The organism is Bradyrhizobium sp. 62B (assembly GCF_030272265.2).
In the GTDB taxonomy this organism is placed as follows: Bacteria; Pseudomonadota; Alphaproteobacteria; order Rhizobiales; family Xanthobacteraceae; genus Bradyrhizobium.
Map to the genome: position 1 here is coordinate 1987242 of NZ_CP092841.2, position 111761 is coordinate 2099002.

A 111761-nucleotide genomic window follows, 5' to 3' on the forward strand; every position below is an offset into this window, starting at 1 on the left:
CTGGCGCAGTTTCGCGGCAATTACAAATACAACCATCTCGATGAGCACTTCCGCGCCTTCCACGCGGAGGTGCCGATGTTCGCGCAATGGGACGACCACGAAGTCACCAACGATTGGTCACCGATCGGCAGCTACGATGACGCAGGCTTTGAGGATGACGGCACCCCGCGCCTCGTCGCACGCGCTCGCCGTGCCTTCTTCGACTTCATGCCGATCCGCGACATCGGCGTGCAGCAGGGCCGGGTTTATCGGAAGATCGCTTACGGTCCGCTGCTCGACATCTTCATGATCGACATGCGCAGCTATCGCGACGACCGTTGGAACAAGGGCAGCGACCATCGCGGCTGGATCCTTGGTGCCGAACAGCTCGCCTGGCTCAAGCGCGAGCTTGCCGCCTCGCGCGCGACCTGGAAGGTGATCGCGGCCGATTTGCCGATCGGCCTGATCAGCCTGGACGCCGTCGCGCTCGGCGACGGGCCGCCCGATCGGCGCGAGCACGAGATCGCCGATCTTCTCGGCTCCATCAAGCGCGCCGGTGTGCGCAACATCGTCTGGCTCACCGCCGACATGCACTACACGGCCGGGCACTACTACGATCCGAACAAGGCGCAGTTCAGGGATTTCGAGCCGTTCTGGGAGTTCGTTTCGGGCCCGCTGCATGCCGGCACCTGGGGTCCCGCCGAGCTCGACAACACCTTTGGGCCCGTCGCGATGTACCAGAACGGCTGCAGCGCGGCGCAGGGCGATAATCTGGCGCCGTGCTTCGGCCTGCAGTTCTTCGGTCGCGTCGACATCGACGGCCCGACCGGCGTGATGACCGTGACCTTGAAGGACGTCGACAACCGCGGCCTCTGGTCGGTCGACATCGCGCCGCAGTCACAGGCGCGACCTGCGGTGGTTGCGCAGCATTCGTGAGGGGCGGATAACCTCTCCGCGTCGTCATGACGGGGACAAGCCCGGGCATGACGTCGAGGACGCATCGCGCATCCCCGCTCTAACCCGATCTTGATTGGCCGCAGGGCTGCTCCCGCGCTAGATTGGCCATTCCCGCCACCTCTTTTCCATCACCAAAGAGTCTGATTCCAGCGCCCTCACGGCGTGGCCGGCGGGATGCAATATGTCAGGAGCCTGTTCATGGACAATCTGAAGACACAGGGCATCAGCATGCCCAAGCTCGGCCTCGGCACCTTTCGCATGCAGGGAGATGCCTGCCGCGCCGCGGTCGAGAGCGCGCTGTCGATCGGCTATCGCCATATCGACACTGCCGAGATGTATGCCAACGAGGAGCCGATCGGATCGGCCATCGCCGCGTCCGGCCTGCCGCGCGGCGAGCTTCACGTCACGACGAAGGTCTGGCACGAGAATCTCAGCCCCGACGCGATCCGTCGTGCCTTCGATGCGAGCCTGAACAAGCTCCGGCTCGACCATGTCGATCTCTATCTCGTGCACTGGCCGTCGACGGCCGCGAACTGGGGCGCGGTGTTCGAGACCTTGATGAAGCTGAAGGAGGAGGGACGTACCCGCGCCATCGGCGTCGCCAATTTCACCACGGCGCTGCTCAAGATTGCGGTCGAGGATGTCAGGGCGCCGATCGCCTGCAACCAGGTCGAATATCACGCGATGCTCGATCAATCGAAGGTGCGCGCCTATCTCGCGGCGAAGTCGATCCCGCTCGTGGCTTATTGTCCGCTGGCGCAGGGGCGCATTGCATCGGAGCCGGTGCTGGCCGAGATCGGCGCCAGGCACAACGCGACCGCCGTGCAGGTGGCGCTGAGATGGCTGCTCGACCAGGACGGTGTCGCCGCGATCCCGAAAGCCTCGCGCCGGGAGAGCCAGCAGGCCAACCTCGATGCGCTGAAGATCACGCTCGACGAAGCCGACCGCAAGAAGATCGCCGCGCTGCCGAAGGATCGCCGCTGCGTCAATCCGGGCTTCGCACCGGCGTGGGATTAGTACGATCCTTGATGCGCAAAGAAATGGCCCCGCGAGGGGCCATTTCCAAATGCGCTCTCAATTAATCCCAGTGGCGATGGCTGCGCTTGATCACGACGACCTTGTCGCGATGATGGCCGCGATGCCAGCCATAATCGCGATGGCCGCGGAATTCGGCGCGGGCGCCGTACGGGCCGTGATGATGGTGATAGCCGCCGCGCTTGATCACCACGGTCTCCGCGCTTGCCAGCGTCGGCGCCGCGATCACGAGTGCACCCAGGGCCGCAACCACATAACCAAGCTTCTTCATGATGTCCTCCTCGAAATTCGAATGCACATCTAAACCGCGCACTGATGCGAACGTTCCGGGAGAATCGCAGGAGAATTCTGAACAGCTGTTCAGGTAGCTAGTCGCAACGCTGCTGCGTCGGCGTGGGCGCGCCGGTGGCGACGTATTTGCCGTCCTTGATCGTATATTCGCCGCGCTCGCTGCGATTGTAGATCGCGCGCAGGCTGCCGTCCTTGAGGAGCAGCAGCCCGAATTCACGGGCCTGGTGCAGCGAGGGGAAGTACACCATCACATTGAGCAGGCCCTCGGCGTTGACCGTGGCCGACACCACCTCGTTCTCGTCCCTGGCCTCGCCGAAATTGCGCCGGTACATCACCCGGCCGTCCTTCCGGATCTCGTAGGTCAAGAGCGCGCGCTTGTCGCGGTCGGGCCGGGCCGCGCAGTCGACCGCCCATGAGCCGAGCAGGCCCCATTGCTCGACCGTCGCGGCCAGCGTCTCGGCGCTTGCAGTTGCGGTGACCGCCCCCCACAGCATCGCAGCCGCGATCCAGCGGCCCAAACCACGCGTCATGTCCTGAAAGAACCCCCGCCTCGAAGAATTCCAAAGTGTAGCATCCCGTCGGCTGCCGTCCATGGCGGCCGCCGATCGCTCGCGAATTTGATCCGCGTCAATGAGGCCGGACTTTTCCGGGGTAGGATGACGCTTCCCGAAGGCGAACCTGGATAGACCAATGCTGAATCAAGTCATGGATTTTGCGGGCGAAGTGCTGCCGGGGAGCTGTGCCGTGCCGCCTTATTCCGAGACCGAGTTTCTGACCGAGCTGGGCGATCGCCTGCGGTCCTCGCGCATGCGCTGCGACCTGTCGCGCCGCGAGCTGGCCCGCCGTTCCGGGATTTCCGAGCGCTATATCGCCCAGATCGAGGCCGGCAAGGGCAATGTCTCGATCGTCCTGCTGCTGCGCCTGGCCTCCGCAATCCACGGCAGTCAGCCGCAGGCGGCCTGACGCTTCGAGGGGACCGCCATGGGGCAGCTCGTACTCGCCGCCAAGGTCACCCACGTTCCATCATTGATGCTGTCGGAGCTATCAGGCAGCCCGCTCCGCGCCGCGCGCGAGCCGGCGGTCAGTTCCTTGCGCGAGCTGGGCCGCCGGGCGAAAGAGCGCGGCGTCACCTGCTTCGTGGTGTTCGACACCCACTGGCTCTCCAATTTCGGCTACCACATCAATGCCAATGCGCGGCATCGCGGCTCGTTCACGAGCCACGAAGCGCCGCAGATGATCCAGGATCTGCGCTACGATCTGCCGGGCGACACGGGCCTGGCGAAAGCCATCGCTGAGAGGGCTGGAGACGCAGGCCTCAACGTGATCGCCCATGAGGTGGTGAGCCTCGGGCTCGAATACGGCACCGTCGTGCCGATGCACTACCTGAACCCGGACGGCTTTGCGAAGGTCGTCTCGGTGGCCTCGCCGCTCTTCACCTCGTTCGAGGAGAGCCGGATCCTCGGTGAAGCGACCCGCCGCGCGATCGACGAATCCGGTGAGCGGGTCGCGATCCTCGCCAGCGGCTCGCTCTCGCATCGGCTCTGGCCGAACAAGAAGCTGGGCCCCGAGGCGTGGACCTCGGTCGCCAGCGAGTTCAACCGCCAGGTCGATCTGCGCGTGCTCGAGCTGTGGCAGAGCCGTCGCTACCACGAATTCCTCGATATGCTCCCGGACTACGCCACCAAGTGCAACGGCGAGGGCGGCATGGCCGACACCATCATGCTGTTCGCCGCGCTCGGCTGGTACGACTATCGCGGCGCCGCCGAACAGCTCTGCGACTACTTTCCCTCGTCCGGCTCCGGCCAGGTCAACGTGGAGTTTCACATCGAGGCGTGAGGCCGCGGCCTCAGGCCCGCTTCTCCACATTGGCGCTGCGGGCGGGCACGCCGAATTCCTTGCGGCAGACCTCGGCCAGCACGGCGACGCCCTCGCGGATCTGCTGATGCGAGGGACTTGCAAAGCAGAGCCGCAGCCGCGCGCTGGAATGGCTCTTGTTGGTCGACCATTCCGGGCCCGGATTGATCGAAACGCCGGCGGCGAGCGCGGCCTGATAGAGCTTCAACGTATCGACCTGATCCGGCAGCTTGACCCAGAGGAAGATGCCGCCCTTGGGCTCCTCGAACTCGGCGGCTGTGCCGAACTGCTCGTTCAGCGCTTCCATCAGCGTGTCGAGCTTGGTGCGCAGCGCCTTGGTCAAGGCCGGCACGTGGGTCGAAAAATGCGGCTTGCAATAGGTCGCCAGCACCATCTGCTCCAGCGCGCCGGAGCCCGCATCCGTCTTCAGCGCCAGCATCCGCGACATCACCTCCCAGGGCGCCACGATGAAGCCGACGCGCAGTGCCGGCGCGATCGATTTGGAGAACGAGCCGATATGGATGACGCCGCCGCTCTCGCTCATCGCGTGGATCGCCGGCGGACGCTGTCCCGACCAGACGAGGTCGGCATAGCAATCGTCCTCGAAGATTGGCACACCATACTCGGTCGCGAGCCGCACCAGCTCGGCGCGGCGGCTCTCGGGCATGATGCTGCCGGTCGGATTCTGCACCGTCGGAATGGTGTAGATGTATTTGGGCCGGATGCCGCGGCTCTTCAGATCGGCTAGCGTCGCGGCCAGCAGGTCCATGCGCATGCCGTCCTTGTCGAGGGGAACGCCGACGACGTTGACGCCGAGCCGCGCCAGGCGGGTCAGGGAGCCCTGATAGCTGTCCTGCTCGAAGATCACGGTGTCGCCGCGGGTCAGCAGCGTCGCGTTGACGAGGTCGAGCGCCTGCAGTGAGCCGGAGACGATCAGGAGATCGTCGATGGTGCAGGTGATGCCGGCATCGCGCTTGAGCTTGGTCACAAGGAATTCGCGCAGGGGCAGGTAACCCTGCGGGCCATGCGCCAGCCCGTAAGTGGCGAGCGACCGGCCCTCGCGCCGCAGCACCGTGTTGGCCGCTTCGACCAATTCGTCGAGCGGTACCTGTTCGGAATCGTTGTTGCCGCCGACGAAGCTGTATTTGGCAAGGCCCGTCCAGCGACCAGAAGGGGCCGGCAGCCCTGCCGGAAACAGGGGGGCGAAGTCGAAGCTGGACGTCATGGGGGCGTTCCTCGTTTTGTTCTTGTTGAGCAGCCGGCGTTGCACCGGGCGCCTTGTTGTTTCCGTCCGCTCCCCGGGGGGCGGGCGCGCTTACTTCTTGCCGGCCGTCCGGGTCGGACGGCCCTGGCTGATGAAAGCGTAATGTGCATTGGCGACGCCGCCAACCATCAGCGCCTCGACCACGGGCTCGGCGATCTCGCCTGTCGCGGCCCAGTCGACCAGGAAATTGGCCCCGGTCCCGCCGCGCACGTCGTCGGTCGGAATGAAGATCGAGATCGTCGCCAGAGGCTTCAGGGCGACCTGTCCCTTCAGGTAGGTCTCGACCTGCTTGCCTGCGGTGTCGAAATAGGCGATGCGTTTGACTACCAGTGCTTGCGTCTCGGAGGCGTTGTGAACACTCAAGGTCACCGAGAAGTCGACGCGCAGCTTGCCCTGGCTCATCGCCACGCTGGAATAGGCGGGCACGTAGAACCCGCCGGAGACGGCGAGTTCCTGGTTCGGCATCGCGGTAAGGGAATCGGCAAAGTTCTGTTCAATATTGACCTTGGATTGTGCGGCGGCGGGCACGGCAAAGGCGAGAGAGCATAGCAGCATTGCTGCGAACAACGCTTCTCGCATGTGACGAATTGCTCGCTTGCCGCGCCGCAACCCGCCTCTAGGGTGCGGCAAAACGGACCAATTTGGTATGCACGAGCTCATTCGCGACATCACTCTCTGTATTCTGTTTGCCTGGATGCTGGGCCTGCTCGCCCATTTCTCCCGGCAGCCGCTGATCCTGGCCTATCTTATCGCCGGCTTCTGCATAGGTCCATTCGGCACCGGCTGGGTCCACTCGCAGGAATCGATCGGCGTCATCTCCGAGCTCGGCCTGATCTTCATGCTGTTCATGATCGGGCTGGAGATCGACCTGAAGAAGATCGTGCGGGCGGGAAAGGTGATCCTGTTCGCGGCGGGCGGCCAGCTGCTCGGCGGCTGCCTGCTCGGGGTGTTGTTCTTCGTCGGCATCGGCCTGTCGCTCGGCGGCGGGCACTTCGATGCGGTCTATCTCTGCGTCGCCTGTGCGCTGTCGAGCACCGTGATCATCGTCAAGGTGCTCTACGAGAAGCGCGAGCTCGACACGCTGCCGGGGCGCATCACGCTCGGCGTGCTGGTGCTTCAGGACATCTTCGCCATCCTGTTCCTGGCGGTGCAGCCGAGTCTTGCCAATCTGCAGGCCAGCGTCATCCTGCTCTCGATCGGCCGCGTCGCGGTGCTGGTCGCCGCTGCGCTCCTGGTCAGCCGCTACGTGCTGCCGCGGCTGTTCCACCAGATCGCCCGGCGGCCCGAGCTGATCCTGCTCGGCGCGCTGGCCTGGTGCTTTCTCGTCGCCGAGACCGCTGAACGGCTGTCGCTGTCGCGCGAGATGGGCGCCCTGATCGCCGGCGTCTCGCTCTCGACCTTTCCCTACGCGCTCGACGTCACCGCCAAGGTCACCACGCTCCGCGACTTCTTCATCACCCTGTTCTTCGTCGCGCTCGGCATGACCATTCCCATCCCCGGCCTCTCCGTGATCGGACTGGCGCTGATGATCGCGGCTTTCACGGTGGTGAGCCGCATCGTCACCACCTTCACGCCGCTCTATCTGATGAAGCAGGGCCTGCGCGCCAGCCTGTTGCCGGCGCTGAATCTCGCGCAGATCTCCGAGTTCTCGCTGGTGGTGATCCAGACCGGCGTCAACGATCACCATATCGCAGCGCAGACAGCCAACGCCGCTTCCTTCGCCTTCGTGGTGCTGGCGGTGCTCTCGACCTTCGCGATGAGCCGCAGCGACGAGATCACCCGCTGGGCGATCGGCCCCCTGAAGCGGATCGGCCTTAGGGATCTCGACCATGGCAGCGGCCATGGCGAGGAGGGGCACGAGGGCGGCCACGGCGAGGCCCGCCGTATCGTCATCCTCGGCTTCTTCCGTGCGGCGAGCGCGCTGCTGGCCGAGATTGAACGGCAGGCGCCGGTGCTGCTCGAGCAGATCACGGTGGTCGACTTCAACCCCAATGTGTACCAGACCCTGCTTTCGCGCGGCCTGCACGTGATCTACGGCGATATCAGCAATGTCGATACGCTGCTCCATGCCGGCATCGGCAAGTCCGAGATGATCATCCTCAGCGTGCCGGATTCGCTGCTGAAGGGTGCCACCAACGAAAAACTGGTCCGCCACGTCCGCGCGCTCAATCCGACCGCCCTGATCGTCGCCACCGCCGACCTGCTGGCCGATGTCGGCGCGCTCTACGAGGCCGGCGCCAGCTACGTCACCGTGACCCGGCTCAGCGATGCGCACGAGCTGTTCACGGTCATCGAGGCGGCCCAGGCAGGCCTTCTCGCCGACAAGCGCGCCGAGCTCGATCAGCGTCTCGGCGAGCGCCGCGAAGTGTTGCCCTGAGGGCGGCCGGCCGCCTTCCGCTCCGGCTGTCTGCGCCCATATCCCTGGTATCTTCGGTGCAAGCCGGGCCCCGGATGGTCCGCCGCCCGGAATAAGCGGTTGCGTCCAGGACACTAGCGCCCCGCCCCAAGTCCGGCTAAGCCTCCCGCTCATAACCGATAGAGATTGGGACATGCCCGATAGCGTTCAGGAAGTTCTGCAAGCCTTTGCCCGGGGTGAGCTCGTGGTCGTCACCGACGACGAGGACCGCGAGGGCGAGGGCGATCTGATCGTCGCCGCCTCGCTCTGCACCGCCGAGAAGATGGCGTTCATCATCCGTCACACCTCCGGCATCGTCTGCGCGCCCGTGACCACCGAGGACGCTCGCCGCCTGCGGCTCGACCCGATGGTGGCCCATAACGATTCCGCGCACACCACCGCGTTCACGGTGTCGATCGACTACAAGCCCGATGGCGGCACCGGCATCTCCGCCGAGGAGCGCGCCTCCTGCTGCCGCGCGCTGGCCAATCCCAACGTCGGCGCCAACGATTTCGCCCGGCCCGGTCACATCTTCCCGCTGATCGCCAAGGACGGCGGCGTGCTCTTGCGCTCCGGCCATACGGAAGCCGCCGTCGATCTCTGCAAGCTTTCAGGGCTGCCGCCGGTCGGCGTCATCAGCGAGTTGATGAACGACGACGGCAGTGTGATGAAGGGCGAGCAGGTCGCCCGCTTCGCCGCCCAGCACAAGCTCAAGCACGTCACCATCGCGGACATGATCGCCTACCGCCAGGCGCGCGAGAAGCTGATCGAGCGGGTCTCGACCTTCATCACCGAAAGCCCGATCGGACCGTTGCAGGGCTATGCCTACCGCTCGCCGTTCGATTCCATCGCCCACGTCGCGTTCGTCTACAACGGCGTCGGTGACGGCAAGAACGTGCTGACGCGCTTCCACAAGCCGAACATCGTCAAGGACATTTTTACGGGCCACAAGCGCATGGCGGCGGTGCTCGAGCATTTCAAGAAATCGGGCCGTGGCGTGCTGGTCTATTTGCGCGATGGCGCGGCCGGCGTGCCGGTGTCGGCGTTGCCGGACGAGACCGCAACGGAGGCCGACCGCAACCGGCAGTGGCGCGAGGTCGGCGTCGGCGCGCAGATCCTGCGCGATCTCGGCGTCACCTCGATCCGGCATCTCACCTCCTCGGTGCACGACTACAAGGGCCTGTCGGGCTTCGGCATCGAGATCGTCGCCAACGAGCAGCTCGAGAGCTGACACGTCGTGTCGTTCCGGGATGGCGCTGAAAGCGCCCCGGAATGACGAAACCAGGATGCAATTGCACTTGTTGCCGCGGCGCTTTACTTTGTCGGGCAAATTTTGACGGAACCAGACGAAAGGACGTTTCATGAGCGTGCGCCCTCAGGCCAAGGACAAGCCGGCTGCGGCTTCATTCCAGTGGGACGATCCGTTCCTGCTCGACGAGCAACTGACCGAAGACGAGCGCATGGTGCGCGACACCGCCCGCGCCTACGCCCAGGACAAGCTGCTGCCGCGCGTCTCCAAGGCCTATCTCGAAGAGAAGACCGACCGCGAGATCTTCAACGAGATGGGCGAGCTCGGCCTGATCGGCATCACGCTGCCTGAGGAATATGGCTGCGCCAATGCGAGCTACGTGGCTTACGGCCTGGTCGCGCGCGAGATCGAGCGGGTCGATTCCGGCTACCGCTCGATGAACTCGGTGCAGTCCTCGCTGGTGATGTATCCGATCTACGCCTATGGCGACGAGAACCAGCGCAAGAAGTACCTGCCGAAGCTCGCCAGCGGCGAGTGGGTCGGCTGCTTCGGCCTGACCGAGCCGGACGCGGGCTCCGATCCGGCCGGCATGAAGACGCGTGCCGAAAAGGTCGCGGACGGCTATCGCCTCACCGGCAGCAAGATGTGGATCTCGAACGCGCCGATAGCCGACGTGTTCGTGGTCTGGGCCAAGTCGGCCGCGCACGACAACCAGATCCGCGGCTTCGTGCTGGAGAAGGGCATGAAGGGCCTCTCCGCCCCGAAGATCGGCGGCAAGCTGTCGCTTCGCGCCTCCATCACCGGCGAAGTCGTGATGGACGGCGTCGTGGTCCCCGAGGACGCGCTGCTGCCCAACGTCTCCGGCCTGAAGGGTCCGTTCGGCTGCCTCAACCGCGCCCGCTACGGCATCTCCTGGGGCGTGCTCGGCGCCGCCGAGGACTGCATGCATCGCGCCCGGCAATACACCCTGGACCGCAAGCAATTCGGCAAGCCGCTCGCCGCGACCCAGCTGGTGCAGAAGAAGCTCGCGGACATGCAGACCGAGATCGCGCTGGGCCTCCAGGGCTCGCTTCGCGTCGGCCGCCTGATGGACGAGGGCAAGTTCGCTCCCGAGATGATCTCGATCATGAAGCGCAACAATTGCGGCAAGGCCCTCGACATCGCCCGCGTCGCACGCGACATGCATGGCGGCAACGGCATCTCGATCGAGTACCACGTGATGCGCCACGTCCATAACCTCGAGACGGTCAACACCTATGAGGGCACCCACGACGTCCACGCCCTGATCCTCGGTCGTGCGATCACGGGCATTCAGGCGTTTTTCTGAGCTCGAGAGTCGAGGTAGGAAACTCTGACGTCATGGCCGGGCAAAGCGCGAAGCACGTCTTCGCGCTAGATGTCCCGGCCATCCACGTCTCAGGGCCACGCGAAGAAACGCGGATGCCCGGCACAAGGCCGGGCATGACGAAGTCAGCAAGGTATGAGCAAGCCATGTCCGACAATGACGACGTCCCGTTCAACCGCAATTTTCCGCTGAAGCCCGGCATCGTCGAGGAAGTCAGGCCCGGCGTGCGCCGCGTGCTCTGCAACAATCCGAGCCCGTTCACCTTCACCGGCACGGTCAGCTACATCGTCGGCCGGGGCAATGTCGCGATCATCGATCCCGGCCCGGACGACGCGGCACATGCGGCTGCGCTGCTCGATGCCATCAGCGGCGAGACGGTGAGCCACATCTTCGTCACCCACACCCATCGCGACCATTCGCCGAACACCGCGCGGATCAAGCAGGCGACGGGCGCGCCGGTCTATGCCGAAGGCCCGCACCGCGCCTCGCGCCCGCGTTTCGAGAGCGAGAAGCACAATTCGGAATCCGGCTCCGATCGGGATTTCGTGCCCGACATCAGGATCGCACATGGCGACGTCGTCGAAGGCGACGGCTGGCGGCTCGAGGCGGTGGCGACGCCGGGGCACACCGCCAATCATCTGGCTTTCGCCTGGCCGGAGCGAAAGTTCAACTTCGTCGGCGATCACGTGATGGGGTGGTCCACCTCGATCGTGGCACCGCCCGACGGCTCGATGATCGACTACATGGACTCGCTCGACCGGCTCGCCGCGCGCGAGGAGGACCTCTATTTCTCCGGCCACGGCCCGGAAATTCCCGACGGCCAGCGCTTCGTGCGCTTCCTGATCCGCCACCGCAAGGCGCGCGAGGCCTCGATCCTGCACCGCCTCGCCAAGGGCGAGACCGACATCCCGACCATGGTCCGCGCAATCTATATCGGCATCGATCCCCGGCTGACGACGGCCGCCGGCTATTCCGTGCTGGCGCATCTGGAAGATTTGGTCGCCCGCGGCGTAGTGGCGACGGATGGCGATCCCGTGATCGGCGGAACGTATCGGATGGCTTGAGGGCGAATGGCGAATAGGGAGTAGCGAATAAGGTGGCGTCCACTCGCTATTCGCCACTTCCCATTCGCTACTTCTTCACCGTCTTTGCCGGTGCCTTCGGCGGCGTCACCGGCGTCTTCTTCACCGGCTTGAGCGCGTCGGCATCGGCGGCGGTGTTGAGATCGTCGATGAATTTCTTGACGCGCGCGGCGTTGCTGCCGAGATCGCTGTCGAAATTGCGCGAGGCCGAGCGGATATCGACGCGGGAATCATCGCCGTCCGCCACGAACCTGATCGAAATGTCCTCGCGGAAACCCATGATCGGCGTCCGCGCCACCGCCTCGATGCGGCCGATGCGGCGCGGCGGCTGGGGTGCACGCTCATCGATGACGATCCATTTGCGCTTGTTGACGAGCTGGAGCGCGATCGCATAGGCGCGGTCGACGGAAATCTCGAGCTCGACGGGCTCGATGTCGGGATAGAAGTGGCGCTGCTGCTCCGCCGAATAGAGGCCGGCATAGACCGCGGTGTTGGTACCCTCGCCGGTGCGCAGGCGCGCTAAGGCCTCGAAACGCGGCGGGTCGATCGGGTCGGTGGTGATGTCGTAGATCGCCGGCAGCTTGCGATATTGCAAGGCCAGATAGGCGGGATAGGCGAGGATCGCTCCGTCGATCAGGAACGCGAGCAGGATGCGCGCCATGCCGCGCGAGCCGTTCTGCCAGATCGCGGCAAAGCCTAAGAGCCCGAACAGGATCGAGAGGCCCGCGATCGCGAGTCCGCCGAAGAAGGTCGCCAGCGCCGGCTTCGGCTCCAGGAAGTCGAAGCGGACGATGATGACCGACACCACCACCGCCACCACCGCGAACACGGCCAGATTGCGTGCCCAGCTCGCGAGGCTGGACACGGGCTCCGACTGATAGGGAGCGGAAAACCTGCGGGCCATCGAGTGAGCTCTGCCGGGGTTGGCGATGCCGGCCAGTGCGGCGCGACGATGCGCCGTTGAGACCACGGCGCGGGGGCAAATTCAAGGGAGACCGGACTGTTACGGCCCGGACGAACCGTCATTCCGGGTTCGATGCTTCGCATCGCCCCGGATTGACATTCGAACGATGGCCTTACGCCGCCGCGTTCGGGAAGCGATAATCCTTGAACTGGTCGCGTAGCGCCGTCTTCAGGATCTTGCCGGTGGCGGTGTGCGGAATACCTTCGACGAAGGCGACGTCGTCGGGCATCCACCATTTGGCGATCTTGCCGTCCATGTATTTCAGGATCTCCTCGCGCGTGGCCTGCTGGCCCTGCTTGAGCTGCACGATCAGAAGCGGCCGCTCGTCCCATTTGGGGTGGAACACGCCGATCACGGCGGCTTCCGCCACGGCGGGGTGACCGACCGCGAGGTTTTCGAGGTCGATCGAGGAGATCCATTCGCCGCCGGACTTGATCACGTCCTTGGAGCGGTCGGTGATCCGCATGTAGCCGTCCTCGTCGATGGTCGAGACGTCGCCGGTGTCGAAGAAGCCGTCCTCGTCGAGAATGTTGCTATCGACGCGGTAATAGGCCTTGGCGACGGCGGGGCCGGAGACCTTGAGGCGGCCGAAGGTCTTGCCGTCCCAGGGCAGCTCCTTGCCGGCATCGTCGGTGATCTTCATCTCGACCGCGAAGGGCGCATAGCCCTGCATCTGCAGCACGTCGAGCCGTGCATCGCCGGTGGCGTTCTGGAACGGCGGCTTCAGCGCCGCGACGCTGCCGATCGGGCTCATCTCGGTCATGCCCCAGGCGTGACGCACGTTCGAGCCCATGTCGAGGAAGGCCTTGATCATCGAGCGCGGCATCGCCGAGCCGCCGCAGATCACCATCTTCAGGTCCGGCAGCTTGAGATTATTGGCGGTCATGTGCTGGAGCAGCATCAGCCACACCGTCGGAACGCCGGCGGTGTGCGTCACCTTCTCGGTCGAGAGCAGCTCATAGACCGAGGCGCCGTCGAGCTTGGCGCCGGGCATGACCAGCTTGGTGCCCTGCGAAGGGGCCGAGAAGGCGATGCCCCAGCTGTTGGCATGGAACAGCGGAACCACCGGCAGCATTGTCTCGGACGCGCTCGTGCCGAGGGCGTCGACATTGTTGGCCATCAGCGCGTGCAGCACGTTGGAGCGATGCGAATACAGCACACCCTTGGGGTCGCCGGTCGTGCCGGAGGTGTAACACATCGCGGCTGCCGTGTTCTCGTCAAAGTCCTTCCATTTGAATTTGCCGTCCGCCTGCGCAATCCAGTCCTCGTAGGCGATCACGTTCTTCAGCGTGGTCTGCGGCATGTGCGCCTTGTCCGTGAGCACCACGTAGCGCTCCACGCTCGGCAGCTTGTCGGCGATCTTCTCCAGGATCGGAACGAAGGTGATGTCGGTCATCACGATGCGGTCCTGCGCATGGTTGATGATCCAGGCAATCTGCTCGGGGAAAAGGCGGGGATTGACGGTATGGCAGATGGCGCCGATTCCCATGATGCCGTACCACACCTCGAGATGGCGCCAGGTGTTCCAGGCGATCGTTGCGACACGGTCGCCGAGCTTGATGCCGTCGCGCTCCAGCATCTGCGAGACCTTCAGCGCGCGCTTGTGGATCTCGCCGTAAGTGGTGCGATGGATCGGTCCCTCGACCGAGCGTGTGACAACCTCCTGCTTGCCATGAATTTTGGCGGCGTGTTCGATGATCCGGTGGCAGAGCAGGGGCCAATCTTGCATCAAACCAAGCATTCCGACGTTCCTCCGAGAAGTCGCTGGGCGCGTTATCGCTCTCAGCGTTGGGCCAAAGATTGCCATGAGTTTTAGCCTGCCGGACTTTCGCCGCAAATGGTCTTGTCGCGGCTATATGTCCGCTGGCGCGGCAATGGTTACCGCTGCGCTGGGATTGTCACTGGTGCTCACCGAGAGGGCGGAGGCACGAAAATCGACATCCCCGCTGGATATCTTCGGTATCGCCGCACCCCGGCCGCGCCCGGCGGTCCATGCCGCCAAGATCCCGCTTCCGAGACCGCGCCCCGAGGAGGCGCCCAAGGCCTCGGATGGGGCTCCGCCAGATGCCGAGGGCAAGCCCGCTGCGGATAACAAGCCTTCTGCGGACAAGCCCGGCACCGACAAGCCTGCCGAGGCCGCGACGCCACCCCCAAAACCGGTCTCGGCCTGCCGTCTCGCGCTGACCGAGGAGATCGCGATCGCGCCCTCCATTCCGGATATCCGCGGCCCCGGCGCCTGCGGCGGCGAGGATCTGGTGCGGCTGGAGGCCGTCGTGCTGCCGGACAAGCGCAAGGTGGCGGTCAAGCCGGCGGCGATTCTTCGCTGCACCATGGCCTCCGCGCTCGCCGATTGGCTGCGCAAGGACATGGTGCCGCTGGCCACCAGCCTCGGCACGACCATTGGCGAACTCGACAATTTCGACAGCTTCGAGTGCCGCGGCCGCAACCGCGTTGCCGGCGCGATGCTGTCGGAGCACGGCAAGGCCAACGCCATCGACGTCCGCGCCATCAAGCTGGCCAACGGGCAGTCGATCGGCCTCACCGACCGCACCATGTCCCGCGACGTGCGCGAGCGCGTGCTGCACTCGGTCTGCACGCGGTTTTCCACCGTGCTCGGTCCGGGCTCGGACTGGTACCACGAGGACCACATCCATCTCGATTTGGCGCAGCGGCGCAACGACTACCGGATCTGCCAATGGAATGTCTGGGATCCATTGCCCCAGGTCGCCCCGCTGCTGCCGGCGGAGCGTCCCGAGGAGGCGCCGCCACGCGAGGTCGCCGCCAAGCCCGAGGTCAAGGAGAACGTCAAGGACGGAGCCGACGACGAGGCGGCCGAGAAGGCTCCCGCGCCTGCGGACAAGCCGGCGGCCGAGGGCAGCAAGTCCCGGCCGCACAAGCCGGCAACAAAAAAGCGCCGGTGAAACCGGCGCTTTTGATGTCAGGAGATCAGGGGGCGATCAGTAGCTGCCCGCTTGGCCGGTCTGGCTGCTGCCGAGCGCAAGCCGGGAATTGTAGGGCGAGTCGCCATGCTTGGGCTCGAGCACCACGACGAGGGTACCGACCTTGACGCGATCATAGAGATCGATCGCATCCTCGTTGGTCAGGCGGATGCAGCCCGAGGAGATCGAGGCGCCGATATATTCCGGCTGGTTGGTGCCGTGAATGCGGAACAGCGTGTCCTTGCCGCCCGAATAGAGGTACATCGCGCGGGAGCCCATCGGATTGTCCGGACCCGGCGCGACATAGGTCGGCACGCCCAGGCGCGAGATCTCGCCGGGGGTCGGATGCCAGGCCGGCCATTCGGTCTTGCTGCCCACCTTGGCAATGCCCGACCAAGCCATGGCTTCTTCGCCGACGGTGATGCCGTAGCGGATCGCCTTGCCGCCATCCAGCACGTAGTAGAGATAATGGTTGTCGGAATCGACCACGATCGAGCCCGGCGTTTCCTTGCGGTGGTATTCGACGATGGCGCGGCGGAACGGCTCGGCAACCGCGGTGTTTTCGTACCGGACCTTGGCGAGCAGTTCCTTGTCCTTCGGCTTGAAGGCCTTGGTGTCGGTCGCCTCGTAACGCGTGGCCTGCATACAGCCCGACAGCATCAGGCCAGCGGCCAAAATCGCAAATTTAACTTTCAGCGACGACATGGTTTGGTTCCAATCAAAACAATACCGTGCGGAACGCCTGAGCTTAACGCCCAAGTTCCTCGACTCCGTTTAATCCCATTATCGTTGAAATCTGCCACAATTCCAGCACTGAAGCCCTTTTCCCGCGCTGCGAGAGCCTACCTGTGGCTTTTCTGCCGCAAATTTTGCGGCCGCGTGGAGGTTTTGGGGCGGGGAACGCCGGACTGTCGATTCCGTGCCACAGTTGGGCCATGGCACCGCCACAAATGCAAACGCTTCCTTAATGCAGTTGTCATCGTGAACTGGCCAGAATCGCGCTAAGGGCTGTCATTCTGTCGCAGATCTTCGGAGTCGTGCATGTTTTCGGTGTTTGTTCCCTCCGAGTCCGCGTTGAAGAAGGTTGTCGTTGAGAATCTCGCCGCGTTGCCCGAAAGCGCGGTCTGGATCGATCTCGTCAATCCAACCGGGGCCGAGGACAAGGCGGTAGAGCGGCTCGCGGGTGTCGCCATTCCGACCCGGGAGGACATGCAGGAGATCGAGATCTCCAGCCGCCTCTATATCGAGAATGGCGCGCGCTACATGACCGCGACGCTGATGTGCCACTCCGATACCGACATGCCCAGGACCACGGCGGTGACCTTCATCCTCGCCGATCATCGCCTGGTCACGGTGCGCTACGACCAGCCCAAGCCGTTTGCCCTGGTCGAGGCCAAGTTCGCCCGCTCCTGCGCGCCGTCCATCACCGGCGAGGCCGTGCTGATGGAGCTGCTGGACGCCGTCATCGACCGCTGCGCCGACATCCTGGAGCGATGCGGCGCCGAGATCGACCAGGTCAGCCACGACATCTTCGAGCCCGAGAGCGAGCGCCACGGGCAGGCCAAGAGATATTCCCAGATACTGATCTCGATCGGCCGCAAGGGCGATTTGACCTCGAAGGTTCGCGAGAGCCTGGTCTCGATCGGCCGCGTCGTGACGTTCCTGTCCGCGGTGGTGGAGGGCGTGAAATGGTCAAAGGACATGCGCGAGCAGCTCAAGACCATGCAGCGTGACGTGGCATCACTGACCGACCACGCCTCCTATCTCTCCAACAAGATCACCTTCGTGCTCGACGCCATGCTCGGCGTCGTCAATCTCGAGCAGAACAACATCATCAAGCTGTTCTCGGTCATGGCAGTTGTCCTGATGCCGCCGACGCTGATCGCATCGATCTACGGCATGAACTTCAAGGTGATGCCGGAACTCGAATGGGTGCACGGCTATCCGATGGCGCTGGTGATGATGCTGATCGCGGCGATCGTCCCGTACTGGATCTTCAAGTTCAAGAAGTGGCTCTGAACGCGTCGCGCTCTCGGAAAATAGTGACCGAGACCTTACGCCGGACGCAGAGACACGGCTCATCGTGTCGCAGAATAGATCGAGATTGAGGCGTCGCGGTGATGGTTGCACCGTGCCGCAATTCCTCCGGTAAAATTTGAGCGGTGGGCTGAACGTTTGCGCGAAACTTGTCTGCGATAAGCAGTGCGTAGCCGCGAGGAACAACCATGGTTGAGAAACACATAACGTCGCCCCGCAACGTCATCGATCTGGCGAACTATCGTCAGGCGATGACGATCGGCAAGGCGTCGTCGATGTCGGTGCGCATGTGCCGGCACTGTGGTGCTCCGCTGCTCGACGGTGAGAATGACGACGACTGCTCGACCGCATTCAGCTCGGCCGCTCCGCGGCCGCGCGACAGGTCACGTCGGATTCGAATCGATTGAGGAACGGAAGGTAAGGGCGATCCAGGTCTTGCGGCGGCGTTGTCTGGATCGCCTTGCTTCCTTCCTTCGTCATCTGTCAGGTCTGTCAGCTGTGACGCCTGATGGGCAGGTGCGCTAGAGGCCGACTGAAACGCTCATTCAGCCGAAACGGAGCCTGTGTCGGCTGCTGTCAATCAGCTCGCGCAAAAATATTCCACTTTACCGAAATTCGGTTTTCGCGTATGTGTCGCCCATCCCGGCTCACCAGGAGGGGCGATCTCGAGGTCGTCTTGATCGCGAGCCGGGCTTGCGGTGGACGCGGCAGCGTCGGCATGAGAAGTGCGGGCAGGGCGGGTAGTCCCTGTGAGCCCGTGGCCGCGTGCAGACGACGGCGCTGTTCAGTTCGTCTCGCCACGTTCTTTCGGCAACGTCGACAAGGCCGGGAGATAACGTGGTGACCAGCGAATGCGCGTACGGCAAAACCGTGTGGTCCTGGCCGTCGTTGCTACGGTCAAGCCTGTTCGAAGATGCGCGCGAGCCCAACCGGGTGGACGGCATCGTCAATTCGAACGGCGAGGGAGGCCAGAGGAAAGTTCGGCTCCCGGGAGAGCGCGGCATAAGCCGTCCGACCATCGCGCAGGGAAGGTCGAGTGTTCGGCCACACCTGTATGCTGCTGTGCGGTTCTTCCTGCGTGTGCTCTAGCGCAGCGGACCGCGGGTGCGTGCCAGCACCCGGCCTTCCCTGCGCCCTCTTGGCTTGAGGGTGGAGCGACGAAGCAAATCTCGGGCGAATTCAGCCGCGAGAACGCGAAGGCATGCCTGCAAGGCGACGAAGCAATCCGGAGTCTTTCCGCGGAAAGATTCCGGATTGCTTTGCTGTGCTCGCAATGACGAGAAGAACCTATACGTGCTGGCCGCCGTTGATGTGGATCTCCGCGCCGTTGACGTAGGAGCTGGTGTCCGTGCACAGCACGTAGATGATCTTGGCGACCTCGTCGGGGGTGCCGAGGCGGTGCATCGGGATCTGCTGCTCGACGATCTTCTCGGTGCCAGGCGACAGGATCGAGGTGTCGATCTCGCCCGGTGCGATGGCGTTGACGCGCACGCCGACGCGGCCGAAGTCGGAGGCCATCTCACGCGTCAGCGAGGCGAGCGCGGCCTTCGAGGTGGCGTAGGCGGCGCCCGCGAACGGATGCACGCGCGAGCCGGCGATCGAGGTGACGTTCACGACCGATCCCTTGGCCGCCTTCAATTCCTCAATCAGTCCGCGCGCGATCATGATCGGCGCGAAGAAGTTGACGTGGAAGACATGCGTCCAGGTATCGAGATCGGTGTCGACCGAGCCGAGCCGGGAGCCGCCGGGGCCCTTCGGCGAGATCGCGGCGTTGTTGACCAGCGCATGCAGCATGCCGCCTTCGAGCCGGTCGCGGATATCGGAGATCGCGCGGGTCGTGTCCGCGGGACTGCTGAGATCGACCTGGATGTGATCCTCAGGGCCGGCATCCCACGGACAATCCTCCGGGAACGGATGTCGCGAGCAGGTGATGACGCGCCACCCCGCCGAGGAAAAGCGGATCACGGTGGCGTGGCCGATACCGCGGCTTGCTCCGGTCAGGAGCAGCGTGCGGCGCGGCGCATTGGACGAATGCGGCATGGACATCTTTCAGGTCGGCCCAAAGTCTTAAGGGTACATCCGCGTCTTGGACCACGGTTGGCCGGCCGCGTCACGGCGAAATTCGATGCGGTCGTGCAGACGGAATGGGCGGTCGTGCCAGAACTCGATCCGCGCGGGCGTGATGCGCCAGCCGCTCCAGCCCGGCGGCCGCGGCACTTCGCCGATGACGTATCTGGCCGCGACTTTCGCGATGGCTTGTTCGAAGGCGAAGCGGCTCTCCAGCTCCTGCGACTGCTTGCTCGCCCAGGCGCCGATCTGGGCCTGCTTGGGCCGGGTGGCGAAATAGGCGTCGGCCTCGGCCTCCGTCACCGGCGTCACGTTGCCGCGGATGCGGACCTGACGGCGCAGCGACTTCCAGTGAAAAAGTAAAGCGGCCTTAGGATTTGCGGCGAGTTCGCGGCCCTTCTGGCTTGCGATGTGGCTGTAGAAGACAAAACCCTCGGTATCGAAGCCTTTCATCAGCACCATGCGCACATCAGGCAGCCCGTCGGGGTCGACGGTTGCGAGCGCCATGGCGTTCGGATCGTTCGGCTCGCTCTTGATCGCCTCGTTCAGCCAGCTCTCGAACAGCGCAAATGGCTCGTCGGCGGCGGTGAAATCACCGGATGTTAAGGGTGTCTGGTGTTTCATCGAGGTCGTGTCGGTCATGTCTGGAGTCCGAGTTGCGTCCCGCGGCCCAAAACGCGTTGTCGTCCGCTACCGCCCTATATAGGGCATGGGGACGCGTTGGCCTATCGGCGATCCGACCCACAGGCCTCGTCATGACGATCATTCTGATCGGGCTCGGTACCGGGGGATGCAGCTTTTCCCGCAAGGACCAGAGCGCCTACGCCAAGGCCGACGACAGCGACCTCACCGGCTCGATCGCGCGACCGGCGAAGGAGGCCCCGCCGACCGAGACCGATCTCGCCTTCGCCCGCAACGCCGCCTCCGACGTCCTCAGCAAGGGCGACAAGGATTCCAGTCAGCATTGGGAGAATCCGGAGACCGGGGCGCGCGGCTCGGTGACCCCGATCGCGCAATCCTATGCCGCCGAGGACGGCCGCAAATGCCGCGATTTCCTGGCGAGCTATGTCAACGGGGCGACCGAAAGCTGGCTCCAGGGCGCCGGCTGCCAAAGCACCCGTGGCCGTTGGGAGATTCATACGCTAAAGCCGTGGCGGAGCTAGGATTCGGTCGGCAAGCCTAGTTGCAAAAATGCCACTCCGCCCCCACATGGATCGCAGGTGGGGCGGGGAGCCCTTTGAACAATTCGATTTCTTGAAGGAGACGTGACGGATGCGCGACCCCTATGAGGTCTTGGGGGTGCCGCGGAGCGCTAGCGCTGCCGCGATCAAGAGCGCCTATCGCAAGCTTGCCAAGAAGCACCATCCCGACAGCAACAAGGACGACCCCAAAGCCGCCGAGCGCTTCTCCGAAATCAACTCGGCGAACGAGATCATCGGCGACGAGGACAAGCGCAAGCAGTTCGACCGTGGCGAGATCGACGCCGAGGGCAAGCCGCGCTTCCAGGGGTTTCCGGGCGGTGGCGGGCCGCGTGGCCGCGCCGGTCCCGGCGGCTTCGAAAGCTATTCGTTCCGCTCCGGCGGCGGCCCTGGCCAGGGCGGCGGCGCCTTCGAGGATATCCTCAACAGCATGTTCGGCGGCGGGATGCGCGGCGCCCGTCCTGGGGCCGGCGGTGGAGCCCAGTTCGAATTCGACACCGGCGGCGTCGGGCTCGATCTCGACGTCAACGTTGCCATGTCCGTCTCGCTGGAAGAGTCGGTCAAGGGCGGCGAGAAACGCGTCCGGCTGCCGACGGGCAAGGAGCTCAACGTCAAGATTCCCGCCGGCGTCACCGAGGGCCAGCAGATCCGGCTCCGGGGGCAAGGCGAGTCCGCGCAGGGCCATCCGCCCGGCGATCTCCTGATCACCATCAACATTGCCCCGCACCCGTTCTTCAAGGTCGAGGGCGCCGACCTCAGGATCGACCTGCCGGTCACGCTCTACGAGGCCGTGCTCGGGGCCAAGGTCCGCGTGCCCACCCTCGGCAATGCCGTGGAGCTTTCGGTCCCGAAAAACACCTCCAGCGGCCGGACCTTCCGGCTCAAGGGCAAGGGCCTGCCAAAATCCGGTGGAACCGGAGATCTCTTCGTCACCGTCAGGATTATGCTACCGGACGGGAACGACGCCGAGCTTGAAGCATTGATGGAGAAGTGGCGGGACCAACACCCCTACAATCCACGTAGCGGGCTTGGTTAGGCGATTCTAACTGAAGGGGTTCTCCTAAAGGCCTAGGGCATCGTCCGGGAGATGATGCTCATCATATGCCTGAGGCGTGGTAGCGCTTCACGAATTCGACGTGTCGGCTGTCCGGCGGGGCAGCCGATAAAAAAGTGCGGCCTCGAGAGGGGGACCAGCGCGGTACCAAAAACCCCAATCGAGGCCGCCCGCGTCGATCGGCGGATCGAACGCTGCTCATTTTCGCGTGATCATCCGGTGCGATAATGAGACGCACCGATGTCTTCATTCCAAATTTTCAATGTCGGAATCTGGGCACTGCGGTGCAGCAGTCTTTCAGGTGCCGTTTTTCTCGGCCTGATCATAGACCGCCTGCGCCACCTTGGTCAGCCGGTCGCGATCACCGCCCCCGCTGACGACGTAGCCGACGCCGCGCTCGGCCCAGAACAGCGCGCCGTCCTTGTCCGTTTTGGCGTAGCGCATTTGCGTTGCACCATTCTCGGTCTTGGCCGTGTAGATGGTGTAGCGCTCGCCCGAGGCACCTTCATACATCAGGAACGAGGCCGGACCGCTTGGCCCCGGCAAAAGCCGGCCGCCGACGAGCTTCAGCCCGCTGGCCTCCAGGTTCGGCGCGAACACGGTCCAGCCGCAGCGCCGGGTCAGCCAGGCCTGGAGGTGGTCGCGCTCATTGCCGCCGACCTCGACGGGGTGGCGGACCTCGACGACATAGAGACGGTGTGCGTCGAGCGCGTCCGCGGTAAAGCTCTGGAAGGTCGAGGGCGCGCTGGCGGCGCCATGCGCGACCCAGCCGGCCGTGCCGCCGGCGACGAAAGCAACCAGCACAGCCGCGGCGGCACCATAGAGCCATTGCCGCGGGCGGCGTTCCAGCCGCTCGAGCTCCAGCCGCGCCGGCACCGGCTCCTGGGCGATGGAATCGTAGCGGGCGTGCAGCATCTCCGCCATCGCGCGCCAGGACTGCACGCGCTCGGCCTCTTCAGGATGGGCGGCAAGCCAGGCCTCGACGTCGGCGCGGCGCTCGGCCGGCAGCTCGCCGTCGACATAGGCGTGCAGTTCGTCCTCGGTCACTGGGATCTTGCGCTCGTTCATTTCGATCGTCTCTGGCTCTGTGGCCCTGAATGTCGTTCAAAGTTCAACTTCGCGTCGCTCATCGGCATGCTGCAGGCGGACAATACGCGGTGCATCAATCCTGCCATCATTTCACCCGCCGCAGTGCCGGGCGCTCGCCTTCCAGCGAGGCCTTGACGTGGGCGCGCGCGCGGGCGAGGCGCGACATCACGGTGCCGATCGGCACGCCCTGGATGTCGGCGACCTCGCGGTAGCTCATGCCTTCCAGCATGACCAGCAGCAACACCGAGCGTTGCTCCTCGACGAGCGTCGCCAGCGCCCTCTCGATGTCGCGGCCTTCGGCTTCGGTGCCGCTGGCATCCGGGTTGTTGTCCGTCAGTTGCATGAACTGCGGACGTCTTGCCAGCGAGCGCCGCCGATTCTTGTTGAGGTTGGTCAGGATCGTGTAGAGCCAGCTCCTGACGTCGCCTCCGAGAAACAATCGCTCCGAGCGCAGGGCCCGCACCAGCGTGTCCTGCACCAGATCGTCGGCCGCGTCCGCGTCGCGCGTGAGCGCGCGGGCGTAGCGGCGCAACGCCGGGATCATGGCTTCCACACTCTGGCGAAACGCACTCATTGCGGTCTTGACGTCCTGGTGTCAGGCGCGAGCGCCCATAGTGATCATAACACCCGAATGGAACGGCTATTCCGCCGCTCGAAACAGCGTTAACGCGGCGTATTAGGGCTGTACCGCAGGGGAGGGCTGGTGTACCTCCAGACCTCACCAAGAGTTCGACGGGACGTTCAAAAATGGCGCAGAATTCAGGTCTGATGCAAGGAAAGCGCGGGGTGATCCTCGGCCTTGCCAACAACCGCTCGATCGCCTGGGGCATCGCCAAGGCATGCCACGCCGCCGGCGCCGAGCTCGCCTTCACCTATCAGGGCGATGCGCTGAAGAAGCGCGTCGAGCCGCTCGCCGCCGAGATCGGTGGTCTCGTGCTCGGCCATTGCGATGTCACCGATGCTGCGACCATCGATGCCGCGTTCGCGGTGCTGAAGGAGAAGTGGGGCAAGATCGACTTCCTGGTGCACGCGATCGCCTATGGCGAGCAGCTCGAGGGCCGCTACGTCGACACCACGGCGGAGAATTTTTCCAAGTCGATGCTGATCTCCTGCTACTCGTTCACGGCCGTGGCGCAGCGCGCCGAGAAGCTGATGACGGATGGCGGTTCGATGATCACGCTCTCCTATTACGGTGCCGAGAAGTGGATGCCGCATTATAACGTGATGGGCGTGGCGAAGGCGGCGCTGGAGGCTAGCGTGCGCTATCTCGCCGCCGATCTCGGCGAGAAGAACATTCGTGTCAACGCGATCTCGGCCGGTCCCATCAAGACTCTCGCGGCATCCGGCATCGGCGACTTCCGCTATATCCTGAAGTGGAACGAGACCAACGCGCCGATGCGGCGCAACGTCTCGACGGAAGACGTCGGCGGCAGCGCGCTGTATTTCCTCTCCGACCTCTCGCGCGGCGTCACCGGCGAGGTGCATCACGTCGATTCCGGCTATCACGTGCTGGGCATGAAGCGGCCCGATGCCCCGGACATTTCGTTCGGCGGCAAGGACTAGTTTCAAATCCGGAATGGCCGTGCCCACGATCTACTATCTTCGCCACGGCGAGACCGAGTGGAATGCGCTCGGCAGGCTTCAGGGCACCAAGGACATCCCGCTGAACGCGCGCGGGCGCGATCAAGCCATCCAGGCCGGCAGCATCCTCGCCGATTTGTTCAAGCGCGAGGGGCGCGACAAGGCGGCGCTGCCTTACGTGTCGAGCCCGCTCGGCCGTGCGCGCCAGACCATGGAGCTCGCCCGCGGCAAGCTCGAACTGCCGGTTGCCGACTATGCGCTCGATGATCGGCTGCGCGAGATCGGCTACGGCGGCTGGGAAGGGCTGACGCTGGCCGAGAGCGAGGCGAAAGATCCCGACATTTACGCAAGGCGCCTCGCCGACAAATGGACGGTGGGTCCGGCGGGCGGGGAGACCTATGCCGACGTCCAAATCCGCGTGCGCGCCTGGTACGATCAGCTGCAGGCCGACACCGTCGCGGTCGCCCATGGCGGCACCTGCCGGGCCCTGATGGTGTCGCTTGGCCTGGAGACACCGGCCAGCGCCGCCGAGCTCTATATCCAGCAGGGCGCCGTCTACGTGTTCCGCGAGGGACGGCTGGAAAAGTTCAGTTAGGCCACCCATCGTCATTCCGGAACTGGTCCTTCGGACCATCCCGGAATGACGGGAACGGGGTTGAACGCCGTGATCCGCGGCGCTACCACAAGTCAGAACTGACTTACGAACCACCGAGCAGCGATGTCCTTCAACACCTTCGGCCACATGTTCCGCGTCACCACCTTCGGCGAAAGCCATGGGGTGGCCATCGGCTGCGTGGTCGACGGCTGTCCGCCCATGATCCCGCTCACCGAGGCCGACATCCAGGGCGACCTCGATCGCCGCCGGCCCGGCCAATCGCGCTTCACCACCCAGCGCCAGGAGCCAGACCAGGTCAAAATCCTCTCCGGCGTGATGGCGCATCCGGAGACCGGTGTGCAGGTGACGACGGGCACGCCGATCGGGCTCCTGATCGAGAACACCGACCAGCGCTCGAAGGACTATTCCGAGATCAAGGACAAGTTTCGCCCCGGGCACGCCGACTTCACCTATGAAGCCAAATACGGTCTGCGCGATTATCGCGGCGGCGGCCGCTCCTCCGCGCGCGAGACCGCGACGCGCGTTGCGGCCGGTGCGATCGCGCGAAAAGTGCTGCCCGACGTCCGCGTGCGGGGCGCTCTGGTGCAGATGGGCCCGCACAAGATCGACCGCGCCAAATGGGACTGGGACGAGATCGCAAGGAATCCGTTCTTCTGCCCGGACAAGGACAAGGCCGCGTTTTTCGAGACCTATCTCGACGGCATCCGCAAGAGCGGCTCCTCGATCGGCGCGGTGATCGAAATCGTCGCCGAAGGTGTGCCCGCCGGACTGGGCGCGCCGATCTACGCCAAGCTCGATTCCGATCTGGCGGGTGCGATGATGACCATCAACGCGGTGAAAGGCGTCGAGATCGGCGCCGGCTTTGGCGCGGCCGAACTCACCGGCGAGGAGAATGCCGACGAGATGCGCACCGGCAATGACGGTACGCGCTTCCTGTCCAACCATGCCGGCGGCGTGCTGGGCGGAATCTCCACGGGGCAGCCGGTGGTGGTGCGTTTCGCGGTGAAGCCGACCTCCTCGATCCTGCAGCCCCGCCGGACTGTCGATCGCCAGGGCGCAGACACCGAAATCTTCACGAAGGGCCGCCACGACCCCTGCGTCGGCATCCGCGCCGTTCCCGTCGGCGAGGCCATGATGGCGTGCGTGCTGGCCGACCACTTTCTGCGCGACCGCGGGCAGGTGGGGCGCTAGCGCCGAGTAGGGCGTCGTGCCGCGGTACTAGCCCACCGCGCAGCTTGACGATCCCGCAACTTCGTCCGCAAATGCGGGCATGCAAAGCTCCGAGCTCCAACGCGTCTCTAATTGGCTGATCGACGGCGCCTGGTCGACGGTGGAGCCAGTCGCCATGATCGCGGATTTCTGCGAACGTCTGGTCGTAGCCGGTCTACCGCTGTGGCGGTTCGGCATTTTCATCCGCACGCTCCACCCCGAAATATTCGGCCGCAACTTCATCTGGCGGCAGGGCGGAGAGGTCGAAATCGGCACTGTCGAATTCGATGTGCTGGACTCGCCGGCGTTCGCCCAGAGTCCGCTTCGGATCGTATTCGAGCAGGGGCTCGAGGTCAGAGGGCGTGTCGACGATCCCGCCAGCCAGCGATTTCCCATCATCAACGACATGCGCGCCGAAGGCGTGACCGATTATATCGCGGTGCCGCTGCCGTTCCTCGACGGCTCCGACAACGCGACAAGCTGGATGACGCGGCAGCCCGGCGGCTTCAGCGACGACAACATTGCGGCGATCCGCTCCATCATTGCACCGCTCGCGCGCGTCAGCGAGATCATCAGCCTGCGCCGCACCGCCGAGATGCTGCTCGACACCTATGTCGGCAACCGCGCCGGCGCGCGCATCCTCGGCGGCCAGATCCGGCGCGGCCACAACGACACCATGCAGGCCGCGATCTGGCTCTCGGACCTGCGCGGCTTCACCGCGCTCTCGGACCGGCTGCCCGCCGAGACCGTCGTCGAGATCCTCAACCACTATTTCGATTGCCAGGTCACCGCGATCCGTGGCCATGGCGGCGAGGTGCTGAAGTTCATGGGCGACGGCCTGCTCGCGGTGTTTCCGATCGACGAATATGTCGGCGACGCCGCCCATGTCTGTACGCGCGTGCTGGAAGCGGCGCGCGAATCCCGCGCCAGCGTCGAGGCGCTGGCCTTTCCGGTCGGCGACGCCGTCGAGCGCTTCCGCTTCGGTGTCGCGCTGCATGTCGGCAACATCCTCTACGGCAATATCGGCGGCGGCAACCGCCTCGACTTCACCTGCATCGGCCCCGCGGTGAACCTTGCCGCGAGGCTGGAGAAGATCACGGGTCGGCTGGGTCGGACCGTCGTCGCCTCGGAAGGTTTTGCCAATGTCTGCCGGCACGACTGGCACCAGCTCGGCGAATTTCCGATTGCCGGGTTCTCCAAGGCGCAGCGCGTGTACGGGCTGGCGGAAGAGACGCCGGTGCTGGTCGATTGAGCCGCTATTCCTCCGGCTCGGTCGTGAACAGCAGTGGATAGCCCTTGGCGCGGCCGGCGTCGGTGGCGCGGGTCGCCTTGGTCTCGGCGACGTCCTTGGTGAACACGGCGACGACACAAGCCCCCAGCTTGTGGGCGGTGATCATCACCTTAAAGGCCTGATCCTCCGTCATGCGGAATTCGGCCTTCAGCACCATGGTGACGAATTCGCGCGGCGTGTAGTCATCGTTGATCAGGATGACCTTGTGCAGCTTCGGCCGCTCGACCTTGGTCTTCGTCCTGGTTTTCGGCTTGGTAACGGTGTCGTTCATTCCGCCTCCTGGGATCGGCGGGCTCGGTTCCAGCCGCGGCGATCAGCTCGCAGCCTTCTCACCATATTGCAGGACCTGCACCTTCTCCAAGGTGATCAGCCCGCTCGACATCATGCCATCCAGGATGGGCAGGAATGCGTTGATGTTGTCGTCGCTGTCGACGATCTCGATCAGCAGCGGCAAATCTTCCGAAAGCCGCAGGATCTTCGAGGTGTGCAGCCGGCTCGATTTGCCGAAGCCCATGGGCCCGCGCAGCACGGTGGCGCCGGCAAGGTGCCGCTCGCGCGCCGTCATCACGATCGCTTCATAGAGCGGTTTGCCCTCGAAATGATCGCTCTCGCCGATGAAGATCCGGAGCGAAACTGCCTGATTGGGAATTTGCATGGTCAGCTCCTTGTCAAGCGGTTGTAGCGGCTCGCCATGATATGGCCGATCCATACCGACACCAGCCAGCAGATCACGGAAGCGGCGATGTAGGCGAGCGCCGTGTATTTCATGCCGCCATGGAGCAGGCGGAAGGTCTCCAGGCTGAAAGTCGAAAAGGTGGTGTAGCCGCCGCAGAACCCGGTCATGACGAACTGCCGGTGCTCCGGCCGCGCCAGCATCCGGCCGTCCGGGCCGGTCAGCGCCGCGTAGAAGCCGATGATCAGCGAGCCCGTCGCGTTGATGAACAGCGTCGCGAAGGGAAAGCCCGGTCCCGTATCGAGTGCAAGCCCGACAAGATAACGCGTCAGGCCGCCGACGATGCTGCCGGTGGCAACCCAGGCATAGAGCATCGCAGTGCGCCAGCGCTCGGCGGAAGGGGAGTTCATCAGCCGCTAGCCTCCCAGACGATCGGCAAGGAGGAAGCCGCAACTGACGGCGGCAAGGCACAGTCCGACGGAGAACACGATATTGCCGAGCGCGTGCATCGGCTCGCCGCTTCGCGCGAGCGTCAGCGTCTGCAGGCTGAACGAGGACACCGTGGTGTAGCAGCCGAGAAATCCTGTCACCGCGAACAGCCACGGATCAGGCGTCGCGAACACCGAGCCGGGATGGGTCGCCAGCGCGCCGAAAATGCCGATCAGGAAGGCGCCGGTGACGTTGATGGTCATGGTGCCCCACGGAAACGTCTCGCCCAGCCGCCGCGCGATCGCACCGGAGACGAAATAGCGTGCGCAGCCCCCCAGGGCACTACCGATCACGATCGCGATTGCTCCGCTCAGCACGATGAACAGCCTCCCGTCACGATTTTCCTTCCGCCGCCAGACCGTTGCCGACGGCGAGCAGACCGATGAGCGCGACCAGCGCGAAGCCCAGTCCCGCAAGGAACGTTCCCGCCGGACCATAGACGTCCCACAGCGCGCCCGCGATCACGCTCGCGGCCAGCAGGGCAAGGCCGGTGAACAGATTGAAATAGCCGAACGCGGTGCCGCGCAGGTTCGGCGGTGCGGCATCGGCAACGAGGGCCGAGAGCAGGCCCTGCGTCAGCCCCATATGCAGTCCCCACAGCACGACACCGAGCGCGAGGCCTGCCAGATTAGGCAGCAGCGCAAGCGCCAGATCGGCCCCGGCGAGGAAGACGAGGCCGAGCGCGAGCAGGCCGGTCCGGTTGATGCGGTCCGAGAGCACGCCGGCCGGATAGGCCGACAGGGCGTAGACGATGTTCATCAGCACCAGCACCGCTGGCACCCACATCGCATTCAGCCCGATGTTCTGTGCGCGCAGGATCAGGAAGGCCTCGCTGAAACGCGCCAGCGTGAAGATGATTCCGACGGCGACGACGCGCCAATAGACCGCTCCGAGCTGCCGCATCGCGGCGAAGTTGAGCGGATTTTTTGCAGGCTCCCGGCTTGGGTCCGGCTCCGGCTCGCTCACCGCGAACGCGATCAAGCCGAAGGACAGGAAGGCCGGCAGCACCGCGACCCAGAAGACGAGAGCGAAATTGTCCGCCGTCCACCACATCAGGCCGATCGCCACCAGCGGTCCGACGAAGGCGCCGATGGTGTCGAGCGATTGCCGCAGGCCAAAGCTCGCGCCGCGCAGGCCGACGGGAGCCATATCGGCGATCAGCGCATCGCGCGGCGCGCCGCGAATGCCCTTGCCGACGCGGTCGCTGAACCGCGCCGCCACCAGCCATCCGACGCTGGGCGCAAGCGGGAACAGCGGCTTGGTCAATGCGGCGAGGCCATAGCCGAGTGCGGCGAGCAGCTTGCGGCGGCCGAGCCAGTCCGACAGCGCGCCGGAGAAGATCTTGGTGATCGAGGCGGTCGCCTCCGCAATGCCCTCGATGAAGCCGACGGTCAGTGTCGAAGCGCCGAGCACGGTGACGAGATAGACCGGCAGCAGCGCGTGGATCATCTCGGAGGAGATGTCCATCAGCATCGAGACGAAGCCGAGCACCCAGATTCCTCTCGGTAGCCCGCTACGTGCGGCATTCGATGTCGTCGTCACGTCTTCGCCTTCTCCTGGCCTTGCACCAGACAACAAAAAACCCGCCACCGGCGGGTTTGTCCATGCTCCCGCCGAAGGCAGAGGCTCAAAGATTGCCCCTCCTCAAGCAGGAGTCATCAGCCCACTACGGTCCAAGATGACGGGTCAAGGCCGCCGGGCGGTTGTCGGGGGACTCCATCCCCATCTGTGCGGCCAACCTAGCATGGAAATCGCTTGGAACAAGTGGCGGGCGCGTCTCGGCCGGCGTCGTCATTCGGGATTCGGCTCTTCGAGTCGCCCCGGAATGACAGTGCTTATGATCGCGCCTGTTCCGGCAGCGCAAGCGCAACATGGCGGCAGCATTGCGCAAAGCGCGCGTACTAACCCGCAGATTCCTAACTTGAATGTGAAGCGCAAGCGATCTTCGCGCTTTGCGGCAAGGCGATTGCATGTCACCATCGCGTCATACGACGGGAGAGGCTGCGATGCGCTTGCTGTTCTCGATCGGGGCTGTGCTGGCGGCCGGCATGTTTGCCGGAGGAGACGTCGCGGGCATCGCGGCGCCAGGACCTAAATTCGAGCCGCCCAAAAGTCAGCCGCAGCGTTCGGCGGCCGACAGAGACGCGCAGACGGTTGACGTCGAGCTGATCCTCGCTGTCGACGTGTCCTACTCCATGGACATGGACGAGCTCGCGATCCAGCGCGAGGGCTATGCGCAGGCGATCCAGTCGAAGGAGTTCCTCCAGGCCCTGAAGCTCGGCCCGAATGGACGGATCGCGGTGACCTATTTCGAGTGGGCCGCTTCCAGCGACCAGAAGATCATCATCCCCTGGCGGCTGGTCGATGGTCCTGAAACGGCGGATGCGGTCGCCGCCGAGATCATGAAGACGCCGATCCGGCGCGCCTCGCGCACCTCGATCTCGGGCGCGATCACCTTCGCGATGCCGCTGTTCGAAGAGGATCCCTATCGGGGCCTGCGCCGTGTGATCGACATTTCCGGTGACGGCCCCAACAACAATGGCGGCCCGGTCACGGTGGCGCGCGATGCCGCGCTCGAGAAGGGCATCGTCATCAACGGCCTGCCGATCATGGTCAAGGAGCCGTCCTATTCGACCATGGATATCGACAATCTCGATTTCTACTACGAGGACTGCGTCATCGGCGGCCCTGGCTCCTTCGTCATCACGATCAAGGACCGCGACAAATTCAAGGAAGCGATCCGCACCAAGCTGCTGATGGAGGTCGCCGGCCGCACGCCGGAGCGTCCTGTGATGCGGGTCGCCGACAAGGAGCCGCGCGTCAACTGCCTGATCGGCGAGAAGATCTGGTCGGACCGCTGGGGGCGCTGAAGGGCCGGCTGAGACCTTTTGCCCGCCCGGCCCATGCCCGAGCTTAACGGCTCGTTAACCGGTGCAGGGCCCTAATCAGCCGGTTTCCGTTCGTTTCCAGTCGGCATCCTGACATTGCCGAAGCGAATGAAAGCGGGTTTATCCGGCCCGTCTCCGAGCGCTCCAATGGCCATCGTCTCATCGAGCACCAACCAGATTTCGCCCGCCAACGAGCGGCTGTATCACCAGAGTGCTCTGGTCGGCGACTGGAAGGGCAATTGGGTCGGCAATAACCAGCCCGTCGGCTTCAAGGTCGTGAACATCCGCGGCGCCCGGGCGCAGGTCGAGTACACCCATAACGGCCACACCGAGCGCGGCTTTGCCGAGGTTCAAGGCACGCTCATCACCTTCGGCGGGGTCACGGTCGGCACCAAGGACGGCAAGAACATGGTGATGCTGTTCTCCTTCGGAGGCGCCGGCAAGCAGACCGCCAATCTCGAGAAGCAGGCCCCGCCCGCTTCCGACAGCCGTCTGATGGGAAGCTGGGGCGGCTATTCCAGCGCCAATGGCAAGAGCGCGAGCTTCAAGGTGCTGGCCGTCAACGGCAAGGAAGCGCAGGTCAGCGTCACCACCGACGGCGTCACCCGCCAGGGCACCGGCTACGTCTACAAGAACGTCATCATGTTCGGGCAGACGCAGATCGCGACCGATGACGGGCAGAACGGCAAGGTCATCTACCAGGTCGGCACGAAATCCTTCATGGTGCCGGTGACGAAATATCCGCCGGCCGATTCATCGTCCTCCGTGGACAGGACCGCCTGAGCGCGCTGTCCTTCGTCGGTCTCTCCATCACCGGTTCGGTGCCCGCTTCTCCACGAACGCTCTCAAAAGCTCCTGCGCCTCGTCGGTCGTTGCGACATTGCAGAAATCATCCACGGCGCTCGCGATGCTGCGCCGGTAGTCGAGATCGATCTGGCGCATGAAGGCGGCGCGGCCCATCCGCAGCACCGCGGCCGATTTGGCGGAGAATTGCGCCGCAAGCCTCAGCACCTCCGTCTCGAGTTCGGCATCGCCGACCACGCGGTTCACCACGCCGAGCTCGCGCGCTTCCATGGCGCTGAAGACCCGGCCGGTGAACAGCAGCTCGAAGGCACGATGACGTCCGACGATGCGCGGCAGATGCGCATAATGGATCGCGGGAATGACGCCGACGTCGATCTCGGGATAGCCGAACGTCGCGCTCTCCGCCGCAAGCACCACGTCGCAGGACACCGCCATGGTCATGCCGCCGCCGCGCGCCGCGCCACCGACCGCGGCGATCGACGGCTTTCCCAGCCCGTACTGCGCATCGTAGAGGTCGATATAGAGCGCCTGGAGGAATTCGCGGATCTCGGCGCCGGACTTGCCGAGCAGGATGTCGAGATCGAGGCCCGCCGAAAAACGTTTTGCAATTGCGCTCGCCAGCACGACGACGCGCGCGCCGTCATCGTCCGCCGCGCGGCGGAAGGCTGCGACGACGCTGCGGATCATCTCGAGGCTCAGCGCGTTGACGGGCGGGCGGCGTAGCGTGATGCGAGCGACGTCGCCGAGACGTTGGTACGCGACGGGATTGTCAGATGTCACCGGGCTCTCCGTGCGGGATCGGCAGCGACAAGAGAGTCGCTTCGGGACCAGCTTACGTTGCGGCGCGACCCGTGCAAGAACCCGAGCGCGCATGCTAGGCTGCGTGCGGGAGATCGCTCGCGAGGGAGAGGACAGATGACCGAGGAACGTCCCAGGATGGCCGGCTCCGCCACCGTCTTCGTCGTCTCGGACATCGCGGCGAGCCTCGCCTATTACCGCGACGTTCTCGGGTTCGAGGTCACCTTCGAATACGGCGAGCCGGCGTCCTATGCCTGCCTGTGCCGCGACGAGGTCGCTCTGCATCTGCTCGCGGCGGCCGCAACCAAGCGGCTGCCTGGACAAGGCGGTCTCTGCATTTTCGTCACCGACGTCGACCGGATCTATGCCGAGGCGACAGGACGTGGCGCGAAGCCCATCAACCGGCCGGAGGACCGCGACTACGGCATGCGCGATTTCGACGTGGTCGATGCCGACGGCAATCAGCTCACATTCGGCATGGGTATCCCGGAACCCGGGTGAGACGACACGGCGTCGCCTCGCTGGCATTCCTCCTCGCTGGAGGGTATGATTTGCGAGGTTTTCGAAGGTTACCCGAATGTCCCGCCTTGCAGCTTCATGCGGTCTTGCAGCTCTCGTCGCCGTGCTCTGCCTCGGCGCAACGTCCGCTGATGCGCAAGTTGCACCGCTGAGGTATGTCATTCCGGGCGGACCCTTTGGCTTTGGCGGCAGCGATGGCCAGAGCGCCGATATCTACGGCAATTTTTCGAGCTTCAATGCCGGCGACGCCGGCGGGCGTACCAATTTCGCGAACGGCTTCTTCGTCGGCAGTCAGCGCGGTAATCTCAATTGGAGCGGGCTCAGTCAGACCGGACTCAGTCAGGCCGGATTTGCCGGAAATTTCAACGCGCTCTCTTATGACAGTACGCAGTTCGGCTACAGCACCAAGACCGCGGGCGGCTTGCCCGTGACGTTCTTCGCTGGTTTCGACACTTTGAAATATGGCAATGGCATCGGCAGCTCGGTTGCGCCGCTAACCTCGGGCGCGGCACCCGGCTACAGCGCGTTTGCGGGCGTGGAATTCAAGCCGACCTCCAATCTCAGCCTGTCGTTCGGCGCCGGTTTCATCCAGCAGGACTCGGGCCGCATGGACAGCGATATCCGATCGAACATGCTGCCCGGCGAGTCGCCGGCGCTGAGCGGTCTGCGGCGTTAGGATCGCATCACCAGCTCCGGCGGACGCCGCGGCGATTTCGGCAGGTCCGGACCGGCTCCGAAGCGCATCACGATATCGCATCGCCGTTCGCCCAGTCCAAGCGAGGCCGCAAATTGCGACCTCAGCGCCGCCACCTCGACCGGCTGGTTGACGAAGGCATATTTCAGTCCCAGCGCGGTTGCCTGCAAGCCGAAGCGCTGGCAGGCGCGGCCGACCGCGATCCAGTGCGATTTGTCGTTGCGATCTGCAGCGAGCGCGACGACGCCCGCCGAGGCGGCGAGCTGTTCGCGATACTTCTTGTTTTCCCCGCTTTCGGTGAAGAAGAGTTTCAGAAGCGGCCGCGCCAGCCATGACGGCAGGGAGGGATTTCCCGAGGCAGGCGCGAACAACCCGTCCATGGTTGCGAGCGCTTCCGCCTCGTTGAAGCGAATCCAGCTCACGAGCTCGCGCATGAAGGCCTTGTCGCGCATTTGCGCCGAATTGCCTTCGAGCACGTAGTCGGCGACCTCGGCGATCGCGGCGCGCTCGGTCATCAGGATGGCTGTGACGTCAGGTTCACGACAGGCATCCTCGAGCCGACGCAAGGTCTCGGGCGCGACGGGCCTGCCGTCGAACGCCGCGCGGGTGCATTGCCTGATCGGAATCGCGGCCGCCAACGCAGATGGGGTGGGCGGCGCTTGCTCGAGCGCGATCACGATCCGGTCGCCGTCGATGACCGGGTCGGCGCGCCAGCCCAGCGTGGACGCCGCGAGGATGAGGTTTTCGGCTGCGCAGCCGAGACTGACGAACAGGTGATGATCGTCCGGATCGACGGCCGGGCAGCGGCGCGAAAAATCCGGCGCGATCGCGATGTCGTTGCCGCGTGCGGAGAAGATCCACGGTTGGGTGTTGTGGCTATTGGCTGCGAGAGTGGCAAAGCGCACGAGTTCGCGATCCCGCGGCACGGCCCGCAGCGGAGCCCGAGATGCCGTCACCGCCGCGTCATAGGTCGTCGCCGCCCCTGCGGCGGGAAGACCGCTGATCGCAGTCGCGGACAACCCGAGCGCGGTTGCGATGAACTGTCGCCGGTCAACCACAAGCGTCCGCTCCCTGCCGTTGCGCAGGATGCGTCTAGCAGTGGCGGGCTCCGGAACGATTGACCGGAATCAAGATCGGACAGCGAATTCCACGCAAGCCGGGTTTGCGCATCACGACAAGCCCGCCACCAGCGGCCGTTGCAGATGCCGGGCCATGAGTTCGGCCGCCTCGGTGTAGCGCCGCGTCTCCAGAACGTCGAGCAGGCGCAAATGCTCGCGCACATGCCGCCGCATACCCTCACGGTCGGCGAAGCTGCGATAGGCGAACAGGCGTCTGATCGAATTCACGCGCTTCAGCGCTTCGAGAAAGAAGGGATTGCCGGCTCCGCGGATAATCTCTTCGTGGAATTCGCAGCCCGACTGAAAGATCTCGCCGATCGTCATCTTCTCGATCTCGCCTTCGAACACGCGTTGCTGACGTTCGCGCAGGCGCACGATCACCTCCTGCGGTAGCGAAAAGCCGGGCTGCGCGATGGCCGCCGGCTCGATCACCGCGCGAAACGCCTTGGCCTGCGCTTGCGCTTCGGGACTGGAGACCGTCTCCGCAAAACGCCAGCCATAGCCCGGCAGGCGTGCGATCCAGCCCTCGGCGGCGATCCGGTCCAGCAGCCGCTGCAACTCGGCGCGCGTGACGTCATAGCGGCGCATCAGCTCCGCCTCGGTGACATCGACCGGCAGCCGTGTCGCGAGCACGTCGCCCGCGACGGTCGCATACACCTGCTCGTTGCGCCTGACCGCCGCGAGCGCGGGCTGGGCTGCGCCGCTGGTCGGATTCTTCGCCAGCACGAAGCCGCGATGCGGCTCGCCGCGCGCCAATCCCGCCGCTTCCAGCGCCTTCAGGCCGAGCCGGATCGGCGCGCGTGAAAGGTCCAGCGCATCCGCAAGCCTTTGCTCGATCAGGCGGTCGCCGGCCTTCATGCCTTCGCGCCGGGCGAGCGCCATGATCAGCCCGGCGAGGTGCTCGGCGCGTTCGGAACCGTTCTTGTCGCTGCGCGGTCGGGAACTATCGGATGCGCTCATTGCAGTGCACGCAAGTTTTAGGGCTTGACAGACTGTCCCACAGATTGTTCTTTTCCGCAACAATATACAATCGACCCAGGGAGAGAGCCCGATGGCGCGCGCGCCCGATGTTCACATATGCGAGGTTGCCCCCCGCGATGGTCTCCAGAACCTGGACATCTTCGTTCCGACCGAGGCCAAATGTGCGCTGATCGACACGATCGCCGCTGCCGGCGTTCGCGAGATCGATGCCGGATCGTTCGTGCCGCCGAAGGTCGTGCCGCAATTCGCTGACGTCGATGCGGTGATGGCGCATGCGCTGACACACAAGTCGGCGACCATCGGCGCACTGGTGCCGAACCCGAAGGGCGCCGAGCGCGCCATCGCGGCAGGCGTTGACGCCGTCTATTTCGTCATCTCCGCGAGCGAGACGCACAACCAGGCCAATGTGCGCCGCTCGGTCGACGAGCAGATCGAAGCATTTCGCGCGGTCCGCGCCGCGATCGACGACCGGCCTGTGGGCCAGCGGCCGCAATTGATGGGCGCGATCTCCACCTCCTTCGGCTGCTCGCTGGAGGGTGAGGTGAGCGAAGCGGCCGTGTGCCGGGTGGCGCGCGCCTTCGCCGAGGCCCGCGCCGACGAGATCGGGCTTGCCGACACCGTCGGTTATGCGACGCCCAAATCGATCGGGCAGATCGTCTCGGCGGTCCGGCGCGAGGTCGGATCGCAAATGACGCTGCGGCTGCATCTGCATGACACGCTCGGTGCCGGCCTCGCCAATGCCGTCGCGGGCCTCGAAGCCGGCATCCGCCGGTTCGATGCCGCGGTGTCCGGCCTCGGGGGCTGTCCCTTTGCTCCGGGAGCGCGCGGCAACATCGTTACCGAGGACCTCGTGTTCATGCTGGAACGCATGGGCCTCTCCACCGGCATCGACCTCGATCGCCTGATGCAAACGCGCGAAATTCTCGCCCGCCATATCCCGGCAGCACATTTGACGGGGCATCTGCACGAGGCCGGAATCCCGAAGGTCCTGCGGAGCGCGGCATGAGCACGGCTGCGCGTGAGACGGCATCGGGGCTTCGCCCGCTCGCCGGCCTTCGGGTCGTCGAGTTCAGCCAGATGGTGATGGGGCCGAGCTGCGGCTTGATCCTCGCCGATCTCGGCGCCGACGTGATCAAGGTCGAGCCGCCCAAGGGCGACCGCACCCGGTTTTTCAAGGGACCCGCCGCCGGCTTCTTCGCCACCTACAGCCGCAACAAGCGCAGCATCGCGCTCGACACGTCGACGGCGGAAGGCCAGGGCGTCGCGCGCAGGCTCATCGAGAACAGCGACGTCCTGATCGAGAATTTCCGGCCGGGCCTCTTGAAACGGATCGGCCTCGACTACGAGAGCGTCGCGGCCTTCGCGCCACGTCTGATCTATTGCTCGCTCAAGGGCTATTTGCCCGGACCTTACGAGAACCGCCTCGCGCTCGACGAGGTCGTGCAAATGATGGGTGGCCTTGCTTACATGACCGGTCTGCCCGACCGACCGATGCGCGCCGGCGCCTCGGTCAACGATGTCATGGGCGGCATGTTCGGTGTGATTGCGATCCAGGCTGCGCTCGCCGAGCGGCAGCGGACCGGCCGGGGCCGCTACATCCAGAGCGCGCTGTACGAGAACAACGTGTTCCTGATGGCGCAGGCCATGATGTGCGAGGTGGTCAGCGGCCAGCCGTCCATTCCATATTCGATCAAGGACAGTCCGTGGCCGGTTTACGATCTTTTCGACACCAAGGACGGCTCGAAGCTGTTCGTCACCATCGTCGGCGAAGAGCAATGGGAGGCGTTCTGTCGGGCCTTCGATCGTGAGGCCTGGCTCGTTGATCCGCGCTTTGCGACGAGCAACGATCGCGTCGATCATCGCAGCTGGCTGATCCCCGAGATCGCGAAGATCTTCAAGCAATGGGACAAGGCCGATCTCGCAGCGCGTCTCGAACAACTCGATTTGCCCTACGCCCCGGTGAACAAGCCCGGCGACCTCTTCGATGATCCGCATCTCAACCGGTCGGGCGGCCTGACCGAGATTCGGCTGCCCGGCGGCGGCGCGGCCAAGACGCCGCTGCTGCCGATTTCCATGGACGGAAGGCGCCTGCCCAATCGCTACGATCCACCTGGGATCGGCGAGCACAGCGGCGAGATCCTGAACGAGATCGGGATGTCGCCGAATGAGATCGAGGCGCTCCGACAGGCCGGGACGATCAAGGTCGCGCCGTCTTGATCGATCGGCGCCATCGAACAAAAGCAAAGGGAGGAGGAGCACATGAGCATTACCAGACGCCAGGCGCTGATCGCCGGCTCCACATGGGCCGGCGCATCTTTGCTGCCCGGACAATCGCGCGCCGAGGCCAAGCAGGTCTCGCTCGCCTTCGGGCCGGTCTCGCCGGTCTATGCCATCGGCATGATCGCGGAGCTGAAGGGGTACTTCAAAGACGAAGGACTCGATTCCAAGCTCATCACCGGCAACGCCGGCACATTCGGGCGCCAGACGCTGGCGGCAGGGCAGGCGTTGTTCGCCCATGGCGATGCCAGCCACCCGCTCCAGCTCGGTGCGCGCGGCAAGCCGTGCAAGATCCTGCTCGCGACCGAGATGGTGTGCTCCTACGCCAGCATCATGGTCCGGCAGGACCTCTACGAGAGCGGCATCACTACGGTCGAGAAGCTCGCCGACTTCAAGCGCCCCGATGGCGCCAAGCCGATCGTTGCCGCCACCGCGATCGGGTCCGGCACCTGGGTATTCGGCACTTATGTGTTCGAAGCGCGCGGGCTTGGCAGCAAGGTGAACTGGGTCGCGGGCGGCGGGCCCAACACGATGTTCCCTTCGCTCCAGACCAAGCAGTTCGACGCCATCATGGCGCCGCCGAGCTGGATCGTCGAGGTCGAGAAGAAGGGCTTTGGCAAGACGATCTACGACACCTCCAAACCCGGTGTGTTCGAGAAGGATTTCGGCGGGACGCTACCGGTGCTCGTGATCTACACGCTGCAGGACACGGTCGAGCAGGACAAGGCGATGGTGCAGGCCTATGTCAACGCGATCTATCGCGCGATGGCCTTCGTGAAGGCGACGCCGCTCGCGGAGGTGCAGGCGCTCGTTGCGCCGAAATATTTCTCAGGGATAGATCCCGATGCGATCAGCGCCGAGCTCGGCTTCGACAAGTCGACCTGGGCCTATGACGGTGTCATCGACAAGGCTGCGTTCGAACGCGGCGCCAAGCCCTGGTACCGCAAGGGCACGGATATCCCCGAGACCAGGTACGAGGATGTCGTCGACATGAGCTTCCTCCAGGCAGCCAGGGCGAAATACAAATGATCGCCGCGTCAGGCCAGGGCCTTGCGCTCGCGTGCGACGAAGATCAAGCAGCGGCGGCGCGCATCCGCATAACGGTGCAGGGGCTCACCAAACGCTTCAACGCGTCGGGGCGAGAGTTCGTGGCGGTGGACGACGTCTCCTTCGAGATCAAGCAGGGTGAGTTCGTCGCGCTGCTCGGGCCGTCCGGCTGCGGCAAGAGCACCATTCTCAACATGGTCGCGGGGCTGCTGCCGCGCTCCGGCGGACGCATCCTGATCGACGAGAACACGGTCGAGACCGGCAAGGTCAACCCCGGGGTCGGGTACGTCTTCCAGCGCGATACGCTGTTTCCCTGGCGCACCGTCGAGCAGAACATCGGCTATGGGCTGGAGATCGCGGGATTGCCGAAGGTCGAGCGTGCGGGGCGCGTCGCTTCGGCCGTCGAGAAGGCCGGGCTCACGGGCTTTGCGCAGAGCTTTCCCCGCATGCTGTCCGGCGGCATGCGCCAGCGCGTCGCCTTGATGCGCACGCTGATCCTCGAGCCCGAGATCCTGCTGATGGACGAGCCGTTCGGCGCGCTCGACACCCACACCAAGCTGGAGATGCACAAGACGCTGCTGGAGATCTGGGAACGCGAACGGCAGACCGTGTTGTTCGTGACGCACGATCTCGGCGAAGCCTTGACCTTGGCGAGCCGCATCATCCTGCTCTCGGCGCGGCCCGGACGCCTCAAGGAAGATTTCGACGTCGCCATTCCGCGTCCGCGCGATCCCGTTGCCATACGCGAGACCGCCGAATTCGGCCGCCTCTATTCCCACATCTGGCATTCGCTCGGCGAAGAGTTCCGCCGTACCAGGGCCGACTGACCATGTCCAACAGCCGCATCGTCATCCTGTTCTGGCAACTGGCCATTCTCGCAGCAATTCTCGTCGTCTGGCAGTGGGGCTTCGAATGGAGCAAGGCGCTGCTGCCGAAAGCCTTTGTGCCAAAAATCCTCGATCCCTATTTCGTCGCCAAGCCGTCGCTGATCTGGCAAAGTTTTTTGCGGCTCGGCTGCTTTGCTGACGCCGGCGGTTTTGCCGCCTGCGTCAAGAGCAACGACAACAATCTGTGGCTTGCAACGCTCGTCACCTTGAAGAACACCTGGTGGGGCTTCCTGTTCGGCTCGGCAAGCGGCATCGCGGCTGGCCTCGTTCTCGGCCGTTCGGAGTTCCTGGCGCGCGTGTTCGGGCCCTACATCGTCGCGCTCAACTCGATCCCGCGCATCGCGCTGGTGCCGCTCGTGATCCTGATCTTCGGCCTCGGCGACCTCTCCAAGATCGCGACCGCCTGGCTCGTCGTGTTCTTCGTGGTGTTCTTCAACACCTTCGAGGGAACGCGGGCGGTCGACCGCGACCAGATCGCCGCCGCCCGCCTGCTCGGCGCCAGCGAATTCACGGTGCTGCGGACCGTTGTGATCCCGTCGGCGCTCGCCTGGGTGTTCGCTTCGCTCCTGCCGGCGGTGTCCTTTGCGCTGATCGGCGTCATCGTCGGCGAGTTCATCGGCGCCGAGCGCGGCCTCGGCAAGCTCATCATCGAAGCCGAGGCGCGGGCCAATGCCAGCGAGATGATGGTCGCCATCTTCGTGATGATGTTCGTCGGCATCCTGCTCGCGGTCGCGGTGCGCTCGTTGCAGTCCTACCTCTTGCGATGGCAGCCGCAATTCGAGCCGTCGGCGTAGCCATCAACGGCTGAATCGCGCCACCAGCTCCACGTGCGGCGTGTGCCGGAACTGGTCGACCGGCACCACCGCCTCCAGCCGATAGCCGCCGTCGATCAGCAGGCGCGCGTCGCGGGCAAAGGTCGCGGCGTTGCAGGACACCGCGATCACGACCGGCACTTTGCTCGCAGCGAGCTTTAGCGCCTGCGCCTGCGCTCCCTGGCGCGGCGGATCGAACACCACGGCGTCGAAGTCGCGCAGCTCCGGCGGCACCAGAGGGCGGCGGAACAGGTCGCGCGGTTCGGCCTTGATCGGCTTCAGGCCGGGTGTGCGCGCGGCCTTCGCCAGCGCCGCGACCGCCCCGGCGTCGTTGTCATAGGCGGTGAGTCGCGCCTTCTCGGCGAGCCGTAGCGCGAACGGGCCGACACCGCAGAAGAGGTCGAGGACCTCTTTGGCCTTGCCGATGCGCTCGATGACGAGCGCGGCCAGCGTCTCTTCGCCTGCGACGGTTGCCTGCAGGAACGAGCCCGGCGGCAGCGTCACCTCGGCGCGGCCCATCTTCACCGTCGGCGGCAGGCGTTGCAGCACCAGCTCGCCGTGCCGCGTCAGCCGCGCCAGGCGGTGCTGCTCGGCGACGCGCGACAGCGCCGTAACCAGCGGCGTCGGCAGCGGCCCGGAGCCGCGCACGTCGACATCGAGGCCGTTGCTGGTGGCGGTCACCTGGATGTCGAGCGGCTTGGTCACCGGCATCTTCGACGTCAGCGGTTCGGCGAGCGCCCAGGCGGCATCGAGCGCGCCCTCCAGCGCGGGATCGAGGATGGGGCAGCGGTGGATCGGGATGACGTCGTGCGAACTCGTCGCGGAGAAGCCGACCTTGAGGATGTCGTGCGTTCCATAGCGGCCGTGCAGCGTGACACGGCGGCGGCCGGCGCCATGGGCATCCACCAGCGGCGCCACCTCGCAATCGATGCCGGCCTGCGCCAGCGTCTCGACCACGATGCCGCGCTTCCAGGCGTGATAGGGCTCTGCCGCCCAGTGCTGGATCGCGCAGCCGCCGCAGACGCCGAAATGCGGGCAGAACGGCTCGATGCGCTCGGGGCTTGCGACATCGACCGCGAGCAGCTTGCGGCGATCGGGATGGTGGCCGACGACGTGATCGACCTCGACTGTCTCGCCTCGCAGCGTATAGGGCACATAGACCGCATCGCCCGTCGTGAGGCAGACGCCGTCGCCGCGATGGCCTACGTGATCGATGGTCAGGCGCTCAACCACGGCGCGCGCCCAGGAAGAATTCGATATTGCCGTCACCGCCCGCGATCGTGGAGGGAAACACCTCGATATCGGTGCAGCCGAGCGACGCGGCGAAGGCGGCGATGTCGTCGCAGATCTCCCGGTGCACGGTGGCGTCGCGGACGATGCCCTTCTTGTTGTGCTTCCTGTCAGCCTCGAATTGCGGCTTGATCAGCGCCAGCAGGCTCATCGGCGCGGCGGCGAGGGAGAGCGCCACCGGCAGCACCGTCTTGAGCGAGATGAAGCTGACGTCGATGACGACGACATCGGGCCGCGCCGGCAGCCGTTTGCCGTCATAGCTGCGGATATCGGTCTCCTCCATCGACACGATCTTGGAATGACCGCGCAGCGAGGGATGCAGCTGGCTGGTGCCGACGTCGATCGCGAACACCAGGCTCGCGCCATTCGCCAGCAGCACCTCCGTGAAGCCGCCGGTGGACGCTCCGACGTCGAGACAGACATGGTCCTCGATCTCGATGGGATAGCGCTCCAGCGCGCCGGCGAGCTTGACGCCGCCGCGCGAGACATAGGGGTGCGCGGGCTCCGCCTGGATCACGGCGTCCTCGGCGATGGTCTCCGACGGCTTTGAAACCTGCCTGTCGTCGGCCGTGACCAGGCCGGCCTCGATCGCCGCGCGGGCCCGCGCCCGGCTCTCGAACAGGCCGCGCTCGACCAAAAGAACATCCGCGCGCTTGCGGGCAGGGGACAATCGACTCTCCGGATCAGGCTGGCGCTTATGGTGCAACCAATCGCGCGGCTGCCATCCGGACGCAAGCCTCGAACGCGGCCAGATCGTGCCAGACGTCGGTGGGCATCGTGGCCGGCGTCACCAACGCGCAGCCATGCAGCTCCAGCGCATGGATCATCATGAGATTGTCAACGAGGCCGAAATCCTCGACGGTCAGGCCCTGCGCGTCGACCAGCCGCCCGTCCTCGGACGTGACGTCCATGAAGCGGCCGAGGCGGTCGGCATAGGTGGCGCCGTCGTTGGAATAGGCGAGGCAGAACTTGCGGCGCCCGGCCATATAGCCGAGCTCGTAGACGGTGCCGGGATCGGCACCGGCGCCACGGAACGGGGTGAGGTTGGCGATGATGGCATCGGCCTCGTCCATCATCGCCTCGTTGCCGCAGAAGATCTGCCGCGAAGCGTCGGATGCGGAAAGGTCGATGGCGTTGTCGAGGGGATAGAGGCCGGTGAGACCGTGAGCGGCGCAGATCGCGGCCTTGCGCCGGCCGATCTCCATGGCATCCGGCAGGAACACGTCGGGACCAGCCAGATAGATTTTCATGGCGTTAGTACCGGAAAATTTGGGTCGAGGTGCAAGCCATAGCGTGCGGTTTGCTGCCTCCCCCGCGTGCGGGGGAGGCAAAGGCGGCCTTTGGCTGCCGTTCTTAGGGAACGCCGATGCGAAGCATCGGCTACGGGAGAGGGTTGTATCCTCAATCGAGAACCCCGGAGAGGAGAACGCCCTCACCCGACGCTTCGCGTCGACCTCTCCCGCAAGCGGGAGAGGTAAACCAGCCTCAAGCCAGCTTGACCGTCTCGGCCTTGACGTCCTTGCCGAGCGCCTCGAACACCTTGGCGACGATGCCCTTGGCGTCGAGACCGGCGCGGCCGTACATCGCGGCGGGGGTGTCGTGGTCCTGGAACACGTCGGGCAGCACCATCGAGCGGAACTTGACCATGCCGGTGTCGAGCACGCCCTGGTCGGTCAGGAACTGCGCGACATGCGAGCCGAAGCCGCCGACCGAGCCTTCTTCGATCGTGATCAGCACATCGTGGTCGCGCGCGAGCTTGAGCACCAGCTCGGTATCGAGCGGCTTCATGAAGCGCGCATCCGCGATCGAGGTGGAGAGGCCATGCGCGGCGAGCTCGTCGGCGGCCTTCTCGCATTCGGCGAGGCGCGTGCCGAAGGAGAGCAGGGCGATCTTGCTGCCCTGGCGGATCATGCGGCCCTTGCCGATCTCGAGCGGAATGCCAACCTCGGGCATCTCGATGCCGCGGCCTTCGCCGCGCGGATAGCGCAGCGAACTCGGACGGTCGTTGATCGCGACCTGGGTCGCCACCATGTGCACGAGTTCGGCCTCATCGGCCGCCGCCATGATCACCATGTTCGGCAGACAGCCGAGATAGGCGTTGTCGAACGAGCCGGCATGCGTCGCACCGTCGGCGCCGACGAGGCCGGCGCGGTCGATGGCGAAGCGGACGGGCAGGTTCTGGATCGCGACGTCATGCACGATCTGGTCGTAGCCGCGCTGCAGGAAGGTCGAGTAGATCGCGCAGAACGGCTTGTAGCCTTCGGTCGCGAGTCCCGCGGCGAACGTCACCGCGTGCTGCTCGGCGATGCCGACATCGAACGTGCGGTCGGGGAAGGCCTTGTTGAAGATGTCGACGCCGGTGCCCGACGGCATCGCCGCGGTGATGGCGACGATCTTGTCGTCCTTCTGGGCTTCCTTGACGAGGCTCTGGCCGAACACGTTCTGGTAGGCCGGCGCATTCGGCTTGGCCTTGGCCTGGGTGCCGGTCGCGACGTCGAACTTGACGACGGCGTGGTACTTGTCGGCGGACGCTTCCGCGGGGCCGTAGCCCTTGCCCTTCTGCGTCACGACGTGGACCAGGATCGGACCGGTCTCCATGTCGCGCACGTTCTTCAGCACGGGCAGCAGATGGTCGAGATTGTGACCGTCGATCGGGCCGACATAGTAGAAGCCGAGCTCCTCGAACAGCGTGCCGCCGTCCATCATGAAGCCGCGGGAATATTCCTCGACGCGGTTGGCGCGGCTGGCGATGATCTTGGGCAGGCGCTTGTTGATCTGCTTGGCCGCATCGCGCAGTGTGCGATAGGTCTTGCCGGAGTAGAGCCGCGACAGATAGGCGCTCATGGCGCCGACCGGCGGCGCGATCGACATGTCGTTGTCGTTGAGGATGACGATCAGGCGCGAGTTCATGGCGCCCGCATTGTTCATGGCCTCATAGGCCATGCCCGCCGACATCGCGCCGTCACCGATCACGGCGATGACGTTGTTCTTGCCGCCGGAGAGATCGCGCGCCACCGCCATGCCGAGGCCGGCAGAGATCGAGGTCGAGGAATGTGCCGCGCCGAACGGATCGTAATCGCTCTCGCTGCGCTTGGTGAAGCCGGACAGGCCGCCGCCGGTGCGCAGCGTGCGGATGCGGTCGCGGCGTCCGGTGAGAATCTTGTGCGGATAGGCCTGGTGGCCGACGTCCCAGATCAGCCGGTCGCGCGGCGTGTCGAAGACGTAATGGATCGCGGTGGTGAGCTCGACCACGCCGAGGCCCGCGCCGAAGTGACCGCCGGTCACCGAGACGGCATCGATGGTCTCCTGCCGCAGCTCGTCGGCGACCTGGCGAACCTGCTCGATCTTGAGCTTGCGCAGGTCTTCCGGCGTCCGGATGGTGTCGAGAAGCGGCGTTTTACTGTATGCGTTCACGGCGATTTCCAATTTGTCAGCGCCGGAAGGTCATTCCGGTGCGCGATGGGTTTGCACAATATCGGCGCAGCGCGAGTCCTCAAACCGTCGGAGCCACCTGCATGGGGCAAGGCCCCGTCTTCAAGCTTAGGTAAGCTTAAGTGCGCTCCGGTTCAGTCTCTGTGATCCCTGTCACTTAGATCGGCTTCGTCCGTCCCAGCCAATTTCATTAGCAGATTGAAGCGCTTGTCGTCGGTATTCGGTGCCCACGCAAGGCTTGCAAAAAGCCACACTCCGCGCAGCTTTACACCAAAGCTTGGGCCAAAGCCAACCCGCCGGACCGATTAGGGGTATGCAGATGCAACCGGCGGGCCAGAGTGGTTAACCGTGGGCGGGGACCATGGGTTCCGGCCCAGGCCCGCCCCTATGCAGGCTATTTTACCTGAATGACCCCTTTTTGCCCTCAGCAGGCCGATTCCGGACCGGACGGGCAATCGATCCGTCTGCACGGAACCGCGAAGCTTCGGAACGACGCCGTGCGATCATGAAAACAATGCGGCGGCCACGCTTGCCGTGAAGCTGCTTCGCCCGGTTGTCAGGCGACCGGGCAGGAAATTCTCGGCTCCGCTTACTGGACGTCGAGCGGTGCCGTGCCGGTGGCCTGGCCGCTGGCATCGGTGGTGATCTTGTCGACGCGCGCCTCGGCCTGGCGCAGCAACTCCTCGCAGCGACGCTTGAGCGCCTCGCCGCGCTCGTAGATCGTCACGGATTCCTCGAGCGGCACCTTGCCGTCCTCGAGCCGCTTCACGATCGTTTCGAGTTCCTCGATCGCGCGCTCGAAGGTGAGCTTGGAGACGTCGACTTGGGTATTTTCGGCCATATCCGTTTCCGATTGCCCGATTCGCTTTCGCTGGAGTGAAGGCGGGTTTTGCGGGCTTAATGTGGCGGGCGTCTCTACGCGCCCATCAGGGCGCCGACATGCGCCGTAACAGATTCTTTCAGTCCTTGCAGGTCATAGCCGCCCTCGAGCACCGAGACAACACGCCCTCCGGCGGTCTTGTCGGCGAGATCCATCAGCTTGCGCGTCACCCAGGCATAATCCTCCGCGCGCAAATTCAGCGAGGCCAGGGGATCGCGGTAATGCGCGTCGAAGCCGGCGGAGATGACGAGCAGCTCGGGGCTGAATTTTTCGAGCTGCGGCAGGATCAGATTCTCGAACGCGGAGCGGAATTCCGGCCCGCCGTCCTCGGAGGCGAGCGGCGCGTTGACGATAGTGTCGTGGTCGCCGCGCTCGCCCTTGGCGCCGGTGCCCGGAAACAGCGGCATCTGATGCGTCGAGCAGTACATCACGGTGGGGTCCGACCAGAAGATGTCCTGGGTGCCGTTGCCGTGATGCACGTCGAAATCGACGATGGCCGCGCGCTTGATGCCGTATTTGCGCTGCGCATGGCGCGCGGCGATCGCGACGTTGTCGAAAAAGCAGAAGCCCATCGGCTTGCCGATCTCGGCGTGATGCCCGGGCGGGCGCACCGCGACGAAGGCGTTGCGATGTTCGCCCTTCATCACCGCTTCAGTCGCCGCGACCGCGCCGCCGACGCCGCGCATCACCGCCTCCCACGTGCCCGGCGACATCGACGTGTCGCCGTCGATATAGACCTGCCCGCTGCTCGGCGCGATGTGGCGCAGCTCGGTGACGTAGTGCTCGTTGTGGCAGAGCGTGACGAGATCGAGATCGCCCTCCGGCGCCTGGTCGCGCGCCAGGAACTGGAAGCGCTCATGCGACAGCGCTTCCTCCACGGCGCGCAGGCGATCGGGCCTTTCAGGGTGTCCCGGCGGCGTGACATGGTCGAGGCAAGCCTTGTGGGAAAGGAGAAGCGTGCTCATCAGGTCGGCCTCACAAGAAACGGGCTTTCGTCGTCGCTTGGCGCATCCGGCGCCAAAACGCAATGCCTGACACAATCTATGCGCTTGGGCGGCAATGGCAAAGGGGCGTCCCGGGCTGCTGCCGTTTGATCCGGATCAATTCACCCGCAGGATGCGGGTCGGCGGTAGCGGACCGATCGGCCCGTGCGCCCGGAAGAACGCGAACAGCGCGTCCGCGTCGTAACCGCCATATTGCGGCGAGGCGCCCTGTTTGGCGACGGTAAAACCGTCGCCGCCGACGGCAAGGTAATCGTTGAGGGTGATACGGTAGCCGCTTCCAGGCTCGATCGGCCTGCCGCCCAGCGTCATCTTCTCGGGGATCACGCGCTCGCCGAATGGCTTCGACGCATCCCAGGCATAGCTGAATCCGTTCGACACCTGGAGGATCCGCGGCCGCTTCGGGTCCAGCCATTGCTGCTCGAGCATGTCCTTGAGCTGGCTGCCGGTGAGCGTCATCGTGACCAGGCGGTTGCGGAACGGCTGGCTGGCGAAGACATCGCCGAAGGTGATCGCGCCGTTCTCCTTCGGGACGATGTCGGTGCGGATGCCGCCGGGATTGGTGAGCGCGATGACAGCGCTGCCATCCCTGGCGTCCTTGGTCGCGGCGAGCTGCGCATCCGCAATGATGTCGCCGAGCGCGCTTTCGCCGGCCTCGTTCGGCACGCGCGACAGCGTCTGCGTCACCGATCCGGCCGGCCGGTTGGCGATCGGCGCCGAGAGCCTGTCATAGGCCTCGATCAGCGCGCTCTGCTCCAGATCTTTCGCCAGCGAGGCATTGGCGACGATGACGTTCTCGCCCCTGGCGCTGACGATGTCGCGCGTGGCGGGATCGAGCTTCAGGTCGATCGCGGTGACCAGCGTGCCGTATTTGTCACCGCTGGTGACGAGCCGCCCGTCGATGTCGCAGACATAGGCGCGATGGGTGTGGCCGCTGACGACGACGTCGACGGCGCGGTCGAACTTCTTCACGATGTCGACGATCGGCCCGGTGATGCCGGGGCATTCATTGTAGTCGCCGGCGGGCTCGCCGCCCTGGTGGATCAGCACCACGATCGCCTCGACGCCGCGCGCCTTCAACTGGGCGACCTGCGCATTCACGGTCTCGGCCTCGTCGCGGAATTCGAGCCCCTGGATGCCTGATGGCGAGACGATGCCCGCGGTCTCCTTCAAGGTCAGCCCGATGAAGGCGACAGGGATGCCCTCGAACTCCTTGATCTCATAGGGCGGCAGCACGCTGTTGCCCGTCGCGGCCTCGATGGTGGATGCTGCGAGATAACGGAATTTGGCGCCCGTGAAGGGATGCGGCCCCTGGCAGCCGTCGACCGGATGGCAGCCGCCGTTCTGCATCCGCAGCAGCTCGGTCTTGCCCTCGTCGAATTCGTGATTGCCGACCGAGCTGATCGCGAGCCCCATCATCGACAACGACTCGATCGAGGGCTCGTCGTGGAACATCGCCGACAGGAACGGGCTCGCGCCGATCAGGTCGCCGGCGGCGACGAGGATCGTGTTCTTGTGTCCGTCGCGCAGCTGCTTGACCAGCGTCGCCATGTATTCAGCGCCGCCGGCCGCCACCATCACTTTCTTGCTCCTGTCCTCGGGATCTCCGATACGGATGCCACCCGGCGGCGGGCGCAGATTGCCGTGGAAATCGTTGATCGCGAGGATGCGCAGCTCGACCGGGGCCGCGGTCTGAGCCGTGGCGGGCAGGGCAAAGGTCAGCGCGAGAGCGGCAAGGGCGGATCGGTATCTCATGGAACTAGAGTAGCCACCCCGCGCGAAGATTTCACGAAGGTTCTCACCGTCATTCCGGGGCGCGCGTAGCGCGAACCCGGAAATCCATTGGGCTGCAGTGACGGTGGATAAATGGATTCGGCTCACGACTTCGCCGCGCCCCGGAATGACTGGCGAGCCTAGGAAGCGCGCGAGCGCCTACCGCTTCTTCCTGTTCGCGAACGCAGTGAACGCCGCCACCGCCTCATCCGACTTCAGCCGTTCGCCGAACAGGTGGCTCTCCTGGTCGATGCGGCGGGTGAGCTCTTCGGCCGGCGCGCGCAGCAGCTTGCGCGAGGTTGCGACCGCTTCGGCCGGCAGCCGGCAGATATCGCGCGCCACCTTGCGCGCCTCGACCTCGGTATGTCCCGCCGACACAACGGTGTTGACGAGGCCGGCGGCATGCGCCTCCGCGGCGGAAAACGTCCGCCCCATCACCAGCATCGCGAAGGCGCGCTGATATCCCATCGTGTTCGGCACCAGGAGGCTGGCTGCGCCGACCGGCACCAGCCCGAGATGGATGTAGGGTGCGGAAAAGGTCGCGGCATTCGAGGCGAGCACGTAGTCGCAGTGGAACAGCATCACGGTGCCCATGCCGATCGACGCTCCGTCGACGGCCGCGATGATCGGTTTGACGTTGAGGGCGAGCGAATAGAGAAATTTTGCGCCTTCCGACAGCGTTTCGGGGCGCGAGGTGTCGGCGTGCATGAAATCGTCGATGTCGTCGCCGGCGGTGAACACGCCGGAGCCGCCGGTGATGATCATGCAGCGGATATCGGGGTTGTTCTGCGCGGTGTCGATCGCGTGGCCCATCTCCCGGTACATGTCCTGGGTGATCGCGTTCTTCTTGCCGGGACGGCGCAGGGTGATCACACGCGTTCCACGCTCTTCGGTGACGACAATGTTGCCATTCGGCATGAGGGTCCCCTGCGAATCGCCGCGATGCCCGCTGCTTTGCGAGTCTCGTCAGGCATCAGCCTACATCATCTCGCAAGCCTGCCAATGCGCTGGCTCAACCTTTTCGGCGCCAATTTCCGCAAGGCCGGCACAGGGCGGCCGCCGCTGTCGCGCACTGCAACAATGAGCTACAATGTTTTAGTTGAAAAACCGGTGGTTGTGGTGCACGATTACCCGGTTCCATTTAGCCGATTGCTCGATTGATGATTGCTGCGACCCGCGTCGACGAATCCTCGCCGCACTACCGCGGCTGGCGCGTCGTGCTGGCCTGCTTTCTGATGGCCTTCTTCATGTTCGGCTTCGGCCTGTACGGCCAGGGCGTTTATCTCGCCGAGCTGCAGCGTGCCCATGGCTGGCCGGGCTCGCTCGTGTCGGCGGCCAGCACCTTCTCGTTTCTCCTGACGTCCGTGCTCGTCATCTTCACCGACGATCTGCTCGACCGTATCGGGCTGCGCGCACTGATCCTGTGCGGCCTGGTGGCGCTGGGCGCTTCGACCGCGCTGCTGGCGCTGATGCAGACGCCCTGGCAGCTTTATCTCGCCTATGCGCTGATGTCGGTCGGCTGGACCGGCATGGGTACCGTGGTGATCGCGACCGTGCTGAACTCCTGGTTCGAACGCCGGCGCGGGCTCGCGCTCAGTCTCGCGTTCAACGGCGCGACCTGCGGCGGCATCATCCTCGTTCCGCTGCTGCTGTCGCTGACCGGCAGCATCGGCTTTCGCTCCGCCATGCTGGCGGCCACGCTTGCGATGATGGTGCTGGTGCTGCCGGTGGTGATGATGTTCATCGGCTGGCCCGCCGGGACGGCGCAGGCGCCGGGCCGCCGCCGCTCCGGTGAAGGCGTGCCGACGCCAGCCCACTCGCGCAAGGCTCTGCTCGCCAACGCGGCATTCTGGACCATGGTGCTGCCGATCGCGATCGCGCTTCTGGCGCAGATGGGATTCATCATCCACCAGGTGAGCTTTCTCGATCCGCTGATCGGCCGCTCCGCCGCAGGGCTCGCGGTCACCATCATGGCGGCGATGGCGGTGGTCGGCCGCCTGTCGCTCGGCCTGTTCGTCGACCGCCTCGATCCGCGTCTGGCCTGCGCCGCGTCGATGACGAGCCAGGCGGCGGCCCTGTTCGTGCTTCTGCAGAGCACGAACCCGACGATGCTGCTGGCGTGCTGCGCCGTCTACGGCTTCTCGATCGGCAGCATGATCACCTTCCCGCCCTTGATCATCCAGCGCGAGATCGGCGCCGACGCCTTCGCCGCCGCAATGGGATTGGGCACGTCGATCAGCGGCGTCGTCAGCGCCTTCGGACCCGGCATCGTCGGCCTGGCGCGGAGTTTCACCGGAAATTATACCATCGCGTTTGCGATGTGCGTCGCGCTGGATCTCGTGGCGGCGGGGATTGTGCTGTGGCGGCCGGGGAGAAGGGCCAAGCTCGCGGCTTCGTAGCCCGGGTCGGATGGCGCTCTCGTGCCCCGGATGCAGCGCAGCGCGACTTCAGCGGTGCGCTGCCGAGCCGGCGCCCATTCTCAGCAGTGTCGGTTGTTGCCATCTGCGCCCCGGCTCTGCGCAGCAACGCCAAAAGCGCGTTTACGCGCGTCTTCGACACGCTATGGCGTTGCAGCGCGTCCGGGACACCAGCGTTCCTTACCCCAGCAGCACCGCGTCCGCCGCCGCGACCGATTCCGCGCTCTCCGTCACGGTGCGCTCCAGCGCGCCGGCCTGCACGGTGATGTTCTCGGCGAAGAAGCGCGCGAGGGAGACGTAGCGCGCGGCGTCCGTGTTGCCGTCGGCCTTGGCGGCAAGCGCCTCGGAAGCGAGCAGACAGCCGCCGAGCGTGGCGCCGAATTGCTGCAGATAGGGTGTTGCACCGGCAAGCGCCTCGTTCGGTGCGGACGCAACCCGCTCCAGCAGCCATTTGCTGGTGCGCGTGAGCGCCTCGAGCGCCTCGCGCAGCTTCGCTCCGGTGGTGCCGAAAGCGGGATCGTTGGAGGCCTCGACCTGTTTGACGGTTGCCGCGAGCTCGTCGAGCAGCGCCCACACCGACGCGCCGCCATTGGCCGCGAGCTTGCGCGTGACGAGGTCGATCGCCTGGATGCCGTTGGTGCCCTCGTAGATCGCGGTGATGCGCGCGTCGCGGTAGTGCTGCGCCGCGCCGGTCTCCTCGATGAAGCCCATGCCGCCATGGATCTGCACGCCGAGATAGGCGACCTCGTTGCCGATGTCGGTGGAATAGGCCTTGGCCATCGGCGTCAGCAGCGCCGCGCGCGCGGCGGCATCCGCGCGCACCTTCGGATCCTTGGCGCGCGTGGAGACGTCGAGCGCGACCGCGGTCGCATAGCAGATGGTGCGCGCGGCGGCGGTCTGCGCCCGCATCCGCATCAGCATGCGCTTGACGTCGGGGTGGACGAAGATCGCATCCGAGCCGTCGCCCTTGCTGCCGACGGCGCGGCCCTGCTTGCGCTCCTGGGCATACGACAAGGCCTGCTGATAGGCACGGTCGGCAACGCCGACGCCCTCCAGGCCGACGCCGAGGCGGGCCTGGTTCATCATCGTGAACATGCAGCGCATGCCCTGGTTCTCTTCGCCAATCAGAAAGCCGATGGCGCCGCCATGATCGCCCATCGTCATGGTGCAGGTGGGGGAGGCATGCATGCCGAGCTTGTGCTCGACGCCGCTGGCGAAGATATCGTTGCGCTGCCCCAGCGATCCGTCGGCATTGACCATGAACTTCGGCACGAGGAAGAGCGAAATGCCCTTGGTGCCGGCGGGCGCATCGGGCAGGCGGGCCAGCACGAAATGCACGATGTTGTCGGTCATGTCGTGTTCGCCATAGGTGATGAAGATTTTCGTCCCCTTGATGCGATAGGTGCCGTCGGCCTGCTTCTCGGCGCGGGTGCGCAGCGCGCCGACGTCGGAGCCGGCCTGCGGCTCGGTGAGTTGCATCGTGCCGGTCCATTCGCCGGAGACGAGTTTTTCGAGATAGATTCTCTTCAACTCGTCATTGCCATGCGCGTCCAGCGCCTCGATCGCCGAGGCCGTCAGCAGCGGGCAGAGGCCGAAGGCGACGTTGGACGCGCTCCAGATCTCGGTGCAGGCTGCGTTGATCGCGATCGGCAGCCCCTGACCGCCGAAATCTTCGGGACCGGCCACCGCGTTCCAGCCGCCTTCGGTCCAGCGCTTGTAGGCGTCCGGCCAGCCCGGCGCGGTCGTGACCTTGCCGTCGTCGAGCTTGATGCCGTGCTCGTCGCCGACCTTGTTGAGCGGCGCCAGCACGTCGGACGCGAACTTGCCGGCTTCCTCCAGCACGGCGGCGGCGATATCCATGTCGAAATCGCCGTAATGACCGGCTTCCACGGCAGCCTTGAGGCCGGCGCCATGGTTGAGCGACAGCAGCATGTCATTGATCGGCGCGCGGTAGGTCATGGTTCACTCCCGTGGACAGGTCTTGGCGCCGTATTCCCATGAAACGGGGGAGGTCTCAATGGTCGCGATACGGGACCGCATCAGGATTTTGCGGGGCCCTCTCGTACGGACCGATAATAAAGTGTCGGCGCGGCCGATCCCGACGGCCGTGGTATTTTGCCTCTCCGAGCGGTTGAAATGCTGCTTCTCTCCCTATAGACCGGCAGCACCTGAGGGAATCTGCGGTAGCCCGGTCTTCCGTCGGTCCCCCCTGTTGGGGCGTAGCCAAGCGGTAAGGCAGCGGATTTTGATTCCGCCATTCGGAGGTTCGATCCCTCCCGCCCCAGCCAGCATACAAGCTGTTGAGTTCGTTGGGTAAGCAGCTCCATTCCTGCCAAATTGTTCGGCGCGTTTGGAAATTGAGCTTCTGATGCTCGGTCCAGAATCGAACCAAGCGACGTCCTGCATCAAGCTGTAGTTCACCCAGCCGATGGCGCAGAGCTAGCCGCCGTGACGCTGCGGCCGTTGCGGGGGAAACGCGGCTCGTCGCCGTTACGCCGCTTTCCTGCGAGGCTTCGGCTTTGCTTTCTTGTCGAGCAAGACCCGCTCTGGAGCCGGGCGCGCGCCTGGACCAGGGTGGACATGAACTTCTTTGGCTGAAAGCGGCTCGCCGCATTCCGAGCACACCATCACGGGGTCGAACATCTTTCCGCACTTGCGGTGCTCATGCAGCAGGGGACGTCCGCGTTCGTCGACCATGTGGGTGTCGCCCCAATGCACGAGTGCCATCATGATCGGATAGAGGTCGAGGCCCTTTTGCGTCAGGATATATTCGTGGCGCTTGGGCGATTCCTGATAGGGAATGCGGCGCAGGACGCCTTGCCGGACCAGCTTCTTCAACCGCTCGGCGAGCAAGTGCCGTGTGATTCCAAGCGCCGACTGAAAACCTTCGAAGCGGCGCGTGCGCAGAAAGCATTCGCGGAGAATCAGGAGAGTCCAGCGGTCACCAATCACACCGATGGTACGAGCCATCGAACACGGCTCTTCCTCAAGTTCATCCCATTTCATTCTGCTCTCCGGTCGGCCGGCGCCTGTTCCGCTCGAATCAGGGGGAAGCGGCAGCGCCGCTCACACCATTCTAGATAGGTACTAAAGTGGATACAATACCCCCGCCGCTCGTCCGAAACCTCGTGATTTCAGAGCAGATTTGACAGTTCAATTTTAGAACTATAGAAATGAGCGACAGCCTGCGTTCGGCCTGGAAGATCATCCAAATCTGACTAACATCGCGCTCTGCGGGAGGAGCTGACATGTCCCTCAAAGTTGAATTCCTGTTCGATTTCGGCAGTCCGAATGCTTACCTCGCGGAACTGGCGCTTCCGGGAATCGAACGGCGCACCGGCGTGAAATTCGAATATGTCCCGATCCTGCTCGGCGGCATCTTCAAGGCGACCGGCAACATGTCCCCGTTCGATGCCCTTCGTGGCATCAAGAACAAGCCGGAATACCAGGCTCTGGAGACCCAGCGCTTCATTCGCCGCCATAACGCGACGAAGTTTCGTCCCAATCCGTTCTTTCCGGTGAATACGTTGATGTTGATGCGCGGCGCCGTCGCGGCGCAGCTCGAAGGCGTGTTCGAGCCGTATTTCCGCGCGGCCTACCACCACATGTGGGAGGAGCCGAAGAAGATGGATGACCTCGAAACCTTCCGAACAGCGTTCATCTCCTCAGGCGTCGATATCGATCGGTTGCTTGCGCGTGCACAGCAGGACGACGTCAAGAAGGGGCTGATCGATCGGACCACCGACGCGGTCAATCGCGGCGCATTCGGCTCGCCGACCTTCTTCGTTGGAAAGGAAATGTTCTTCGGCAAGGACCAACTCCGCGATGTCGAAGAGTCGATCGTCGAGCAGATCGGCCAGCCCGTTTCGAAGACGGCCTAGGGCAGAACCTGAGCCTGCAGAGCCGGCAGATGTCCGGCGTCTGCGTGGACGAAAATTCAGTCGACGTCATAACAAAACCAATTCAGGGAGAATGTCATGCCCGGTCCACTCAACGGCGTCCGTGTCCTCGATCTGACCGGCGTGGTGTCGGGCCCCTTCGCGACCATGTTCCTGGCGGATCAGGGCGCGGACGTCCTGAAAATCGAGCCGATCGGCGGCGACATTACCCGGCGCAGCCGTGCCACGATTGACAAGGAAGGCGAGTTCTCCGCGCTATTCATTTCTTCAAACCGTGGCAAGCGCTCGCTGTCGATTGACGTCAAAAGCGCGGCCGGCCGTGAGGTTCTGGCCAAACTGGTCGCGAACGCGGATGTGCTGGTGCAGAATTTCCGGCCCGGCACCATGGAGCGCCTCGGTCTCGGCGTCGAGGAGTTGCGCCAGCGCCATCCGCGCCTGATCTATGTCTCGATCAGCGGTGTCGGCGACACCGGACCCTATGTGAAGAAGCGTGTTTACGACCCGATCATTCAGGGCCTCTCGGGCTTTGCCGATATCCAGTCGCAGCCGGTCACGAACCGTCCGCAGATGATCCGGACTATCGTCTGCGACAAGACCACCGCCGTGTTCACCGCCCAGGCGGTCGCAGCAGCCCTCTACGCTCGCGAGAAGACAGGGCAGGGTGATCACATCCAGGTCGCCATGCTGGATGCGATGATCTCGTATTTGTGGCCCGAAGGCATGATGCAATACACGGTGGTGGGTGCCGAGGCCGCTGCTGCCGATCCCAACGATCGTCCGGATCTCGTGTTCAAGACCAGCGACGGCTACATCACCGCCGGTACTATTTCCGACTCCGAATGGCAGGGTTTTTGCCGCGCCACCGGCGACCCCGAGCTTGCCAAGGATCCCCGGTTTGCGACGCCATCGGCGCGCTCGGTCAACGCCACGGCACGCATCAACAAGATGGCCGAATATATCAGCCAGCACACCACCGCAGAATGGCTGGAGCGTCTGGATGCCGCCGATGTCCCCTGTTCGCCGATCCTGCGGCGGAGCGAGATCATTCACAATGAACAGGTGGTCGCGCGCGACATCATTGCGGAGTTCGATCAACCGAAAGTGGGGCGGGTGCGGCAACCTAAGCCGGCGGCGCGTTTTGCGATCAACGAGGCCGCGATCGGTGGGCCTGCGCCCCGGGTGGGCGAGCACTCCCGCGACGTGTTGCACGAGCTGGGCTACGACGACGGCGCCATCGACAAGATGGTCGCCGAGCGCAGCCTGCGCGTCGCGGTCTAACCGCGAAGCCTGTAGGCGACGTATTCTAGACCTTCGCCGGCGCCGGCGTGATCGGTGCCATCGGAACATTCGCCGCAACGGCTCGCTGAAAGGCTTCCCGTTTCCTGATGCGTTCGAGATAGGGCTGAGCGTTGTCGCAAATGCCGACGCCATAGGCGATGGCCCACTCCAGGCAGGTCGTGAGCAGGATGTCTGCGCTCGTAAACCGGTCGCCCATCAGAAATTGCCGGCCATCTGCGAGCGCGACTTCGACATGACGCAACTGCTGGCGGAAATACTCGCCGGCCTGGGCAACGACCTCGGGTGCGATGCCGTAGATCGGTCCGAGCGCGTCGGCCCGATGGCGGCGCATCACGTAAAGGCTGGTGGAATCCAGCTCCGCGACGATAAAGAAGCACCATTCCAGCCACGCGGCATACTCGCGCGGGGCTTCCGGAATCAGCGATCGTTCCGGCGTGGAATACATGCGCGACAGGTAGGCAACGATCGCTGCGCTCTCGCCGATGCAGAAGTCGCCATCCTGAAGCAGCGGGATCTTCTGGCGCGGATTGAGCTTCGAGTATTCTGCGGTCTTGGTTTCGCCGGTTCGCGGGCCAATGGGCTTTGTCTTATAGGCTAAGCCCAATTCGTGCATGGCCCAATGCGGACGAATCGTGCGACTCGTTCCAACGCCCCACAGGGTCAGGTTTGGTGCCGCATCCATATTACCATTTCTCCACGGACGGACGGAGATCGAGCTCGTGGGTCCAGCCATCTTTGCTTTGCTGGTGGGTGAACCAATAGGCTTCGGCAATGGAAGACGTCTTGGTCAGGCTATCCGGCGGAATATCGCTTGCTTCGATCCCCTTCGCTGCCTTCATGCGTTGGTGAATCGCCTCGCTATCCACGCCAGCGTCGATCAGGAGATGCACGACGTGAATGTTCTTCGGTCCAAGCTCGCGCGCCATCGCCTGGGCCACTGCTCGAAGTCCGAACTTCGCCGATGAAAATGCTGCAAACCCCGAGCCGCCACGCACGCTTGCCGTCGCACCCGTAAAGAAGATGGTGCCGCGTCCGCGCGACAGCATCACGCGGGCAGCCTCACGTCCAACCAGGAACCCACCATAGCAGGCGAGTTCCCAGGCTTTGAAGAACAACTTCTCCGTCGTGTCGAGCAGAGGCTTGTTGACGTTCGAGCCGGCATTGTAGAGGCAAACCTCGACGGGCCCGTGCTCTTTCTCGACTCGCGCGAAAATGCCTTGGACGTCTGCTTCCTGGCGCGCATCCACGCTGAATGCGTGAATGTCATGCCCCGCAGCCCTCAACTCGGCCACCAGTTCCTGCGATTTGGAGGCATCGCGCCTGCAGATGCAAACCGTATAGCCGCCTCGGGCAAAACGCCGGGCGACCGCCGCGCCAATGGCATCGCCTGCGCCAACAAGTATCGCTACACCGCGGCTCGCAGCCATCCTCGATCCTCCCATTAAGTTCTTATTTGATACTATAGACTAGCTGCCCGATGATGCGTTGTAAACGGCGGTTTTATGAGTCACGCAAAACCGTAATCGGGGAGGGATTGTCCATTCGCCTCCGGGAAAAGTCCGGCGATGATTTATCGATTGACGAGTTCTAAAAAAGAACTATAACTCGAAGCCAAGTGTGCCGCATTGCAAAGTCGGCATGGTCGGTCGGGAGGTCAGTCGTGCTGGAGCTTTCAGAGACGATCAGTGGCGACGAGATTGCTGTCGGCTTGCCGGACCGAATCCATGAAGTAACGGCAGGGCCGGTTGCCAGCGCGCCCGACCGGATCGCGCTGGTCGAGGACGGGGCTTCCTGGAGCTATCGAGACCTGGAGCAGCGCGTTGGCGAGATCGCCACCGTGCTTTCATCGCTGGGGATCAGGGCCGGTGATCGGATGATCATTGTCAGCGAAAACTGTATTGCGCTTGCTGCTTTGCTGCTGGCGGCGAGCCGGCTCGACGCCTGGGCAATCGTCGCCAACCCGCGACTGTCGGCGCGCGAACTGGACCAGATCCGCGATCACAGCGGCGCCCGGCGGATGTTGTTCACGTCGGGTATTTCGAAGGAGGCCGCAGCTCACGCCTCTCGCTACGGCGCCGAGAACCGGCGAATCGGCCCGCTGCCGGAAATTGGCGTTGGCCCGCTCAACGAAAGCGCGACAGTCGAGCCGGTGGAGGTTGATCCAGCAAAGCAAGTCGCGGTTTTGATCTACACGTCAGGGACAACGGGGACTCCCAAGGGCGTGATGCTCTCGCATCACAACCTTCTGATCAGCGCAAAGACCACTGCGTACTTCCGCAGGATGAACGAGGACGACAAAATCTATCTTGTGTTGCCGATCTCGCATATCGTCGGCATCTCGCTCCTGATCATGACGCTGATGGTCGGCGGCACGGTGCGGATGGTCAGCAAATACGATCCTGCGGCGACCGCAAAGGCCATCGCGGAGGAGGGCGTCACCATCCTCAATGGCGTGCCTGCCACCTATCAGCGCCTGCTGGAGTACAAGAGCGTATCAGGCGTGGAACAACTGTCCCGAGGCTCGTTGCGCTTGATTGCCGTCGCCGGCGCGCCGCTGGATCTGAACCTGAAGTTGCGCGTGGAAGGAGAGCTCGGGCTTCCGTTGCTCAACGGCTACGGGATCACCGAATGCTCGCCGGGAATATCAGGCGTACGTTTCGATAAGCCACGCTCGGATCAGGCTGTCGGAACGCTGCTGCCTGGTGTGGAAGCGCGGGTGCGAACCATCGAAGGATTTCCGACTGTATCCGGTGAAGTCGGCGAGCTGCATGTTCGCGGGCGCAACGTGATGCTGGGATACTATCGTGCCCCCGAGCTCACCGCGAAGGTGATTGACAGCGAGGGCTGGTTCAATACCGGCGATCTCGCACGTTTCGACGGCGATTGTCTGTACATCGCCGGCCGCACCAAGGAAATGATCATTCGTTCCGGTTTCAACGTCTATCCCGCGGAGGTCGAAGCAGTCCTCAGCTCACACGAGGACGTCGTGCAATCCGCTGTGGTCGGTCGTGCCGCGGACGGCAATGAGGAGATCGTGGCCTTTGTGCAATTGCTGCCAGGATCGCGCACGACACCAGAGATCTTGATGGATTTCGTCCGATCTCAGCTGACTTCTTACAAGCGGCCGTCCGAAATCGTCATACTCGATGCCTTGCCGGCGACCTCGACCGGCAAGATACTCAAGCACAAGCTCGCGGAGTCCTTGCGCGGAGGTGGCGCAACCCCCGCGGTGCAGACGCCCGAATTCCGCAGGCAACATAGCTGACTTTACCGGGAGGACATCTTGCAAAAGAGAAACGCAACCGTGGCCGTCATCGGCGCCGGAGACTTCATCGGCGGCGAGATCGCCAAAAAGTTCGCCGCAGAAGGCTTCACGGTCTTCGCCGGCCGTCGTAACGGCGACAAGCTGGCTCCGCTCGTCAAGGATATCGAGGCTGCCGGCGGAGAGATTCACGCCCGTTCGCTCGACGCTCGCAAGGAAGACGAGATCATCTCCTTCCTCAACGATGCGGACAAGCACGCGCCTCTGGAAGTCTGCATCTTCAATATCGGAGCGAACGTCAATTTCCCAATTCTGGAAACCACAGAACGCGTTTTCCGCAAGGTCTGGGAAATGGCTTGCTATTCCGGCTTTCTGGCCGGTCGCGAGGCGGCCCGCCTCATGCTTCCGCGCGGGGGTGGCAACATCTTCTTTACCGGGGCGACCGCCTCGCTCCGAGGCGGCAGCGGCTATGCTGCTTTCGCAAGCGCCAAGTTTGGCCTTCGTGCGGTCGCGCAAGCCATGGCCCGCGAGCTTGGCCCGAAGAATATTCACGTCGCGCATCTCATCATCGATTCCGGCGTGGATACCGAGTGGGTTCGGCAACGCCGGCTGGAGGCTCTCGGGCCCACCGCGCTGGATGATCCGGACGCCTTGATGCCTCCGTCCTCCGTCGCAACTTCCTATTGGCAGCTCTACCAGCAGCCGAGAAGCGCATGGACATTCGAGCTGGAGATCCGTCCCTTCGGCGAGAAATGGTAGCGGGCCTGCTGCGATGGAGCTCAAGCTTTCGCCCGAGGATGCCGCGTTTCGTGACGAGGTGCGCAGTTTCATTGCGGAGAACTATCCGCCGGAAATGCGCGTTCCCAATCCGGAGACCGACCTGACCAAGGAGCAGTCGCTGCTGTGGCACCGGATCCTCCAGAAGAAGGGTTGGATCGCCCCGCTCTGGCCCAAGGAATATGGCGGCCCGGGCTGGTCCGTCACGCAGCGCTTCATCTTCGAGCAGGAGACCTCTCGCGCCGGCACGCTGCCGCCGCTCGCCTTCAGCGTCACCATGGTCGGGCCGGTGATCTACACGTTCGGCAACGAGGCGCAAAAGAAGAAATTTCTGCCGCGGATCCTGTCCGGCGAGGATTGGTGGTGCCAGGGTTATTCGGAGCCGGGCTCGGGCTCCGACCTTGCAACCGTCAGAACCAAGGCGGTGCGTGAGGGCGACCACTACATCGTCAACGGTCACAAGACCTGGACCACGCTGGCGCAGCATGCCGACTGGATCTTCTGCCTCGTGCGGACCGATCCGAGCGCGAAGCCGCAATCCGGCATCTCCTTCCTGCTGATCGACATGAAGTCGCCCGGTGTCACCGTGCGGCCGATCATCACGATCGATGGCAGCCACGAGGTCAACGACGTCTTCCTCGAGAACGTCCGCGTACCCGCCGAGAACCTGATCGGCGAGGAGAACAAGGGCTGGACCTACGCCAAGTTCCTGCTCGGCAACGAGCGCACCAGCATGGCCGGCATCGGCCGCTCCACCCGCTACATCAACAAGCTGAAACAGATCGTGAAGGCCGAAATACCGGCCGAGGATCCCGCGCATCTCGAATTTCTGCGGGACATTGCCCGCGTCGAGCTCGACGTGCTGGCGCTGGAGGCGACCGAGCTGCGCGTCGTCGCCCAGCTGGCGCGCGGCATAGATCCTGGCCCGGCCGCCTCGCTTTTCAAGATCCGCGGCACCGAAATTTTCCAGGCCATCACCGAACTCACCCATCGCGCGATCGGCAATTACGGCCTTGCCATCCGCGAGCATCCGGTCAGCGCCAATCGCTTCATGCCCGGTCCCGCCTACGGCCATACCGCGTCGGAGAAATTTCTGAACGCGCGCAAGCTCAGCATCTACGGCGGATCCAACGAGATCCAGCGCAACATCATCGCCAAAGCCGTGCTCGGGCTCTAGCCGCGGCGGATCGGGAGGATCGGATGGATATTCAGTTCACGGAAGAGCAGGAATTGCTGCGGTCCAGCGTCCAGCGGCTGCTGCGCGACCAGTACGACTTCGAGGCGCGGCGCAAGATCGTGGCGAGCGAGGAAGGCTTCAGCCGGAAGCAGTGGGCGGCTTTTGCCGAGCTAGGCCTTCTCGCTGCGCCGTTCTCCGAGGGCGCCGGCGGTCTCGGCGGCGGTCCGTTGTCGACCATGATCGTCATGCATGAGTTCGGCCGTCACCTCGTGGTCGAGCCATTCGTCGAGACGGTGGTGCTGGCCGGCGGATTGATCGAGCATGCGGGCTCGCAGGAGCAGCAGCAAAGCTTCATCCCGGACATCATCGACGGCTCGAAGATCTGGACGCTGGCCTGGACGGAGAAGGCATCGCGTTTCGATCTTTCCCATGTCGCCACGAGAGCGCGGCGCGAAGGGAGCGACTACGTCCTGACAGGCGCAAAGACCGCGGTGATCGCAGCGCCTTGGGCGGACTATCTGATCGTCTCGGCCCGGACCTCCGGCGATGACCGTGAACGCAGCGGCGTCAGCCTGTTCGTGGTCGATCGGCGCGCGACCGGCGTCGATCTCCAGAGCTTCAAGACCATCGACGGCCGCCGGGCCGCCGAAGTCAGCCTGCGCGATGTCCGCGGCCAATTGCTGGGCGTGGAAGGCGAGGGCGTTGCCGCGCTGGAAGCCTGCCGGGACCGCGCCATCGGCGCCCTCTGCGCGGAAGCCGTCGGCGCCATCGGCGAGCTGAACTCGGCGACGCTGGAATATTCCAAGACGCGCAAGCAGTTCGGCACCACGATCGGCTCGTTCCAGGTGCTGCAGCATCGCATGGTCGACATGTTCATCGCCCATCAGGAGGCGCTCTCCCTGATGCAGCATCTCAGCCTCAGCCTCAGCGACGGCGATGCCGGCCTGTCGCGGCTCGCCTCCGGTGCCAAGTCGAAGATCGGCTATGCGGGCAAGTTCGTCGCCGACCAGGCGGTGCAGCTTCACGGCGGCATGGGAATGACCGACGAGCTCAACGTCGGGCACTATTTCAAGCGACTCTCCTCCATCAACATTCAGTTCGGCGACCCCGCGTTCCACGTGCTGCGTTACGCGCAGCTGGACGCGGCCGCGTAAGCAGAGAGGCCAGCATGACGATTGAAGCAGTCATCGTTTCCACCGCAAGGACGGCCGTCGGCAAGGCCTACCGCGGCGCACTCAACAATACGGATGGTCCGACCATGGCCGGGCACGTGATGGCCGAAGCGGTAAAGCGCGCCGGCATCGCCCCGGGCGAAGTCGAAGACGTGGTCATGGGCTGCGCCATGCAGCAGGGCACCATGGTGATGAACGTGGCGCGCAAGGGCGCGATCCGCGCCGGCCTGCCGGTGACGGTCGCCGGCACGACCATCGACCGGCAATGCGCCTCCGGCTTGCAGGCCATCGCGGTGGCCGCACGCTCGGTGATGCTTGACGGCGTCGAGGTCGCGATCGGCGGAGGCATCGAGTCGATCAGCCTCGTGCAGAACGACCACATGAACAAATTCCACGCCGTCGACGACGAGCTGATGGCGATGAAGCCCGAAATGTACATGTCGATGCTGGATACGGCCGAGGTCGTCGCCGAGCGCTACAAGATCGGCCGCGACAAGCAGGACGAATACAGCCTCGAGTGCCAACGCCGCGTCGGCGCTGCGTTACAGGCCGGCCGCTTCAACGACGAGATCGTGCCGTTCACGACCAGGATGGCGCTGTTCAACAAGGACACCAAGGAAGTCACCTACGAGCAGGTGACGCTCACAAAGGACGAAGGCCCGCGTCCGGAAACCACCGCAGAAGGCCTCGCCAAGATCAAGCCAGTGTTCGAGGGCAAGACCATCAGCGCGGGCAATGCCAGCCAGCTTTCGGACGGCGCTTCGGCCTGCGTGATCATGAGCGACAAGATTGCGGCGAAGAAGGGCCTCAAGCCGCTCGGCATCTTCCGCGGCTTCGTCGCCGCCGGCGTCGAGCCGGACGAGATGGGCGTCGGCCCGGTCGCCGCGATCCCGCGGCTGCTCAGGCGCCATAACCTGAAGATCGACGACATCGACCTCTGGGAGTTGAACGAGGCCTATGCGGTGCAGGTGATCTACTGCCGCGACAAGCTCGGGATCGATCCGGACAAGCTCAACGTCAACGGCGGCTCGATCGCGATCGGCCATCCCTACGGCATGACCGGGGCGCGGCTCACCGGCCATCTCCTGATCGAGGGCCGGCGGCGCAAGGCGAAGTACGGCGTCGTGACGATGTGCGTTGGTGGCGGCATGGGCGCGGCCGGACTGTTCGAAATCATCCACTGAACGGTAACGCGGGAGATCATTCGTGAAGACAGCGATCACTGAACTGTTCGGCATCGAGCACCCGATCATCCAGGGCGGAATGCACTATGTCGGCTTCGCGGAAATGGCGTCGGCCGTCTCCAACGCGGGCGGGCTCGGCTTGATCACGGGCCTGACGCAGAGAACACCGGAACTGCTGGCCAAGGAGATCGCGCGCTGCCGCGATATGACGGACAAGCCGTTCGGCGTGAACCTCACGTTCCTGCCGACGTTCAGCGCGCCGCCCTATCCGGAATACATCGCGGCCATCAGGGAGGGTGGTGTCAGGATCGTCGAAACCGCCGGGCGCAGCCCCGAACAGTACATGCCGGCCCTGAAGGCGGGCGGCATCAAGGTGATCCACAAATGCACCTCCGTCCGGCACTCCCTGAAGGCCGAGCAGATCGGCTGCGATGCCGTCAGCGTCGACGGCTTCGAGTGCGGCGGCCATCCCGGCGAGGATGACATGCCGAACATGATTCTGTTGCCGCGCGCGGCCGAGGAGCTGAAGATCCCGTTCGTTGCCTCCGGCGGCATGGCGGACGCGCGCAGCCTGGTTGCGGCACTGGCGATGGGCGCTGCGGGCATGAACATGGGCACGCGCTTCATCGCCACCAAGGAAGCGCCGGTGCACGAGAACGTCAAGAAGGCGCTGGTCGCGGCGACGGAGCTCGACACCAGGCTCGTGATGCGCGCACTCCGGAATACAGAGCGGGTCCTGAACAACAAGGGTGTCGAGCAGCTGCTCGAGATCGAGCGCGAGAAGGGCAAGAGCCTCAAGATCGAGGACATCCATGAGCAGGTGGCGGGCGTCTATCCCAAGGTGATGATCGACGGCGACATGGATGCGGGCGCGTGGAGCTGCGGCATGGTCGTCGGGCTCATTCACGACATTCCAACGGTGAAGGAGCTGATTGATCGCATCATGGCGGATGCCGAAAGACTCATCCGGCAGCGCCTGACTGGCTTCCTCGACGGCGCCGGGCAGCGGCCGGCTGCGGCTCGGGCGATCGCGTAGGCGGAAGGACGTACCGCTTCCGGACGTTCTGACGGAGGCTATGCGCACGCATGTCATGCGTGCGTCGATCTTTGTTGAAGCTCGACGGGCCAGATCAACGGCCTTCGGCAGCCTCGGGGGTAGCTTATGGACCAGGCCGACTTCCACTACTATGAGCCGTCGAAAGGGCACGGACTCCGGCATAATCCGTTCAATGCGATAATCGCGCCGCGTCCGATTGGGTGGATTTCGTCGCGTAACGCAGCCGGCCAATTGAACTTGGCGCCGTACAGTTTCTTCAACGCGTTCCTCTACGATCCTCCCATCATCGGATTTTCGTCGATTTCGTGGAAGGACACCGTCAAGAACGTCAGCGAAACCCGTGAGTTCGTCTGGAATCTTGTCACCATGGATCTCGGCGAGCGCATGAACGTGACAGCGACGCCGCTCGATCACGGCGTGAGCGAGTTCGAAGCGGCCGGACTGACGCCGATACCCGGACGCCACGTTGCTGTGCCGCGGGTGGGCGAGAGCAGGGCCGCCATGGAATGCAAGGTCGTCGAGGTCTCTCAGCTGGCCAACGCACGCGGTGAAAAAGTCGAAGGCTGGTTCGTGCTTGGCGAGGTCGTCGCAGTCTACATCGACAAGGCATTGATCGAGGACGGTGTCTACAACACGGCACTTGCGCGCCCGATATTGCGCGCCGGCCGGGGTGGAGATTACCTCGAGGTCAGGACCGAGAACATGTTCGAGATGAAGCGCCCGGCTGGCAGCAGTAAACCGGAATTCCACGGCACCTGATTGCGCCGGAAACAGGCTCAACTGTCGGGCGCCAGGCCTTGGGTCGACAGGCCTCAGCCCGGCTTCGCAAAGCCGATGAGAGACTGAACGGAAAGCCTGTGCGGAGTCATATCCCCATCAAGACCCCGGGCCCCGCGCGTAAAGGCCAAGAGCCAGCAGGGAAAACGCGCTCATCACGACCGAAGCCTGCGAACATCAGCATGGAAGAGGCAGCGTCGATCCCGCTGGTGGGGCTGACGGCCTGGCAGGCGCTGGTCGAGGTGGGCAAGCTGAAGCCTGGCCAGAAGGTCTTCATCCAGGCCGGCTCCGGCGGGGTGGGGACTTTCGCGATCCAGCTCGCCAAGCATCTCGGCGCGGTCGTGGCGACGACGACGAGCGCGAAGAATGTCGAGCTGGTCAAGAGCCTCGGCGCGGACCTGGTCATCGACTACAAGACGCAGGATTTCGAGAAGGTCTTGTCGGGCTACGATCTGGTCCTGCACAGCCAGGACGCCAAGACGCTTGATAAGTCTCTGCGGGTGCTCAAGCCGGGCGGCCTGCTCATCTCGATCTCCGGGCCGCCCGACCCCGAGTTCGCCAGGGAGCAGGGCATGAACCTTTTCCTGAAACTGGTGATGCGCTTGCTGAGCCATGGTGTGCGGAAGAAAGCCAGAAAACTTGGTGTGCGCTTCTCGTTCCTGTTCATGCGCGCGCAGGGACAGCAGCTACGCGAAATCACGTCCTTGATCGAATCCGGCGTGATCCGTCCGCTCGTGGACAAGGTTTTCGCGTTCGAAAAAACCGGCGATGCGCTCGCCTATGTCGAGACCGGGCGCGCAAAGGGCAAGGTCGTGATCAGGGTGGCAGACTAGCATCCACGGCGGACCAACGGGAAATTACGATCCTGCCTCATAGAGCACATCGAGAAAGAACAGGATCATGGCTAAGAATCCTGTCGCAGGCGCGGCCCCATTTCTCGCGTGTACGATCGGAGAGCAGATCCTGAAGCCATCAAATGCATCGGAGGAAGCAACATGACCCCGTCCAGCCCCGGCACACAGACGTCTACACAGGAGGTTGCGCTCATAGTGGGTGGTGGCCCGGGCATCAGCTCGAGCTGCGCCAGGCTGTTCGCGGAAAACGGGATGCGTGTCGCCGTCGCAGCCAGGAATCCGGAAAAAGCCGTCCTTGAGACTCTCGAAAAGATGCACGGCGTGCGTCGGTACGCCTGCGATGCAAGCGAACCGGCGGCCGTGGCTCAACTGTTCGCGAACGTCGCTCGAGAGATCGGAGCGCCGAGGCTTGTCGTGCATAACATCGATGGCCGCGTTCCCGGCATTTTCCGCAAGGGCATTCTCGAAGCCGACCCAATGATGGCGTTCGAAACAATCCGAAACTCGGCATTCAGCGCGTTTCTGGTAGGTCAACAGGCAGCTCGGCTCATGCTCGGAAACGAACCCGACGTCAATGGTACGAGAGGAACGATCATCTTTACGAACGCCAGCGCGGCGCTCAAGGGCTTTCCATCAAGCGGTGCATTTGCGATGGCGTGCCATGCAAAGTCCGGACTCGCGCAAAGCATGGCGAGAGAATTGATGCCGCAGGGAATACATGTGGCGAATGTGCCGATCGATGCCGCGATCGGTTGGACGCAGGAGGACGGGACCCGCGCGCACCGGCTGGCGGGAACGACCGTGGACGACAACATGGCCGACCCTGTCCATATCGCGGAAACCTATCTGCAGCTGCACCGCCAGCACCGGTCGACCTGGGCTTTTGAAGTCGTGCTGCGGCCGTGGGTCGAGAAATGGTAATCGCGCTCAACTGATCCCTCCTAACAATTGCGTGGATGTAGATAATTCTAATTTGGAATTCTGCATTCGCGCCAAGAATCCCTCTCGTACCGGTCTATCGACGCTCGTTCGTCTTGACAGTTCTATTTTAGAACGGTTTACTCCGCCGGCCGATAAGAATGATGGGTGCGGACCTCCCGGTTGAAGGGGGCCGCGCACGTTGCCGAAAACAAGGCGCGAGGGAGGATGTCATGAGGAGCGTGGACGAGCTCACAGCAGCCGAACTGCTGGACGGCCTGCCGTCCAGGGTGCACGAGGTCTACGCACCGTTCGTGCGGGATATTCCGGATCATCCGGCTTTCATGGAAGGCGGGCGTGCCTGGAGCTACCGGCAGTTCTCGGATGCGGTCGACGCTGCGGCAGAGAATCTCGCCGAATTGGGCATCAGGCCCGGCGATCGCGTGATCATTGCCAGCGAGAACAGCGTGGCCCTCGGCGTGATGCTCTTCGCAGCGAGCAAGCTCGATGCCTGGGGTATTCCGGTCAATCCCCGCCTTTCGCCCCGAGAGATCGACCTGATCGCGACGCACAGCGGCGCCAGACGCGTTCTGTTCAACTCGGCGCTGTCGAAGGAAGCGGCCGATCATGCCACCCGCGCCGGTGCGACAATCGGCGCCGTGGGGCCGTTCGGCGGAATCGGCATCGGTCCTCTCAATGCGGATGCCGAAACGGAGCCCGTCGAGGAGGATGGCGCTCGCCAGGTCGCGGGCCTTCTATACACCTCAGGCACGACCGGTGCACCGAAGGGCGTCATGCTGAGTCACCGCAACCTCCTCTTCACCGCAAGGACGTCGGGGATCCTTCGCCGAAGCGGTCCAGGCGACCGCATTTACGGCGTGCTGCCGATGTCGCACATCGTCGGGTATTCGATCTTGCTGATCTCGACGCTGATGCACGGCGGCACGTTGCATGTCGTGGCCAAGGCCGATCCCGCTGCGCTGGCTCGCGCCATCGCCGAGGAAGGGATTACGAGCCTGTTTGGCGTACCTGCCACATATCAGCGTCTGCTCGAACACAAGGCGGTCAAGGGCATCCAACAGCTCGAACGGGGCAGCCTGCGGATCATGGCCGTCGCCGGCGCTCCGCTCGACCTCGATCTCAAGAAGCGGATCGAGGACGAGTTCGGAATTCCGCTGCTGAACAATTACGGCATCACGGAATGCTCACCGGGACTCACGGGGGTCCGTTCGGAGCAGCCTGTCCCGGACGAGTCGGTCGGCCCGTTTCTTCCTGGCATTGAGCGCCGGATCGTGGACGGGCGAGGAAAAGAGGTGGCGACCGGAGAGGTGGGCGAACTGCACGTTCGAGGTCCGAACATCATGCTCGGCTACTATCGTGCGCCCGACCTGACAGCGGCGGCGATCGACGAGCAGGGATGGTTCAACACGGGGGATCTCGCGCGGGTGAACGACAAGGGGAATCTCTACATCGCTGGTCGCACCAAGGAGCTTATCATCCGCTCCGGCTTCAACGTTTATCCCGCCGAGGTGGAGGCGGTCCTGAACGCTCACGACCAAGTCGTTCAATCGGCCGTCGTCGGACGAAAGGTCGAGGGCAACGAGGAGGTCGTCGCATTCGTTCAGCTTCTCCCCGGCGCGAGCATCGGCGCGGAAGACCTCAAGGCATACACGGCCCAATTGCTCACGTCCTACAAGCGTCCGACCGAATTGATCGTGCTTGACGCTCTGCCCTCGGCCTCCACCGGCAAGATATTGAAGCACAAGCTACGGGAGATGGCGAACGAACAGGCCGCCCCGAAGACGTCCCGCGCTGCAGCTGCTGGCTGACGGATGTCGGGAGTGCTTTGAACGGAATATGCCCCACAGGAAAGAACGGTGAGCGACGGACCTGTCGCCGAAGGGAGATGACAATGTTGAGAAGCGCCATGATTGTAGCCGCGCTCGCGGCATCCATAGCCGGCGCGCATGCGCAGACGCCGGGCGTCACTGAATCCGAGATAAAGATAGGAGCGACGTTCCCTTTCAGCGGCCCCGCTTCGCCGCTCAGCAATACCGGAAAGGGCATGATCGCCTACGTCAATTCGATCAACGAGCGTGGCGGCATCAACGGGCGGAAGATAAACCTCGTCACCTACGACGATGCCTACAGTCCCCTCAAGACGGTGGAGCAGACCAGGAAACTCGTGGAAAGTGACGAGGTCGCGTTCCTGTTCGGCCCGCTGGGTACGCCCGGCATCAGCGCTACTATCAAGTACGTCAACGCGAAGAAAGTCCCGCATCTGTTTGTCGTGAGCGGAGTCACGAAATTCACGAACTTCGCTGAATTCCCCATGACCACGACGGGATTGCCGAGCTACGACACCGAGGGACGAATCTACGCGAAATACATCACCCAGACCCGGCCGGACGCGAAGATTGCCATCCTGTATCAGAACGACGATCTGGGTAAGGACTTCGTCAATGCATTCAAGGGCTATTTGAAGGACGATTTCGACAAGAAAGTCGTCGCGTCGTCCTACGAAGTGACGGAGCCGACCATTGATTCCCACGTCGTTTCGCTGAAATCGTCTGGCGCATCGGCGTTCTTGGTGGCCGGCACGCCAAAATTCGCAGCGCAGGCCATCAAGAAGGCCGATGAGATAGCCTGGAAGCCGCTGTTCCTGATCAACTTCGTTTCGAGCTCGGTGTCTTCGACCATCGTCCCCGCAGGACCGGAAAAGGCCGTAGGCATAGTCGCCGCGACGATCACCAAGGATCCGAATGACAAGAAGTGGGCCGACGATCCCGGCATCAAATGGTATCGCGAATTCTTCGCCAAATACCTGCCGGGCGCAGATATCGGAGACAACAATTACCTGTTCGGGACCCAGCAGGGACAGCTCCTGGAGCAGGTGCTCAAGCAATGTGGCAACGATCTCTCGCGGGAGAATATCGTCAGGCAATCGCGCAGCATCCGCGGGCTGTCGCTTCCCACTGTCATACCAGGTGTCATCATCAACACGGGCCCCGAAAGCAGTATGGCGTATACGCAGCTGCAGCTGCAGCGCTGGAACGGGACCACGTGGGAGCAATTTGGTAGTGTACTCAGCGCCGACGGGAAGTGAATTGTACCTGCTGAACACGCTGCGCAGGTGATTTGAGCCCGTAACGCGATCAACTGAATCATGGAGCACGGATGTCCAGCGGCGTTCTTTTCCGGCCTTTCAAGCTGAAAGGGCTGAACTTGCCGAACCGGGTCGTGATGGCGCCGATGACGCGCTCATTCTCTCCGGGCGGAATCCCGACCGAGGACGTCGCGCAATATTATCGTCGGCGTGCCGAAGGAGCGGTCGGCCTCATCATCTCGGAGGGGTGATGTTCTACGCCCCCTACCTGACCAACGCCGATCTCGGCTCGGGCGGCGAAGCGGAGGGCGGAGCGGCCTTCGTTGCCGGCGAAGGTTCGCCCTTTGCTCTCATCATCGTGCCCGTCCCGGCGCAGACGGGTTCAGGTCACCCGCATTGAACGGCGGACCAACCCCTTACGGCTTGTGGGAGGAGGTCGTTCGCGGCCAGCCCAGGCAGATTGGCGTTTGAGGGGGAGTTCGAGAAACTCCCCCTTCTATCAAACTGTTCTTATGCCGGCATTCGGAGGTTCGCTGCTCCGGCCCAGCCGGCAAGCTGCTGACCCCCGAATTGCCGACGGAGCTGGCCTGGATCTGAGCGGCTGCGCCAGGACCGCGCCTGCAAGTGCGTCGACGCCCGTCGCTTCGCTCGGTGCAAGCGCAACAATCCCTCCATCTAGAATTGATCCGATTGGGACTTCCCGACGATGTCGGCAAGATCCGGGCGTTCGGTCGTGGAACCTCTCGTGCCGGGTTCGCGCTCGGGGCGCGAAAGCGCTTGACACGGGTCGGAATACTTAACATGTTAAAGATATCGAATGACGTCCCGGCTTGATGCGTCGGCAGGGGCGATGCCATTCGTCACTGGCTTTGCGAAAACAAACAGCGGGTCGCTGCCCATGCGGCCCGGCAGAAAGGGAGTGAACCGTCGTGTCCAAGCTTCAGGAAAACATCGACAAGGCGGAGCGCCACCTTGCTCGCTTCAAGGAGAAGGGCGTGCTCAACCGGATCGGCGGCGATGACGTCCCGGCTGCCGACGGCGCGACGTTCGAAACGATCTCTCCTGTCGATCTGAAGCCGCTTGCCAAGGTGGCGCATGGCAAGGCCGCGGATATCGACCGGGCCGCGAAGGCCGCGCACGCAGCCTTTCCGCAATGGGCCGAGACATCCGGGGAGGCCCGGAAAGTACTGTTGCACAAAGTTGCCGATGCCATCGTCGCCCGCGCCGAGGAAATTGCCTTCGTCGAATGCATGGATACCGGGCAGTCCCTGAAATTCATGGCCAAGGCCGCGCTGCGGGGCGCCGAGAACTTCCGCTTCTACGCCGACCGCGCGCCCGAGGCGCGCGATGGCAAGACGCTTCGCACCGACGGCCAGGTCAACATGACCACCCGCGTGCCGATCGGTCCGGTGGGCATCATCACGCCCTGGAATACGCCATTCATGCTCTCGACGTGGAAGATCGCGCCGGCGCTTGCGGCCGGCTGCACCATCGTTCACAAGCCGGCCGAATTTTCGCCGCTGACCGCGCGTCTCCTGGTCGAGATCGCGGAAGAGGCCGGCCTGCCCAAGGGCGTCTGGAATCTCGTCAACGGTCTTGGCGAGGACGCCGGCAAGGCGCTGACCGAGCACCCGCTCGTCAAGGCGATCGGCTTCGTCGGGGAGGGCCGCACCGGCTCGATGATCATGAAGCAGGGCGCCGATACCTTGAAGCGTGTTCACTTCGAGCTCGGCGGCAAGAACCCGGTGATCGTGTTCGCCGATGCCGATCTCGATCGTGCCGCGGACGCGGCGGTGTTCATGATCTACTCGCTCAATGGCGAGCGCTGCACCTCTTCCTCGCGCCTGCTCGTCGAGGCGAGCATCCATGACAAGTTCACGGCGATGGTTGCGGAGAAGGCCGGCCGGATCAAGGTCGGACATCCTCTCGATCCCGAGACCGTCATCGGTCCGTTGATCCATCCCGTCCACGAGAAGAAGGTGCTCGGCTATTTCGAGATCGGCAGGTCGGAGGGCGCGACGATTGCTACCGGCGGCCGCAAGGTCGATGGTCCCGGCGGCGGCTGCTACGTCGCCCCGACGCTCTTTACCGGCGCCAACAACCAGATGCGCATCGCGCAGGAGGAGATCTTCGGCCCCGTCCTGACCGCGATTCCATTCAAGGACGAAGCCGAGGCGCTCGCGCTCGCCAACGACGTCCAGTATGGCCTCACCGGCTATCTCTGGACATCGGACGTCACGCGCGCCTTCCGCTTCACCGACCGGCTGCAGGCCGGCATGATCTGGGTCAATTCGGAGAATGTGCGCCACCTGCCGACGCCGTTCGGCGGCGTGAAGAGCTCCGGTGTCGGACGCGACGGTGGAGATTGGTCGTTCGATTTCTATATGGAGACGAAGAACGTGGCGTTTGCCACCAAGGCGCATAACATCCAGAAATTGGGCGGCTAAGCGGTCCGCAGCAGATCAAGGAGGACATCATGGCATTGCCGACGCCTAACCTTTATCCGCCGTTCAATATCGTACGTCTCAGTCATGTCGAATTTGGCGTGAGCGATCTTGCCAAGTCCCGCGCGTTCTATGTCGACACGCTCGGCTTGCAGGTGACCGACGAAAGCTCCGATGCGATCTACCTTCGCGCAATGGAAGAGCGCGGGCACCATTGCATTGTGCTGAGGAAGTCCGACAAGATCGAGGCCCGCGATCTCGGCTTCAAATTGTTCGGCGAAGAAGATCTCGACAAGGCCGTCCACTTCTTCAAGAGCAAGGGTTTGCCGGTCGAATGGGTGGAGCGTCCCTATCAATCGCGCACGTTCCGCACCCGCGATCCCCACGGCATTCCGCTCGAGTTCTATTCCAAGATGGACCGGCTGCCGCCCATCCATCAGAAATACGCCCTCTACAAGGGCGTGAAGCCGCTCCGCATCGACCACTTCAATTGCTTCTCGCCGAACGTCGATGAATCCGTCGCCTTCTACAACGAGATCGGCTTCCGCGTGACGGAGTACACGGCGGATGAGGAGACCGGACGCTTATGGGCCGCCTGGACCCACCGCAAAGGCGGCGTTCACGACTTGGCATTCACCAATGGCCGCGGCCCGCGCCTGCACCACACGGCATTCTGGGTGCCGACCCCGCTCAACATCATCGATCTGCTCGACCTCATGGCAACGACGGGGTGGGTCTCCAACATCGAACGTGGTCCCGGCCGCCACGGCATCTCCAATGCCTTCTTCCTCTACATCCTCGATCCCGACGGTCACCGCATCGAAATCTACTGCTCGGACTACCAGACGGTCGATCCCGATCTCGAGCCGATCAAATGGGACCTGAAGGATCCGCAGCGTCAGACGCTGTGGGGAGCGCCCGCGCCGAAATCCTGGTTCGAGCACGGCAGCCTCTTCGCCGGAGTTGCGCCGCGCGACGCCGAGCTGGCGGCCCAGCCGATCATCGCCCCCTGATCGAGGCGAGAACACAGTAGAAGAAAGGGCACGCATGTCTCGTCCGAGGTTCATCAGCTTCACCCGCAACGGCTCGCTCGGCTATGGCTTGCTGGTGGATCGCGGTGTCATCGATCTGTCCCGGCGTCACGGCAAGCGCTGGTCCTCTTTGCGTGAAGTGATCGAAGACGGCGCGTTGCAGTCCCTGGCCGAAGAGAGCGCCGCGCTGTCGGCGGATTTTCCGGTCGAGGACATCCGCTATGAAATTCCGGTGCCGGCACCGGAAAAGATCATTTGCGTCGGCGTCAACTTTCCCGACCGCAACGAGGAATACAAAGACGGGCAGGCGGCTCCCTCGAATCCCTCGCTCTTCATCCGCTTTCCGCGCTCGTTTACGGGCCATGAACAAGCCCTGCTGCGTCCCCCCGAGAGCCCGCAGCTCGATTACGAAGGCGAGATCGTCATCGTGATCGGCAAGGGCGGACGCCGCATTGCGCAAGCCGCGGCGCTCGACCATATCGCCGCGCTGTCGCTATGCAACGAAGGCACGATCCGCGATTGGGTCCGGCACGCCAAGTTCAACGTGACGCAAGGCAAGAATTTTGACGGTACCGGTTCGATCGGACCCTGGCTCATTCCTTATACGGATGAGAGCCAGCTTGCCGACATCAGGCTGGAAACCCGGGTCAACGGTGAAGTCCGCCAGCAGGACCGCACCAGCCGGATGATCTTCTCCTTCCGCAAGATCATCAACTACATCTCGACGTTCACGACTCTGGTTCCCGGCGATGTCATCGTGACGGGCACGCCGACGGGTGCGGGCGCGCGTTTCGATCCGCCGATCTGGCTCAAGCCCGGCGACGTCGTCGAGGTGGAGGCGGAGGGCATCGGAGTGCTCCGCAACACGGTCGCGGATGAGGCGTGATCCCTATTACGTCGGCGAGGCGGCACGCACGCGAATGCGGCCCTCGTCGTCCACGACGATCGGAATGGCATCGAGCACGCAATCCTGGCCGAGTCCTTCGACGCCAACGCCGTCCCGAACGCGGAATCCGGCGCTGTGATTGGTGCACCGAAGCACCGCGCCATCCGCGCTCAGCACGTTGGAGCCGCGATGATCGAGCGGCAGGTACTGGTGGGGACATGCGTTGACATAGGCCACCAGGGTGCCCGCCGACCTCACGATCAGGATCGGAAAATCAGCCGGGCCGAATTTGATGGATTTGAGGCTTCCTTCGCCGATGTCATCGGCCTCGCACAGGATCGCGCCTTCGGCTGGAGCGCCGCGATAGCTCTTCCATGCGTCGGATATCGCGGCCTCCCTCAAGATGCCTTAAGCACGCCGCGCTGAATTTGGTCGGCCTCGATGCTCTCGAACAGGGCCTTGAAATTGCCCTCGCCAAAACCGTCGTCGCCCTTCCTCTGGATGAACTCGAAGAAAATCGGGCCGATCACGGTCTTGGAGAAGATCTGAAGCAGGATGCGGGTCGCCCCGCCATTGACGACACCTTCGCCGTCGATCAGGATTCCGTGCTTGCGCATGCGATCGAGCGGCTCGGTGTGGCCCTTCACGCGGTCGAACGATTTGTCGTAGTAGATCGAGGGCGGGCCCGGCATGAATTCGAGCCCGCGGCCGGCGATAGCGTCGGTCGCCGCATAGATGTCGTCGGTGCCGACGGCGATGTGCTGGATGCCTTCGCCCTTGTACTGGCGCAGATATTCTTCGATCTGGCTCTTGTCGTCGGCGCTTTCGTTGATCGGGATTCGGATCTTGCCGCAGGGCGACGTCAGGGCGCGCGAGGTCAGGCCGGTCAGCTTGCCCGAAATGTCGAAGTAGCGGATCTCGCGGAAATTGAACGTCTGGCTGTAGAACTTGTACCAGGTGTCCATGTTTCCGCGCATGACGTTGTGCGTGAGGTGATCGAGATAGTAGAACCCAACGCCCTTCGGAGCCGGATCGACCTCACCGGTCCAGTCATACTCGGCGGAATAGGGCGAGCCCTTCGCGCCGTAGGTCTCGACCAGGTACAGCAGGGATCCGCCGATGCCGACGACGGCCGGCACGTCGAGCGACTTGTCGTTGCCGGTATATTCGGTGCCGCCGAGCTCGAGGACGCGCTTCAGCGCATGTTTGGCGTCGACGACGCGCCAGGCCATCGCCGGCGCGCAGGGCCCGTGCTGGGCGACGAAGCGCGCGGCATGGGAGTTCGGTTCCCGGTTCAGGACGTAATTGATCTTTCCCTGGCGCCAAAGGGAGATGTCCTTGGTCTTGTGCCGGGCAACTTCCGTGTAGCCCATCTGCTCGAAGAGCTTGGCGAGCTTCTGCGGCTCCGGATGGGCGAACTCGACGAACTCGAAGCCATCGGTGCCGGCCGGGTTGATTGCCGAAATGGTGGCGGGTGGGGCATCGTGAGGGAAGGGGCCCAATGTCGCGCTCCTGGAATGGGATCTGCTCCGACACGAAATATACTGCCGCCCGGCTGCACGATCTCCGCAAAATCCGCTCGACAAAGCCCAGCTATGCGTGAAACATGCGAATATCTGCAGTTTCGCGCAAGGATCACGCATGGATCAGTTCGACGTCAAATTGCTGCAGGCGCTTCAATCCGATGGACGTCTGTCGAATTTCGAGCTCGCCGACATCGTGGGTTTATCGGCATCGCAATGCTCACGCCGCCGCGCCGCGCTCGAAGATACCGGCGCGATTGCGAGCTACCACGCCCATCTCGATCGCGAAGCGCTCGGACTCGGCATCGTGGTCTTCGTGCAGGTGACGCTTGCGACCCACTCGCCGGACAATTCGCGGCGTTTCCTCAAGCTGATCGAGAGCTTGGAGGAAGTGCAGGAGGCCTATGCGCTCACGGGCGAAGCGGACTACCTCGTCAAGGCGACGATCACCGATCTGAAGGCGCTCTCGCGGCTGCTCAACGAGGTGTTTCTGCCGCACGACAGCGTCGCGCATGTGCGCTCGTCCATCGTTCTCGATCGCTTGAAGCAAACCTCCCAATTGCCGCTTGGGCACCTGATCCCAGCCGAGACGCGTGCGGCGGAGGGCTCCAGGTCGCGCAGGAAAGGTTCATCACAGCGATCTAGACGGTCCAGCTAGCTGAGCGCTGCCGACAGCTTGTGCATCACCCGGTCGAGCACCTTCACTTCTTCGGCGGTGAGCACCCCGAGCAATTCCGTCTCCCGCGCCAGCGCGAAGGGCACGATCTTGCGATAGAGCGTGCGGCCGGCCGAGGTCAGTGAGACGATTAGCTCACGCCGATCGTCCGGATGATGCTTGCGGCTGGCGATGCCGCGCGCTTCCAGGGCCTGCACGGCGCGGCTGACTTGCATCTTGTCGAGCGTCGTCAGCGGACCGATCTCCTTGGTCGCAATCTCCGCCCGTCCGCCGAGGATCGCAAGCACGCGCCATTCCTGCCGCGTCAGCGCAAAACGCTCGGAATAGACCTCGGCAACGGCGAGCGACACCTGCTCGGCGAGGCGCGCCAGCCGGTACGGAAAATATCGCTGCAGATCGAGCTCGCCGCCATCCGGCGCCGTGACACGGTCGGCGGCTGCGGCCCGGCCTCGTGCTTCACCCGAACGTCCCATCACGCCGTTTCCGCGCCTTTAGGTCCACAGGCAGATTCTTCCGGGCCGATTGATCCAGATCAAATCCAGGAAATAGTAACATCTGATACGAATTTCGCAACCGCAAATCCAGGGAGCGAAATCATGAAGATCGAGAAGATCCATCACGTCGCCTATCGCTGCGTCGACGCCAAGGCCACCGTCGAGTTCTACAAGAAGGTCATGAACATGGATCTGCTCGGCGCCATAGCCGAGGACCGCGTGCCTTCGACCAAGGCGCCCGATCCCTACATGCACATCTTCCTCGATGCCGGGAACGGCAACATCCTCGCCTTCTTCGAGCTGCCGAACTCGCCGCCGATGGGCCGCGATCCCAATACGCCGGAGTGGACCCAGCACATCGCCTTCCAGGTCAAGGACCTCGCCGAGCTCGAAGAGGCCAAAGCGCGCGCGGAGGCCGCCGGCCTCGACGTCGTCGGCGTCACCGACCACACCATCTTCAAGTCGATCTATTTCCGCGATCCCAGCGGCCATCGCCTGGAGATCGCGGCCTGGACGGCCACGCCCGATCAGATCGACCGCATGAAGTCGGTCGCGCATGAGATGGTCGAGGAATGGTCGCGCACCAAGCGTCCGCCGCGCCACACCGCCTGGATGCACGAGAAGGAATTCGCGGACGCGCATTGATCTCCGGCCGTGCATCAGGAAGCGAACATGACGAGCTACATCTATCCGAAGTTCGGCTATCGGCGTTCCCAGGAGCAGGCCGAGGGGATTGTGAAGCGGCATCCGATCGTGGTGATCGGTGCAGGTCCCATCGGCCTGACCGCTGCGCTGGACTGCGCGGCACGCGGCCAGCCGGTCGTGGTGCTCGATGACAACGACACCGTCTCGATCGGCTCGCGCGCGGTCTGTTACGCCAAGCGTCCGCTCGAGATATGGGACCGTCTCGGTTGCGCCGCGCCCATGGTCGAGCGCGGCGTCAGCTGGAATGTCGGCAAGGTCTTCTTCCGGGACGAGCTGTCCTACCAGTTCGATCTGCTGCCCGAGGCCGACCATCAATGGCCGGCCATGATCAATCTGCAGCAATATCATCTGGAAGAGATGCTGGTGGCCCAATGCAGGGCCAATCCGCTGATCGAGCTGCGCTGGAAGCACCGTCTCATCAGCCTCAAGCAGGCCGCCGACCATGCGACCTTGGCGGTGGAAACGCCCGACGGCATCTTCACCATGGAGGCGCAATGGGTGATCGCCTGTGACGGGGCCAATTCCGACGTGCGCAAGATGGTGGGCGCCGAGTTCACCGGTCAGTTCTTCCAGGATCGCTTCCTGATCGCCGACGTCGCGATGAAAGCGGATTTCCCGACCGAGCGCTGGTTCTGGTTCGATCCGCCGTTCCATCCTGGCCAGTCCGTGCTGCTGCATCGGCAGGCCGGCAACATCTGGCGGATCGACTTCCAGCTCGGCTGGGAGGCCGATCCCGATGAGGAAAAGCGGCCGGAGCGGGTGATCCCGCGCATCCGCGCGATGCTCGGCGAGCACACCGAATTCACGCTCGAATGGATCTCGATCTATCAGTTCGCCTGCCGGCGCATCGACAATTTCCGGCAGGGCAGAGTGCTGTTCGCCGGCGACGCCGCGCATCAGGTCTCGCCGTTCGGCGCGCGCGGCGCCAATACCGGCGTCCAGGATGTCGACAATCTCGCCTGGAAGCTCGCGATGGTGCTGCGCGGCGAAGCCTCGGAGGTCCTCCTCGACTGCTATCACGAGGAGCGTGCCTATGCCGCGGACGACAACATCCTGAACTCGACGCGGGCCACCGACTTCATCACCCCGAAGACGAAATCGAGCCGCTATTTCCGCGACGCCGTGCTCGAGCTCGCCCGGCATCACGGTTTTGCGCGACCGCTGGTCAACAGCGGCCGGCTTTCGACGCCGACCCCTTATGTGACATCAGTGCTCAATACTCCCGACCACGACGCGGTGCCGGGCGGCATGCGGCCCGGCACCAATGCGGCGGATGCGCCGATTGCGGTGGACGGCAAGCCTGCCTGGTTCCTGCATTGTCTCGGCGATGGCTTCACGGTCGTGGCCTTCGGCAAGGTGAGCGACAAGACCGAGATTGCGGCGGGGCCGTTCGCGGCAAAACTCATTCTCGTCGGCCGTGACATCGAGGACCCCACAGGTCTCCTTGCGCAGCGCTACGGCGCTTCGCCCGGGACCACTTATCTGTTCCGCCCGGATCAATATGTTGCCGCGCGCTGGAGCGGATTCGACGAGGCGGAGATCACCCAAGCGCTGTTGCGTGCCGCCGGCCACGACACCGCCGACCGGACGGAGCTTGCCGCATGACGCTGAATCTGTCGCCGAACATCGCCGACCCCGACGATTTCTACACCGAGCTGATCAACAGCCAACGCGATCTCGACGAGGAGCAGGCCCTGCGCATGAACGCCCGCCTGGTCCTGTTGCTCGCCAATCACATCGGCGACCGCAAGGTGCTGACGGAGGCGATTGGCTGCGCCCGCAGAGGCGGCGGCTAGGTCGCGGACGCCGGCCGCATCGAGGCAAGAGGTCGTATGAAGCCGCAGGCGGCGCCGGGTTCCTGTCACGCGATCTCGCCGGCTGAATGCGGCGCCGAGGTCGCTCGCGTCGAAAAGCCACGGGGGCACCTCTTCTTGACTTGGCTCAAGGTGAGCTCGGCGAAGTTCGCCATCCTCTCAGCCCACACCAAGGTCGGAGGAAGCCCCATGGTAGGCCGAACCGTTGCCGCAGCGTTGCTGTTCGCCGTCCTGAGCCAGCCAGCTTTGGCTCAATCGCCAGCGGACCATCAGAGCCATCATCCAGGACAGGACCAGGCGCCGGCGTCGCCGCAGTCGAGTTCTCCTGCAAATCCGTCCGCCGAGCGGCAAGGCTCGATGCGCGGTGGAGATATGATGGGAATGATGGGACAAGGAATGAAGGGGCATGGCGCGACAGGCGGTGATGCCGTGCAGTCGCCGGTCGTCTTCCGCATCATCTTCGCGCTGATGGATGCCGATGGCGACGGAAACGTCTCGTTGCCGGAGTTTCAGGTCGCTCACGAGCGAATTTTCAAGGCAATGGATCGCGACAAGGACGGAAAGCTCACCTTTGAGGAGATGATGGCGTTCATGCACAGGAACAAGAGCCACGTCGCGCCACAGCAGTGAGCCGAACCGAAGGGCAGGCGCGCCAGGCCATGTCGTTTGATCGGGTCCTGCGATGGGCTCTGGTTGCGATCGCAATCGCCGGGTTGACTGCCGGCATTCTCGCGCGGGCCGCGGGCCGACCTGATCTGGCCGAGGTCGCGTGGTCGCTCGGCACCGCGCCCGTGATTGCAGGATTGGCGGTTTCGATCATCCAGGATCTGCTGAGAGGCCGCGTCGGAGTGGACGCGATCGCTCTGCTCTCGATGAGTGCGGCGTTGGCGCTCGGGCAGCCGCTCGCAGGGGCTGTGGTCGCGCTGATGTACTCCGGTGGCAACGTGCTGGAGGAGATCGCGATCGCGCGGGCGGAGCATGATCTGCGATCCCTGGTTGATCGGGCGCCGCGGCAGGTCCATCGCAAATCCTGTGACCGGATTGAGGATGTTCCGATCGAGGACGTCGCGGTCGGCGAAGAGCTTCTGGTGCAGGCCGGCGAGATCGTGCCGGTCGACGGTGTCGTTGCGTCGGCTTTTGCCACGATCGACGAGTCCGCGGTTACCGGCGAACCGATTCCGGTGGAGAAGACGCGCGGAAGCGCCGTTCTCTCCGGCTCTCTGAATGCGGGCGAGACCTTCCAGCTGACCGTGACCGCGCCGGCCAGCGAGAGTACCTACGCGGGCATCGTGCGCATGGTGACTGCGGCGCAAACGGCGAGAGCGCCCTTTGTGCGGTTGGCCGATCGGTATGCGCTGATCTTTCTGCCGGTAACACTCGTCGTCGCCTTTGTGGCATGGCACATCTCCGGCGACGTGACCCGCAGCCTTGCCGTGCTGGTGGCGGCGACGCCTTGCCCCTTGATTCTGGCCGCGCCCGTGGCCTTTATCGCCGGGGTGGCGCAGGCGGCCCGCCGCGGCATCCTGGTCAAGGGCGGGAGGGCGCTGGAGGCGTTGGCCCGTGCGCACACGGTGCTATTCGACAAGACCGGAACCCTGACCGTCGGCGGGGCGCGGTTATTGTCCGTCGAAGTCGCGCCGGGCGAGGATCCGGATGAGGTGCTCGCGCTCGGGGCGTCGCTCGAGCAAGCTTCGCATCACGTGCTTGCGAAGGCCGTCGTTGCTGCGGCCCTCGCCCGAGGGCTCAAGCTGAAGCCGCCGGATCATGTCAAGGAGACCATGGGTTCCGGTCTTAGCGGCCAGATCGACGGACGCCAGGTTATGGCGGGCTCGCGAGAGATGCTGCTCTCGCGGGCCGAGCTCTCGCCATGGGAGTTGCGGGCAATTCGTCGTGCCTCGTGGCGCTCGGCGCTGATCGTCTTCGTCGCGGTGGGCGGCCGTCCCATCGGCGCGTTGCTGCTGGCCGACGAATTGCGAGCCGATACACCACGAGCGATCAGGCTGCTGCGCGATGCCGGCATCGTGCGCATGGTGATGGTCACGGGTGATCGCGCCGCCGCGGCGCAGGCCATCGGGGCCGCGCTCGACCTCGATGCCGTGCTGGCCGATCGCGTTCCCTCGGACAAGGTCGAGGCGGTGCGTAGCGAACAGCGGCTGCATCCGACCATCATGGTCGGCGACGGCATCAATGACGCCCCGGCGCTGGCCGTGGCTGACACCGGGGTCGCGCTCGGCGCGCGCGGTGCAAGCGCCTCCTCTGAGGCGGCAGATGTGGTGATTCTCACGGATCGGCTGGATCGGGTCGGCGAAGCGATCATCATCGCGCAGCGGTCGCGGCGCATCGCCCTTCAAAGCATCTTCGTCGGGATGGGATTGTCGTTGACGGCAATGGTCGCTGCCAGCCTTGGCTGGCTCGATCCTGTACCCGCCGCGATCGTCCAGGAGGTGATCGATGTTGCCGTCATTCTGAACGCGCTGCGCGCGCTCAATCCGCCCCTGGTCAGGACTGGTCCGCGCCTCAGCGCGGAGCAGGGGCTGACATTGCATCACGATCATCAGGCCCTGCTTAGGGATCTCGACCGCTTGCGCCACATCGTCGATGCCCTGGACGATGCGGTGCCCGAATCCGCCGCTGCCTTGATCGGCGAGGCCCACCGCCTAGTCCAGGGCAGCGTCGTGCTGCACGAACGCGAGGATGAAGACAGCGTCTATCCGAAGCTCACGGCGGTGCTGCGCGACCGTCACGGCCTCTCTGCCATGAGCCGTGCGCATCGCGAGATACTGCATCTCGCGCGGCTGCTCGCCCGGATCGCGGACGATTTGCCGTCAGAGAAGATCGACCGTTACCTTGTTCGAGACGCTCAGCGCGTGATCGAGGCGATCGAAACGCTGGTGCGCATGCACACCGCCCAGGAGGAGGATATCTACGAGGCCGTGGCAGCATAGGCGGTCGCGGTGCCGCATGCTGCGGAGCCCGGCCCCGCGTCGATGGCGGCGCCATCCGGGCAGGACAGGCGGCGGGCGCCGCCGGCTGCCACGAGATTTCAATGATCCGGCGGTTGCCAACCGGCATGGTCAAAATACTCGCCGTATTGAGCGAGCGCCCGCATAATCTTCATGGCTCCTTGATCGCGGCGGGCCCCGGTCTTCATATTGGCCGCACCATCGATGATCTGCTCGAGGACCAGGTGAAGTTGCTGGTCGGCCTGCTCGGGCAGCTTGCAGTTCCCCACCACGTCATCGACTTGCGCCTGGATTCGCGCCGCCAGAGCCTCGTATTGCGCGGGCGTAAACGCATTGCCGTGAATGGGTGCCAGCGATTGCCTCATCGCGAGAGCGATGTCGTTCATGCCGCGCCGCAGGACATCATCGGTCGGCCACTTCTTGCCGTGGTCGAGCCCCGGCCGGCCCGTCGCGGTTGGTCCTTCATGCGCGTGTGGTCCGGCGGCGAGAGCAGGCTGCCCCAGGACGAGACAGAGTGCGAGGGCTGCCAGCGGGAGCGATTTTGTTGAGATGATCACGGGACTTCCTCCGAAGAGCTTCTTTGCCTTCAGGTGGGAGATCGCGGCAGATAGGAGTTTGCGCTGGAGCAAAGTCTCGCGCGGAAGAGCTGCGGCGCCGCGACGCAGGCGTCGGGATTCAGCCATCAGACCGGCGTCGGGCGATTGGCTGAATTGGAATGGTCCAAGCGCCTGCTTCGATTGAGCTCATCACGAGCAGCTTGAGTCAGCTCAATGCAACGCGGCTCGATCAGTTCAAGCTGGCGCCGAGATGTTGTGAGGCAAGGTCATGCAGAAGCTCAAACGGGTCTTTTGGGGCAGTTTGGCGGTTCTCGCCCTGCTGTGGCTGGTTGCGGAGCCGCAGCCATTTGGCCCGGGCCCCTTCTTCCCACTTCGCGAGAGGATGGTCCAGTTGAGCGGCGTCCTTGCTATCGGTTGCATGAGCATGGCGATGATCCTCGCGCTACGGCCGCGTTGGCCGGAGGCGTGGCTGGGCGGTCTCGACAAGATGTACCGCTTGCACAAATGGCTCGGTATCGCAGCCCTTGTCACTGCCGTTGTCCATTGGCTCTGGGCCAATGGTCCGAAATGGGCGGTCGGTTGGGGCTTGCTGACCCGACCACAGCGGGGCGCAAGGCCCGCCATCGAAAATCCCATCGAGGCCTTCTTCGACGGACTTCATGGGCCGGCGGAGGGACTAGGCGAGTGGGCGTTCTACGGCGCCGTGGTGCTGATTGCTTTGGCACTCATTCAAATGTTTCCCTATCGGCTTTTCTACAAGACGCATCGGCTCCTCGCCGTCGCTTATCTGGTTCTGGTCTTTCATGCGGTCACGCTGATCAAGTTCAGCTACTGGATGTCGCTGCTCGGCTGGATCGTTGGTGCGCTGCTTGCCTTCGGAACATGGGCGGCGGCCGTTGCGCTGTTGCGGCGCATTGCCGCCCGGCGGCAGGTCCAAGGCAGGATCACCTCGCTCAAATATTATCCCGGCGTCAGGGCAATCGAGACTGAAATCGAGGTGCCCCATGGCTGGCCGGGGCATAGGCCGGGCCAGTTCGCATTCGCCACGTCCGACGTCTCCGAGGGCGCGCATCCCTACACGATAGCCTCCGGCTGGAACGCCGCAGACCCCAGGATCATCTTCATCACCAAGGAACTCGGCGACCACACCAGCCGGCTGCGGGAGAAGCTCCGTGTCGGGCAGGAAGTGAAGGTGGAAGGGCCCTATGGCTGCTTCACCTTCGACGACGATTGCTCGCATCAGATCTGGATCGGCGGCGGTATCGGCATCACGCCCTTCGTTGCCCGCATGAAACAGGCGGCCATGAAGAATGTTCCTGGCTGCTCTGTCGCGCAGGCGGTTGACCTCTTTCACACCACCGCTGATGTGGATGAAGAAGCCCTCGGCAAGCTTGCAGCAGATGCACGCTCGGCAGATGTTCGTCTCCACGTTCTCATCGACGCCCGTGATGGCCGCTTGACCGGCGACCGCATTCGCGAAGCCGTACCGCAATGGGGCGAGGCGAGCATCTGGTTCTGCGGTCCGGGGGCTTTCGGGGAGGCGCTCAGGCGAGACTTCCGTGCGCACGGCTTTCCTGTCGAACTGCGGTTTCATCAGGAGCTGTTCGTGATGCGATGATGAAAGCCGCATGTGCATTCCGCTTCCCAACTTGCCCTGGCAGCCTTTCCCTGTAATGTTTCCCAAACAACTGGGAAGGGATCCATGGGAGGAGTCTTGGAGGGCGTGCGGGTGCTCGATTTCGGGCGCTATATCGCAGGGCCCTATTGCGCGACGCTGCTCGCTGAGTTCGGTGCCGAGGTCATCCGCGTCGAGAAGCGCGACGGCAGCGAGGACCGCTTCGTGGCGCCGGTCGGCGAACATGGTGAGGGCGCGCTGTTCCTCCAGGTCAACCGCAACAAGAAGTGCGTCACGCTCGATCCGATGAAGCCGGAAGGGCAGGAGGTGATGCGCCGCCTGATCGCGACCGCGGACGTCGTCGTCGCCAATCTGCCGCCGCAGACCCTGCGCGCGATGAAGCTGGATTACGACTCGCTGAAGGCGATCAAGCCCGACATCATCCTGACCACGGCAACCGCGTTCGGCGGGCCGGGGCCCTGGTCCGACCGCGTCGGCTTCGACGGCGTCGGGCAGGTCATGTCGGGATCGGTGTACATGACGGGCGCAGGCGATCCGCCCTATCGCGCCGCGGTGAACTGGGTCGATTTCGGCACCGCGCTGCATTGCGCGTTCGGCACGCTGGCCGCGCTGATCGAGCGCGGCAAATCCGGGCGCGGGCAGATCGTCGAGGGCGCGCTGCTCGCAACCGCTTTGTCCTTCACCAATGCGACGCTGATCGAGCAGGCCGTCATCAACGTCAATCGCGTGCCGACAGGCAATCTCGGCCAGACCGCCGCGCCCGCCGACATCTACCGCACCAGGGACGGCTGGGTGCTGTGCCAGGTCACGGGCCATCCGCTGTTCAAGCGCTGGGCGCAGCTGATGGGCGAGGAGGATTTGTGGCTGAACGATCCGCGCTTTGCCGACGACATCGGCCGCGGCAACAACGGCGCAATCATCAGCGAGCGGATGGCGCGCTGGTGCGCCGAGCGCACCACGCAGGAGGCCGTCGATGCCCTGGGCGAGGCCATGATTCCGACCGGACCCGTGCTCTCACCGCAACAGGCGCTGGATCATCCGCACATCCGCGCCGCCGGCTTCATGCAGGACGTCGACTATCCCGGCCTCCCGAAGCCCGCACCGGTGACGCGTGCTGCGGTCCGGCTCTCGGAAACGCCGGGCGAAATCGCGCACCGTCCACCGACGCTCGGCGAGCACACCGATCGCGTCCTCGCAGAGCTCGGCTACGACGACGCCGAGATCGCGGCGCTTCGGCAGGGCGGGATCATCTAGCGCTCGACGCCCCAGGCCGCGCCGTCAGTCCGCGCTGCGCTTCCAGGCACCGGTGCCGAGCTTGCCCGTGATCGTCGCCAGCGCGTCGTGGACCTCGTAGGCGCCGCCATCGCTGTAACCTGACAAGCCTCTGAGTGCTTGCAGGGTCCAGCGGCCATTCGCGGCGGTGATCCTCCCCTCGTGCGAACGCGCAAAACGTGGAGGCTCGGCGTGGAACTTGTAGGTGCCGTCGATCATGATCTGCCAGATCCAGCGGGATTGCCCGCGGCGGCTCGGCACCATGATTTCCCAGGTGCCGACCAGCGCCGGATCGATCGTCGATGACGTCGGCGCGTGCGCTGGAACCGGGGAGATGGCGGCCGGAAGCGGACTGACCGGCGCCGTGTCCCCCGCGCCGTCAGGCGGTCGACCGGCGAGATAGATCGCCTTGCGCGACAGCGAGCCGTAGACGAAGGGCTGCTGCTCGTTGCGGGTCGCCTCCATCACGTCGTCGCGGACGTTGCGGAACATGAATGTGATCTCGACACCCGGAGTCTCGATGTTGCGCAGTAGCGCCGTTGCGAACGGGCTGTTGCGCGCGTCGCCATCGAGCGCGGTGGTACCGTCTCTCGCGGCATACGCCACGAGAACATTGCCGGCCGGCTCGACGCGGCTGAGCCCGGCGTTCGGGGTTGCCCGCGTCGCGAGCGAGCGGTTCATCCTGGCGGCAAACGGATTGTTGCGGCAGGCGTCGAGGATGACGAGGCCAAGGCTCGTGGTGTTGGACACCTGCAACATCACGCTTCTGAGGCTGATGGCTTCGTTGGCCGCGTCGGTGTCCCGCTTCAGCTCTGCGTCGATCGGGATCAGCCAGTTCTCGCCATTGATCTCCATGCCATGACCAGCGAAATACGCGGCCGCCATGTCGGCGCCCGCGGCCTCACGCCCGAATGCGAGCAGGGCGCGGCGCATGTCATCGAAGCCTGCGTTGGTGATCAGGGAGGCCGTGAAGCCGAGCCGCTTTAGCGCCGCGGCGATGTCGCTGGCGTCGTTCGGCGGATTGAGCAGGGAGGGCACGTTCCGGTAGGCGCCGTTGCCGATCACCAGCGCGACACGCTTGCCGTCCGCCGCGGCGCCGGTCGGTACCAGGCCCGCAAACGCGGTTGCGAGGGTCACTCCCGAAACAAACTCGCGTCGGTTCATTGGATCTCGCCTGCTCGAGCGAGATCCATGGTACAGCAACCGGTCCAGAGTGGCCAAGGGCCAGGCGCCGCTCGAACTGGCGTCTTTGCGCTACAGCAGCCGCTTCAACGCCTGCGCGTCGGCGGGCGCCGCGCTCTTCTGGTCGTTGTCGAAATAGACGTAGACGTCGCAGCCCTGCCGCTTCCAGGACTTGATGCGCTTGGCCCATTGCGCCAGCGCGGCCTTGCTATAGTGCCCGTGATAACGCCCGCTCGGTCCGTGCCCGCGCACATAGACGAAATCCGCCGTGCGCTTCCATGGCGCGGGGGCGTCGGCATGGTCGGACAGGCAGAGCGAGATGTTCTCGTCCGCCAGCATGCGCAGGATGCGCGGCTGGTACCAGCTCGGATGACGGAATTCGAAGCTGTAACGGCGCTTGCGCGACAGCAGCTTGAAAAAGGACGCGAGGCGGTCGGCGTTCGCCTCGAATTGCGGCGGCAGCTGGAACAGGATCGGGCCGGCCTTGCCGCCGAGCCTGGAGATGCGGTCCTCCAGCAGCGCGAGGCTGTTGACGGAGCGCTCCGACAGCCGCTTCCAGTGCGTGATGAATTTCGACGCCTTCCAGGCGAAGACGAAATCGCGCCCGGTCTGCTTGCGCCAGCCCGTCACGGCTTCGGGCGTCGGCGTGCGATAGAACACCCCGTTCAGCTCGGTCGTGTCGAACTGTCCGGCGTAATAGCTGAGCTGCTGCTTCAGCGTCACGCCTTCAGGGAAGAACGGGCCGCGCCAGGAATCGTAGTGCCAGCCCGAAGTTCCGATCAGTACGCGCGCCATCGATCCGTCATCCCTCGGACGCGGCGGCAGGCCGCGCCTTGTCCGGGGCAACGTTCGTGCACGAAATATGTTGCTGTCGGCGTGGCGGCGTGCGGCTGGATCAGTTCGACGCCAGCGCCGCCTTGGCCACTTCCGCCATCCAGCTCGACGCCACCGGCAGGATCGCGTCGTTGAAATCGTAGCGCGGGCCGTGCAGCTCCGCGCCGTCGCGCAACTCGCCGTTGCCGATCCAGACGAAGGCGCCGGGCCGCTGCTGCAGGTAATGGGCAAAATCCTCGCCGGCCATGCTGGGCGCGAGGTCGCGCCGCACGGGCGCCTTCACCTTCTGCGCGGCGATGCGCGCGAGGTCCGCCTCGTCGGGCGTGTTGACCACCACACCCACACCCCAGACGATGTCGGGCGTGACCTTGACGCCGAAGCTGGTCGCAATGCCGGCGCAGGTCCGTTCGATGCCGGCGAGGATGACGTCCTTGACCGCCTCGCGATGGTAGCGCAGCGTGCCGCGGATGGTCACGCGTCCGGCGATCTGGTTCGGCGCGGTGCCGCCGTCGATGGTGCAGAGCGAGAGCACGGCGGTGTCGAGCGGATCGACGCCGCGGGAGACGATCGATTGCAGCGCCACGATGAGATGGCCGGCCGCCATCACCGGATCGCGCGTCAGATGGGGCATGCCGGCGTGGCCCGCATGACCCTCGATGGTGATGGTGATGCGCCCGCCGGAGGCCATGACGACGCCGTCATGTACGGCGATGGTGCCGGCGGTGAGGCCCGGCCAATTGTGAAAGCCGAACACGCGCTCCATCGGAAAGCGGTCGAACAGCCCGGCCGCGACCATTGCGCGCGAGCCGCCAAAGCCTTCCTCCGCCGGCTGGAAGATGAAATCGACCGTGCCGCTCCAGCTGGGATCGGCGGCGAGCAGCGCGGCGGCGCCGAGCAGCGAGGCGGTGTGTCCGTCATGGCCGCAGGCATGCATCACGCCCGATGTCCTGGAGGCGTAAGGCAGGCCGGTGTCCTCGGTGATCGGCAGCGCGTCCATGTCGGCGCGCAGGCCGACCCGCCTTTGTGCATGCCCGCGGGTCAAGGTCGCGACGACGCCGTGGCCGCCGACGCCCGCCTCGAACGGAATGCCGAGCTCGGTGAGCCTCGCCTGCACGAAGGCGGAGGTCTCCTTCTCCTGGAGCGACAGCTCGGGGTGGGCATGAAGGTGCCGACGCCATTCGGTCAGTTTCTGATGCAGCTCAGGTGTCAAGGCAGGGGTCTCTCGCAAGATGCAGGTTGCCGGCACAATAGCGGATTATCCGCGCCATGCATCAAGCGCCTTGGAATGGCTCGCGTGCAGCAAAGCGCACCGCGCCCAAGTCATTCGGGAGCGCGCCTCTCGGCGCGAACCCGGAATCCATCGCGCCACTCTCTCTGTAGCCAAATGGATTTGCGGGCTCGCGACGTCGTCGCGCCTCGGAATGACGGTCATTGGTATCACGCCAGCTTCGCCAGCCCCGCCCAGTCGAAGCTGATCCCATGCCCAGGCCGATCCGGCGCCAGCGCCTTCCCATCCTCAAGCACCAGCGGATGCTCGATATATGTGTCGAGCCCAAACCCGTGCGCCTCCAGGAACGAGCGGTTCGGGCACGCCGCGAGCAGATGCACGGTGATGTCGTGGGCGCCGTGGCTGGTGACGGGCAGGTTGAACGCTTCCGCCAGCCGCGCGATCTTCATGAAGGCGGAAACGCCGCCGCAATTGGTGACATCGGGCTCGGGATAAGACACAGCACCGCTTGCGATGTAGCTCTTGAATTCCCACAGCGAGCGTAAATTCTCGCCCGCCGCGATGGGGACACCGCCCTCCTGCATGATGCGGGTGTGCCCGGCGACGTCGTCGGGAATGATCGGCTCCTCGAGCCAGGTGAGGTCATAAGGAACGAACGCGCGCGCCGCGCGGATCGCTTCCTCCACGGTCCACTTCATGTTGGCATCCACCATCAGCGGAAAGCCGTCGCCGAGATGCTGCCGCATCGCGGCGACTTTTGCGACGTCGGATTTCAGGTCGGGCCGGCCGACCTTCATCTTGATGGCCCGAAAGCCTTTCGCGAGATTGCCGTCGGTCTGCGCGAGCAGCTCATCCACGGAGAGATCGAGGTCGATGCCGCCGGCATAACACGGCACGCGCGCATCGAACCCGCCAAGCAATTGATATAGCGGCAGCTTCGCGCGCCGCGCCTTCAAATCCCACAGTGCGATGTCGAGTGCGGAGAGCGCCAGCACCACCGGCCCGCCGCGCCCGCCATAATGCAGCGCCCACCAGACGTGATGCCAGATCGCTTCGGTGTCGTCGGCCTCGCGGCCCTCGATCAGCGGCGGGATCTCGCGCCTGAGGATGTCCGCGACAGCGCCGCCATTGCGGCCGACGGTGTAGGTGTAGCCGACTCCCTCGGCGCCATCGGCATCACGGATGCGGCAGGTGATCAGCTCGAACGCGACGATCTCGCCATGGGTGGAGTCGGACAGCGTGACGGGAAGGGGAATTCGGTAGAGTCCGGTCTCGATGTTTGCGATGCGCGGCATGCCGCCTCCCTTTTTGTTCTTCTTGTTGCGTCGGGTGGGTTAGCCGAGCAGATGCGCAAAGCGCATGTGCTCGGCGTAACTCACCACTTTAATCTCCGCGGCGGCAGAAGCGGTCGGTTACGCCCATGCCTCACCGCATCGTCGCAAGCTGCACAGCCAGTGCACACGCCCTGTCGTATTCGTCGAGATTGATCCATTCGTCGATCGTGTGCGCCTCGTTCTGGCCGGCGCCGAAGGTCACGGTCGGGATGCCGTGGCGGACCATCCAGTTGGCGTCCAGGCCGCCATTGGCGGTGCGGACGTTCGGCGTGCCGCCGACCGCCGATACGGCCTCGACCGCGCGCTTGATGACGGGCTGGCTGTCCTTCATGCGGAACGGATAATAGTCGGTCTCGGCCTTGAACTTGACCTTGCCGGACTTGCCCTGCGCGTTCGTCACCTTCTTGGCCGCCTTCTCGAACGCGGCCTTGTAGGCTTTCGTGATCTCCTTGAAGAACTTTCCGTCATGGCTGCGGCATTCGCCGCGCACATGCACGTAGTCGGTGACGACGTTGGTGGCATCGCCCGCCGGGCGCCCTTCGCCGCCGGTGACGGGGCCGACATTGCTGGTGCCCATCCGCGCGCTCGCGCCCTTGCCCTTCACCACCTTGCCGAACCAGCCGCCGGCTTTCACGTCCGCAAGTGCGAGCGCCATGATCATGGTCGAGGAGATGCCACGCTCCGGCGCGACGCCGGCATGCGAGGCGCGGCCGAAGATCTCGACGGTCCAGCGGTCGGCGCCGACCGCGCCGATGACGACGTTGGAAGCCGAGCCGCCGTCATAGTTGAAGGCCATCACCGGAGATCCCAGCTCGTCCAGCTTGACGTGGCGCGCACCGTAGAGCCCGCTCTCCTCGCGCACGCAGAACAGCAGCGTGATCGGCGGATGATCCAGCTTCTGCTTTTCGAGCTCGGCGGCCAACGTCACCAGCACGCCGCAGCCGCAGCGGTTGTCGCCCCCAAGCGCGGTCTTGGCCTCGTTGATGATCTTGCGCCCCGATTTCTTCGGCTTGGCGCCGGCGCAGAGCGGCACGGTGTCCATGTGGGTCATGAACATGATGCGCGGCTGGTTGTGCAGCGCGCCGCGGCCGGGCAGGTCGACGACGAGGTTGCCGGTCTCGGTCGGTACGGGAATCCGCGTGTTGGCATCGTCGAGCCGGATCGCCTTCGCCGGCACGCCGCTCTCCTTCAGCGCGGCCATGAGCTCACGCCCGATCGCCGCCTCCTGTCCGGTGACGCCCTCGATCGCGAGGAAACGCATGAGGCGGTCGGTGGCGGCTTTGGTGTCGACAGGCATGATTCTTTCCTTTGGCAACCGGCCCGCCATCCTACGAATGCTGTGAGGTGTAAGTCAAAAAGATCAGCACGCCCACGATCAGCGCCACCGCCATGAACAGCAGCACCGCCGGCAGCCCTGCGAAGGCGGCCACTGCGCCGGTGATCGACTGCATCAAAGCGGTGCCGAGGAAGAAGGCGAGGTTCACCGCGGCCAGCGCCTTGCCGGCGGTCTGTGCGTCCACCAATTGCCGGCACATGCCGAACAGCAGCGGCTGTGCGGAGATCGCAAGCCCGATCAGCACGAACAGCGCGAGATCATATTGCGGCGGCATGACCGGTACGCCGAACAGCCATGCAACCGCATAATGCGGTGCGCCCAGCGCCATCAGTGCAACCAGCACGGCCGCCGCCGCGTGCGTGCCGGCGACGAGGTCGCGCCGGCGGCCGACCTTGCGGTCAATCATGCCCATCAGCAGCGGGCCTGCGATCATCGCCAGGGTGAAGGCGCCGAGCTGATTGCCGGCCTCGACCCGCGACAGGCCCTTGATCTCCATCAGCCATGGTCCGCCCCACAGTCCGCGCAGGACCAGCGAGGTCGCCAGCGACACCATCGCGAGCGCGATCAGCCCGCGCAACGGCCGCGACAGGCCGAGCCTGAGCACCTCGATCATCTGCGACAGCGGAGAGGATTCGTCCTTGTGCTCGGCCGGCTGGTGCGGCACCAGCGCGAACACGGCGAGCGCGACCGCAACGCCGCCAGCTGCGGAGATCCAGAACCCGGCGCGCCAGCCCCAATTGTCGACCACGAAGGCAAGTGGGCTCGATGACAACAGCATGCCGATATTGCCGATCGAGAGGATCGCGCCCGACCACAGCCCGAAGCGGCTTGCCGACAATTGCTTGGCAGCCAGCGTCATCGGGCACATCAGCATGCCCGAGGTGGCGACGCCCAGCAGCAATTGGCCAAAAGCAAAGCTCGAAGGGCCCGTCGCAAAGCCCGACGCGATGGCACCGACCACGGTTCCGGCCAGCAGGCTCAGCGACACCGGCCGCACGCCGAAGCGGTCCATCGCCGCACCGACGGGGATCTGTGAGGCCGCAAAGGCAAAATGATAGACCGAGGTGAGGCTGGCGAGGGCCTGCGGCTCGATGCGGAAATCCGCCGCCATCAGGTCGAGGCTCACGGCCGGAATGGTGCGCAGCAAGGTCGAGAGCATGTGGCCGCAGGCGAGCGCGAGCAGCGCAAAGACCAGCGCGCGGGTGCCATCTCCCGTCTCGTTCGTGGCAGCCGTCGTCATGAGCGTCCGTCCCGGAAAGATTTCGGATTGGCGTACATGATTGGGGGGCGGGCGCCAATGGCGGCAGCGGGACCCCATTATTCCGGAATGTAGCTTCTCCGCATTACCGGCAGCGAGTGCCTGCCGGCGGTCGAGAAGAAGCTTAACGGGTGTTCAGGCTTCGGACCGTGATGAACCAGGGCGATCGCCCGGACGTTATGATCGGGAAACGTGGCATCCTGGAAAGCGGGAAGCCCTGATCTGTGGTTGGGCAGCGGCAATGTCTTCCTCCGAGAGTACAGGTCAGACGACCAGCGAGGCGGCCCGCCGGGAGCGGAGGAGAGGCAATTCCTTGCTGGCGGCTTTCGCGGTCGGGTTTCTCGTTTTTAGTGCCGCGGCCGGCGCACTCTATTATGCGTTGCGGCCCGATATCCTCCGGATCGCCGTTGGTCCAGTCGGCAGCGACGATCATAAAGTCATTCAGGCGATGGCCGATGTCTTTGGCGGCGAAAGCCGGGCTCTCCGGCTGCGCCCGATCAAGACCGACGGGGCGGTGGAGGCTCTTGCTTTGCTTCGGGCCGGCAAGGCCGACCTCGCCGTCGGCCGCGGCGATCTGGACATGCCTGCGGAGGCGCAGACCGTTGCAGTCGTCCGTAAGAACTTCGTCGTGCTGTGGGCTCCGTCCGGCCCTGCTGGCAAGGGTTCGAAAAGCAAGGGTTCGAAAAGCAAGGGCTCGAAACAAAAGGCTTCGCCGAAAATCAAGGAGGTCGCCGATCTCGCAGGTCGCCGCGTCGGCGTGATCGGCCGGACGCCTGCGAATGCGGCGTTGCTGCGCGTCATCCTGAGCGCCACCGGCGTGGAGGCAGACAAGGTCGTCGTGACACACTTCGGTACCGACCAGATCGAGGATCTGGCGCGCGATCCGGCCATCGATGCATTCATGGCGGTCGGGCCGCTCGACAGCAAGATCACATCCGATGCCGTGGCCGCGACTGCGCGGACGCGTGGCGCGCCGAAGTTTCTTGCCATCGAGACGTCGGAAGCCATCGCCCTGAAGCACCCCCGGTATGAAGCGGAGGAAATTCCACCCAGCGTCTTCAACGCGGATCCGGCCTGGCCCGATGACAAGGTTGAAACGGTCAGCGTCAGCCACCTCATCGTCGCGAGAAAGTCACTGCCGGAAACGACGGTCGCCGCCTTTTTCCGTCAGCTCTTCGCAGTTCGCCAGGCGATTGCACGGCAGGTGCCGGGTGCAGCGCACATTACCAAGCCGGACGTCGACAAGGATACCGAACTGCCGGTGCATCGGGGCGCGGCGGCTGTCATCGACGGCAACGAGCGGACCTTCCTCGACCGGTACGGCGATTACTTCTGGTTCGGGCTGCTGCTTCTGTCAGGGATCGGTTCGGCCGCCGCCTGGCTGCGTCGCTATCTGAATCGCGACGAAAGAGAGGAAACCAACAGCCACCGCAACAGAATCCTGGCCATGGTGTCCAGCGCGCGAACCGCGGAATCGAGCCAGGAGCTTCTGGCTTTGCAACGCGAAGCCGACGCCATCATCGGCGAAACGCTCGCGTGCTACGACGACGGCGCCATCGAGGAAGATGAGCTCGCGGCATTTGGTCTGGTGCTCGGTCTGTTGAGCAATGCCATCGCGGAGAGACGGACCGCGCTGCAGCGGACCAACCTCGAACCCGTGCGGGGCGCCGTGGCCGCACCGCGAGGCTGAGGCGATCTGAAACTGCGGCTGATGAACCGTGGCGCAATTGGCCGCATGTCGACGGCTTGAGGGTAGAGCCCAGCGGATCAACTTATGCTTGTGCGCGCCGCCTTCCTACGCGGACGAAGCCTTCTGCGTGCCGCCACGCATCCTGCTGTCGATCGCGACGCTTTCGCCGCCACTCGCTTTTACCGTCGTTCATCGCCGGTTGATTCGGGAAAAATCGGAACAAAGGGACGTGATCGCTCTTACCCCAGTCAGGAAACCTGCTCATGCTGTGCTCAAAACCATCACGCGTCATTCGCACAACGCTTGATCTTGCAAACGCAAGGCAGGTCAAGTCCGTGAGAAGGCGCCTCAAGATCTCCGATGCCGATCTGATCAGGATCGTCGACAAGATCGGAAACTCTCTCCACGACATAGAGAAGGAAGTGCAGCTCGAAAAGCTCGCGCTCGATGAGCAGACCAGCAACAAAGGCGGGCTCACGGCCCCCTGATAGATCCAGTCACCAATCGGAAAGGAGCACTTCCATGAACGGCTTGATTTACCTCGTAGGACTAGTCGTCGTGATCGCGGCCATTCTGTCATTCTTTGGCTTGCGTTGACGGTTCTTCTCTGCCGGGCCGCCGCGTCACCCCATCCGGGGTGAAGCAGTCGGCAAGTTCGGGTGCATCAAATGGACGATTTGCACCAGGTCAATACCATCATCGCCACCACCATTTGCGAGTTCTTCAAAGGACATCCCGACGTGCAAATCGGGACCGAAGAGGCGAAGCTTTTGGCAAAGCAGATTGCCCAAGCGCTCGATGAGGCAGGGCTGCAGATTGCCATCGTCAAGCCAGCGAACGCGCCGCACTAGGCTGGCGAGCCGGTGGCGTGGTTAGGCCTCGATGTTGCTTTGTGAACACGAGTCCGAGTCCAGCTCCCTCAGCAGCTTCCCTGCATCGTCCAGCAGCTCCCGGATCGCCCTTCGCTCCGCGATCCGCGCTTGCGTGAAAGTGCCATGCTTGCGCGCGTTGTGGTTTCCCCATGGCGCGCCCGATCCGGGCGCGCCGCCGTGCATGCGGCAGCGGAGCTTGCCGCACACGGCTGGAGCGCGGCAGGCGAAACCTCTGCGGGTCGCGGCGCCGCAGCGCAGGCTTGCGGCCATCGCGCGCGTGTTGCGGATGTGACCGGCGCTCATGCGGTGGCGCCTTGCATGGCTGCGGCCCGGTCGTGTTCGCGCTTGCCGGCTTCGCGCGACGGGACCAGTCCCGCGTTGATCGAGGCACCGGGCTCGCCGACGGCCAGGTGTGCATGCTGGGCGACATTCCCCACGATCGCGCTGCCGCCGTCCTGCACCGAGAGATTCTGCACCGTGATCGGACGCTCGCCATTGCCGCGATGGCGGTTGAGCGCCTCCATCTGGGCCGCGAAGGTGCGGGCGAGCCGGGTCAATGTGCGCGTGATGCCTTCCTGCTGCGCGAGGTCTTCGGTGAAGGCGAGGCGGCAGGCCGAGCGCATCGTGGCGACGTGAATGGACACCATCTGCGCCGTCAGCATGGCCTCGAGCGAATCCCTGGGCGCGATGCCCTTCATCATCGAGACCATGAAGGCGAGATTGGCCTCGTCGGGCTTCTGCAGGATCACGCTGGCCTTCATCAATTGCTTGAGGATGCCATGCAGCGCGTCGCGGTCGACGGCGCCGAGCGCCTCGGCCATCAGCCGCTCGCCGGCCTGCGCGTCGGGATGCTTGATCACGATGCTTCGCCGGGTGAGCTTGATCCGCGGGGTCGGCCTGCTGCCGTCATATTTGGTGGCGGGCGTCGTGCTGTTGCATGTCAGGGCTGTCGTCATGTCGATATCTCCTCAGGCCCACGGCAGGCGCGCGGAGGCTCGCCGGGCGAGACCAATCCGCGCAACTGCCGCGCAGCGGGTGCGATTTTCAGATGTCGATGAAGGGCTTATGCGCGATCACACGAGGCAGCCCTGGCCAAGCGGGCCTTGGAGCTCACGGTTGTCGCGACGATGCCAATATGCCCCTGATTTGCCCGACGAGTCAAAATCGATTTCGCAACATCCGAAGATTGGCGCCCCCGCCTAAGCCCTTGTTTCGACTGAGGCCGTCTACTGTGCATGGGGTTGTTTTCGCATTTTTTGTTTGCAGGGGGTGCGTACGTGCCGTGCGACGGAATGCCGGTGCCCGAACGCGATTGCGAAATCCGCGATGGCCGCTATTCATGATCTTCGGATGCGTCGCACCAACAAGCCTGCACAAGCGGCGCCGTGAGGTCTGGGGAGAAACCAATGCAACGAACCATCCGCCTGCTGGTCGTCATTGCCGGAATGTGCGCCTGTGCGCTGTCGACGCAGGCCCTGGCGCAGAAATATCCGGTGAGGCCGGTCAAGGTCATGGTCGGCTTCAGCGCCGGCGGTCCGGTCGACGTCGCCGCGCGCATCATCGGCGATCGCTTGAGCAATAGGCTGGGGCAGCCCTTCGTGGTCGAGAACCGCGCCGGCGCCAACGGCATGATCGCCGCCGAAGGCGTCGCGCGCGCGGACGGCGATGGCTACACCATGCTCGCCTGCAACTCCTCCACCATCACGCTCAACAAGACGCTGTTCAAGGATATCCGCTACGATCCGGAAAAGGATTTTGCACCACTCACCACCGTCGTGTCGGCGCCGCTCGTGCTGGTGGTCAATCCGGAGAATCCCAAGACGGCCGATATCAAGACCGTGGCCGATCTCGTCGCCGCGGCGAAGGCCGCGCCCGGCGCGCTGGCTTACGGCTCGGGCGGCAACGGCAACCTTGCCCATCTCGCCATGGAGTTGCTCAGCCAGAAGGCCGGCATCAAGCTGATCCATGTGCCCTATCGCGGCGGTTCGGCCGCGGAGGTCGGCATCCTCGCGCAGGAGGTGCTGGCTGTGTTCGATCCACTCTCCGCCGTGCCGCTGGTCAAGGCCGGCAAGCTGCGCGCGCTCGCGGTCTCGTCGGCCGAACGATTGCCGTCGCTGCCTGATGTGCCGACCGTCGCGGAAGCAGGCTATCCCGGCTTCGACATCTCGTTCTGGGTCGGCTTCTTCATGCCGAAGTCGACGCCCGCGCCGATCCTCGAAACGCTGCACCGGGAGATCGTCGCGGCGGCCAAGGACCCGGCGGTCGCGGAGAAGCTCGGCTCGCAGGGCGTCGTCAGCGTGCTCAGTCCCGCCGACTACGCCGCCAAGATCGCCAGGGAGACCAAGGACCTCGCCGAGGTCGTGGCAGCGGCGAACATCAAGGCGGAGTAGGGGCGCTTGATGGCGGCGATCTCTACTCGCCGCCGGCCAGCTGCGCCAGGCGGTCGAGCAGCGGGCGTTGTCCCGCATTGATCTTCTCCCGCGCTTCTTCGAGCGTGAACCATTCGGCACGATCGACCTCCGGGAAGACTTGCCGTTTGCCGCTCCGGGGCGGCCATTCCATCTCGAAGCTGTTGCTGCGAACGCTGCGTGGGTCGAGATCGAGCTCGACCGCGAAGGCGGTGACGAGCTTGCCGCCGCGCTGCTTGACCTGACCAAGCGCGGTCAGCGGCTCGGACAGCTCAAGCCCGAGCTCTTCGGCGAACTCCCGCCGCGCGGCGACGTCCGCAGCTTCCTCGTCGGCATATTCTCCCTTGGGAATCGACCATGCGCCGAGATCCTTGTTGCGCCAGAACGGCCCGCCGGGATGAACCAAGAGCACCTCGAGCGCCCGGCGCTTGCGATAGGCGATGATCCCGGCACTCTTCGATGGCATCGCAGGTTCCGTGCAGAGGGAGGGTCAGCTTTCTCTCGGGAAAAAGTGGAACACGTGGTTTTAGCGCAGGTTAGTAGCCAACGTTTATTTGTTAAAAGGGAGTGAACCATGATCCGCCTGTTGGCAACCACCGCCTTGGGGCTGGTGCTGGCGAACGCCGCCTTTGCGCAATCGCCCGGCTCGACCACGAAGTCCGAGCAGACACCGCAATCCCAATCGAATTCTACAGCGCCGTCCACCACCGCGCCATCCGGCACCGCTGACGCCCAGCGCACCCCGTCGCAGCCGCAGCAATCGCCGGCGACGGGAACGTCGGCACAGAACACGCAGAACACCGCGCCGTCCGGGGCTGCCAATTCCAACCCACCCAACAATACCGCGAACAGCACGGACACCTCGCGGCCGCAGAGCGGCCCCGCGAGCTCGAACACGGCCGGCAACCCGCCTGCGTCCCAGCAGAGCGCCAATCCGCCGCCGGCCAACAGCAATCAGGCGCAGCAGGCGCCCGCGGCGTCCGGAACCAATCAGGCTCAGCAGGCGCCGAATGCGCCAGCCACTAATCAGGCGCAGGGGGCGGGAACCGGTTCGCAGGCGGCCGCCCAGACCGACGTCAATCTCAACCGGCAGCAAGAGACCAAGATCAGCACGTCGATCTCGCGCCTGAACGTCCGGCCCGTGACCAGCGTCAATTTCTCGCTGAACGTCGGCACGGTGGTGCCGCGCGACGTGCACCTGTCGACGCTGCCGCCCGATGTCGTGGAGATCGTGCCGCAATATCGCGGCTACAGCTTTGCGCTGGTGAAGGATCAGATCGTCGTGGTCGATCCGGCGTCGTACAAGATCGTGACGGTGCTGCCGTATTCGGGGCAATCCACCGCGACAACGACGACGACCACGCGCGAGCGCAGCGCCAGCAAGTTCTCCGATCGCGATCGCGAGGTGATCCGCAAGCATGCGAAGACCCGCACCGAAGGGCGGAGCGAGGCGCGGACCACCGGCACGGCACGCACGGAGATCCGTGTCGGCGATCGCGTGCCGGAGAGTGTTGAGGCGGAGGAATTCCCGAGCACGGTCTATCGGGATGCGCCGGATCTGCGGGAATACCGCTACATCCATCGCGACACCCGGACCTACGTCATCGAGCCCCGCGAACGGCGCGTGATCGAGGAGATCGACTAGCAAGCAATGCCGGAGCCACTCGTGCGAGTGGCTCCGAACACTAGCCAGAAGGCCGTTCGCGTGATGCGAAGCGAATGGCGCGGGCTTTCGCGCTCTTTCCGGCCGCGCGTGCTGCAATCATGCTGCGCGCCTTGCCATGGGCTGAACCGCCTTTCCGCAGCAGGGTTGCGAACCGCTTGCGGGCCCGGCTCGTCGACAGCCGCGCGGCGAGCTGTTCCGCCTTGCGAATGAAAGCGATGGCGGAAGGTGTCAGGTTGACCGGAACCCAGGCCACGTCCTTGGCCTTCGAGAGACTGCCGACACCTTCGCAAGGCGCTTCGCGCGGCAGGTCGATCCGGATTGCAAGGGCCTCCGTTCGTTCGGTCCAGTCTTCGGCCTTGGTGCCGGTGATGATGCGGACATAGTCGCGCGTCTCGCGTGGCAGCTCACTTTGTTTGGCAAGCCATTTCTGAATGCGGCCCGGGCCTGCATTGTAGGCGGCTGCGGCAAGGCCGAGATTGCCGAAATCATCACGCAGCTTGCGCAGGAACCTGGCCGATGCCGGCAGCGCCTTCATGGGATCGAAGGGATCGTCGAGCCCGACTTCGGCGGCCGTCTCCGGCATGAACTGCGCCACGCCCTGGGCGCCGGCCTGGCTGACCTCGTTGGACTTGAAGCGGCTCTCCTGCCAGAGCAGGCGGGCAAAGAACGGCACGGGAATGCCGCTGGCCTCGGCGGCCTCGCGAAGCGCATGGCAGAACCGATCTGTCGGTGAAACCGGCTCCTCGGCGACCGGTTCGCTCGCGCGCGGCGGCTCGATCGTTTCCTCATGCGCTGCGCGCGCGTTGGCGAGCTCAATGGCCTGCACGCTGGCGAGGAAGAGTTCGACCACCGGAACCAGTGGGGAGGCATGATTGTTCTGAAGAATGGCGGTGTCGAAAGTTGATGTTTGCCGCGACGCCGATGGATCGAGGTCGCACATCAGAACCAGAAACGCGGCGCACGCCGCGACGACAAATCGCATTTGCTGAGACAACCTCGAACTGTGGGATGAACGGCCAGCGATGCGCCGGCGATAGGAAGTTCTTAACCTTCCGATTGCGGCAAAGCTGCGGTCTCGCCGGTTCCTTCGGTGTTACTACGGTGTTCCCAAAGAGAAACTGCCCGCGATTTTGCGGATCATTATTTTCAAAGGGACGAGCGATCATGGTGCGATGGATGCTTGGCGCGGCGATGTTGCTGGGGCTCGTCTGCCCGGCGCTCGCAGGCAATCTCGACGCAAAGGCTGTGAACGATGCAGCGCGTCCGGAAAAGCCGCCGGCTGCGGACAAGGTCAACGCGCCGGTGACGAAGCTTCAGATATTGCTCGATCGCGCGCAATTCTCTCCCGGCCAGATCGACGGCAAGCTGGGCGAGAACGCGCAGAAAGCGCTGAAGGCGTTCGCCGAGCAGAACGGTCTCGGCTTCGACAAGATCGTTGCCCCGGAACTATGGGACAAGCTGAACGCAGCGAGCGAGGGGCCTGTCGTCGTCGACTACAAGATCACCGACGCGGATGTGAAAGGGCCGTTCCTCAAAAGGCTGCCGGCCAAGCTCGAGGACATGAAGTCGCTGGAGGCGGTGGGCTACACCAGTCCGCTCGAAGGCCTCGCCGAGAAATTCCACATGAGCGGAGAGCTGTTGAAGGCACTCAATCCGGGAAAGTCCTTCGACAAGGCCGGCGAGACGATTGCCGTGGCGAGCGTACCGGCGCGGCGTGAGCTTCCGCGCATCGCCCGGATCGAGATCGACAAGGCGGGCGCGACGCTGAAGGCTTACGAGGGTTCTGGGCGTCTGGTCGCGTTCTATCCGGCGTCAATCGGCAGTCCGGATCGGCCGACGCCGACGGGGACGCTGAAGGTCACCGGCACCAATGAGTTGCCGACCTATCACTACAATCCCGAGTACAAGTTCAAGAGCGTGAAATCCAACAAGCCCTTCGAGATCAAGCCGGGCCCCAACAACCCGGTCGGATCGTACTGGATCGGGCTGTCGGCGCAGGGCTATGGCATCCACGGGACGGCGGAGCCTGACAGGGTCAGCAAGTCCGCCTCTCACGGCTGCGTCAGGCTCACCAATTGGGACGCGCGCGCGCTCGGCGAGAACGTCAAACGCGGCACGCCCGTCGTCTTTCTCGATGCGCCGACGGACTCCTCCTCGAAGCAGCAGGGCAAGACGGTCGGCAAGCGCGCAGCCAACACGCGTTAGAGAATTCGTTCAAGTCAGCCGGCAATGAAGGCGAGCAGGGTGCCATTGGCCTTGGCTGGCGGCACGCAGATCGCGGGCCCGCTGCGCACGGCCGCCGAACCCAGCGCCTTCTCCGTCGCGGCGAGGTCATCGCTGACGAGCACCAGCGCAGCGCCGCCGCGCTCGGCGAGGCCGGCGAGGGGCACGCCGGGATAACGCTTTCCGAGCTGCTCCAGCGTCAGATAGACGAAGTCGGCGCGATCGCCGCCGGAGGGCACTGTCACGGCGCCGTCGGTCTCGGCCTTCGGCTCGCGGTCGATCAGCCGGCCGAGATGCGCCGCGTCCTGTGTCGGCTCTGGCGTTGCGATCAGAATCTGCTTGATGCGCTTCGCCGCGTTGGCGTGCTTCATCAACTCGGGAATCCATACGGTCTCGCGCGTCTTGTGCTGGCAGGCGAAGATGCGCACGCCGCCGGGCGCTTCCGCGGTCGGCCACATGAAGGTGCGGAATTTTGCCGCCGAGATCGTGCCGTCAGGCAGCGTCACCGGCCGCTCGAAATCGGTTGGACCGATCGGCGTCAGGCCGCGGGCGCGGATCTCCTCTGCGCCGGCGGCGGAATCGACCGCGGTGAAGGCGATGCGCTCGATGCCTTCGCCGCGCTTGTCGAGGAAGGCGCGGGCGGGCGCATTGTGCTCGGTCGGCGCGAGCACGCCGAGCAGCTCCATGTAATCGGGGTCGAACATGATGGTGTAATTGCCGGTGCCCATATGCGCGCTATGGGTGCCGCGCGGGGAGATCGTGAAGCCGAGCCGCCGGTAATTCTCGGCGGCCTTGTCGAGGTCCTTCACCATGACGACGGCGTGGTCGATACCGATGACGTTCTTGAGGGCCACTGTTCTTCCTCGATTGCAAACTGAAGTGAGCCGCGCCGGCGGCCGCTAGTTCTGTCTACGCCGGATAGGCCGTCAAGTCATTTTCAATTCAGTGCGAGATGCGGAATTTCATTTCACGAAATGATTGGCGCGACGGCGTCAAGGGCGCTGCTCGAGATAGGCAGCAAGGACGGCGCGCTCCTGGCTGGTCATTTCGGTGACGTTGCCCGGCGGCATCGCGCTGGACCAGGCCGCGACACGGCCGATCAGGCGGATGTTGCGATGGATGTGCGCGGGCGTATCGAGCACAATGCCCTTCGGTGCGGTCACGATCCCGGCCCAGACCGGCTCGGCCGCGTGGCACATGCTGCACCGGGACATCACGATCTCCTCGACAGCGGCGAGGCTCGGCTGCGCCGGCAGCGCGGCCGTCTTCGCCTCGCGCGGGCCGGCCGCGGAGAGGAAGAGGATCGCAATCACGCCGATGGCCGCCACGCCCCACACCCACCATGGCGATTGGCGACCGGCATGCCGCTCGTTGAAGAAATGACGGATCACTGGGCCGAGCGCCAGGATGATCGCGACGATGATCCAGTTGAAGCGGGTGGCGTAGAGCAGGGGATAGTGGTTGCTGATCATCAGCACGACGACGGGGAGCGTCAGATAATTGTTGTGGAGCGAGCGCTCCTTGCTGGCCTTGCCGAGCTTCGGATCGGGCGCCTGTCCCGCGATCAGGCTGGCGACGATCTTCCTCTGGTTCGGGATGATCAGCGCGAAGACGTTGGCGACCATGATGGTGCCGATGATCGCGCCGATCTGGTTGAAGGCACCACGGCCGCTCAGCACATGGGTGAAGGCGTAGGTCAGCGCGACCAGGAACAGATAGCCGCCGATTGTGAAGGGCAATTCGCGCTGCGCAAGCCCGCTCCGACAGGCACCTTCATAGAGCAGCCACGCCAGCGCGAGGCTGAAGAGGCTGAACAGGCCGGCCTGGAACGGCGTGAGATCGAGGATCGACTTGTCGACCAGGAACAGATCGGCCTCGAGATAATACACCACCACCATCAGCGCGAAGCCGGACAGCCAGGTGGTGTAGGCCTCCCATTTGAACCAGGTCAGCTCGTCCGGCATCTGGCTGGGCGCGACCAGATATTTCATGATCCGGTAGAAGCCGCCGCCGTGGACCTGCCAGGCCTCACCCTGGACGCCGTGTGGCAGGTCGCGCTTGGGCCTGAGGCTGAGGTCGAGGGCGATGAAATAGAAGGAACTGCCGATCCAGGCGATCGCGGCGACCACGTGCAGCCAGCGGAGCAGCAGGCTCGCCCATTCCGATATGATGGATCCGCACATGATCATCCCGTCGATTGCGACAGCGATGCCGCAGCTTTGATGACCGCAACCCCCGCTTGACCAATGTGTCGCACCTATCCGCGGGGTTTTCCAGTACGATGGCCGGCGGCTGATGCACATCGTGCATGCACCAGCTGACGTGTGATGCGGCAGAGCTTTGATATGCTGCGATGGTGTCGATCATCGGGATTGCAGGCCGGGAGGACAAATTGAAGAGCAGAATTTTGTCCGTCGCGATATCCGCGGGGCTTCTGTTTGCGACTGGCGCGCGGGCCGACCCGGTGCTGCAGGGCAGGGAGGCCTACGGAGATTGGCAGGCCGACAAGCCCGGCACGGTCAGGCTGATCCGGCCGCAGGATCTGGTCAAGCCCGGCGCGACACGGTCGGTTGCGAGCTCGTCGCGGGTGGTGCCGCGACCGCCGGAGGCCGCGCTTCAGGTGCCGGCCGGATTCAAGATCGAACTGTTCGCCGAAGGCCTGCGCGCGCCGCGCATCATCAGGGTCGCGCCGAACGGCGATGTCTTCGTCGCGGAGACGCGGGCCGGCGCCATTCGCGTGTTGCGGGCCGGGGAGGGCGGCAAGGCCGCGACCAACGAAATGTTTGCCAGCGGCTTGCGGCAGCCTTTTGGCATCGCCTTCTTCCCGAACAGCGACAATCCGCAATGGGTCTATGTGGCCAATACCGACAGCGTCGTCCGCTTTCCCTATCAGGCCGGCGATCTCAAGGCGCGCGGCAAGGCGGAGACGATCGTGGCAAGCTTGCCGCATGACGGCGGCCATTCCACCCGCGACATCGTCTTCACGCTCGACAACAAGCGCATGCTGGTGTCGGTCGGCTCGCTCAGCAATGTCGCGGAGGGTTTGGGCACGCCGCCGGGCGGACTGGAGACGTGGACGAAAGCGCAACCGCTTGGCGCGGCCTGGGCCAGCGAGACGGAGCGCGCCGCCGTGCTGGCCTTCACGCCCGACGGCAAGGAGCGGAAGATCTACGCCACCGGCATCCGCAATTGCGTGGGCCTTGCCATCCAGCCACAGACCGGGCTGCCCTGGTGCTCGACCAACGAGCGCGACGGCCTCGGTGACGATCTCGTGCCCGACTACGTCACCAGCGTGAAGGAGGGTGCGTTCTATGGCTGGCCGTGGTTCTACATCGGCAACAATGAAGATCCGCGCCATGCCGGCGCGCGGCCGGATCTCAAGGACAAGGTGACGGTGCCGGATGTGCTGATCCAGCCGCATTCGGCTTCGCTCGGCATGACATTCTACCAGGGCACGCAGTTTCCGTCCGAGTATCAGGGCGATGCTTTTGCCGCCGAGCACGGCTCGTGGAACAGGTCGAAGCGCACCGGCTACAAGGTGGTCCGCATCCGCATGAAGGACGGCAAGCCGACGGGGGAGTATGAGGATTTCGTCACGGGGTTCGTGGTGAGCGACACCGAGGTGTGGGGAAGGCCGGTGGGAGTTACGGTGGCGAAGGATGGATCGCTATTGGTGTCGGAAGACGGCAACGGCACGATCTGGCGGGTGACAAGCGCGCTGCAGTGACGGTGCACCCTCTCCCCTTGTGGGAGAGGGTGGCTCGCGAAGCCGCGAGACGGGTGAGGGGTTCTCTCCGCGAGTCCAACTTTCATTTCGGCGCGTGGAAAGAACCCTCATTTGGCGCTTCGCGCCACCTTCTCCCACAAGGGAAGAAGGGAAGCGCACTGCACTCGCGGTCTCTACCCCCGTCTCACACTGGCCCCGCCATCCACCGGCAGCGTCACACCGGTAATGAAGTTGGCTTCGTCCGACGCGAGGAACAGCGCGGCGTTGGCGACGTCCCAGCCCGTGCCCATCTTCCTGCGTAGCGGCACCTTGCTGTCGCGTTCGGCTTCGACCTCGGCGCGGGTCTTGTGCCATTCGCGGGCGCGGGTATCGACAGCCATGGGTGTGTTCATCAGGCCGGGCAGGATGACATTGGCGCGGATGCCGTATTCGGCGTTCTGGTAGGCGAGCTGTTCGGTGAAGGCGATCATCGCCGACTTCGTCGCCTTGTAGGCGACGTAAGGATAGGTCGTGATCGCCGCCATCGAGGAGATGTTGATGATGGCGCCGCTGCCTTGCGCGCGCATGATCGGTATCACCTCTTTCGCGGCGAGAATGCAGCTCTTCAGATTGATGGCGACGACGCGGTCGAAGGCCTCTTCGGTCAGTTGCAGCAATTCGGCATCGCCGCCCGACAGGCTGACGCCGACATTGTTGTGCAGCACGTCGATCCGGCCCCAGCGCGACTGCGCGTCCTCGACCATCGCCTTGATATCGGCCGACTTCGTCACGTCGGCCTTGAAGGCCGCGGCAGTGCCGCCTTTCCCGGCGATCATCGCAACGGTTTCCTGCGCGGACTCCAGATGATGGTCGACGCACAGCACCTTCGCGCCCTCCCGCGCAAAGGTCAGCGCGGTGGCGCGGCCGTTGCCCATGCCTTCGCCGGGGCTTTGCCCGGCTCCAACCACGATGGCGACCTTGTCCTTGAGGCGCATGACGCTTTCTCCCTGCTTTTTCATCACGATAGCACGGACGATGCGCGGCAGAAGGCCGATCATGCCGCACGCCGTCCCGCCGGGTGCGCATGGCTGATCGCGACAGCGAAGGCGCATGCGGGCCAGCAGCTTTCCGTCGTGCGGGAACCGACCTCACGCGATCGCGTTTGTTGCGGAGCCTGTCCCGCGCTAGGCTCTGTCCCGGGGCTTCCCAACCGCCAGTGGCTTGCCGATGAATCTGCTCGATCCGCAAGGGCCCGTGGCTGCGGCCAACAGAACCATCCTGGTCGATTCCGTCTTCATCATGCTGGTGATCGTGGTGCCGACCATCGTCGCGATCCTGGCCTTTGCGTTCTGGTTTCGCGCCTCCAACACCAAGGCGCGCTACCAGCCCGACTTCGTCTATTCCGGCCGCGTCGAGATGGTGGTGTGGTCGATCCCGGCGCTGACAGTGATCCTGCTCGGCGGCGTCGCCTGGATCGGCTCGCACCAGCTCGATCCCGCGGCACCGGTGCCTGGCACGGGCAGTCCGGTTCGCATCCAGGCCGTCTCGCTCGACTGGAAATGGCTGTTCATCTATCCGGACCAGCGCATCGCCACCGTCAACACGCTGACGGTGCCGGCCGGCGCCGAGCTGAATTTCCAGCTGACCTCGTCGAGCGTGATGAACACGTTCTTCATCCCGCAGCTCGGCAGCATGATCTACACCATGAACGGCATGGTGACGAAGCTGAACCTGCGCGCCGACAACGAAGGCAAGCTGCAAGGGCTGTCGGCGCATTTTTCCGGCGACGGCTTTCCCGACATGATGTTCGACGTCAACGTGGTATCGCCGCTGGCTTTTCCCGAGTGGGTGGCGGGCACGGCGAAGACCGACGCGGTGCTGAACGAGGACAGCTACAGGAAGCTGATGCAGCAGGGCATCGAAAAGGGCAGGCCGGCCTACCGCCTCGAAGACCCGCGCCTGTTCGACCTGATCGCGACCCAGCACATTCCGCCGGGACCGGGGCCGGAGCTGATCTCCGAGGCCGGCCGTCCGCACAGTGGAGGCGTTGATGCTCGGTAAGCTCGACTGGTCCGCTATCCCGTTCGATCAGCCGATTCCGCTCGTCGCCGGCGCGATCGTGCTGGTCGCGATCCTCGGCGTGCTGGCCTGGGTCGTGGTGAAGGGGCATCTGCCATACCTCTGGCACGAATGGATCACCAGCGTCGATCACAAGCGGATCGGCGTGATGTACATTCTGCTGGCCTCGGTGATGCTGCTGCGCGGCGGCAGCGATGCCATCATGATGCGGATCCAGCAGGCGGTCGCCTATCAGTCGCAAGGCTACCTGCCGCCGGAGCACTACAACCAGATCTTCTCGGCGCACGGCACCATCATGATCTTCTTCGTGGCGATGCCGTTCGTGATCGGATTGATGAATCTCGTCGTGCCCCTCCAGCTCGGCGTGCGCGACGTCGCGTTCCCGACGCTTAATTCGGTCGGCTTCTGGCTGACCGCGACCGGCGCGTTGCTGGTCAACATGTCGCTCGTGGTCGGCGAGTTCGCGCGCACCGGCTGGCTCGCCTTTCCGCCGCTGTCGGAATTGTCCTATTCACCCGGCGTCGGCGTCGATTACTATGCCTGGTCGCTGCAGATCTCGGGGGTCGGCACGCTGGTCGCCGGCATCAATCTCGTCACGACAGTGCTGAAGCTGCGCACCAAGGGCATGAACTATCTGCGCATGCCGATGTTCTGCTGGACCACACTGGCCTCGAACCTCCTCATCGTCGCGGCCTTTCCGATCCTCACGGCGACGCTCGCGATGCTGCTGCTCGACCGTTATCTCGGCTTCCATTTCTTCACCAACGAGGCCGGCGGCAACGTCATGATGTTCATGAATTTGATCTGGGCCTGGGGCCATCCCGAGGTCTACATCCTGGTGCTGCCGGCCTTCGGCATCTTCTCCGAGGTGGTCTCGACCTTCTCCGGCAAGGCGCTGTTCGGCTATCGTTCCATGGTGCTCGCGACCATGGCGATCTGCGTCATCTCCTTCATGGTGTGGCTGCACCATTTCTTCACGATGGGGGCGGGCCCCGACGTCAACGCCATCTTCGGCATTGCCAGCATGATCATCGCGATCCCGACGGGAGTGAAGATCTACAATTGGCTGTTCACGATGTATGGCGGCCGCATCCGTTTCGCGACACCGATGCTGTGGTCGGTCGGCTTCATGGTCACCTTCATCATCGGCGGATTGACGGGCGTCCTGCTCGCGGTGCCCCCGGCCGATTTTGTGCTTCACAACAGCATGTTCCTGGTGGCGCATTTCCACAACGTCATCATCGGTGGCGTGCTGTTCGGGGCCTTCGCCGGCTTCGAATACTGGTTTCCCAAGGCGTTCGGTTTCCGCCTCGACGAGCGCTGGGGCAAGGCTGCGTTCTGGTTCACCTTTCTCGGCTTCTTCGTCACGTTCATGCCGCTTTACATCGTAGGCATGCTCGGCATGACCAGGCGGATGCAGCATTACGACGTCGCGGCGTGGCGGCCTTGGATGATCGTCGCCGCATTCGGCATGGCCGTGCTGACGATCGGCGTGATCTGCCAGATCGTGCAGCTCGTGGTCAGCATCCGCAATCGCGAGGCTTTGCGCGATCGGACCGGCGATCCCTGGGACGGCCGCTCGCTGGAATGGGGGACCTCGTCGCCGCCGCCGGTGTTCAATTTCGCCTTCAATCCCGACGTGCGCGGCGAAGACGCCTATTGGGACATGAAAGCCCGCGCGCAGCAGCAATCGCTCGAGCATGACAGGCCGGAATATCAAGACATCGAAATGCCCCGGAATTCCCCAACTGGCTTCGTCTGCGCGTTCTTCGCAACCATCATGGGGTTTGCGCTGATCTGGCACATCTGGTGGATGGTGATCCTGGGAGGCCTCGGCGCATGGGCGACCTTCGTGGTGTTCGCTTGGCGGGACCATGACGAATACGTCATTCCGGCCGAGGAAGTCGCTGCGGTCGACCGCGTCAATCTCGAGGAGCGGCGCAGCCTCGTCAGCATGGCGGGGACGGTCTGATGGCGATGACCGCGACCGCCGGCCACGCGCAGGCCGATCCCCATCACATCGGTGTGGTGATCGAGCATCCCGGTCCCGCGCCGAAGCGGATCGTGACCGCCTACGGCTTCTGGATCTTCCTGCTCTCGGACATCGTAATGTTCTCCTGCTTCTTCGCGGCCTATGCGGTGCTGGCTGGCCAGACCGCCGGCGGCCCCAAGGGCTCGGAGATTT

General features: G+C 64.3%; 110 protein-coding genes, 1 tRNA gene, 2 pseudogenes and 1 riboswitch (2 of these 114 cut by a window edge). Of the genes and pseudogenes, 65 read left to right on the forward strand and 48 right to left on the reverse strand.

What is annotated here, in order from left to right; genetic code table 11:
• A protein-coding gene (locus ML401_RS09420; RefSeq protein WP_285811602.1) for an alkaline phosphatase crosses the window boundary here: on the forward strand, positions 1-915 show its 3' portion. Its footprint begins 660 nt before the window's first position; the window shows 915 of its 1575 coding nt (coding positions 661-1575); its start codon lies off the left edge, out of view; its stop codon occupies positions 913-915.
• A gap of 219 nt (positions 916-1134) precedes the next feature.
• Positions 1135-1953: an aldo/keto reductase gene (locus ML401_RS09425; RefSeq protein WP_285811604.1), complete on the forward strand. Its 819-nt coding sequence runs from the start codon at positions 1135-1137 to the stop codon at positions 1951-1953.
• 61 nt (positions 1954-2014) lie between these two features.
• Here the strand turns inward: ML401_RS09425 and ML401_RS09430 are convergent, their stop codons facing one another.
• Together ML401_RS09430 and ML401_RS09435 are read right to left on the reverse strand one after the other, a co-directional pair.
• Positions 2015-2242 (reverse strand): hypothetical protein, encoded by a 228-nt coding sequence (locus ML401_RS09430; protein WP_285811606.1) that lies wholly within the window; start codon positions 2240-2242, stop codon positions 2015-2017.
• 97 nt (positions 2243-2339) lie between these two features.
• On the reverse strand, positions 2340-2792 hold the full coding sequence (locus ML401_RS09435; protein ID WP_285811608.1) for a hypothetical protein: 453 nt from the start codon (positions 2790-2792) through the stop codon (positions 2340-2342).
• A gap of 160 nt (positions 2793-2952) precedes the next feature.
• Here ML401_RS09435 and ML401_RS09440 point away from each other — a divergent pair, with 160 nt between their 5' ends.
• Together ML401_RS09440 and hpaD (ML401_RS09445) are read left to right on the forward strand one after the other, a co-directional pair.
• Positions 2953-3225 (forward strand): helix-turn-helix domain-containing protein, encoded by a 273-nt coding sequence (locus tag ML401_RS09440; protein WP_128916759.1) that lies wholly within the window; start codon positions 2953-2955, stop codon positions 3223-3225.
• An 18-nt stretch (positions 3226-3243) separates the two neighbouring features.
• On the forward strand, positions 3244-4098 hold the full coding sequence (hpaD, locus tag ML401_RS09445) for a 3,4-dihydroxyphenylacetate 2,3-dioxygenase (protein WP_285811612.1): 855 nt from the start codon (positions 3244-3246) through the stop codon (positions 4096-4098).
• A 10-nt stretch (positions 4099-4108) separates the two neighbouring features.
• Here hpaD (ML401_RS09445) and ML401_RS09450 read toward each other — a convergent pair whose 3' ends face one another.
• Both ML401_RS09450 and ML401_RS09455 read right to left on the reverse strand, forming a co-directional pair.
• Entirely contained in the window at positions 4109-5341 is a 1233-nt protein-coding gene (locus tag ML401_RS09450) for a PLP-dependent aminotransferase family protein (protein ID WP_285811614.1), read from the reverse strand.
• A gap of 90 nt (positions 5342-5431) precedes the next feature.
• A complete protein-coding gene (locus tag ML401_RS09455) occupies positions 5432-5959 on the reverse strand; it encodes a DUF3124 domain-containing protein (protein WP_310473232.1) in 528 nt (175 codons plus the stop codon).
• A gap of 67 nt (positions 5960-6026) precedes the next feature.
• On the opposite strand from ML401_RS09455, the gene ML401_RS09460 reads away from it, so the two are divergent.
• The 4 genes from ML401_RS09460 to ML401_RS09475 all read left to right on the forward strand — a co-directional run bounded on the left by ML401_RS09460 (position 6027) and on the right by ML401_RS09475 (position 11433).
• Positions 6027-7757 (forward strand): cation:proton antiporter, encoded by a 1731-nt coding sequence (locus tag ML401_RS09460; protein WP_194406735.1) that lies wholly within the window; start codon positions 6027-6029, stop codon positions 7755-7757.
• A gap of 172 nt (positions 7758-7929) precedes the next feature.
• Positions 7930-9006 (forward strand): 3,4-dihydroxy-2-butanone-4-phosphate synthase, encoded by a 1077-nt coding sequence (ribB, locus tag ML401_RS09465; protein WP_285811617.1) that lies wholly within the window; start codon positions 7930-7932, stop codon positions 9004-9006.
• A gap of 130 nt (positions 9007-9136) precedes the next feature.
• Entirely contained in the window at positions 9137-10351 is a 1215-nt protein-coding gene (locus tag ML401_RS09470) for an acyl-CoA dehydrogenase (protein WP_194406737.1), read from the forward strand.
• 164 nt (positions 10352-10515) lie between these two features.
• The gene (locus ML401_RS09475) at positions 10516-11433 is read left to right on the forward strand and encodes an MBL fold metallo-hydrolase (protein ID WP_285811619.1); all 918 of its coding nucleotides are present in this window, start codon (positions 10516-10518) and stop codon (positions 11431-11433) included.
• Between the two features lie 67 nt (positions 11434-11500).
• On the opposite strand, the gene ML401_RS09480 is transcribed toward ML401_RS09475, so the two are convergent.
• A complete protein-coding gene (locus ML401_RS09480) occupies positions 11501-12355 on the reverse strand; it encodes a DUF1499 domain-containing protein (protein WP_285811621.1) in 855 nt (284 codons plus the stop codon).
• A 172-nt stretch (positions 12356-12527) separates the two neighbouring features.
• Positions 12528-14156, reverse strand: coding sequence for a fatty-acid--CoA ligase (locus ML401_RS09485; RefSeq protein ID WP_212065468.1), 1629 nt, complete (start codon positions 14154-14156; stop codon positions 12528-12530).
• Between the two features lie 64 nt (positions 14157-14220).
• Here ML401_RS09485 and ML401_RS09490 point away from each other — a divergent pair, with 64 nt between their 5' ends.
• On the forward strand, positions 14221-15336 hold the full coding sequence (locus ML401_RS09490; protein WP_285811623.1) for an extensin family protein: 1116 nt from the start codon (positions 14221-14223) through the stop codon (positions 15334-15336).
• A gap of 36 nt (positions 15337-15372) precedes the next feature.
• Here the strand turns inward: ML401_RS09490 and ML401_RS09495 are convergent, their stop codons facing one another.
• Complete coding sequence (locus ML401_RS09495; RefSeq protein WP_194406742.1) at positions 15373-16059, reverse strand: L,D-transpeptidase; 687 nt, start codon at positions 16057-16059, stop codon at positions 15373-15375.
• Between the two features lie 336 nt (positions 16060-16395).
• On the opposite strand from ML401_RS09495, the gene ML401_RS09500 reads away from it, so the two are divergent.
• A complete protein-coding gene (locus tag ML401_RS09500) occupies positions 16396-17373 on the forward strand; it encodes a magnesium transporter CorA family protein (protein ID WP_194406743.1) in 978 nt (325 codons plus the stop codon).
• Between the two features lie 206 nt (positions 17374-17579).
• A complete protein-coding gene (locus ML401_RS09505) occupies positions 17580-17798 on the forward strand; it encodes a hypothetical protein (RefSeq protein ID WP_194406744.1) in 219 nt (72 codons plus the stop codon).
• A gap of 880 nt (positions 17799-18678) precedes the next feature.
• Here the strand turns inward: ML401_RS09505 and ML401_RS09510 are convergent.
• A complete protein-coding gene (locus tag ML401_RS09510; RefSeq protein WP_211418028.1) occupies positions 18679-19431 on the reverse strand; it encodes an SDR family NAD(P)-dependent oxidoreductase in 753 nt (250 codons plus the stop codon).
• A gap of 27 nt (positions 19432-19458) precedes the next feature.
• Positions 19459-20100, reverse strand: a complete 642-nt coding sequence (gene pdxH / locus ML401_RS09515; RefSeq protein WP_285811628.1) for a pyridoxamine 5'-phosphate oxidase — start codon at positions 20098-20100, stop codon at positions 19459-19461.
• 113 nt (positions 20101-20213) lie between these two features.
• Between pdxH and ML401_RS09520 the strand changes: the two genes are divergently transcribed.
• Positions 20214-20621 carry an RT0821/Lpp0805 family surface protein gene (locus ML401_RS09520; RefSeq protein WP_194406747.1) on the forward strand — a complete coding sequence of 136 codons (408 nt, stop codon included), beginning with the start codon at positions 20214-20216 and terminating at the stop codon, positions 20619-20621.
• 109 nt (positions 20622-20730) lie between these two features.
• A complete protein-coding gene (locus ML401_RS09525) occupies positions 20731-21693 on the forward strand; it encodes a DnaJ C-terminal domain-containing protein (RefSeq protein ID WP_194406748.1) in 963 nt (320 codons plus the stop codon).
• A 315-nt stretch (positions 21694-22008) separates the two neighbouring features.
• Here ML401_RS09525 and ML401_RS09530 read toward each other — a convergent pair whose 3' ends face one another.
• Both ML401_RS09530 and ML401_RS09535 read right to left on the reverse strand, forming a co-directional pair.
• The gene (locus ML401_RS09530; protein WP_194406749.1) at positions 22009-22779 is read right to left on the reverse strand and encodes an anti-sigma factor; all 771 of its coding nucleotides are present in this window, start codon (positions 22777-22779) and stop codon (positions 22009-22011) included.
• A 106-nt stretch (positions 22780-22885) separates the two neighbouring features.
• The gene (locus ML401_RS09535) at positions 22886-23374 is read right to left on the reverse strand and encodes a sigma-70 family RNA polymerase sigma factor (RefSeq protein WP_194406750.1); all 489 of its coding nucleotides are present in this window, start codon (positions 23372-23374) and stop codon (positions 22886-22888) included.
• A 173-nt stretch (positions 23375-23547) separates the two neighbouring features.
• Between ML401_RS09535 and fabI the strand changes: the two genes are divergently transcribed.
• From fabI to ML401_RS09555, 4 genes are all read left to right on the forward strand, one after another.
• Complete coding sequence (gene fabI / locus ML401_RS09540) at positions 23548-24363, forward strand: enoyl-ACP reductase FabI (protein ID WP_211418025.1); 816 nt, start codon at positions 23548-23550, stop codon at positions 24361-24363.
• A gap of 13 nt (positions 24364-24376) precedes the next feature.
• Positions 24377-24976, forward strand: a complete 600-nt coding sequence (locus ML401_RS09545) for a histidine phosphatase family protein (RefSeq protein ID WP_211418024.1) — start codon at positions 24377-24379, stop codon at positions 24974-24976.
• Positions 24977-25099: 123 nt separating this feature from the next.
• Positions 25100-26188: a chorismate synthase gene (aroC, locus tag ML401_RS09550; RefSeq protein WP_194406753.1), complete on the forward strand. Its 1089-nt coding sequence runs from the start codon at positions 25100-25102 to the stop codon at positions 26186-26188.
• Between the two features lie 79 nt (positions 26189-26267).
• Positions 26268-27458 (forward strand): adenylate/guanylate cyclase domain-containing protein, encoded by a 1191-nt coding sequence (locus tag ML401_RS09555; protein ID WP_285811633.1) that lies wholly within the window; start codon positions 26268-26270, stop codon positions 27456-27458.
• Positions 27459-27462: 4 nt separating this feature from the next.
• Here ML401_RS09555 and clpS read toward each other — a convergent pair whose 3' ends face one another.
• The 5 genes from clpS to ML401_RS09580 are packed head-to-tail and all read right to left on the reverse strand — an operon-like array spanning position 27463 to position 30201.
• The gene (clpS, locus tag ML401_RS09560; protein ID WP_194406755.1) at positions 27463-27768 is read right to left on the reverse strand and encodes an ATP-dependent Clp protease adapter ClpS; all 306 of its coding nucleotides are present in this window, start codon (positions 27766-27768) and stop codon (positions 27463-27465) included.
• A gap of 42 nt (positions 27769-27810) precedes the next feature.
• Entirely contained in the window at positions 27811-28152 is a 342-nt protein-coding gene (locus ML401_RS09565) for a DUF190 domain-containing protein (RefSeq protein WP_285811634.1), read from the reverse strand.
• Positions 28153-28154: 2 nt separating this feature from the next.
• Complete coding sequence (gene crcB / locus ML401_RS09570) at positions 28155-28580, reverse strand: fluoride efflux transporter CrcB (RefSeq protein WP_285811635.1); 426 nt, start codon at positions 28578-28580, stop codon at positions 28155-28157.
• A gap of 6 nt (positions 28581-28586) precedes the next feature.
• Positions 28587-28976 carry a fluoride efflux transporter CrcB gene (gene crcB / locus ML401_RS09575; protein ID WP_376717350.1) on the reverse strand — a complete coding sequence of 130 codons (390 nt, stop codon included), beginning with the start codon at positions 28974-28976 and terminating at the stop codon, positions 28587-28589.
• 16 nt (positions 28977-28992) lie between these two features.
• Positions 28993-30201, reverse strand: coding sequence for an MFS transporter (locus ML401_RS09580; RefSeq protein WP_376717351.1), 1209 nt, complete (start codon positions 30199-30201; stop codon positions 28993-28995).
• Positions 30202-30301: 100 nt separating this feature from the next.
• Positions 30302-30392: riboswitch (Fluoride riboswitch) on the reverse strand.
• A gap of 273 nt (positions 30393-30665) precedes the next feature.
• Between ML401_RS09580 and ML401_RS09585 the strand changes: the two genes are divergently transcribed.
• Positions 30666-31529, forward strand: a complete 864-nt coding sequence (locus tag ML401_RS09585; protein ID WP_211418017.1) for a DUF1194 domain-containing protein — start codon at positions 30666-30668, stop codon at positions 31527-31529.
• A gap of 165 nt (positions 31530-31694) precedes the next feature.
• Entirely contained in the window at positions 31695-32330 is a 636-nt protein-coding gene (locus ML401_RS09590) for a hypothetical protein (protein WP_194406760.1), read from the forward strand.
• Positions 32331-32357: 27 nt separating this feature from the next.
• Here ML401_RS09590 and ML401_RS09595 read toward each other — a convergent pair whose 3' ends face one another.
• Complete coding sequence (locus ML401_RS09595; protein ID WP_285811638.1) at positions 32358-33131, reverse strand: enoyl-CoA hydratase/isomerase family protein; 774 nt, start codon at positions 33129-33131, stop codon at positions 32358-32360.
• Between the two features lie 135 nt (positions 33132-33266).
• On the opposite strand from ML401_RS09595, the gene ML401_RS09600 reads away from it, so the two are divergent.
• Positions 33267-33650 (forward strand): glyoxalase superfamily protein, encoded by a 384-nt coding sequence (locus tag ML401_RS09600; protein ID WP_212065461.1) that lies wholly within the window; start codon positions 33267-33269, stop codon positions 33648-33650.
• 76 nt (positions 33651-33726) lie between these two features.
• Positions 33727-34344, forward strand: coding sequence for a hypothetical protein (locus ML401_RS09605; RefSeq protein WP_285811641.1), 618 nt, complete (start codon positions 33727-33729; stop codon positions 34342-34344).
• Here the strand turns inward: ML401_RS09605 and ML401_RS09610 are convergent.
• Together ML401_RS09610 and ML401_RS09615 are read right to left on the reverse strand one after the other, a co-directional pair.
• Positions 34341-35420 carry an Acg family FMN-binding oxidoreductase gene (locus ML401_RS09610; RefSeq protein ID WP_285811642.1) on the reverse strand — a complete coding sequence of 360 codons (1080 nt, stop codon included), beginning with the start codon at positions 35418-35420 and terminating at the stop codon, positions 34341-34343. The two genes, ML401_RS09605 and ML401_RS09610, sit on opposite strands and share 4 nt — an antisense overlap.
• Before the next feature lie 111 nt (positions 35421-35531).
• Entirely contained in the window at positions 35532-36440 is a 909-nt protein-coding gene (locus ML401_RS09615) for a GntR family transcriptional regulator (protein WP_246776449.1), read from the reverse strand.
• A 91-nt stretch (positions 36441-36531) separates the two neighbouring features.
• Here ML401_RS09615 and ML401_RS09620 point away from each other — a divergent pair, with 91 nt between their 5' ends.
• The 5 genes from ML401_RS09620 to ML401_RS09640 are packed head-to-tail and all read left to right on the forward strand — an operon-like array spanning position 36532 to position 41466.
• Positions 36532-37467: a hydroxymethylglutaryl-CoA lyase gene (locus ML401_RS09620; RefSeq protein ID WP_285811643.1), complete on the forward strand. Its 936-nt coding sequence runs from the start codon at positions 36532-36534 to the stop codon at positions 37465-37467.
• Entirely contained in the window at positions 37464-38678 is a 1215-nt protein-coding gene (locus tag ML401_RS09625; RefSeq protein WP_285811644.1) for a CaiB/BaiF CoA-transferase family protein, read from the forward strand. The genes ML401_RS09620 and ML401_RS09625 overlap by 4 nt, the downstream gene beginning before the upstream one ends.
• A gap of 42 nt (positions 38679-38720) precedes the next feature.
• Positions 38721-39767: an ABC transporter substrate-binding protein gene (locus ML401_RS09630; RefSeq protein WP_285811645.1), complete on the forward strand. Its 1047-nt coding sequence runs from the start codon at positions 38721-38723 to the stop codon at positions 39765-39767.
• On the forward strand, positions 39764-40612 hold the full coding sequence (locus ML401_RS09635; RefSeq protein ID WP_285811646.1) for an ABC transporter ATP-binding protein: 849 nt from the start codon (positions 39764-39766) through the stop codon (positions 40610-40612). The genes ML401_RS09630 and ML401_RS09635 overlap by 4 nt, the downstream gene beginning before the upstream one ends.
• A 2-nt stretch (positions 40613-40614) precedes the next feature.
• Positions 40615-41466, forward strand: a complete 852-nt coding sequence (locus ML401_RS09640; RefSeq protein WP_194406769.1) for an ABC transporter permease — start codon at positions 40615-40617, stop codon at positions 41464-41466.
• 3 nt (positions 41467-41469) lie between these two features.
• Here the strand turns inward: ML401_RS09640 and ML401_RS09645 are convergent, their stop codons facing one another.
• The 8 genes from ML401_RS09645 to ML401_RS09680 all read right to left on the reverse strand — a co-directional run bounded on the left by ML401_RS09645 (position 41470) and on the right by ML401_RS09680 (position 50778).
• Positions 41470-42717 carry a class I SAM-dependent RNA methyltransferase gene (locus ML401_RS09645; RefSeq protein WP_285811647.1) on the reverse strand — a complete coding sequence of 416 codons (1248 nt, stop codon included), beginning with the start codon at positions 42715-42717 and terminating at the stop codon, positions 41470-41472.
• A complete protein-coding gene (locus ML401_RS09650) occupies positions 42710-43444 on the reverse strand; it encodes a TlyA family RNA methyltransferase (RefSeq protein WP_285811648.1) in 735 nt (244 codons plus the stop codon). The genes ML401_RS09645 and ML401_RS09650 overlap by 8 nt, the downstream gene beginning before the upstream one ends.
• A gap of 25 nt (positions 43445-43469) precedes the next feature.
• Complete coding sequence (locus ML401_RS09655; protein WP_285811649.1) at positions 43470-44024, reverse strand: nucleoside 2-deoxyribosyltransferase; 555 nt, start codon at positions 44022-44024, stop codon at positions 43470-43472.
• A gap of 235 nt (positions 44025-44259) precedes the next feature.
• A complete protein-coding gene (gene dxs, locus ML401_RS09660; RefSeq protein ID WP_211418006.1) occupies positions 44260-46188 on the reverse strand; it encodes a 1-deoxy-D-xylulose-5-phosphate synthase in 1929 nt (642 codons plus the stop codon).
• A 607-nt stretch (positions 46189-46795) separates the two neighbouring features.
• Entirely contained in the window at positions 46796-47047 is a 252-nt protein-coding gene (locus ML401_RS09665) for an exodeoxyribonuclease VII small subunit (RefSeq protein WP_091964702.1), read from the reverse strand.
• Positions 47048-47121: 74 nt separating this feature from the next.
• Positions 47122-48051 carry a histone deacetylase family protein gene (locus ML401_RS09670; RefSeq protein WP_194406773.1) on the reverse strand — a complete coding sequence of 310 codons (930 nt, stop codon included), beginning with the start codon at positions 48049-48051 and terminating at the stop codon, positions 47122-47124.
• 135 nt (positions 48052-48186) lie between these two features.
• Complete coding sequence (locus ML401_RS09675) at positions 48187-49842, reverse strand: bifunctional UDP-sugar hydrolase/5'-nucleotidase (protein ID WP_285811653.1); 1656 nt, start codon at positions 49840-49842, stop codon at positions 48187-48189.
• A gap of 177 nt (positions 49843-50019) precedes the next feature.
• Positions 50020-50778, reverse strand: coding sequence for an enoyl-CoA hydratase-related protein (locus ML401_RS09680; RefSeq protein WP_259204870.1), 759 nt, complete (start codon positions 50776-50778; stop codon positions 50020-50022).
• 84 nt (positions 50779-50862) lie between these two features.
• Between ML401_RS09680 and ML401_RS09685 the strand changes: the two genes are divergently transcribed.
• A complete protein-coding gene (locus ML401_RS09685; protein ID WP_285811655.1) occupies positions 50863-51021 on the forward strand; it encodes a hypothetical protein in 159 nt (52 codons plus the stop codon).
• A complete protein-coding gene (locus ML401_RS09690; protein WP_285811657.1) occupies positions 51021-52259 on the forward strand; it encodes an MFS transporter in 1239 nt (412 codons plus the stop codon). The genes ML401_RS09685 and ML401_RS09690 overlap by 1 nt, the downstream gene beginning before the upstream one ends.
• Positions 52260-52457: 198 nt before the next feature.
• Here ML401_RS09690 and ML401_RS09695 read toward each other — a convergent pair whose 3' ends face one another.
• Positions 52458-54236, reverse strand: a complete 1779-nt coding sequence (locus ML401_RS09695) for an acyl-CoA dehydrogenase (protein WP_285811659.1) — start codon at positions 54234-54236, stop codon at positions 52458-52460.
• Positions 54237-54490: 254 nt separating this feature from the next.
• Here ML401_RS09695 and ML401_RS09700 point away from each other — a divergent pair.
• Positions 54491-54565, forward strand: a tRNA-Gln gene (locus ML401_RS09700).
• Between the two features lie 202 nt (positions 54566-54767).
• Here the strand turns inward: ML401_RS09700 and ML401_RS09705 are convergent.
• On the reverse strand, positions 54768-55283 hold the full coding sequence (locus ML401_RS09705; RefSeq protein ID WP_194406779.1) for a helix-turn-helix domain-containing protein: 516 nt from the start codon (positions 55281-55283) through the stop codon (positions 54768-54770).
• Between the two features lie 242 nt (positions 55284-55525).
• Between ML401_RS09705 and ML401_RS09710 the strand changes: the two genes are divergently transcribed.
• Complete coding sequence (locus ML401_RS09710; protein WP_285811663.1) at positions 55526-56158, forward strand: 2-hydroxychromene-2-carboxylate isomerase; 633 nt, start codon at positions 55526-55528, stop codon at positions 56156-56158.
• A gap of 96 nt (positions 56159-56254) precedes the next feature.
• Positions 56255-57454 carry a CaiB/BaiF CoA-transferase family protein gene (locus ML401_RS09715; RefSeq protein WP_285811664.1) on the forward strand — a complete coding sequence of 400 codons (1200 nt, stop codon included), beginning with the start codon at positions 56255-56257 and terminating at the stop codon, positions 57452-57454.
• 25 nt (positions 57455-57479) lie between these two features.
• On the opposite strand, the gene ML401_RS09720 is transcribed toward ML401_RS09715, so the two are convergent.
• The gene (locus ML401_RS09720) at positions 57480-58157 is read right to left on the reverse strand and encodes a glutathione S-transferase family protein (RefSeq protein ID WP_211417974.1); all 678 of its coding nucleotides are present in this window, start codon (positions 58155-58157) and stop codon (positions 57480-57482) included.
• Position 58158: 1 nt separating this feature from the next.
• Positions 58159-58902, reverse strand: coding sequence for an SDR family NAD(P)-dependent oxidoreductase (locus ML401_RS09725; protein WP_285811666.1), 744 nt, complete (start codon positions 58900-58902; stop codon positions 58159-58161).
• Positions 58903-59135: 233 nt separating this feature from the next.
• Here ML401_RS09725 and ML401_RS09730 point away from each other — a divergent pair, with 233 nt between their 5' ends.
• From ML401_RS09730 to ML401_RS09805, 16 genes and pseudogenes are all read left to right on the forward strand, one after another.
• The gene (locus ML401_RS09730) at positions 59136-60740 is read left to right on the forward strand and encodes a class I adenylate-forming enzyme family protein (protein WP_285811668.1); all 1605 of its coding nucleotides are present in this window, start codon (positions 59136-59138) and stop codon (positions 60738-60740) included.
• Positions 60741-60758: 18 nt separating this feature from the next.
• Complete coding sequence (locus tag ML401_RS09735; RefSeq protein WP_211417971.1) at positions 60759-61496, forward strand: SDR family oxidoreductase; 738 nt, start codon at positions 60759-60761, stop codon at positions 61494-61496.
• Positions 61497-61509: 13 nt separating this feature from the next.
• Entirely contained in the window at positions 61510-62691 is a 1182-nt protein-coding gene (locus ML401_RS09740; protein WP_285811669.1) for an acyl-CoA dehydrogenase family protein, read from the forward strand.
• Positions 62692-62714: 23 nt separating this feature from the next.
• Positions 62715-63845 carry an acyl-CoA dehydrogenase family protein gene (locus ML401_RS09745; protein ID WP_212065445.1) on the forward strand — a complete coding sequence of 377 codons (1131 nt, stop codon included), beginning with the start codon at positions 62715-62717 and terminating at the stop codon, positions 63843-63845.
• A gap of 14 nt (positions 63846-63859) precedes the next feature.
• Positions 63860-65047, forward strand: a complete 1188-nt coding sequence (locus ML401_RS09750; RefSeq protein WP_285811672.1) for an acetyl-CoA C-acyltransferase — start codon at positions 63860-63862, stop codon at positions 65045-65047.
• Between the two features lie 22 nt (positions 65048-65069).
• On the forward strand, positions 65070-66083 hold the full coding sequence (locus tag ML401_RS09755; protein ID WP_285811674.1) for a nitronate monooxygenase family protein: 1014 nt from the start codon (positions 65070-65072) through the stop codon (positions 66081-66083).
• A 126-nt stretch (positions 66084-66209) separates the two neighbouring features.
• The gene (locus ML401_RS09760; protein WP_212065442.1) at positions 66210-66863 is read left to right on the forward strand and encodes a flavin reductase family protein; all 654 of its coding nucleotides are present in this window, start codon (positions 66210-66212) and stop codon (positions 66861-66863) included.
• A gap of 182 nt (positions 66864-67045) precedes the next feature.
• Positions 67046-67714: pseudogene (locus ML401_RS09765) on the forward strand (NADP-dependent oxidoreductase); the annotation flags it as partial.
• A 162-nt stretch (positions 67715-67876) separates the two neighbouring features.
• Positions 67877-68656 carry an SDR family oxidoreductase gene (locus ML401_RS09770; protein WP_211417965.1) on the forward strand — a complete coding sequence of 260 codons (780 nt, stop codon included), beginning with the start codon at positions 67877-67879 and terminating at the stop codon, positions 68654-68656.
• 230 nt (positions 68657-68886) lie between these two features.
• Positions 68887-70482 (forward strand): class I adenylate-forming enzyme family protein, encoded by a 1596-nt coding sequence (locus ML401_RS09775; RefSeq protein WP_285811680.1) that lies wholly within the window; start codon positions 68887-68889, stop codon positions 70480-70482.
• 98 nt (positions 70483-70580) lie between these two features.
• Entirely contained in the window at positions 70581-71759 is a 1179-nt protein-coding gene (locus ML401_RS09780) for an ABC transporter substrate-binding protein (RefSeq protein ID WP_285811681.1), read from the forward strand.
• 71 nt (positions 71760-71830) lie between these two features.
• Positions 71831-72007: pseudogene (locus ML401_RS09785) on the forward strand (12-oxophytodienoate reductase); the annotation flags it as partial.
• A gap of 2 nt (positions 72008-72009) precedes the next feature.
• A complete protein-coding gene (locus ML401_RS09790) occupies positions 72010-72159 on the forward strand; it encodes a hypothetical protein (protein ID WP_285811682.1) in 150 nt (49 codons plus the stop codon).
• A 529-nt stretch (positions 72160-72688) separates the two neighbouring features.
• Positions 72689-74206, forward strand: a complete 1518-nt coding sequence (hpaE, locus tag ML401_RS09795) for a 5-carboxymethyl-2-hydroxymuconate semialdehyde dehydrogenase (protein WP_285811684.1) — start codon at positions 72689-72691, stop codon at positions 74204-74206.
• Between the two features lie 29 nt (positions 74207-74235).
• Positions 74236-75216: a 3,4-dihydroxyphenylacetate 2,3-dioxygenase gene (hpaD, locus tag ML401_RS09800; protein ID WP_285811686.1), complete on the forward strand. Its 981-nt coding sequence runs from the start codon at positions 74236-74238 to the stop codon at positions 75214-75216.
• Between the two features lie 34 nt (positions 75217-75250).
• Complete coding sequence (locus ML401_RS09805; RefSeq protein WP_285812652.1) at positions 75251-76120, forward strand: fumarylacetoacetate hydrolase family protein; 870 nt, start codon at positions 75251-75253, stop codon at positions 76118-76120.
• A gap of 6 nt (positions 76121-76126) precedes the next feature.
• Here ML401_RS09805 and ML401_RS09810 read toward each other — a convergent pair whose 3' ends face one another.
• A complete protein-coding gene (locus ML401_RS09810; protein WP_285811688.1) occupies positions 76127-76522 on the reverse strand; it encodes a Rieske 2Fe-2S domain-containing protein in 396 nt (131 codons plus the stop codon).
• Complete coding sequence (gene hppD / locus ML401_RS09815) at positions 76519-77622, reverse strand: 4-hydroxyphenylpyruvate dioxygenase (protein WP_285811690.1); 1104 nt, start codon at positions 77620-77622, stop codon at positions 76519-76521. The genes ML401_RS09810 and hppD overlap by 4 nt, the downstream gene beginning before the upstream one ends.
• Before the next feature lie 139 nt (positions 77623-77761).
• On the opposite strand from hppD, the gene ML401_RS09820 reads away from it, so the two are divergent.
• On the forward strand, positions 77762-78301 hold the full coding sequence (locus ML401_RS09820; RefSeq protein WP_212065435.1) for an Lrp/AsnC family transcriptional regulator: 540 nt from the start codon (positions 77762-77764) through the stop codon (positions 78299-78301).
• On the opposite strand, the gene ML401_RS09825 is transcribed toward ML401_RS09820, so the two are convergent.
• The gene (locus ML401_RS09825) at positions 78298-78792 is read right to left on the reverse strand and encodes a MarR family winged helix-turn-helix transcriptional regulator (protein WP_285811692.1); all 495 of its coding nucleotides are present in this window, start codon (positions 78790-78792) and stop codon (positions 78298-78300) included. The genes ML401_RS09820 and ML401_RS09825 overlap by 4 nt on opposite strands.
• Before the next feature lie 123 nt (positions 78793-78915).
• Between ML401_RS09825 and ML401_RS09830 the strand changes: the two genes are divergently transcribed.
• The 5 genes from ML401_RS09830 to ML401_RS09850 are packed head-to-tail and all read left to right on the forward strand — an operon-like array spanning position 78916 to position 84277.
• Positions 78916-79458 (forward strand): VOC family protein, encoded by a 543-nt coding sequence (locus ML401_RS09830; RefSeq protein ID WP_212065433.1) that lies wholly within the window; start codon positions 78916-78918, stop codon positions 79456-79458.
• A 27-nt stretch (positions 79459-79485) separates the two neighbouring features.
• Positions 79486-81123, forward strand: a complete 1638-nt coding sequence (locus ML401_RS09835) for an FAD-dependent oxidoreductase (RefSeq protein ID WP_285811695.1) — start codon at positions 79486-79488, stop codon at positions 81121-81123.
• Positions 81120-81314: a DUF2783 domain-containing protein gene (locus ML401_RS09840; RefSeq protein ID WP_259204924.1), complete on the forward strand. Its 195-nt coding sequence runs from the start codon at positions 81120-81122 to the stop codon at positions 81312-81314. Before ML401_RS09835 ends, ML401_RS09840 begins: the two co-directional genes overlap by 4 nt.
• Positions 81315-81350: 36 nt before the next feature.
• Positions 81351-81962: an EF-hand domain-containing protein gene (locus ML401_RS09845; RefSeq protein ID WP_376717352.1), complete on the forward strand. Its 612-nt coding sequence runs from the start codon at positions 81351-81353 to the stop codon at positions 81960-81962.
• A 29-nt stretch (positions 81963-81991) separates the two neighbouring features.
• Positions 81992-84277 carry a heavy metal translocating P-type ATPase gene (locus ML401_RS09850; RefSeq protein WP_285811698.1) on the forward strand — a complete coding sequence of 762 codons (2286 nt, stop codon included), beginning with the start codon at positions 81992-81994 and terminating at the stop codon, positions 84275-84277.
• Positions 84278-84375: 98 nt separating this feature from the next.
• On the opposite strand, the gene ML401_RS09855 is transcribed toward ML401_RS09850, so the two are convergent.
• Entirely contained in the window at positions 84376-84978 is a 603-nt protein-coding gene (locus tag ML401_RS09855; RefSeq protein WP_249156991.1) for a hypothetical protein, read from the reverse strand.
• Between the two features lie 142 nt (positions 84979-85120).
• Here ML401_RS09855 and ML401_RS09860 point away from each other — a divergent pair, with 142 nt between their 5' ends.
• Together ML401_RS09860 and ML401_RS09865 are read left to right on the forward strand one after the other, a co-directional pair.
• Positions 85121-86470 carry a ferric reductase-like transmembrane domain-containing protein gene (locus ML401_RS09860; RefSeq protein ID WP_285811701.1) on the forward strand — a complete coding sequence of 450 codons (1350 nt, stop codon included), beginning with the start codon at positions 85121-85123 and terminating at the stop codon, positions 86468-86470.
• A gap of 84 nt (positions 86471-86554) precedes the next feature.
• Positions 86555-87742, forward strand: coding sequence for a CaiB/BaiF CoA-transferase family protein (locus tag ML401_RS09865; RefSeq protein ID WP_285811703.1), 1188 nt, complete (start codon positions 86555-86557; stop codon positions 87740-87742).
• A gap of 24 nt (positions 87743-87766) precedes the next feature.
• Here ML401_RS09865 and ML401_RS09870 read toward each other — a convergent pair whose 3' ends face one another.
• The 6 genes from ML401_RS09870 to ML401_RS09895 all read right to left on the reverse strand — a co-directional run bounded on the left by ML401_RS09870 (position 87767) and on the right by ML401_RS09895 (position 94914).
• Positions 87767-88897, reverse strand: a complete 1131-nt coding sequence (locus tag ML401_RS09870) for a caspase family protein (protein WP_285811705.1) — start codon at positions 88895-88897, stop codon at positions 87767-87769.
• A gap of 117 nt (positions 88898-89014) precedes the next feature.
• A complete protein-coding gene (locus ML401_RS09875; RefSeq protein ID WP_259204934.1) occupies positions 89015-89737 on the reverse strand; it encodes a DUF72 domain-containing protein in 723 nt (240 codons plus the stop codon).
• 100 nt (positions 89738-89837) lie between these two features.
• Positions 89838-90986 carry an amidohydrolase gene (locus tag ML401_RS09880; protein ID WP_285811707.1) on the reverse strand — a complete coding sequence of 383 codons (1149 nt, stop codon included), beginning with the start codon at positions 90984-90986 and terminating at the stop codon, positions 89838-89840.
• Positions 90987-91213: 227 nt separating this feature from the next.
• Entirely contained in the window at positions 91214-92299 is a 1086-nt protein-coding gene (locus ML401_RS09885) for a mandelate racemase/muconate lactonizing enzyme family protein (RefSeq protein WP_212065425.1), read from the reverse strand.
• Positions 92300-92429: 130 nt separating this feature from the next.
• Entirely contained in the window at positions 92430-93635 is a 1206-nt protein-coding gene (locus tag ML401_RS09890; protein ID WP_285811709.1) for a M20/M25/M40 family metallo-hydrolase, read from the reverse strand.
• Positions 93636-93666: 31 nt separating this feature from the next.
• Positions 93667-94914: an MFS transporter gene (locus ML401_RS09895; protein WP_285811710.1), complete on the reverse strand. Its 1248-nt coding sequence runs from the start codon at positions 94912-94914 to the stop codon at positions 93667-93669.
• 259 nt (positions 94915-95173) lie between these two features.
• Here ML401_RS09895 and ML401_RS09900 point away from each other — a divergent pair, with 259 nt between their 5' ends.
• From ML401_RS09900 to ML401_RS09910, 3 genes are all read left to right on the forward strand, one after another.
• A complete protein-coding gene (locus ML401_RS09900; RefSeq protein WP_285811712.1) occupies positions 95174-96622 on the forward strand; it encodes a TAXI family TRAP transporter solute-binding subunit in 1449 nt (482 codons plus the stop codon).
• Positions 96623-96957: 335 nt separating this feature from the next.
• Positions 96958-97110 carry a hypothetical protein gene (locus ML401_RS09905; RefSeq protein WP_285811714.1) on the forward strand — a complete coding sequence of 51 codons (153 nt, stop codon included), beginning with the start codon at positions 96958-96960 and terminating at the stop codon, positions 97108-97110.
• A 180-nt stretch (positions 97111-97290) separates the two neighbouring features.
• Positions 97291-97473, forward strand: coding sequence for a hypothetical protein (locus tag ML401_RS09910; protein WP_211417914.1), 183 nt, complete (start codon positions 97291-97293; stop codon positions 97471-97473).
• Between the two features lie 21 nt (positions 97474-97494).
• On the opposite strand, the gene ML401_RS09915 is transcribed toward ML401_RS09910, so the two are convergent.
• Positions 97495-97797 carry an HGGxSTG domain-containing protein gene (locus tag ML401_RS09915; RefSeq protein ID WP_285811717.1) on the reverse strand — a complete coding sequence of 101 codons (303 nt, stop codon included), beginning with the start codon at positions 97795-97797 and terminating at the stop codon, positions 97495-97497.
• Positions 97794-98450 (reverse strand): hypothetical protein, encoded by a 657-nt coding sequence (locus ML401_RS09920; RefSeq protein ID WP_211417912.1) that lies wholly within the window; start codon positions 98448-98450, stop codon positions 97794-97796. The genes ML401_RS09915 and ML401_RS09920 overlap by 4 nt, the downstream gene beginning before the upstream one ends.
• A gap of 450 nt (positions 98451-98900) precedes the next feature.
• Between ML401_RS09920 and ML401_RS09925 the strand changes: the two genes are divergently transcribed.
• Positions 98901-99884, forward strand: coding sequence for a tripartite tricarboxylate transporter substrate binding protein (locus tag ML401_RS09925; RefSeq protein ID WP_285811719.1), 984 nt, complete (start codon positions 98901-98903; stop codon positions 99882-99884).
• Between the two features lie 22 nt (positions 99885-99906).
• Here ML401_RS09925 and ML401_RS09930 read toward each other — a convergent pair whose 3' ends face one another.
• Positions 99907-100368: an NUDIX domain-containing protein gene (locus tag ML401_RS09930; protein WP_285811720.1), complete on the reverse strand. Its 462-nt coding sequence runs from the start codon at positions 100366-100368 to the stop codon at positions 99907-99909.
• 108 nt (positions 100369-100476) lie between these two features.
• Here ML401_RS09930 and ML401_RS09935 point away from each other — a divergent pair, with 108 nt between their 5' ends.
• Positions 100477-101547 (forward strand): DUF1236 domain-containing protein, encoded by a 1071-nt coding sequence (locus ML401_RS09935; protein WP_285811722.1) that lies wholly within the window; start codon positions 100477-100479, stop codon positions 101545-101547.
• A 40-nt stretch (positions 101548-101587) separates the two neighbouring features.
• Here the strand turns inward: ML401_RS09935 and ML401_RS09940 are convergent, their stop codons facing one another.
• A complete protein-coding gene (locus ML401_RS09940; RefSeq protein WP_285811724.1) occupies positions 101588-102550 on the reverse strand; it encodes a lytic transglycosylase domain-containing protein in 963 nt (320 codons plus the stop codon).
• 182 nt (positions 102551-102732) lie between these two features.
• Here ML401_RS09940 and ML401_RS09945 point away from each other — a divergent pair, with 182 nt between their 5' ends.
• Complete coding sequence (locus tag ML401_RS09945; protein ID WP_285811725.1) at positions 102733-103773, forward strand: L,D-transpeptidase family protein; 1041 nt, start codon at positions 102733-102735, stop codon at positions 103771-103773.
• 14 nt (positions 103774-103787) lie between these two features.
• Here ML401_RS09945 and ML401_RS09950 read toward each other — a convergent pair whose 3' ends face one another.
• Together ML401_RS09950 and ML401_RS09955 are read right to left on the reverse strand one after the other, a co-directional pair.
• A complete protein-coding gene (locus ML401_RS09950; protein ID WP_285811727.1) occupies positions 103788-104645 on the reverse strand; it encodes a VOC family protein in 858 nt (285 codons plus the stop codon).
• A gap of 138 nt (positions 104646-104783) precedes the next feature.
• On the reverse strand, positions 104784-105974 hold the full coding sequence (locus ML401_RS09955; protein ID WP_285811729.1) for a urate hydroxylase PuuD: 1191 nt from the start codon (positions 105972-105974) through the stop codon (positions 104784-104786).
• A gap of 209 nt (positions 105975-106183) precedes the next feature.
• On the opposite strand from ML401_RS09955, the gene ML401_RS09960 reads away from it, so the two are divergent.
• Positions 106184-107518, forward strand: a complete 1335-nt coding sequence (locus ML401_RS09960; protein WP_285811731.1) for a sorbosone dehydrogenase family protein — start codon at positions 106184-106186, stop codon at positions 107516-107518.
• 173 nt (positions 107519-107691) lie between these two features.
• Here the strand turns inward: ML401_RS09960 and ML401_RS09965 are convergent, their stop codons facing one another.
• Positions 107692-108492 (reverse strand): SDR family NAD(P)-dependent oxidoreductase, encoded by an 801-nt coding sequence (locus tag ML401_RS09965; RefSeq protein ID WP_211417904.1) that lies wholly within the window; start codon positions 108490-108492, stop codon positions 107692-107694.
• 232 nt (positions 108493-108724) lie between these two features.
• Here ML401_RS09965 and ML401_RS09970 point away from each other — a divergent pair, with 232 nt between their 5' ends.
• The 3 genes in view from ML401_RS09970 to ML401_RS09980 are tightly spaced (each overlapping or abutting the next) and all read left to right on the forward strand, a layout consistent with a single transcriptional unit that may run on beyond the window.
• Complete coding sequence (locus tag ML401_RS09970; protein WP_194406835.1) at positions 108725-109558, forward strand: cytochrome ubiquinol oxidase subunit II; 834 nt, start codon at positions 108725-108727, stop codon at positions 109556-109558.
• The gene (gene cyoB, locus ML401_RS09975) at positions 109548-111548 is read left to right on the forward strand and encodes a cytochrome o ubiquinol oxidase subunit I (RefSeq protein ID WP_285811733.1); all 2001 of its coding nucleotides are present in this window, start codon (positions 109548-109550) and stop codon (positions 111546-111548) included. Before ML401_RS09970 ends, cyoB begins: the two co-directional genes overlap by 11 nt.
• Positions 111548-111761 carry the 5' portion of a cytochrome (ubi)quinol oxidase subunit III gene (locus ML401_RS09980; RefSeq protein WP_285811735.1) on the forward strand. Its footprint extends 428 nt past the window's final position, so the window shows 214 of its 642 coding nt (coding positions 1-214); its start codon is at positions 111548-111550; the stop codon falls past the right edge of the window. The genes cyoB and ML401_RS09980 overlap by 1 nt, the downstream gene beginning before the upstream one ends.

Bases quoted from the DNA above. Each gene is read 5' to 3' on its own strand.
- ML401_RS09425 (WP_285811604.1), top strand. From the start codon at position 1,135: ATGGACAATCTGAAGACACAGGGCATCAGCATGCCCAAGCTCGGCCTC.
- ML401_RS09430 (WP_285811606.1), bottom strand. From the start codon at position 2,242: ATGAAGAAGCTTGGTTATGTGGTTGCGGCCCTGGGTGCACTCGTGATC.
- ML401_RS09435 (WP_285811608.1), bottom strand. From the start codon at position 2,792: ATGACGCGTGGTTTGGGCCGCTGGATCGCGGCTGCGATGCTGTGGGGG.
- ML401_RS09440 (WP_128916759.1), top strand. From the start codon at position 2,953: ATGCTGAATCAAGTCATGGATTTTGCGGGCGAAGTGCTGCCGGGGAGC.
- hpaD (WP_285811612.1), top strand. From the start codon at position 3,244: ATGGGGCAGCTCGTACTCGCCGCCAAGGTCACCCACGTTCCATCATTG.
- ML401_RS09450 (WP_285811614.1), bottom strand. From the start codon at position 5,341: ATGACGTCCAGCTTCGACTTCGCCCCCCTGTTTCCGGCAGGGCTGCCG.
- ML401_RS09455 (WP_310473232.1), bottom strand. From the start codon at position 5,959: ATGCGAGAAGCGTTGTTCGCAGCAATGCTGCTATGCTCTCTCGCCTTT.
- ML401_RS09460 (WP_194406735.1), top strand. From the start codon at position 6,027: ATGCACGAGCTCATTCGCGACATCACTCTCTGTATTCTGTTTGCCTGG.
- ribB (WP_285811617.1), top strand. From the start codon at position 7,930: ATGCCCGATAGCGTTCAGGAAGTTCTGCAAGCCTTTGCCCGGGGTGAG.
- ML401_RS09470 (WP_194406737.1), top strand. From the start codon at position 9,137: ATGAGCGTGCGCCCTCAGGCCAAGGACAAGCCGGCTGCGGCTTCATTC.
- ML401_RS09475 (WP_285811619.1), top strand. From the start codon at position 10,516: ATGTCCGACAATGACGACGTCCCGTTCAACCGCAATTTTCCGCTGAAG.
- ML401_RS09480 (WP_285811621.1), bottom strand. From the start codon at position 12,355: ATGGCCCGCAGGTTTTCCGCTCCCTATCAGTCGGAGCCCGTGTCCAGC.
- ML401_RS09485 (WP_212065468.1), bottom strand. From the start codon at position 14,156: ATGCTTGGTTTGATGCAAGATTGGCCCCTGCTCTGCCACCGGATCATC.
- ML401_RS09490 (WP_285811623.1), top strand. From the start codon at position 14,221: ATGAGTTTTAGCCTGCCGGACTTTCGCCGCAAATGGTCTTGTCGCGGC.
- ML401_RS09495 (WP_194406742.1), bottom strand. From the start codon at position 16,059: ATGTCGTCGCTGAAAGTTAAATTTGCGATTTTGGCCGCTGGCCTGATG.
- ML401_RS09500 (WP_194406743.1), top strand. From the start codon at position 16,396: ATGTTTTCGGTGTTTGTTCCCTCCGAGTCCGCGTTGAAGAAGGTTGTC.
- ML401_RS09505 (WP_194406744.1), top strand. From the start codon at position 17,580: ATGGTTGAGAAACACATAACGTCGCCCCGCAACGTCATCGATCTGGCG.
- ML401_RS09510 (WP_211418028.1), bottom strand. From the start codon at position 19,431: ATGCCGCATTCGTCCAATGCGCCGCGCCGCACGCTGCTCCTGACCGGA.
- pdxH (WP_285811628.1), bottom strand. From the start codon at position 20,100: ATGACCGACACGACCTCGATGAAACACCAGACACCCTTAACATCCGGT.
- ML401_RS09520 (WP_194406747.1), top strand. From the start codon at position 20,214: ATGACGATCATTCTGATCGGGCTCGGTACCGGGGGATGCAGCTTTTCC.
- ML401_RS09525 (WP_194406748.1), top strand. From the start codon at position 20,731: ATGCGCGACCCCTATGAGGTCTTGGGGGTGCCGCGGAGCGCTAGCGCT.
- ML401_RS09530 (WP_194406749.1), bottom strand. From the start codon at position 22,779: ATGAACGAGCGCAAGATCCCAGTGACCGAGGACGAACTGCACGCCTAT.
- ML401_RS09535 (WP_194406750.1), bottom strand. From the start codon at position 23,374: ATGAGTGCGTTTCGCCAGAGTGTGGAAGCCATGATCCCGGCGTTGCGC.
- fabI (WP_211418025.1), top strand. From the start codon at position 23,548: ATGGCGCAGAATTCAGGTCTGATGCAAGGAAAGCGCGGGGTGATCCTC.
- ML401_RS09545 (WP_211418024.1), top strand. From the start codon at position 24,377: ATGGCCGTGCCCACGATCTACTATCTTCGCCACGGCGAGACCGAGTGG.
- aroC (WP_194406753.1), top strand. From the start codon at position 25,100: ATGTCCTTCAACACCTTCGGCCACATGTTCCGCGTCACCACCTTCGGC.
- ML401_RS09555 (WP_285811633.1), top strand. From the start codon at position 26,268: ATGCAAAGCTCCGAGCTCCAACGCGTCTCTAATTGGCTGATCGACGGC.
- clpS (WP_194406755.1), bottom strand. From the start codon at position 27,768: ATGAACGACACCGTTACCAAGCCGAAAACCAGGACGAAGACCAAGGTC.
- ML401_RS09565 (WP_285811634.1), bottom strand. From the start codon at position 28,152: ATGCAAATTCCCAATCAGGCAGTTTCGCTCCGGATCTTCATCGGCGAG.
- crcB (WP_285811635.1), bottom strand. From the start codon at position 28,580: ATGAACTCCCCTTCCGCCGAGCGCTGGCGCACTGCGATGCTCTATGCC.
- ML401_RS09585 (WP_211418017.1), top strand. From the start codon at position 30,666: ATGCGCTTGCTGTTCTCGATCGGGGCTGTGCTGGCGGCCGGCATGTTT.
- ML401_RS09590 (WP_194406760.1), top strand. From the start codon at position 31,695: ATGGCCATCGTCTCATCGAGCACCAACCAGATTTCGCCCGCCAACGAG.
- ML401_RS09600 (WP_212065461.1), top strand. From the start codon at position 33,267: ATGACCGAGGAACGTCCCAGGATGGCCGGCTCCGCCACCGTCTTCGTC.
- ML401_RS09605 (WP_285811641.1), top strand. From the start codon at position 33,727: ATGTCCCGCCTTGCAGCTTCATGCGGTCTTGCAGCTCTCGTCGCCGTG.
- ML401_RS09615 (WP_246776449.1), bottom strand. From the start codon at position 36,440: ATGAGCGCATCCGATAGTTCCCGACCGCGCAGCGACAAGAACGGTTCC.
- ML401_RS09620 (WP_285811643.1), top strand. From the start codon at position 36,532: ATGGCGCGCGCGCCCGATGTTCACATATGCGAGGTTGCCCCCCGCGAT.
- ML401_RS09625 (WP_285811644.1), top strand. From the start codon at position 37,464: ATGAGCACGGCTGCGCGTGAGACGGCATCGGGGCTTCGCCCGCTCGCC.
- ML401_RS09630 (WP_285811645.1), top strand. From the start codon at position 38,721: ATGAGCATTACCAGACGCCAGGCGCTGATCGCCGGCTCCACATGGGCC.
- ML401_RS09635 (WP_285811646.1), top strand. From the start codon at position 39,764: ATGATCGCCGCGTCAGGCCAGGGCCTTGCGCTCGCGTGCGACGAAGAT.
- ML401_RS09640 (WP_194406769.1), top strand. From the start codon at position 40,615: ATGTCCAACAGCCGCATCGTCATCCTGTTCTGGCAACTGGCCATTCTC.
- ML401_RS09655 (WP_285811649.1), bottom strand. From the start codon at position 44,024: ATGAAAATCTATCTGGCTGGTCCCGACGTGTTCCTGCCGGATGCCATG.
- ML401_RS09665 (WP_091964702.1), bottom strand. From the start codon at position 47,047: ATGGCCGAAAATACCCAAGTCGACGTCTCCAAGCTCACCTTCGAGCGC.
- ML401_RS09670 (WP_194406773.1), bottom strand. From the start codon at position 48,051: ATGAGCACGCTTCTCCTTTCCCACAAGGCTTGCCTCGACCATGTCACG.
- ML401_RS09675 (WP_285811653.1), bottom strand. From the start codon at position 49,842: ATGAGATACCGATCCGCCCTTGCCGCTCTCGCGCTGACCTTTGCCCTG.
- ML401_RS09680 (WP_259204870.1), bottom strand. From the start codon at position 50,778: ATGCCGAATGGCAACATTGTCGTCACCGAAGAGCGTGGAACGCGTGTG.
- ML401_RS09685 (WP_285811655.1), top strand. From the start codon at position 50,863: ATGCGCTGGCTCAACCTTTTCGGCGCCAATTTCCGCAAGGCCGGCACA.
- ML401_RS09690 (WP_285811657.1), top strand. From the start codon at position 51,021: ATGATTGCTGCGACCCGCGTCGACGAATCCTCGCCGCACTACCGCGGC.
- ML401_RS09695 (WP_285811659.1), bottom strand. From the start codon at position 54,236: ATGACCTACCGCGCGCCGATCAATGACATGCTGCTGTCGCTCAACCAT.
- ML401_RS09705 (WP_194406779.1), bottom strand. From the start codon at position 55,283: ATGAAATGGGATGAACTTGAGGAAGAGCCGTGTTCGATGGCTCGTACC.
- ML401_RS09710 (WP_285811663.1), top strand. From the start codon at position 55,526: ATGTCCCTCAAAGTTGAATTCCTGTTCGATTTCGGCAGTCCGAATGCT.
- ML401_RS09715 (WP_285811664.1), top strand. From the start codon at position 56,255: ATGCCCGGTCCACTCAACGGCGTCCGTGTCCTCGATCTGACCGGCGTG.
- ML401_RS09720 (WP_211417974.1), bottom strand. From the start codon at position 58,157: ATGGATGCGGCACCAAACCTGACCCTGTGGGGCGTTGGAACGAGTCGC.
- ML401_RS09725 (WP_285811666.1), bottom strand. From the start codon at position 58,902: ATGGCTGCGAGCCGCGGTGTAGCGATACTTGTTGGCGCAGGCGATGCC.
- ML401_RS09740 (WP_285811669.1), top strand. From the start codon at position 61,510: ATGGAGCTCAAGCTTTCGCCCGAGGATGCCGCGTTTCGTGACGAGGTG.
- ML401_RS09745 (WP_212065445.1), top strand. From the start codon at position 62,715: ATGGATATTCAGTTCACGGAAGAGCAGGAATTGCTGCGGTCCAGCGTC.
- ML401_RS09750 (WP_285811672.1), top strand. From the start codon at position 63,860: ATGACGATTGAAGCAGTCATCGTTTCCACCGCAAGGACGGCCGTCGGC.
- ML401_RS09760 (WP_212065442.1), top strand. From the start codon at position 66,210: ATGGACCAGGCCGACTTCCACTACTATGAGCCGTCGAAAGGGCACGGA.
- ML401_RS09770 (WP_211417965.1), top strand. From the start codon at position 67,877: ATGACCCCGTCCAGCCCCGGCACACAGACGTCTACACAGGAGGTTGCG.
- ML401_RS09775 (WP_285811680.1), top strand. From the start codon at position 68,887: ATGAGGAGCGTGGACGAGCTCACAGCAGCCGAACTGCTGGACGGCCTG.
- ML401_RS09780 (WP_285811681.1), top strand. From the start codon at position 70,581: ATGATTGTAGCCGCGCTCGCGGCATCCATAGCCGGCGCGCATGCGCAG.
- ML401_RS09790 (WP_285811682.1), top strand. From the start codon at position 72,010: ATGTTCTACGCCCCCTACCTGACCAACGCCGATCTCGGCTCGGGCGGC.
- hpaD (WP_285811686.1), top strand. From the start codon at position 74,236: ATGGCATTGCCGACGCCTAACCTTTATCCGCCGTTCAATATCGTACGT.
- ML401_RS09805 (WP_285812652.1), top strand. From the start codon at position 75,251: ATGTCTCGTCCGAGGTTCATCAGCTTCACCCGCAACGGCTCGCTCGGC.
- ML401_RS09820 (WP_212065435.1), top strand. From the start codon at position 77,762: ATGGATCAGTTCGACGTCAAATTGCTGCAGGCGCTTCAATCCGATGGA.
- ML401_RS09825 (WP_285811692.1), bottom strand. From the start codon at position 78,792: ATGGGACGTTCGGGTGAAGCACGAGGCCGGGCCGCAGCCGCCGACCGT.
- ML401_RS09830 (WP_212065433.1), top strand. From the start codon at position 78,916: ATGAAGATCGAGAAGATCCATCACGTCGCCTATCGCTGCGTCGACGCC.
- ML401_RS09835 (WP_285811695.1), top strand. From the start codon at position 79,486: ATGACGAGCTACATCTATCCGAAGTTCGGCTATCGGCGTTCCCAGGAG.
- ML401_RS09840 (WP_259204924.1), top strand. From the start codon at position 81,120: ATGACGCTGAATCTGTCGCCGAACATCGCCGACCCCGACGATTTCTAC.
- ML401_RS09845 (WP_376717352.1), top strand. From the start codon at position 81,351: ATGAAGCCGCAGGCGGCGCCGGGTTCCTGTCACGCGATCTCGCCGGCT.
- ML401_RS09850 (WP_285811698.1), top strand. From the start codon at position 81,992: ATGTCGTTTGATCGGGTCCTGCGATGGGCTCTGGTTGCGATCGCAATC.
- ML401_RS09855 (WP_249156991.1), bottom strand. From the start codon at position 84,978: ATGGCTGAATCCCGACGCCTGCGTCGCGGCGCCGCAGCTCTTCCGCGC.
- ML401_RS09860 (WP_285811701.1), top strand. From the start codon at position 85,121: ATGCAGAAGCTCAAACGGGTCTTTTGGGGCAGTTTGGCGGTTCTCGCC.
- ML401_RS09865 (WP_285811703.1), top strand. From the start codon at position 86,555: ATGGGAGGAGTCTTGGAGGGCGTGCGGGTGCTCGATTTCGGGCGCTAT.
- ML401_RS09875 (WP_259204934.1), bottom strand. From the start codon at position 89,737: ATGGCGCGCGTACTGATCGGAACTTCGGGCTGGCACTACGATTCCTGG.
- ML401_RS09885 (WP_212065425.1), bottom strand. From the start codon at position 92,299: ATGCCGCGCATCGCAAACATCGAGACCGGACTCTACCGAATTCCCCTT.
- ML401_RS09890 (WP_285811709.1), bottom strand. From the start codon at position 93,635: ATGCCTGTCGACACCAAAGCCGCCACCGACCGCCTCATGCGTTTCCTC.
- ML401_RS09895 (WP_285811710.1), bottom strand. From the start codon at position 94,914: ATGACGACGGCTGCCACGAACGAGACGGGAGATGGCACCCGCGCGCTG.
- ML401_RS09900 (WP_285811712.1), top strand. From the start codon at position 95,174: ATGTCTTCCTCCGAGAGTACAGGTCAGACGACCAGCGAGGCGGCCCGC.
- ML401_RS09910 (WP_211417914.1), top strand. From the start codon at position 97,291: ATGGACGATTTGCACCAGGTCAATACCATCATCGCCACCACCATTTGC.
- ML401_RS09915 (WP_285811717.1), bottom strand. From the start codon at position 97,797: ATGAGCGCCGGTCACATCCGCAACACGCGCGCGATGGCCGCAAGCCTG.
- ML401_RS09920 (WP_211417912.1), bottom strand. From the start codon at position 98,450: ATGACGACAGCCCTGACATGCAACAGCACGACGCCCGCCACCAAATAT.
- ML401_RS09925 (WP_285811719.1), top strand. From the start codon at position 98,901: ATGCAACGAACCATCCGCCTGCTGGTCGTCATTGCCGGAATGTGCGCC.
- ML401_RS09930 (WP_285811720.1), bottom strand. From the start codon at position 100,368: ATGCCATCGAAGAGTGCCGGGATCATCGCCTATCGCAAGCGCCGGGCG.
- ML401_RS09935 (WP_285811722.1), top strand. From the start codon at position 100,477: ATGATCCGCCTGTTGGCAACCACCGCCTTGGGGCTGGTGCTGGCGAAC.
- ML401_RS09940 (WP_285811724.1), bottom strand. From the start codon at position 102,550: ATGCGATTTGTCGTCGCGGCGTGCGCCGCGTTTCTGGTTCTGATGTGC.
- ML401_RS09945 (WP_285811725.1), top strand. From the start codon at position 102,733: ATGGTGCGATGGATGCTTGGCGCGGCGATGTTGCTGGGGCTCGTCTGC.
- ML401_RS09955 (WP_285811729.1), bottom strand. From the start codon at position 105,974: ATGTGCGGATCCATCATATCGGAATGGGCGAGCCTGCTGCTCCGCTGG.
- ML401_RS09965 (WP_211417904.1), bottom strand. From the start codon at position 108,492: ATGCGCCTCAAGGACAAGGTCGCCATCGTGGTTGGAGCCGGGCAAAGC.
- ML401_RS09970 (WP_194406835.1), top strand. From the start codon at position 108,725: ATGAATCTGCTCGATCCGCAAGGGCCCGTGGCTGCGGCCAACAGAACC.
- cyoB (WP_285811733.1), top strand. From the start codon at position 109,548: ATGCTCGGTAAGCTCGACTGGTCCGCTATCCCGTTCGATCAGCCGATT.